The sequence below is a fragment of the Bradyrhizobium genosp. SA-4 str. CB756 genome (assembly GCF_000473125.1).
Lineage (GTDB): Bacteria > Pseudomonadota > Alphaproteobacteria > Rhizobiales > Xanthobacteraceae > Bradyrhizobium > Bradyrhizobium arachidis.
In genome coordinates this window covers 2362070-2477412 of sequence record NZ_KI421499.1, presented here as the reverse complement: position 1 = coordinate 2477412, position 115343 = coordinate 2362070, and the positions used below count along the sequence as shown (strand labels likewise).

Genomic DNA, 115343 nt, shown 5'->3' with positions numbered 1-115343 from the left:
TCACGGCGCGTCTGGCCGAATCCGGCATCAGCGTGAACGCCGTGTCGGCGTTTTATCACGACCATCTCTTTGTACCTGTCGAGCAGGCCGATGAAGCGATGGCTGTTCTCCAGGAGATGTCTGGCGGGAGGCACGCGTAGCCCGGATGGAGCGAAGCGCAATCCGGGCTACGGACTCACGGACACAGCGGAAGCAGTTGGTCGCGTGTCAGAGGCGCGAGTTTGACTGCTCCCGGCGAGGACGGATCGAGCCACAGGATCTCCTCGATCTCCGCACCGGGACTGACGGAATGCGCGATGACGATGCGGAAAACCTCCGCATCGACCAGCCGGCCCGGCTCATTCGCCGCTGGCGCGGTGTATCGCCCGAGATAGGTCATCTCGTTCGGATCGATATCGATCCCGAGCTCCTCGGACAATTCCCGCCTGAGCGCGACTTGCGGATGCTCGCCGGCCTCGATCTTTCCGCCGGGCTGCATGAAACTCTCGGTGGCCTTCTTCCTGACAAGCAGGACGCGTCCATCGCTCCTGCTCATCAATGCGGCCGCTATCCGAATGGCACTTTGCGACGTCATTCCGTCCACACCTCAATCCGCAACCGCGATCGCTTCAATCTCGATCAGCCATTCCGGCGCGGCGAGCGCGGAGACGCCGACGAGGGTCGAGGCCGGCGGCTCCATGCCTTCGAAGAAGGCGGAGCGGGCCTTGCCGATGATGGGTCGGAGTTCCGGCTTGTAGCCGACCACGAAGGTCGTGATCTTCACGATGTTGGCATAGCTCGCGCCGGCCGCCTTCAGCGCGTGGCCGAGATTCTGCATCACCTGCGTGGTCTGTGCGGCGAGATCGCCCTCGCCGACGATGCGGCCCTCCTCATCCACCGACACCTGCCCGGAGATGTAGATGGTGCGGGCGCCGGAGGCGGTGACGACGTGGGAATAGGCTGGATTGTGATGAAGGCCGCTGGGGCGGAGATGATCGAGCTTGGGCATGGGGGCTCCCTGGCGTTTTGTTCGTCGGGCAGCCTATCCGGATCGCGAGATCGGAGCCAGCAGGAAAGATGCGGCGCACGATGCCCCCGCTATCTCTCCCGCATGCTTTCATGCCGATAGCGCGCAAGCGGCGACAACAGATAGCTGATGATCGAGCGCGTCCCGGTCTTGATCTCGACCGTCACGGCCATGCCGGGTGAGAGATTGACGGATTTGTCGTCGATCAGCATCCGGTCCTTGGCGGGAGCGATCCGGGCCGAATAAACCAGCTCCTGCCCCTTGGGCTCGCTGCTGTCCTGTTCGGTGCCCAGCGATTTGTCGCCATTCTTGTCCGCAGGCTTGTCGCGGGTGATGGCATCGTGTGACACGCTCGTGACCTTGCCGTCCACCAGCCCATACCTGGTGAAATTGAAGGTATCGATCTTGATCGCGACGTCCTGGCCGACCTCGATGAAGCCGATGTCGCGGTTCGACACCATCGCCTCGATCTCCAACCGGCTCTCCAGCGGCACGATCACCATCAGCGACTGCGCGGGCGTGACGACACCGCCGACCGTGTGGATGGCAAGCTGCTGGATGACGCCGTCAACCGGCGCGGCCAGGCGCTGGAAGCTCCTCCTCTGCTCGGCCTTGACGACGTCCTGCATCAGGCCCGCGGCCTTCTGCTCGGCCTTGGCGAGGTCGTCCGACAGCGAGCGCTGATATTCGGCCGTCGTCTTCGTCCCGGTTTCGACCAGTGCAGCGAGGGCCGCGTCGGCCTCCTTGGACCGGCTCCTTTGAACCACAAGCTCCTGCTGCTGGCCCACCAGATCCTGCAGCTCCTGGAGATAGAAGATCTTCGATCCCAATTCCTTGTCGAACAGCTGCTTGCGCATGTCGACGCGTTGCTGGAGCAGCGGGATCGTCGCCTCGAGCTTGCCGATCGTCGCCGTGATCGTGGTCCGCTCGGCCTCCTTCTGCGCGACCTGGTGCTCAATCGAGGCCAGCTTGGCGGCCTGCTCGGCGGCCTGGCTTGCCAGAAATCGGCGCTGGACCTTCACGAGTTCGGCGGGAGCGCCTTCCGGCGGATGGAAGCTGGCGACCGGATCGCCGCCGCCGGTGAGCGCCGCGCGCAGCCGCGCCGCCTCGAGCTGCGCACCAACGAGATCGCTCTTGAGGTGTCCGAGCTCGGCCTCGTTCATCGTGGAGTCGAGATCGACCAGCACGTCCCCTGCCCGCACCGTCTGGCCATCGGCGACCTGGATCGCGCGCACGACGCTGGTCTCGAACGGCTGGATTACCTTGGTCCGGCCGCTCGGGATCACCTTGCCCGGCGCCACCGCGACGATATCGATGGTGCCGAGACAGGCCCAGGCGGTCGCCACCGCGAAGGCGGCGACGATCACGGCGCCGACGGCGCGGCCGACCGGATTGGGCGGCGCCTCGACGATCTCGAGCGCGGCCGGCAGGAAGGCTATCTCGTCCTTGCTGCGCACCGGAGCTCTGCAGGCCGGAAACGGCACGACCTTGCTAGCTGATTTCATGCAAGCCCGCCTGAAGCCGGAACAGCGTGGCGTAGCGGCCCCCTGTCTTGATCAACTCGTCATGGGTGCCGTCCTCGATCAGGCGGCCGCGATCCATCGTGATGATGCGGTGGGCCATGCGCAGGGTCGACAGCCGATGCGCGATCACGAAGACCGTGCGCCCCTTGGCGATCTGCGCCATGTTCTGCTGGACGATCCGCTCGCTCTCGTAGTCGAGCGCGCTCGTCGCCTCGTCGAGGATCAGGATGCGCGGATTGGTCATCAGCGCCCGCGCGATGGCGATCCGCTGCCGCTGGCCGCCGGACAGCGTGCTCCCCTGCTCGCCGACGATGGTGTCATAGCCTTCCGGAAGCTCGAGGATGAAATCGTGCGCGCCGGCGAGCCTCGCGGCTTCGATCACGCGCTCGATCGGCATCGTGGGATCGGCGAGCGCGATGTTGTCGCGGACCGTGCGATTGAACAGGATGTTCTCCTGGAGCACGATGCCGATCTGCCGGCGCAGCCAGGTCGGATCGACCATGGCGAGATCAGTGCCGTCCACTAGCACGCGCCCGCTCTCGGGCACGTACAGCCTCTGGATCAGCTTGGCGAGCGTGCTCTTGCCCGATCCCGACGTGCCGACCACCCCGACGAACTGCCCCGCCGGCACGCTCAGGCTCACATCGCTGAGAATCTCGGGACCGTCGATCCGGTAACGAAAGGTGACGTGCTCGAACTTGATGTCGCCGCGGATCGCCGGCAGCGCCGCGCGCCCCGGCGTGTAGACGGGCTCTGCCGGCGTGTTCAGGATGTCGCCCAGCCGCTGCACCGACAATCGCGCCTGGTGGAAATCCTGCCAGATCTGGGCCAGACGAAGCACCGGCGTGCTGACGCGGCCGGCCAGGAGATTGAACGCAACAAGCTCGCCTACGGTCAGATCGCCGCCGATGACGAGCCTTGCACCGAAATACAGGATCGCGGCCGTCGCCACCTTGCTGACGAACTGGATCGCCTGGCTCGCGGTATTGCCGAGGCTGATGACGCGAAAGCTCGCCGCGACGTAGCTTGCGAGCTGCTCCTCCCAGCGCCGCTGCATCTGCGGCTCCAGCGCCATCGCCTTGAGGGTCTCGACGCCCGTGACGCATTCCACCAGGAATGCCTGGTTCTCCGCGCCACGCTGGAATTTCTCGTCGAGCCGCCAGCGGAACGCGGGACTGACGCCGGCCGAGATGGCGATATAGAATGGAAACGAGGCCAGCGTGACCAGCGTGAGCAGCGGCGAATAGACCCACATCACCGCGATGAAGACGATGGTGAAGAAAAGATCGATCGCGATCGTCAGCGCGGAGCTGGTGAGAAAATTGCGGATGTTCTCCAGCTCGCGCACCCGCGCCACGGAATCGCCGACCCGGCGCGCCCGAAAATATCCGATCGGCAGCGCCAAGAGATGCCGAAACAGCCGCGCGCCCAGCTCGACGTCGATTCGATTGGTCGTGTGCGAAAACAGGTAGGTCCGGAGCGCGCCGAGGATCGTCTCGAAGATCGCGATCGCGACCAGCCCGGTCACGACGACGTCAAGGGTGGTCATGCTGCGATGGACCAGCACCTTGTCGATCACGACCTGGAACAGCAACGGGGAGACCAGCGCGAACAGCTGGAGGAAGAGCGAGCCGACCAGCACCTCACCGAGCAGCCGCCGGTATTTGTGGATCGCTCCCAGAAACCAGGTGATGTCGAAACGCCGGGAAAGGTCGGTCAACAGCGAGCGCTTGGCGACCAGGATCACCCGGCCGTCCCATACGGCTTCGAACTCGGCCCGGGTCATCAGGTCCGGCTTCGCGGCATCCGGCACCTGCACGATGATCTTGTCCTCCCCGGCCTTGCCGAGCAGCAGAAAGCCGCCGTCGCGCAAGACCGCGATGCATGGCATCGCTATCCCGGTGAACCGCTCCCACCTCGTGGAGACCGTTTTCGCCTTCAGGCCGAAGCCCTTTGCGCAACGCAGGATCTCGGTGACGCCGATATTGTTGCCGAATTGATGCCGGACCTGGTCCGGGCTCGCCCCCACGCCGTTCAGACGCAGCAAGGCGACGATCGCGTGAAGGCCCGGATCGCCGGACGACTCGCGTGCCGCGTCTTCAGCCATGTGCCGCCCCGTCATGTCTCAACTCAGTCACCCGCGGACACCTCGACGGCCGCGCGGCTGCACCCAACATCCCTCGTCGGGCATGAGGCGAGCGGCCGCGCAGAAATTCATATGATATTCTTGCGATATATGTTATATGCAACAAGCACGACTCACATACGAACGTAAATTCAATTGAACGGCGATCCCGACGCCCGCGATCAGGGGGGTCTTACTCAACACCGACGACATTTGGGTGAACCTTATCCTCAGGCCTGCATCGCTCTCCGCATCAACAAAATAGGCCCTATTTGGCCTCATGATCGAAAATGCACCGATCAGATTCTCATGATCGGCGCGACACCCTTGCGGCGTCGTTCGGCGCGGCCCGACGCGTCAACGCGACGCAACATCACATAACATTGGACGGGAATAAACCATCACTCACTGTGTTATGATAACAAAATTGATGCGCATGTCGTAATTGCCTACCCGTCGCCGCGACAGCGACGGCCCGGTCGTTGCGATAGCGACCGCAAGCCATTCCGCGCCAAAACCGTCAGATGAAGTCCATTTTGCCGACCACTCACCTATGAATATTGCGCACATCCCAACAGCTGCTCCCGGTACGAACGGCTCGTCCCGGCCTCCGGCACCCGCGCAGGGCGATGCCGCGCCGTTGCCGCAGAGCGCGCGGTCACCGTCGGCGGGGCCGGACAAGCCGCCATTCCGTCCGCCGGCCGACATCCCGACCCAGTCCGGCCCGCTCGGCATCCGCTTCGACTTCAACGACGGCTGCCGGGTGTTGCTCCCCGACGGCAACGGCCCCTACCAAGCCAGGCTGAGCGATATCGACAGCGGCAATGTCCTGTTCGAAACCGAGATCAAGTCGGGCCGCATCAATTCGACCAAGCGCTACTTCGTGCGCATCCGTCTCGAGATCCGGGTCAAAAACGAGGTTGTCCTCCAGCACGACTATTCGGCCACAGATCGCGACGTCCTGATCCAGCTTCCCGAGATGACGCTCGGCGATACGATCGGGTGGTTTCCCTACGCGGACCGATTTCGCGAGCGCCACGGCTGCCGCCTGACCTGCACGATGTCCGAAAAGGTCATCCCACTGTTTCGCAAGGCCTATCCGGACATCACGCTGCTCGGTCACGGCGAGGTCGATCCCCGCCGCTACTACGCGACGTACAACATCGGGCTGTTCTTCGACGATCAGAACCATGTGTATCAGCCCAGCGACTTTCGCCATGTCGGCCTGCATCGCACCGCAGGCTACATCCTCGGCGTGGATCCCGCCGAGCAGCCGCCGCGGATTGCGGTGGCGGATGACACCCCACCCATCGCCGGGCCCTATGTCTGCATCGCCGTGCAGAGCACGACCCAGTGCAAATACTGGAATAATCCACACGGCTGGCGCGAGACCGTCCGCTTCCTGAAGCAAGCGGGCTATCGCGTGATCTGCATCGACCAGAAGCCCGTTCACGGCTCCGGCATGGTGTGGACGCAGATTCCGCACGGCGCCGAGGACGAGACGGGAGATCGCCCGCTCCAGGAGCGTGCGCGCTGGCTCAAGCACGCGGACTTCTTCATCGGCCTGTCGAGCGGTCTGTCATGGCTTGCCTGGGCGAGCGGAACGCCGGTCGTGCTCATCAGCGGCTTCACGCATCCGACCAACGAGTTCACGACGCCCTACCGCGTCGTCAACTATCACGCCTGCAATTCCTGCTGGAACGATCCTGTTCACAGGTTCGACCACAAAGACTTCCTGTGGTGTCCACGCCACAAGGATACGCCGCGACAATTCGAGTGCACGCGGTTGATCACCTTCGACCAAGTGAGACGCACGATCGAGACCATCCCGGGCTTCGGGACGCGAAACGGACATAGGACACAGTGAATTTTACCAGGAGAAATGCGATGACTGACGTAGTACAGCCGGGCGACACTCTGGCGGTCGGCTCCGGGGCGACCGTCGACGGGACCTTGGTCCTGTGGAGCGGTACGCTCGAGATCCACGCCGGCGGCACCGCCAACGGGACGGTGGTCAATGGCGGCGGCGTGCTGGTGGTGGACGCCGGCGGGACGGCTGTCGACTCTTTCCTCGGCGGCCTTGCCGTCGAGAACGTGTTCGGCACCGACATCAACGCGACGATCGCCGGCGGCGCCGTCATGAACATCTTCAACGGCGGCAAGGCGATCGACACCACCTTGGACGGCGCCACGCAGAACGTCTACTCCGGCGGCACGGCGAGCGGCACGACCGGCGGCGGCGTTCAGGCCATCTATGACGGCGGCATCGCGACCGGAACCAACCTGAGCGCCGGCGCGCAATGGGTCTATTCCGGCGGCGTGGCCAGCGGCACGACGCTCGGCAACGCCATCTACCAGGCCGTCTATGGCGGCGCGACCGTGAGCGGCACCACCATTGCCGGCGGCCAGCAGGACGTCGTCGGCCTTGCGATCAACACGACGATGACCAGCGGGTGGCAGTTCATCGGAAACGGCGGTGTCGCGAACAACACCGCCATGAGCGGCGGCTTCGAATATGTGCTGGCCGGCGGCACGGCCAACGGCGCGCATATGAGCGGTGGCGCCCAGATCGTCTGGGACGGCGTCGCCAACAACACGGTGATGACCGGCGGCACGCAGACCGTGCTCGGCGGCGGCGTGGTGAGCGGCACGACCCTGACCAGCGCAACGCAGCAGGTGCAGATCTACGGCTTCGCGGTCGGTACGGTGGTCAACCGCGGCGGCTACGAAGTCGTCACTTCGGGCGGCGTCACCAGCGGCACGATCGTCAACAGCGGCGGCTACGAGTTCGTTAGCGCAGGCGGAAGCTCGTTCGCGACCACGGTCAATCGTGGCGGCTACGAGATCGTCAGCGCCGGTGCCACCTCGACGAACACGACCGTGAATTCCGGCGGCTACGAGGTCGTCGACACCGGCGGCATCTCGAAGAATGCCACGGTGCTGGCCGGCGGCTACGCCATGATCCAGGTCGGCGGCCTTGCGATGAACATGGTCATCAGCGCCGGATACCAGTTCGTCTACGGCACTGCCGACAACACCACCAATCTGGGTGGCATCGAGTACGTCTATGGCGTCGTCGATGACACCGTGATCGGAAATCACGGCAAGGAGAACGTCATGGGCATCGCCAACGACACGGTGGTGAACAGCGGCGGCCTCCAGACCGTGTCCGGCGGCATCACCAACGGAACGATCGTCCACAGCGGCGGCGTCGAGCTCGTGAACAGCGGCGTCGCCAACGGCACGATCATCTCCGGTGGTCTCGCGCATGTTGCCGTAGGCGGGGCTGCGGTCGACGTCACGTTCGAGGGCGAAGGCGGCACGCTTCAGCTCGACAGCTCCGACCTGTTTTCGGGTCAGATCTCCGGCTTCGGCGACACCGATATCATCGATCTCCGCGACATCGCCTTCGGCGCGGGGACGACGCTGGGCTACGCAGCCGATCCCGGCAACGGCGGCGGCACGCTGACAATCAGCGACGGCGTCAATTCAGCCTCGCTGGCCCTGCTCGGCCAGTACTCGGCCGCGAACTTCGCGCTGGCTTCGGATGGACATGGCGGCACCATGATCACCGAGCACATCGCCGTGCAGCAGGCGAACCTCGCGCCCAACGCGCTGGCGGCTTGATCGCGAACGGCGGCGGAGCCTCGGCTCCGCATGCCCTGAAACATCGAGGGCGCAGCCTTTCCGAGGCTGCGCCCTTTTTCTTCAAGCTGTTGGCGCGCAAATGCTCGCCGGGACTTGGTGCCTAGTTACAGGGCTTGCTGTCCTTGACGTCGAATTTGCCCATGGCGCCGGAAATGACGAAATCGTTGTAGTCGAGCACGAGCTGGCGGGAGACGCCGTTCTCGTAGAGCTCGAACGCCATCGCATAGACCGGCGTCTGCTCGCCTTCCTTCTGCTGGGACTCGCGGTCGAAATAGCTGACGGTGACGGGCCAGCGCCTGAGCGACTTCATGTGCTCGTCGGAGGTCGACGGATCGGATGAGGTGGCGGCGCGGTCGGCAGGGATCGGCTGGCCGATCACGGTCAGCGTGTTGTAGACCTTTTGGCCGTCGTCCGAGCCGTCATAGACGGAGAGCTCGAGCAGCGACTTGCCGTCCTTGGCAGCAGCGATGATGCGCTGGATCTGCTCGGTCGGGAACACGATCTTGCCGTCGAGGGTGAAGGTCTTGGGCGCCGGCAACTTTAGCTTGACATTGATGTGGTCGCCGTCGCGCTCCGCCGAGCCGTCGACCCGGCCGGCATCGGCCTCGTTCATCCGCGTCTCGATCTTGAAGCGGTAGCTTTTTCCCGCGGCATCTTCCCAGGAATTGGAGCGGAGGTCGCTGAGCGTGACCTTGCCCTCGCCGCTGTCGAGCTCGGAGACCTGGCGGAATTCGGAGGTGTAGCCCTCGCAGGAGCTCCCGGTGAAGTTGTAGAGAATGCGGCCGCGCGCGCTGTTGACCGAATTGGAGCGCGATTTCACCAAGCTCAAATCATACAGCGCCTGGTGCGCGAGGAACGGACCGTTGGCGGCCTGCGCCCCGCAGCCGGGGCCGAAACTGGCCGCCGCGAGCGCCATCACACCGAGCGAAGTCCGGAAAAGGTGCACCATGTCTGTTCCTTGGAGACGCGTCCTTGGCGAAAGCGCAGATTCGACATTTTAATGACTGTTCCATTGCGTCGCAACTGAGGCCGTTTCACGTAAAGTTGCGGCCTTTGCGTTGAACCGCCTGCCCTGCCTCAACAAAATGCGTCGCCTCCGGTTGCTTGCATGTGGCGGTACGATGGGCGAAACAGGACGTGCCGGGCCAACAGATAGCGCCCCGGCTGACGAATCCTGGACGAATTTTTGGACAACGAGGTCGAACATGGCGGGCACGGTCGAGCAGAAACTGGCGGAACAGGGCATCAAGCTGCACGAGGCCCCCACCCCCGTCGCCAACTACGTGCCGTTCGTGCGCACCGGCAATCTGCTGTTCGTCTCCGGCCAGGTCTGCTTCGACCCTGCCGGCAAGCTGATCGCCAAGGGCAAGCTCGGCGCCGGCGTCTCGATCGAGGACGGCGCTGCGGCGGCGCGCGGCTGCGCGGTCAACCTGCTGGCCCAGGTCAAGGCTGCCCTCGGCGACCTCGACAAGGTCGTGCGCGTGGTACGCCTCGGCGGCTTCATCAACTCGGCGCCGGACTTTCTGGACGGGCCGAAGGTGCTGAACGGCGCCTCCGACCTGATGGTCGCCGCCTTCGGTGACAAGGGTCGCCACGCCCGCACCACCGTCGGAGTCGCCTCGCTGCCCGCGGATGCGGCGGTCGAGGTCGAAGGCGTGTTCGAGGTCGCCTGACGCGCATGCGCGCTCCGGATTGGCTGACAGCCCGGCCGGTCGCCCATCGCGGCCTGCACGACATCTCCCGCGGCATCGTCGAGAACATGCCGGGCGCGGTGCAGGCTGCGATCGCCGGAAATTTCGCGATCGAGGTCGACATCCAGCTCTCCGCCGACGGCGAGGCGATGATCCACCACGACCACGCGCTCGGCCGTCTCACCGAGGCGACCGGCGAGGTGGTCTCGAAGACCGCGGCGGAGCTGAGGGCGATCAAGTTCAAGGACACCGACGAGCGGATGATGTCGCTCAGCGATCTCTGCGCCATGGTCGCCGGCCGCGTGCCGCTGGTGATCGAGGTGAAGAGCCATTTTGGCGGCGACCGCAAGCTGGTGAAGCGGATGGCCGAGGTGCTGGCGTCCTATGACGGCCCCGCCGTCGGGATGTCCTTCGATCCCGACCAGGTGCTGGCGCTGCGCGAGCTGTTGCCGAGCCGCCCGCGCGGCATCGTCGCGCAGCAGACCTATGAGGACGAGTACTGGGCCTACCTGACCCAGGAGCAGCGCGACAGCATGCTGTACCTGCGCCACGGTTTTCAGACCCAGCCGCATTTCGTCGCCTTCAAGGTCGACCACCTCCCGGCCCCCGCCCCCTGGATCGCCCGCAACGTGTTCGGCTGCGCCCTGCTGGGCTGGACCGTTCGCACACCCGAGCAGCGGACGCGGGTCGGGCAGTATGCCGATCAGATGATCTTTGAGGGATTCGTGCCGTAGGCTTGCCAACGGCGCTTTCGTGTCCCGGAGGCGCTGCAACGCGCCAGCGTTGCTGCGCAGAGCCGAGGCACGAGAGCTGTGTTCCCCCGCCTCTTGAAGTCGCTGCTGCAATGCACGATCTTGGGATCGATGGCATCATCTGAAATCACGCTCGAGGCGGTCCCTTCCATTGGCGAGGTGTCTGCCGAGGATTGGGACGCCTGCGCCAATCCCGGCGGCAAGTGCAATGGGCTTGGCGCGGGAACCTCATCCGCTCGTCCAGGCGGCTCCCTCGGCCTCTCAAAACCGGCCTATAACCCGTTCGTCTCACACGCATTTTTATCTGCCGTCGAGAAATCGGGTTCGGCAACGATCCGCACCGGCTGGGGACCGCGCCACCTCGTGGCCAAGATCGGCGGCCGCGTCGCAGGCGTCGTGCCTTGCTATCTCAAATCACACAGCCAGGGCGAATACGTCTTCGACCGCGGTTGGGCTGATGCCTATGAGCGCGCCGGCGGACGGTACTATCCAAAGCTTCAGGTCTCGGTTCCCTTCACGCCGGCCACGGGCCCACGGCTGCTGGTGCGCGACGGCGTCGACCATGAGCATATCACCGAGGCGCTGGCGAGCGGGCTGGTCGCGCTGTGCGGTGTCAGCAAGGCTTCCTCGGTGCATGTCACCTTCGCCCGCGAGACGGAGTGGAAGCTGCTGGCCCAGCACGGCTTCCTCCAGCGCACCGACCAGCAGTTCCATTGGCGCGACGAGGGCTTTGCGAGTTTTGACGATTTTCTGGCGACGCTGAACTCGCGCCACCGCAAATCGATCAAGCGCGAGCGGCGCGATGCGCTGGCGGCCGGCATCAGCATCCACTGGCTCACCGGCAAGGACATCACCGAAGACGCCTGGGACGCGTTCTTCGAATTCTACATGGAGACCGGCTCGCGCAAATGGGGCCGGCCGTATCTCACGCGCGAATTCTTCTCGCTGGTCGGCGAGACCATGGCAGAGGACGTGCTGCTGGTGATGGCCCGCCGCAACGACCGCTGGATCGCGGGCGCGATCAACTTCATCGGCTCGGACACGCTGTTCGGCCGCAACTGGGGTGCGGTCGAGCATCATCCCTTCCTGCATTTCGAGGTCTGCTACTATCAGGCGATCGATTTCGCCATCAAGCGCGGCCTCACCCATGTCGAGGCGGGCGCTCAAGGAGAGCACAAGATCGCGCGCGGCTACCTGCCGCGCACGACCCATTCCGCCCATTTCATTGCCGATCCCGGCCTGCGCCGCGCCATCGGCGATTACCTCAAGCGCGAGCGCGCCTATGTTGCGGAAGCCGGACGAGAGCTCGCCGAGCTCGGCCCGTTCCGCAAAGGCATCGGCGAGGCGCCTTGACGGTTTGCCGTCGCTGGTGACAGTAAGCGCAAAATTCCAAGCTCAGAATTCCTGGGAGCCGCCATGACCGCCTACGACACCAACAACATCTTCGCAAAGATCCTGCGCGGCGAGCTGCCCTGCAACAAGGTCTATGAGGACGAGCACGTCTTCGCCTTCCTCGACATCATGCCGCGCGTGCCCGGCCACACGCTGGTGATCCCGAAGACCCCTGCCCGCAACATCCTCGACATCAAGCCGGACGACTACGCCCATGTCGCGCGCGGCGCGCACAAGATCGCCGCCGCCGCGATGAAGGCATTCGACGCCGACGGCATCACCGTGCAGCAGTTCAACGAGCCTGCCGGCGGACAGGTGGTGTTTCATCTCCACATGCACGTGATGCCACGCCATGACGGCGTCGCGATGCTGCCGCCGGCGAGCCGCAAGGAAGACATCAAGGTGCTCGAGGAGCATGCGGCGAAGCTGATTGCGGCGCTGAAGGGCTGAGCCTCATTCCGTCTGAAAGTCCCCCGGCTGCGGCGCGGCCAGCGGGGTGAATTCGCAGCGATCGGGCTTGATGTCGATCAGCGGCGTGTTGTCGATGCAGTCGAGGCCGCGCACCAGAATCGTATTTCCCTCGATGCCGACCAGCTTCACGATCGAGGTGCCGATCGGATTGGGCCGCACCGGCGAGCGCAGCGAGAAGGTGCCGCGGGTCTTCTCGTTGTTCTTCGGGCTTTGCAGAACGATGTCGCGGCGCGACTTGTCGAGCCAGTACAGCACTTCGAGATTGCTGTAGAAATCGACGCCCTTGATCGCGGGCACGAACGGCTCAAAAATCTCGAGCCGGCAGATCGGGCCGTCATGACGCCCCTGCCGCGGCGTCTCCAGCCGCGAGGTCCAGGGCGTACGGATGCGGCCGATGAAGACGAGGCCGGCATCCTCCACAGGCGGCAGCTCGATGGCGACCTCGCCCTCGCGGAGCTCGTTTTCGCGAACCATATTTCCAGTTCCTTGGCTGTTCACCGGCGGTTTTAGCCCAACCACCATTTGCCGGCCAGCATGAAGAGTTCGCCCGTCACCACGCCCGCGAAAATCGAGCGGCGGGTCAGCAGGAAGACGATGAGGCCGGCGCCGACCGCACCGTAGCGCAAGGCATCCGGCACGCTGGCCAGCGCGCCCGGCGGCTGGACCACGATCTGGGCGATGACGCCGGCCAGGATCGCGGTCGCGACCGCCCTCACCCAGACCAGCAACTCCGAACCCTCGTCGATGCCGCCACCGAACCACAGGCCCAGCATGCGCCAGATCTGGTTGGGAACGACGCCGGCGACGAACAGCACGACGAGCGCATGCCAGTCGCCGATGAGCTGCGCGTAGCTCATGCGCGCACCTCGCGCCACCAATGCACGCCATAGGCGATGGTGCCGGCCACAAGGCCGCTGACGAGGATGTCGAGCCCGGAGTTCATCTTCGCGGCCAGCGGATAGAGTAGAACCCCGAGCGCCAGCGCAACGACGTCGGCGACCTCACGGCTGTTGCGCGCGGTCGAGAACAGGAACGACAGCGGCGTCAGCATCAGGATCGCCGCGCCCAGCGTCTGCGTCAGGTTGGCGGCGAGGAAATAGCCGACCGTGTTGGCGGTGAGGCACACCGAGACCAGACCGAAGCCAAGCCCGTTGACGAAGGCGATCCGCCGCTCGCGCGGCACCTGCGGCAGGAAGCGATGGCACTCGACCCACAGCGTCACGGCGGTGAGATGCGCCGCAAAGAACAGCTCCCGCCGCTTGGTCGTCGGCGTGCGCATCAGCGGCAGCACCGAGACCACCATGGGAAACAGGCGGATGGCGCTGACGGTCACCGCGATCGCCGACTGGATGATGGTCGCACCCGACCCGAGCGTGGTGATCAGGATGATCTGCGCCGGACCTGCCCAGACGAACAGCGTCGAGCAGAGCGCCCACAGCAGGCTGAAATGGCTGTCATGGGCGAGCGCGCCGATGCCCAGATAGGTCGCGAACAGGACGAGCGTGAGGATCGTCTGCATGATCGAGCGCAGCCCCCAGCCGAAGGCGCGCCAGGGACTTTGCCATTGAGGGGAATCGAGTGGAGGAAGCGCCAAGGGACGGCCGGCCGAGGTTGCGGAATCGTGCCTGCATAACGGGCAATGCGGCGGCCCGCGTCAAGGAAGCACGCGGCGGGGCTGGCATGCGCGGGGAGACAGCAGACCTACCCGCTCACGCCCCGGTTCTTCAGCACGAAGCAGGCGCCGCCGGCCTTGCGGATCTTATTGCACAGATCATCCGCCTCGTTGCGGGTGTCCGCGCCGATGCGCACCTGGTAGAACGCGCGCGTGCCACGGCTGCGCATCACCGAGCTCAGCAGGCTCGGATCACGCTCGCCGATCACGGCGCTCAGCTTCGTGACGGCCCGGGAATACATCGCCAGCGCCTTGTTGCGGTCGAAGCCGGCCGCGAGCTGCACGCCCCAGATCTTTGCGGCGGCGAGCTCCACATGCTGCTCGAGCTCGGCGACGAACGGATTTGGCGCGCGCTTGAGCAGCGCCATCAGATCGCGGCAGCTGGTCGGCGGCGAGCTCGGCGGCCCCTTGCCGGTGCTGCCGGCCTTGGCCCATGCATCGACGCTCGCGCCGGTGATGGCATAGACATAGTTGCGGGTCTGCTCCGGCATGCCGCCGGTGCCGGCGAGCCATTCCTGCACCCGACGCGGGCCGGCATTGTAGGCGGCGGCCGCGAGGCCGAGATTGCCGAACTGGTTCCGCAGCTCGTTCAAGAATTCGGCCGACTTCGGCAGCGCCTGGACAGGATTGAAGGGATTGAGCAGCCCGCGCTCGCTCGCGGTGCCCGGCATGAACTGCGCGATCCCCTGGGCATGCTCGCCGCTACGCGTCATCGGCCCCACCGCATCGGCCTGGAAGCGGCTCTCCTGCCAGATCACGCGGGCGAAGAACTCCAGCGGCAGGTTGGCATCGCGGGCCGCAGCTTCGACGATCAGGCAGATCGATTCCCGCGTGTCACTCTCGCGCGCATCCGCCGGCTTTGGCGGCGGCATCGCAAGCTCCTCGACGCTGGGAACAGCGACATTGGTCTTTGCCGGCGAGCTGTCCCACGCCGCCGCCTGCGACGTCGGGACGAGCAGCGCGACAACGAGGATTGACGCAATTCGCGCCAACTCTGCCCAAGCAACGCTGTGGCGCCTACCGGCGCCACATGCGACAAGATGATCCGCCATGTTGTGGCATCGTGCCATGGTTCGACGAGTTGCCAATATATGCTGCCTGACCTGTTTCTCCCAATGCACTCCCCCGCCAAACGGATCCGCGCGATCCTGGCCCTAGCCGCCCTCGTCCTGTCCGCCGCGCCGGCACTGGCGCAAGTCAGCTGGCGGATGACCACCGAATACCCGCAAAACAACATTTCCGGCATTGGCCTCACCACTTTCGCCGATCGCGTCGCAGTGCGCACAAACGGTTTCGTGACTGTGACGAGCGCGTTCGACAACGAGCTCAAGATCAATTCAGGCGAGATGCCGCGAGCGGCGCTGGATGGCCGCATCGCCGGTGGCGATGCCTTTGCGGGCGCGCTGTCCGGCCTCGACCCGGTGCTCGGCCTGTCCACCCTGCCCTTCCTGGTGCAATCGGTCGACGTCGCGCGCGCCACCAATGCGCGGGCCCGCACGCTCTACGAGAAGGCGTTCGCCACTCGCGGGCTGAAGCTGCTCTATGTGACGATCTGGCCGGCGACGGGCCTCTGGTCCGATCATGCGCTCGGCGGCGCCGACGATTTGCCGAAGCTGAATTTGCGCGCCTACGACGCCAATTCCAGCGCGGTGATGCGCACCGCCGGCGCCAATGCGCAGTTCCTACCGATGGACAAGGCGCTCGCCGGACTGAAGGAACACCAGCTGAACGCCTTCCTCACCTCCGGCGATGGCGGTGCGGGACGCAAGCTCTGGGACTTCCTGCCGCATTTCACGGCCATCAATTATGCGATGCCGATCTCGATCGCCTTCGTCCGCAGCGAAGCGTTCGCGGAGCTGTCCGAGCCGATGCAGCGCGAGGTGATGGCGGCCGCGGCCGAGACCGAGCAGAGCCAGTTCGCGCTGCTCGCCCATCGCACCGCCGAAAATTACGCGCGCATGCGCGACAACGGCGTCACCATCGCCGAGCCCGCGCCGCAATCTCTCATCGGAGCGCTCCGCAACGCCGCGACCGGCACGATCGCCACCTGGGAAGCCCAGGCCGGTCCAGACGCCGCAGCGATCGTCGCATGGGCCCGGCAGCAATGACGCGACGGGCCTTGACTTGACGCCTGATCCGACTAGCAACGGACCCGTCTTACCCCAAGGGGACGGGCCCGGATGCAAACAATCTATTTTGATCTTGACGGCACGCTGACCAACCCGAAACCCGGGATCACCCGCTCGATCCAGTACGCCCTGGAGCGGCTGAACGTCGCGGTGCCGAGCGAGGACGAGCTGACCTGGTGCATCGGCCCGCCCCTGCATGCCAGCTTGGAGAAGCTCACCGGCAGCTCGGAACTCGCCGACCGCGCGCTCCTGCTTTATCGCGAGCGCTTCAGCGATGTCGGCCTGTTCGAGAACGAGGCCTATGGCGGGATCAAGGACACATTGTCCTCGATTGCCGCGACGCATCAGCGCATGTTCGTGGCGACCAGCAAGCCGGCAGTCTATGCCACCCGCATCGTCGATCATTTCGGCCTGCGGCCCTATTTCGAGCGCGTGTTCGGCTCCGAGCTCGACGGCACGCGCGTCGACAAGCGCGACCTGCTGCGCTATGCGCTCGACGAGGCCAAGGTCGATCCCGCCGATGCGATCATGATCGGCGACCGCAGCCATGACGTGGTCGGCGCGCGCACCAACGGCATGACCGCGATCGGTGTGCTCTACGGCTATGGCAGCGAGGCCGAGCTGCGGGATGCCGGCGCGCATCACATCTGCGCCGCGCATCCCGAGCTGCTCGGCCACTGCGTGGCCTAAAGCATGATCCGGAAAAGTGCGCAGCGGTTTTCCGAAAAGATCATGCTCAAACAATAAGCTAAAGCGCGATGACGATTCATCCTAATCTCATCGCGCTTTAGGCGCTGACGGTTTCCACCGCCGCAAGCATGCCGGTCCTCGCGTGGCAGTTCCGATACTCGAAGAACTGCTCGTCCGCGGCAGCCACCGTGACCTCGTGATAAAGCCGCAGCTTGGCTGACGGCCCGAGCGTCGAGAGGTATTTCATCGCGGCGCCGAAGATCCTGACATGGGTCGGATGCGACTCCGCCCAGCGCTCGAGCGCAGCGAGGCTCTTCCACCAGCTCTGGCCGTAGGACTTTTCGCTCGCGCTGCCGTCATCCGCGAGCACGCGCATGTAGCGGTTGGCGTAGCAGCCGATGCCAAGGCCGTCGTCGCGCAGAAAATCCATGCCCTCACGCAGCACCGGCTCGACGTCGTCGAGATAGAGCTTCCGCTCGGACGCCTCGGTATCGCTCCAGTCCTGCCCCGAGCGGATCAGGCACAGATTATCGTGTGCCTTGACGCGGAGTCGCGCGCCATCGCGGATCAGCTCAGGCGCACCGCCCGGCGACATCGGATCGGTCTGCGACAGCGGAATGCGATCGCGCATGCCGCCCCAATAAGCGTGCTCCTGTATCTCGCCGCTCATGCCGCCTGCGATGACGGCGACGCCTTCGGGCCGGTCGGGCGAGGAGAACAGCGTCTCGTGCCGCGCGACGGCAGGACGCAGCACCTCGATGAAGGTGCCGATGCCTTCGCGCGGCTTTCCAGTCCAGGCCTCGCGCGCCGGCGCAAACCAGGCGTCGAAGCGCGCGACGTCGTCCCAATAGGCCACCGAGACGATGGTCTCGTAGCCGGCCTGGTCGACATAATGCGCGCGGTCCCAATGCGGTGGGCCGTTCTCCACGAAGAGCCCGGCGATGTCTTCCAGCGCCGCTGTTGCGGCCGCCGGCGCCGTGCCGCGATATTGGATACCGAAATAGGCCATCACGACGCGGCTCACGGCCGGCTTGTAGCGCGCCACGAAGGACGGATATGGCGGCTGGTAGTCATCAGGCACGCGCTTGTGGCGCGTACGCGCCGTTTCGAGATGCAGAGGAATTGCGGATTCCATGATCGTGCTCTCCCCTTGCTCTCGGCGATCAGCTCGCCGCCGCGCCGATGTCCGTGGGCTCGACGGTATCGACCGGCAGTGCAAACTGCTCGACGCGCTTGTAGGGCTTGCTGTTGAGCAGGAGCCGCGTCACGTCCGGCCGCGAATAGTGCCCGGCGGGATCAGCCGCATTCTTGGCGACACCGATGGCTCCGAGATCGATCTCGGCGATCAAGAGGCCCTCCTGGTCCGGCGCCAGCTTGTCACCGATCTGGCTGCCGTCGGGGCCGTAGATCGCGGCAAAGCCGCCGCCGGCATGCAGCAGCGCGTGCTTGTCGGGCCGGTCGCAGAGCTCGTCGATCATCGCCTGCGAGACGGTCGCGCAAGGCGCGAGCACGAAGCAGGAGCCTTCGACCGCATAGACGCGCGAGGCCGCGTTGTTGACCTCCGCCCCGAGCGCTGGCGCGAACGGATCGTAGAGCGAGAAGCTCGGCCAGGCCGCGACATGCACCTGCTCGTTCTGGGCATACATCGCGTATTTCGACAGCGGCTGGAGATGCTCCCAGCAGCACAGCGCCCCCAGGCGCCCGATGTCGGGCCGCGCGTGGACAGCAAGATCGCTGCCGTCCCCCTCGCCATAGACCGTGCGCTCGGCATGGGTCGGCCGCAGCTTGCGGCGCTTTGCGATGGTCTCGCCGTCGGGCCCGATCAGCCATTGCGCGAGATAGAGGCTGCCGCCGTCGCGCTCGGACAGGCCGATCACAGCGGTGAGCCGCGCTTTCCGCACGGCCTCGCGCAGCCGCTCGGCCTGCGGACTGTCATAGGCCAGCGAATTGTCGAAATAGCGCTGCACGAAGCCGCGGCCGATCGCCCAGGCCGGCGAGTCCATCCAGATGTGCCAGGGATAGCCGGGTATGAAGGCCTCGGGAAAGGCGATCAGCTTGGCGCCCTTCTCGGCGGCCTCCCTGATCAGCGCGACCGACTTGTCGATCGAGCCGTCGAGATCGAGCCAGACCGGCGCCGCCTGCACCACCGCCACCTTGTATTTCGGATGTTCGATGCCCATTCCCGCCTCCATTGCCGGTTGATCGGAAGCCACGTCCGATGCAGTCTATTTGGCCAAGCCGGGCGGCCGCGCGCTCGACCGCGGCGGAACAAAAACTCGACTGGACGGAAGCGCCGACCCGGTACGGAATTTGCCTCCGCCAAGGCTCGATCCGCGCCAGCATGCAGTTTTGCAGGATGTGAAAGGGAGGCTTGCCGATGCCAATCCAGTTCACGACAGACGGCAGCCCCGGCTACCGGCGGCTGGCGCTGTGGCAGGACATCGTCTGCGACGTCTTCGTCGGGCTCGACTGCAAGTCCGATCTCGGCAGCGCCTTTCGCGGCTCGGTCACGCAGGCCCCGCTCGGCAAGGCGGTGTGCTCGGAGGTCTGCTCCGACCGCCAGCACGTGTTCCGCACGCCCTCGCGCATCGCGCGTTCGGATCAGGATTTCGTGCTCGTCGCGCTCGGCAACCGCGGTCACGGCGGCGTGGTGCAGGACGGCCGCGAGACCGTGATCCATCCCGGCGAATTCGCGCTCTACGACACCACGCGGCCCTATGAGCTGAAGTTCAACGACGCCTTCACGCAGACCATCTTCAAGGTGCCGCGCGAGATGTTGCAGCGGCGACTCGGCGCCACCGAGACGCTCACTGCGATGTCGTTCGGGGCTGACGCACCGCTGGAGAGGCTGGCGTACGATTTCATCTTCCGGCTTTGCCAGAGCGCGGACCAGCTTGCGCCGGATCATGCCGCGGCCTTGTCGGAGCAGGCCGTCGATCTGTTGGCGATGGCACTGAGCGAACGGCTTGGCAAGGCATCCCTGCCGTCCTCGACTCACCGTTCCGCCCTGCTCTACCGGCTGAAGGCGCACATCCGCGCGCGCCTCTCCGATCCCGAACTCTCGCCGGCGGAAACCGCCGCCGCACTCGGCATCTCGCCGCGCTACGTCAACGATCTGCTCGCCGACGAGGACATGTCGTTCCAGCGCTATGTGCTTGCCGAGCGTCTCGCCCAATGCAGGCGCGACCTCGCTTCGCCCGTGCTTGCGCACCGCCACATCAGCGAGATCGCGTTTGCCTGGGGCTTTAACGACCTCTCGCATTTCGGCCGCGTCTTCCGTGAGCATTTTGGGATGTCGCCGCGCGACTTCCGGCAGAGCCAGCTGCGGCACTGACGGTCAGCCATCACCTCGAGCCTTCGCCGTAAGCGAAGGCAATGCTCGCCAATTCCAGATTGTCTTGCCTCGCAGCCTGGATCAGGCTGGCCCACATGAGGACTCACGGCACGATAAGCGGATCTGAGCTGCTGCTGGGTGTGATCGCGATCCGGCTCGCAGTCCTCGTCCTGGTGGGCTGGAGCCTGACGCTCCTGCCGCGGCAGGCGCGTGACACCGAAGTCGCCTGTTTTCCGGCGGCCGCGACACAGGTCGAGGCGCAGTCTTCGGCAAAGACGCCCGGTCCACGCGTTGCCGATGCCGCACTCGATGACATGCGTCTGCACGACTAGGCCGTTTCCAAGCAAGGCCGGTATGTGAGCGTGGCGTAGGACAGCGCGCGTACTTGCATTACCATTGCACCCCAAGGCCGCACTGATCAATCAGCGGCCGGCCGAGGAGCAGATCAATGGAATACCGACGCTTGGGCCGGTCAGGCCTCATGGTGCCCGCTTTGAGTCTTGGGACCGGCACGTTCGGCGGCGTCGGCCGCCTTGCCGCCTGGGGCACGACGGACGCAACCGAAGCGCGGCGTCTTCTCGATATCTGCCTCGAGGCTGGCGTGTCGATGTTCGACACCGCGAACGTCTATTCGCTCGGCGAATCCGAGCGCGTTCTCGGCGAAGCCATCAAGGGCCGCCGCGACAAGGTGCTGGTCTCGACCAAGGCGACGTTCCGCTTCGGCGATGGCCCCAACGACATCGGCTCGTCGCGGCAGCATCTGCTCACCGCCATCGACGCCTCGCTGAGCCGGCTCGGCACCGATTACATCGACCTGTTCCAGCTCCACGGCTTCGACGCCTTCACGCCGCCCGAGGAGGTGCTCAGCACCCTCGATGTGCTCGTGCGCGCCGGCAAGATCCGCTATGTCGGCGTCTCGAATTTTTCGGGTTGGCACCTGATGAAATCGCTGTCAGTCGCCGACAAGCACGGCTTCCCGCGCTACGTCGCAAATCAGACCTACTATTCGCTGATCGGACGCGACTACGAATGGGAGCTGATGCCGCTCGGCCTCGACCAGGGGCTCGGCGCCGTTGTCTGGTCGCCGCTCGGCTGGGGACGCCTCACCGGAAAAATCCGCCGCGGCCAGCCGAAGCCCGAGGTGAGCCGCCTGCCCAAGACGGCCGAGTTTGGTCCGCCCGTGCCGGACGAGCACGTCTATCGCGTGGTCGATGCGATCGACGAGGTCGCGAAGGAAACCGGCAAGAGCGTGTCGCAGATCGCGCTGAACTGGCTGCTCCAGCGTCCGACGGTGTCGACACTGATCATCGGCGCGCGCAACGAGGCGCAGCTGCGCGAGAATCTCGGCGCGGTCGGCTGGTCGCTGACCAAGGACCAGATCGCCAAGCTCGATGAGGCGAGCAAGGTGACGCTACCCTATCCCTATTGGCACCAGCGCGTGACCTTCACGGACCGTAATCCACCGGCGGTCTAGCAGCCGGTCGATCTGCCTCGGCGCGGGCTTATTGAGCTCTACATCTGGCGCAAGATGACCACGCCGGTCGTGGAGACCGGTTGCGGAACTATCGCGGTCCTGTCCGGTTGGCGCAATACTCCGCCAGCTGGCACGTTTGATTCGCCAAACCAGACGCCGCTCACAATGTCGACAGTCACGATCGAGCAGGCCGACGGCCTGCCGCTGCCGCAGCGCCGATGGGCCATTCTCACCATCGCGCTCGGCATCACGATGTCCGTGATTGACGGCGCCATCGCCAATGTGGCGCTGCCGACCATCGCGGCCGACCTCAAGGCGAGCCCGGCCTTCTCGATCTGGATCGTCAACGGCTACCAGCTCGCCATCACCATCTCGCTGCTGCCGCTCGCCTCGCTCGGCGAGATCGTGGGCTACCGGCGCGTCTACCTGGCCGGACTTGCACTGTTCACCATCGCCTCCGCGTTTTGCGCGGTCGCGCAATCGCTGCCGATGCTGACGATCGCGCGCATCATCCAGGGTTTTGGCGCGGCCGGCATCATGAGCGTCAACACCGCGCTGGTGCGCTTTACCTATCCGCATGCGCTGCTCGGGCGCGGCATTGCGCGCAACGCGCTCGTCGTGGCGGTATCGGCGGCGGTCGGGCCGACGCTGGCATCGGGCATCCTGGCCGTGGGCAGCTGGCCCTGGCTGTTCGCGATCAACGTGCCGATCGGTGCGGTCGCGGTTGTCCTCGGGGCGCGGTGCCTGCCGCACACGCGCCTCGCGGCGCATTCGTTCGACTGGCAGAGCGCGGGGCTGAGCGCCGTCACCTTCGGCGTCGGCATTTTCGCGGTCGACAGCGTCGGCCATGGCGAGCCGCTTCTCACCTGCCTGATCGAATTCGCCATCGCCGCGGTCGCGGGCGCCGCCCTGATCTGGCGCGAGACGCATATGGCCGCGCCGCTGCTGCCGGTTGATCTGCTGCGCATCCCGATCTTCGCGCTGTCGATCGCGACCTCGATCGCCTCCTTCTGCGCCCAGATGCTCGCCTTCGTCGCGATCCCGTTCTACCTGCAAAGCCGCTTCGGCTATTCGGCCGTGCATATGGGGCTATTGATCACGCCCTGGCCGATCACGGTTGCGTTCGCCGCCCCGCTCGCCGGGCGGCTGGTCGAGCACTACCCGGCCGGCCTGCTCGGCGGCATTGGCCTCTTGCTGTTCGCAGGCGGGCTCGCCTCGCTCGCCATGCTGCCGGCCGAGCCCGGCGCCTTCGACATCGCCTGGCGCATGGCGCTCGCCGGCTTCGGTTTCGGCCTGTTCCAGACGCCGAACAACCGCACCATGATCGCCGCCGCCCCGCGCGAGCGCACGGGCGGCGCCAGCGGCATGCTCGGCACCGCCCGGCTGCTCGGCCAGACCACCGGCGCTGCCCTGGTCGCGCTGTTCCTCGGCCGCTATCCGCAGGAAGGAACCAGGATCGCGCTGCTGGCCGCCGTCGGCTTTGCGCTATGCGGCGCACTGCTCAGCATGTTGCGCCTGTCGCCCACCGGCGCGCGCGGCGCCGAGCATGTGCGGGTGCAGGACGGGCAGCGGATGAAGGGCGATTGAGCGCGCGACGCCTGGTTTAGAGCGAGGCGCTGCCGGCTTCGCCAAAACAAAAAGGCCGGCTTTGCAGCCGGCCTTTTCGATTCATGTCGCTCGCGATCAAGCCTTGACCAGCGGGCCCTTCGAGGTCGGCCCCTTCGAGCCGCCGGGGCCGCCGCCCGGCTTGGACTTGCCCGGCGGGCGCTTGCGGGTGCCGGGCAGCTTTTCCTGCTTCGGCGTGACCGGGCCCTCGACGAACTCGAAGCCGATCTTGTCCTTGGTCTCGTCGGCCTCGTCCTTGACGAGGACGACGCGGACGTGGCCACCGCCCTTGAGCTTGCCGAACAGCACCTCGTCGGCCAGCGGCTTCTTGATGTGCTCCTGGATCACGCGTGCCATGGGACGCGCACCCATCTGCTCGTCGTAACCGTGCTGGACCAGCCAGGCCTTGGCGGGTTCGGACAGCTCGATGGTGACGTCGCGATCGCCGAGCTGCGCCTCGAGCTGAAGCACGAACTTCTCGACGACGGTGCCGATCACCTCGACGCTGAGATGGCCGAACGAGACGATGGCATCGAGACGGTTGCGGAATTCCGGCGCGAACTGCCGGTTGATCGCCTCGTGGTCGTCGCCTTCCCGCTTCGAGCGCGTGAAGCCGAACGCCTGCTTGGCGAGATCCGCCGCGCCCGCATTCGTGGTCATGATCAGGATCACGTTGCGGAAGTTGACCTGCTTGCCGTTGTGGTCGGTGAGCCGGCCGTGGTCCATGATCTGGAGCAGCACGTTGTAGAGATCAGGATGTGCCTTCTCGATCTCGTCGAGCAGCACGACGCAATGCGGATGCTGGTCGACGCCGTCGGTGAGCAGGCCGCCCTGGTCGAAGCCGACATAGCCGGGAGGCGCGCCGATCAGGCGCGACACGGTGTGCCGCTCCATGTATTCGGACATGTCGAAGCGCAGCAGCTCGACGCCGAGCGTCGCCGCGAGCTGCTTGGCGACCTCGGTCTTGCCGACGCCGGTCGGACCCGAGAACAGGTAGCAGCCGATCGGCTTCTCCGGCTCGCGCAGGCCGGCACGCGCCAGCTTGATCGAAGCGGCAAGGGACTCGATCGCCCTGTCCTGACCGAACACGGTGCGCTTCAGGGTCTGCTCGAGATGCTTGAGCACCTCGGCATCGTCCTTCGACACGCTCTTCGGCGGGATCCGCGCCATCGAGGCGATCGTGGTCTCGATCTCCTTGATGCCGATGGTCTTCTTGCGCTTGTTCTCGGCCACCAGCATCTGCGCCGCACCGGACTCGTCGATCACGTCGATCGCCTTGTCGGGCAGCTTGCGGTCGTGGATGTAGCGCGAGGACAGCTGCACCGCAGCCTCGATCGCCTCGTTGGTGTATTTCAGCCGGTGGTAGTCCTCGAAATAAGGCTTGAGGCCCTTGAGGATCGCGATCGCATCCTCGACCGTCGGCTCGTTGATGTCGATCTTCTGGAAGCGCCGCACCAGCGCGCGGTCCTTCTCGAAGTGCTGCCGGTATTCCTTATAGGTCGTCGAGCCCATGCAGCGGATGGTGCCCGAGGCGAGCGCCGGCTTGAGCAGGTTCGAGGCATCCATCGCCCCGCCCGAGGTCGCGCCCGCACCGATCACGGTGTGGATCTCGTCGATGAACAGGATAGCGTTGGGATGAGCTTCGAGCTCCTTCAGCACCTGCTTCAGGCGTTCCTCGAAGTCGCCGCGATAGCGCGTGCCGGCGAGCAGCGTGCCCATGTCGAGCGAGAACACGGTTGCAGCCGCCAGAACCTCCGGCACCTCGCTGTCGACGATGCGCTTGGCGAGACCTTCCGCGATCGCGGTCTTGCCGACGCCGGCTTCGCCGACGAACAGCGGGTTGTTCTTCTGCCGGCGGCACAGCACCTGGATCGCACGGTTGATCTCGGAATTGCGTCCGATCACCGGATCGATCTTGCCGTCGCGCGCCTTCTTGTTGAGGTTGACGCAATAGGTCTCGAGCGCCTCGCCCTTCTTCTTGGCGTCCTCGTTGCCCTTGGCCTCGGTCTCCTCGTCGACGCCGCGAACCGGGCGCGCCTCGGACACACCAGGCCGCTTTGCGATGCCGTGGCTGATGTAGTTGACCGCGTCATAGCGCGTCATGTCCTGCTCTTGCAGGAAATACGCTGCATGACTTTCACGTTCGGCGAAGATCGCGATCAGCACGTTGGCGCCGGTCACCTCTTCGCGACCGGACGACTGCACGTGGATCACCGCGCGTTGGATCACGCGCTGGAAACCGGCCGTCGGCTTGGCATCGTCGGCGCCATCCGTCACCAGATTCTCGAATTCGGTCTCAAGATAGTTGACGAGGCTCGTGCGGAGCTTGTCGAGATCGACGCTACAGGCGCGCATGACCGCAGCTGCATCGGAATCGTCGATCAAAGAGAGCAGAAGATGCTCGAGCGTCGCGTATTGGTGATGACGCTCGTTTGCGATCGCCAGTGCACGATGCAGGGATTGTTCAAGGCTTTGGGAAAAAGTCGGCATTCGCGTCCTCTATGGCCCCCACCATCATGATCGCCATCGCCCGGTCAGGCAACAACAACCTTTGTCACATATAGTTATACAAGATCGCGGCGAAAGACCGGTTCCGCGACTCGGCAGCGACACGCCTGCGGTATTTTCAATGCAAAACCCGTTCCGATTTGGGCAGGACTACCCATTTGGGCAGGATTGACGCGCGCGCCGATGTTCGTCGGATCATGCAGCGGGATCTGCTGCCGTCACACACCACACAAACAGAACCACTCTAAGGAACGCGACGCGCGATTACTTCTTTTCCATCACGCATTGCAGCGGATGCTGGTGCTTGCGGGCGAAATCCATCACCTGCGTCACCTTGGTCTCGGCAATCTCGTAGGTGAACACCCCGCACTCGCCGATGCCGTGGTGATGGACGTGCAGCATGATCTTGGTCGCAGCCTCGACATCCTTCTGGAAGAACTTCTCGAGCACGTGGACGACGAATTCCATCGGCGTGTAGTCGTCGTTCAGGATCAGCACGCGATACAGGTTCGGCCGCTTGGTCTTGGGCTTGACCTTGGTGATGACCGACGTGCTCGGCGCAGTCGGGCCGCCCGAGCGGTTGTCGTCATTGCTCATACGCGGAGCGTGGGCAGCGGCTGGCGCGGACAGGTCGAGTCTGGAAGACAGGTGCGGCATGGCTCAGGTGTTCAAATTCCCAACGGAAGCGGATTACGGCTCGCCGCGCAACCCCGCCCTCCGGAGCTTCGCACTGGCGCGCCGCCTTGTTGGATCGCCGCTCCCGACGGATCCGGTCCAGCCGGATCGTTCGCTAGCAATATGGGCCTGCCCCCGGCTCGCCGCAAGCGTGCAAAGGTCTGGCCGATGCGGCCGCGGCGGTCCCGACTCCGGTCCGGGCGATCCTGGCCAAGGTTAATCAATCCGGATCGATTTGACAAAAATTTCCGCCCACCCGTTTAGAACCTGTTGACCAGGAACCCGGCTGCAACGCGGCCGCGACGGTTTCTCGCGGGGTATCTCCGGTTTTCTACGGCCCCGTTTACCTGCCGTTCAAGGGCTTGGCGCGAAATCGGGCAAAATTTACAGATTTCGGGGATCGTCATGTTTCGCCTGCCCGTTATCCGCCGTCTTGGTCGACAGCTCGCCCGCTTTGCAGCGGCCGAGCAAGGCAATATCGCCGTGATCTTCGCCATCGCGCTGGTCCCGGTGCTGACATTCATCGGCGCCGCGGTCGACTACAGCCGTGCAGTCCAGGCCCGCACCTCGATGCAGGCCGCCCTCGACTCCACCGCGCTGATGCTCTCCAAGGACCTGTCGACCGGTGCCATCACCACGTCGCAGCTGAGCACCAAGGCGCAGCAGTATTTCAACGCGCTGTTCACCGGCACCAACGCGATCCCGACGGTCAGCGTCGCGGCCACCTACACCGCGAGCACCAGTATGGGCTCGACGATCCAGGTCACCGGAAGCGGCACCTACACGACCAGCTTCATGAAGATCGCCGGCTTCCCGACGCTCGACATCGGCACCACATCCACCAGCGCCTGGGGCCTGGTGCGCATGCGCGTCGCCATGGTGCTCGACAACACCGGATCGATGGCCGACGACGGCAAGATGCCGGCGATGCAGACCGCCGCCAAGAACCTCGTCGATCAGCTCAGCGCCCTCGCCAAGACCAATGGCGACGTCTACATCTCGATCGTGCCGTTCGCCAAGGACGTCAATGTCGGCGCCAGCAATTACAACAAGTACTGGATCGACTTCAGCGACTGGGACGCCGCCAACGGCAGCTGGAGTTGCACATCGGGCAGCAACAATAATTGCAACAATTGGAAGTGGACGCCGGCCGATCACAGCACCTGGACCGGTTGCGTGGTCGACCGCGACCAGGACTACGACACCAAGAACACCACGCCGACCAGCGGCAATGCGGGGACGCTGTTCCCGGCCGACCAATATTCGTATTGCCGATCCGGAAGCTCGGCCTATCTGCAGCCGATCGTGCCGCTGAGCTACGACTGGTCCTCGCTCAAGACCGTGATCGACAACATGAAGCCGACCGGCAACACCAACCAGGGCATCGGGCTCGCCTGGGGCTGGATGACGCTGTCGACCGGCGATCCCATGAACGCGCCGGCCAAGGACACCAACTACACCTACAAGGACGCGATCGTGCTGCTCTCGGACGGTCTGAACACGCAGAACCGCTGGTACAACAATGCCTCGCAGATCGACGCGCGGCAGAAGAAGCTGTGCGACAACGCCAAGGCCGCGAACATCACGATCTACACGGTGCAGGTCAACACCGGCCACGATGCGACCTCGAGCGTGCTGCAATATTGCGCCAGCAGCTCCGACAAGTTCTATCTGGTCACGTCGGCGGACCAGACCGTTTCGGTGTTCAAGGACATCGGCACCTCGCTGTCCAAGCTGCGCGTGGCGCGCTGAGGCCACCCGCCACAACAACAACAACAAAAGCCCGGCTGGATCAGCCGGGCTTTTTGATTCCAGGATGACCGGGAAGGCTTAGTTGGCGGCCGGGGTGAACTTCGAGACGATGGTCTCGACCGGCTTGAACGCCTGCTTGGCGAGGTCGCTGTAGAGGCCGGCGATCTTCTGCGATTCCGCGACGAAGGTCTCGTAGGCGGAACGGGCGAAATCGGTCTGGGCTTCCATGGCCTTGTCCAGCGACTTCACGCCGGAAAGCTTCTCGACGAAGGACTTGGTGTCTTCGAACGACTTCTTGGTGTAGTCGCCATAGGCGCTCGCGATCGCCTGGAGGCCGTGCTGCACCGAGGTCGCGGAGGCGACGCACTGCTCGAACTGCTCTTTCCCGTAGTTCTGAAAGTCTTCAACCTTGAACATTCGCAATCCTTTTCCCTGGCTCTCGTCGGGAAGCCCCGGCTCCCTGACTCTGCCCACAATTAGTGCAACGCACAAAAATGTCAAGAATCTTGTGCGACGCACAAAAGCAGATGCAAGAATGGATGCAAGTCGCGGAAATTCCCGGGCGTTCCCGCAATGGTTCCTTAAGCTTTTGGAAACCGCGGCGCCCTACCCTGATTCCCTGGACGTGTTCAGCTTCCGCAGGCGGTCAAAAGCCGTTTGAGAACATCACCTTAGCCAGAACAGCGGCTCAGGCCGAACGTCTCCCGTGGCGAACGCCAGCGGAGGGACAGCTTGAGCAGGTAATGATCCCGGGTCCAGTGGGCACAATTTCGCCTCACGAGCCGGTGATCAAGTGAGAAACGGGGACGGGGTTCCATGCTTCGTAAAAGCTTGTCTTCCTCGCGCTTGGCGCGGGTCGGCGTTTTCGGGCTTCTTACAGTCACCACCGCAGTCATCTTCACCACCGACGCGGCCGAGGCGCGGCGCCATCGCCGCCATCACGTGAGCCATCGGGTGCAGCGCGATGTCTCCGAGAGCTCCAGCCCCAAATTCGCGTCTATCATCGTCGATGGCAATTCCGGCTCCGTGCTCCAGGCGACCAGCCCTGACGGGATCCGCCATCCCGCCTCGCTGACCAAGATCATGACGCTCTACTTGCTGTTCGAGCGTCTGGAGTCCGGCAAGATGAAGCTCGACACCGAGATGCCGGTGTCGCAGCACGCCGCCGATCAGGATCCGACCAAGCTGAACCTGCGCGCCGGCCAGACCATTCGCGTCGAGGACGCGATCAAGGGTCTCGTCACCCGCTCCGCCAATGACGCCGCCGTGGTCATCGCCGAAGCGATCGCCGGCGACGAGGACGATTTCGCCGCGATGATGACGCGCAAGGCGCGCTCGCTCGGCATGTCCAGGACAGTCTACCGCAACGCCAACGGCCTTCCCAACGACGAGCAGGTCACGACCGCACGCGACCAGGCCACCCTCGGCCGCGCCATCCAGGAGCGCTTCCCGCGCTACTATCGCTATTTCGCGACCTCGACGTTCAACTGGCGCGGCCAGTCGATCCGCAACCACAATCACCTGCTCGGCAGCGTCGAGGGCGTCGACGGCATCAAGACCGGCTACACCCGCGCCTCCGGCTTCAATCTCGTGAGCTCGATGCGCCGCGGCAACCGCCACCTGATCGGCGTGGTGCTCGGCGGCCGCAGCGGCGGCTCGCGCGACGCGATCATGCGCAACCTGCTCGCCGAGAATCTCGAGAAGGGCGCAACCACCCACACCGTCGCCGCGGTCACCGAACGCAACGGCGCAGACGCGAGCAGCGACGTTGCCGATGCCTCGGACACCCCGGCCCGCCCCGCGCCGCAGGTCCAGGCCGCGGCCGCCCCGGCTCCCGAGACTGCCCAACAGCGTCTCGCCTCGCGCCTGTCGACGCTCGCCGCTGCGACCGCGGCGATGCCGCCGGCTCAGCCCAAGCCTGAAGTCCGGCCGACCGAATCCAAGATCGAGCCCGCGCCGCTCACCAATGGCGTGATCTCGAGCCAGCCGCTCTCGATCATTCCCGGCTCGTCCGAGCCGATGAAACCGGTCCGGGTCAAGACCGTCCAGGTCAAGGCCGGCGCCGTGAAGGTCGCCTCCGCCGCCCCGGCTCCGGTCGCTCCGCAGGTTACCAGTACGATTGCGGCTCGCTCCGACGTTGCGGAAACCTCCGGTGCCGTCGTCGCCCGGGCCGATTTGATCAACAAGCCCGAGCCCCAGAACCAGCCGGAAGCGCCGAAGGCTGAGGTCGCCCGCGCCGAGCTGCCGCGTCAGCCGGCGGGCTTTGGCACCGGCAACGGCATCCTCGGCGTGCTGCCGGCCGGAACCGCCGCCGCTCCTGCCCCGGCGGCTGCGAAGCTCGCGTCCGCCGATCCGGCGCCGCAGCCGATCCAGATGAGCGCCACCACCAAGCCGGTCGTCACCCATAGCGGCTGGATCGTCCAGGTTGGCGCGCTCGAGAGCGAGACCGAAGCCCAGCATCGCATCGACGCGGCGCGCAACTCGGCCCGCGGCCTGCTCAGCAAGGCCGATCCGTTCACCGAGCCTGTGGTCGCCAAGGACAATCGCAAGCTCTACCGCGCCCGCTTCGCCGGGCTCGAGCGCGACCAGGCCGAGGCCGTCTGCCGCGCCCTCAAGCGCGCCGAAATCTCCTGCATCACGGTCCGCAACTGACCTGCCGGACCTTTCCCAGAGCAAATGCCCGCGCCTTGCGCGGGCATTTTTCGTTTGCGATGCGGTGACGCCAAAGGCTGTTCCACGACAACCTCTCGTCAAGATTTTACGGTTAAAACTTTACGCAAGGGATCGACCGCGCCGATAATGGCGGGCATCAGGGCGACGGTAAACGGAGAAGCGGAGCTGACGCGGTACGGGCGTTTGTGGCGTGTTGCCGGAGTTAGCCGTTATGCGTACGAAGCAGAGTATCCTTGGCCTCGTTTACACGGGCAGCGAGATACGTCGAGCCCCCCTGGTCGGGATGGAGTTTCTTCATCAGGGACTTGTGAGCCCGGCTGATGTCGTCGCGCCCCGCGCCCGGCTGCAAGCCAAGGATCTGATAGGCTTCCTCCGCCGTCATTTTGCCGCCCGGCGCCGCGCCGCGCTGCCGCCCTGCCGCATCGCTTTGCGCGTTCTGACGCCAAGCGGGAAACCGGCGGTCCAGATAGCTTTCAAGTAAGGCCACGCTCTCGGCGTCGAACGCCGGGACCATCGCCAACAGACCAGCGAGATCGAACTCGTCGAGGTCGCGCCCGGCATTGGGCCCGGCGACGATCTGGCCCGCGAGCTGGCCGGAATCGTGGTCGAGCCGCATGTCCAGGAACTGCGAGCGCACGCGCGAGGCCTGGCCGGTCGGACGCGTCCCGCCGCCGCCGAACAGCCCGCCGACATTGCCGAAGCCCGCGTTGGCCAGCGGCGTCCAGCCGAGCAGCCCAGCTCCCATGATTCCGAGCGGGATCGCCACCGCCAACTCACCCCGCAGACCCGTGAAGGCCGCGACGGCCAGCGCGACGACGCCGCCGCCAAACTTGATGGTGCGCGCCAGCACCGCCGGATTGGCGGAGCGGAACATCTGGAGCAGCAGATAGAGCGTGATAACGGCGACAGCGCCGGCGATCAGGGTCATGGCCGGAATATAGTCGCCCTGTTGTCAAAAAGCATGGCGTCCTTCGCTCACGTCCACGATCGGCTGATGACACGAGACGTTCGTTTGCCGATAAGCGCCCTGTCCGATCATTCCGGCACGCCCAGCGGTAACTAGGACCGCATCAGCACCGTAGAGGTATGAGCGAGCTGTTGGGGGAGACCATGAGCAACGGATTCAAGCCGCCGATCGTGCCAGCCGCCTTCTTCGGCATCGTGCTTGGGCTTGCGGGCCTCGGCAATGCCTGGCGCGCGGCGCACCAAGTCTGGCAACTGCCGGCGATCGTCGGCGAAATCCTGCTCGGCCTTGCGTCCATCGTCTGGGCGCTGCTGATCGTCCTGTTCGCCCTGCGCTGGATTTTTGCGCGTGCCGAGTCGCTCAGCGAAGCCCATCACCCCGTGCAGTGCTGCTTCATCGGTCTTGCCGGTGTCTCGACCATGCTGATCGCAATCGCAGCCGAGCCCTATTCGCATCTTGCCGCCCTCATGCTGTTCGGCTCTGGCGCCGCGTTCACACTCGGTTTCGCGCTGTGGCGGACGGGGCTGTTGTGGCGCGGTAACCGCGATCACACCGCAACGACACCGGTCCTTTATCTGCCCACCGTTGCCGGCGGCTTCGTCACCGCTGGCGTTGCCTCGGCGCTCGGCTACCCCGATTGGGGACAACTGGCTTTCGGCGTCGCCTTCTTTTCCTGGCTAGCGATCGAATCCGTGCTGCTGCACCGGCTCTACACCGCCGCGACGCTTCCCGTCGCGTTGCGGCCGACGCTTGGCATCCAGCTCGCGCCCCCCTCGGTCGGCGCGGTCGCCTATCTCGCGATGAATGGCGGCGTGCCCGACATGGTCGCGCATGTCCTGGTCGGCTATGGGCTGATGATGGCGCTTTTGCTGCTCCGCCTGCTGCCCTGGATCATGGAGCAGCCGTTCTCGGTGTCCTATTGGAGCTTTACGTTCGGCGCGACCGCGCTTGCGATCGCACCGGTCCGGATGGTCGGACATGGCGATACCGGCGCGACCGCACAGCTTGCGCCATGGCTGTTTGGCGCCGCGAACATCGTGGTCGGACTGACCGCCCTCGGCACGCTGCGCCTGATCCTGCAGGGACGGCTGTTGCCGCCGCCGGTCGCGGCGCCATCTCCGGCGCAGGCCGCGCCGGCTTAAAGCGCGATGAGATCAGGATGAATCGTCATCGCGCTTTAGCTTGTTGTTTGCGCATGACCTTTTCGGAAAACCGCTGCGCACTTTTCCGGATCACGCTTTAGCCTACTTCATCTGACCGATCAGCCTGGCCGCGCCGCTCTCACCCTTCGCCAGTTTCAACAGCGCCTCGCGGCCGCCGACAGCGTAGGCCGCGGCAGCGCGCAGCAGCTCGCGCAGTTGCGCCGCCGCGCCGGGATCGAACCGGCACCAGGCGCCGCCGGTCAGTCGCGCGATCTCGCGAAACGTCCGCTCGGCCACGGTGTCATCGCCTTCCTGAAACAGGAACACCGGCACCTTGAGCATGCCGAGCTCGCCGGCCTTGGCGCAGAGGTCGTCGACCTTCTCCTCCATGGCGTCGCCGACGAAGACGACGGCGCGCACGCCGGAGACGACCGCCTCGCGCCGCGCCTCGCTCAGTACCTTTCCGATCTGGGTGTCGCCGCCGCGGCAATCGATCTTGCTCATCAGTGTCGCAAGCTTGCTGCTGTCGGAGATCCACCCCGTGGCGCGGCACTCGTTGAAACCGCGATAATAGACCAGCCGGATGTCGAGACTGCCGAGAGCCGCGGCTTCGCGGAACATGTCGGCCTGGAGCGCGCAGGCCATGTCCCAGGTCGGCTGCCGGCTCATCGTCGCATCCAGCGCGAAGATCAGCCGCCCCTTCGCGCCGGGCGCATGCGGCGACAGGGAGCGTGCCCTGGCGACGAAGGCGGCGATGTCCTCCGAGGTCGATGTCCTTGCCTTCGGCAGCCCACCGTCCGCTCGCGCCGAGACGGCCTCGCCACCATGCGGTTTGATCGGTTCGCCCGACATCTCTTCTCTTCGCCTTGCGTGAGCAGCTAATGTGGTCAGCAACGACGGCCCGGTCAATGTGCAAAGCCCCCGCGGGCGGGCGCCGACGGGGGCTTCAAAGATCGGATCGGCCGGAGCGAGAGGTTAGCTCTTGGCAGGCGCCATCAGAGCGACCGGACCGGGCTCGAGAATCTTGGGCGGGGACGATTGCGTGTCGACCGGCGCCACCTCGCTGTCAGTCGAGCTCAGGAACTTGTCGAGCATGCCCTGGATCGAGTTCTTGGCGTCGTCCGGACCGGTGTCGCGCATGTCGTTATGCTGGAAATCGGTCTTCACGACCTGGATGCCGGCCTTCTCGCACTCCTCGTCCGTGGGGATCACGCCCGGATCGGTCTTGAATTGGGGATCCTTGGAGCGGAACGACAGGATCTTGAACTTGCCAGCGGTGACGAAGGGCACACGGAGATTGTCGAGCGTGACGACCTTCTTGACCTCGTCCGGATACTGCTTGGCGAAGTACATCGTGATGTCGCCGCCCATGGAGTGGCCGACCATCGTCACCTTGTCGTAATCGGCGTTGGGCTGAACCTTCTTCATCTCTTGCATGGCGAGATGAATGTTGGCGACGCCGCGCAGGATCTGCGGCAGCCGGCCGACATAGAGCTCGCCAGGCTTGGTCACCATCGGAGGATCAGTCGGCAGATCATGCTGCGGGCTGACGACGAGATAGCCGCGCGCCGCGAAGATGTTGGCGAGGAAGCCGTACTCGGTGTTCTTGACGGTGTTGCCGTGATTGATCACCGCGACCGGCAGCGTGATCATGCCGGCAGTGGCCTGCATTTCCTTGTCACGGCGCACCGCGATGTCGACGGGCACAGGACGGTTGTCGCGCGAAGCGTCGTAGAAAGTGATGGTCTCGTGTTTGATCGCCCACTTGCTCGCCGTGAAATAAGCGATGCCGCAGAGGGCACTGACCGAAACCAGAACGGCAATTCCACGCTTCATTTTCGTCCTCAGCCTCAGGCTCTTGCGGCCTGAATCCCTGTTGAAAATCGTGTTCTTCCGGGGCTCTTTGGCCCCTTGTCGCCTATTCCCTAATATATGTCACAGCCACGTGACAGGAAGCGTAAATATTGTGAGCTGACAGCCCTTTCATTGTGCGCCGCACACGATTCTTGGGCAACCCGTACTCCTACGGCTACGTCAGCGTGCAGGTCCCTGTCGGACGCAACCCGTCTCGATCCGGTTCAATTTCGCAGCGAACGTAGGTGAAAACGGGCGAATGCGGGCCCGGTTCCGTTGGGAACTGACCAAGCGGATCGATGCGGAAGTAGTCCTATACCGCCCCTCGTCAGGCGCCGAGGATGTCGTGGACCTCGAGCGGCTTGTCGACCTGACTGAACCACTCGGCCCGGTTGGCGGCGCGGCGGCGGCCGCGCTCGTCGAGCGGCAGCTTGAGCTGGCGGAGCAGGCTGGTCACCTCCTCCCGCGCGGTGAGATGGCCGAGATTGGGCCGCATGCCGAGCGTGGCCTCGTCGATCTCGTCCAGCGCGGTTAGGCCGCGCGGGAAGAACTCGCGATAGACGACACGTTCGGCGAAGCCGTCGACGTAGCGGAAGCCGAGCCGCAGCGACAGATCCTTCAAGCCGTCGGCAACGAGTTGCTTGTTGCGGGAGCCGAGCATCGACAGACGGTTGCGGACGACGATCCAGTCGGTGGTCGCGCCGTCGAGCTGGCGGCGCTTGCGCCTGACATCGCGCACCATCTCGGCGTAATGGCTCTCGCCCGTCACCGCGTAGTTGGCGGGGTCGACGGTGCCGAGCACGTCGAAGTCGAGGAAGCTGTCGTTGATCGGCGTCACCAGGGTGTCGGCCATCGAGTGCGCAAGCCGCATCAGATAGCTGTCGGTGCCGGGCGTATCGATGACGATGAAGTCGAAGCTGCGCTCGACCGCCGAGACCGCCTCCATGAACTGCTGGAACTCGGAGTTCTCGTTGTCGGCGATCTGCATGGTCTCGCCGAGCTTGATGCAGCGATGCACCGGCAGCTCGAGGCCGAGCCCGGTGCGGCGGGCCCAGGCGGAGCGGTTGCTGATGTAGCGGGTAAAGCTTTGCTGGCGGCAATCGAGGTCGATGGTGGCGACGCGCTGGCCGGCCTTCAGAAGCGCAACGGCGATGTGCAAGGCGGTGGTCGACTTGCCGGAGCCGCCCTTTTCATTGCCGAGCACGACCACATGCGCCGAGCCGGATTGGCCTTGGCTAGCTTGCACAAGCATTGCGATCCTCAACACCCCTAACGAATATCTTCGAGTTGACCGCGTCTGCGGTCAAGTGAAATGCGTGACAGGTAATGCAAATCGCAACGCGCCGTTCTTCATCATGAGTAGCAGTGCCGCTGCGCGTCTGTGATCCAGCCCACACACGCGCGACATCGCGCGCGGCTCGATGCGAATTGCTGTGCCGCATCCGGATGCATGGCGTCCACGACCGCCGCTTGTTAAGGTTAGGCGGCCGGCCGTCGGGCCGCGCCCGCGCCGATTCCCACCCCCTTCGAGTCCCGATTCGAGTCCCGATGTCACGAAGCCCCTTGATCGCCCGCACGGTCCCCACCCTGCGACGCGCCGTCGACAATCTACGCAAGCGAAAGGCCACGATCGCGCTGGTCCCGACCATGGGGGCACTCCATGACGGGCATGTGTCGCTGGTGCGCCTCGCCAAGCGGCGCGCCACCCGCGTCGTGGTGTCGATCTTCGTCAACCCGACCCAGTTCGCACCGACCGAGGATTTCGGCGCCTATCCGCGCACCTGGAAGGCCGACATCGCCAAGCTCGCGGCCGAGGACGTCGACATCGTCTGGCATCCCGGCGTCGAGGCCATGTACCCGGACGGCTTTGCCACCCGCATCGTGCCGGAGGGACCAGCGCTCGCCGGCCTTGAGGACCGCTTCCGGCCGCACTTCTTCGGAGGTGTCGCCACCGTCGTCGGCAAGCTGTTCACGCAGTGCCGGCCGGATGTTGCGATCTTCGGCGAAAAGGACTTTCAGCAGCTGCGGGTGGTGACGCAGATGGCGCGGGATCTCGACCTCGGCGTTAGGGTGATCGGCTCCCGCACGGTGCGCGAGCGCGACGGGCTCGCGATGTCCTCGCGCAACGTCTACCTCTCGGCGGAGGAGCGGCAGACCGCGACCACGCTCTACCGTGCCATGAAGGACAGCGCCGGACGGATCAAGGCGGGCGAAGCCCTCGGAAGCGCGATGGCGCGCGGCGCCGAGACGATCAAGGCGGCCGGTTTCGCGCTCGACTATTTCGAAGCCCGCCACGCCGAGACGCTGGCGCCGGTCACCTCGCGCAAGGACGGCCCCTTGCGGATCCTGGTGGCGGCCAAGCTCGGCACGACGCGGCTGATCGACAATATCGCGGTGTAACCGGCGGGATCGACTTGCACGCGCCCTCGCCCGGATGGATGATCGGCGCGAGGGAACGAGCCGAGCGGCAAGGCATGTCATCCATCCGCACGATGACCTTGAGCGGCCTATTGGCGCTCGTCGCAGCGACCGCTGCGCCGGCGCAGCAACGGCCGCCGATCGGCCCGTACGGCTCACCGCCGGACGCGATGATCTTCTACGTCGCCCACGGCCCCGCTGGCGCCTGCGGATTAGGCTGTTCCGACTGGATCGCTGCCGAGGGAACGGTGCAATGGGACAGCTACAAGCGGTTGATCGCGATCCTCGATCGCCAGGCGGGACACAAGCTGCCGCTCGTCATCCATAGCTGGGGCGGGTCCAACCTCAATGTTGCGGTCAGCATGGGCCGCATCCTGCGCGACCACGGCCTCGATGCCACCGCAGGCGCGACCGAGGTCGAAGCCTGTGCCGGCAAATCCGAGACGGAGTGTTTTGCGCTGAAGCGTCCGGGCGGCCCGCTCGACGCCAAGGTGTCGATGCCGGATCCGGCCTGCGATCTCGCCTGCGTCCTCATGCTCGCGGGCGGCGTGCATCGCAGTCTCCCTGATGGCGCCAAGGTGGTGCTGACGGGCCGCTCGATCCGCAACCGCCGCGCCCCCAACGTCGCACCCGAGCAGCGCGAGAGCCTGACCGTGATCTTTGGCGAGCAGTACCGCAAATACCTGCTCGAGATGGGCGTCGAGCCCGCACTGGTCGACATCGTCGACGGCATCGGCGAAGGCGGACGCCCGATGGTGATGGCGCCGGCCGACCTGGCGCGGCTCCACATCGTCACATCGCCCTAAGCGGGCTCGTCAGAGCAGCCCGAGATCGCGCAGCTCGCGCCGCATCGGCTCCGGCATGGCCGCGATCGAGCCGGCGGCGGATTTGCCGAGATCGGGCGGCACGGAATCGTCGGTGAGATAGCGCCAGCCCTGGAACGGGCGCATCGGCCGCGGCGACACCGAGATCACCTTCGGCTGCATCACGATCCGGCAGCGGCCGATGCCGTCCTTGTCGCGGAACGGCTCGATGCCGATGATCTTTTCGCGCGCGGCGATCTCGCCCTTGATCACCCAGTAGAGCGATCCGCCCGCCAGGATCTCGGCGTCGCGCTTGGGGACCATGCGCGTGATGTGGATGTGACGTTGCGGCAGACCCTTCTTCTTGGCGGTCTGCATCCGTTCGGCCACCCACTCCTTCAATTCCTTGACGGAGTCGCAGCCGACGGCGAGCTTGATCAGATGGAGTGGCATGCCCCAGCATTAGCCGGGCGGCCACGCATTGGGAATGCCGATCTATTCGTTATCCGCAGCCGGCGGAGCCGGTGTCGAGGCCGGCGGCGCAAGCGGAACCGGAGCAGCGGCGGGCGCGCGCTTCGCGGCAGGCTGCTTCTTGGCGGCGGCCGCCGGTGCCGCAGGCGCAGCGGCTTGCGCCGAGGCCGCCGCCGGTGCGCGCGGGGCTGGCGCGGCGTTTGCGGCAGGCGCGGCCTGGCGTGGCGCCGGCTCGGGAGTCATGATGCTGACCGGCGGCGTCGATGAGGCGCTCGGGAACTCCGCATTGGTCGGCTTGCCCGTCGGCATCGACGGCGGCAGCCCGGCGAGCGCAGCATTGGCCGGCAGCGCCCCCGGCGTCGTGGGCGCGCCCCAGGTCGGCGCGTAGCGCGCGACCAGCTGATCGTAGAGATGGGAATCCATGTTGGCGGCGACCTGCTGCTGATCGGTCAGCGAGCGGAACGCGGGGCAATCGAACTGCGTGCAGCCGTCGCGCGCGACCAGCACCTGGGCGACGAGGCCGTAGCGATCGTGCTCCAGCGTCTTGCGCAGCAACTTCATGTCTTGTGTCAGGCTCTTCTCGGCGGTCGCGGCATCGCCGAGCGCGGTCAGCCGGTCGATCCGGCTTGCCGTATAGACGACGGCGGCGGCGGCCGCGTCGGGCGCGCCGAACAGCGCCCTCTCGCAGCCGGCGGCCACGGTATCGCCGGCGAGCTCGTCGAGGCAGGACAGCGCCGGCAGGCCCGCGACGACCGTGGCCTGCGCGCGGCCTTCAGCAACCGGCGTCTCGTGCCCGAGCGACCCATAGAGGCGCATGGTGGCGGCGACGGCGATAACGATGGCGAGCAGCGCGATCACGGCCAGCGCGCCGTTGGCGACCGTTCTCTCGGCGCGCAGCAGCGTGATCAGCAGAATCAATCCGAAGAAGCCGGCAGCGGCCAGCGTCATCCACATCGGGAAAGCCGACGAGCGCCAGGTTTGGTCGAGCGAAGTGGCCCAAGCCCAGTCCATGCGCGACGTCCCCTCACGCGAGCTGAGAGCGAATGGTCAAGCGAGCACCGCGAGTCGGCAACTGGCCCCGGCTCACCTTGCGAAGGTGAAGCGGCCTTTTGACGGCGGCAGGATACAAATTCCTTGAGGCGCGACAAGGCGCAGGTAGCCCTTAGGACAGCGCGAGCTGGCTTTCCTTGGCGACGCGTTCGAAGGCTTCGGTCGAGCTCTTGATGCGGTACTGGCAGTCGTCGCCTTCCGTCGGCAGCAGGCGGATGATCTCGTACGAGCCGCTCGCAGCAGGGCGCGCGACGTTGCTGGCCGTGAAAAGTACGCGCGCTCCCACGGGGAATTTATGCTTCAACGCCCATCTCCATCACTCAAACAGCGCCGGCCGTGCCCAGGGTCCCACTGCGACGGACCGGCTAAACCCGGGCCGCTGTATAGCACGCGGCCGGCCGCTTTGGCCAGCAGTATACAGGCATGGCAAACACCCCGATCTGTCAGTGTTTTCAGGATGATGGCCAGGGAACCGGGCGGCCGCTGGTAACGCCGGAACGGCCCGCTTCAGGCGGTATGGGGCAAATGGCCGTCGGGGCTTGCATGATCCACCGCCTTGGGCAGTTCCTGGGCGAGGATCTCGCCCAGCTGATCGACCGGAATGTTGTAACGCGCGGCCAGCTGGCGGACGGTGTCGTTGCCAAGGACGGCCCGGAGCTGGTCGGCCGAGATCGGCAGGTTCTGGCCATCGCCGAGCCAGGATTTGACCTGCTCGCCGAAGCCGGACTGCTGGAGCTTTGCGACGATGCCCTCTCCTTGCATTCCCTGGCGATTGGGCGCCGCCCTCGCACAGGGCGTCAAGCGGCGCGCAATCACATTCATGAGTTAAGCAGTCTCGAACTTTTCGATGACAAGCGTTTCGGCGATGCCGTCGCGGGTCCATTCCTGAAACGCCGGCATCGCGATCATCGTGTCCATGTAGGCCTTGGTCTCCGGTGTGACCTCGATGGCGTAGGTGCGGAAACGGTGCACGACCGGGGCATACATCGCATCCGCCGCGCCGAAGCGGCCGAACAGATACGGTCCGTTGGCACCATAGCGGGTCCGGCACTCGCGCCAGATCTCCTGCACCCGCGCGATGTTGGCCTTGGCGTCCGCCGACAGCGTCACGGGGCGCACGGGGCGGTGCAGGTTCATGCCGCATTCGTTGCGCAAGGCCATGAAGCCGGAGTGCATCTCGGCGCACACCGAACGGGCATGAGCGCGGGCCGCGACGTCGTCGGGCCACAGCTTCTTCTCCGGATAGCGCTCGGCGATGTATTCGATGATGGCGAGCGAATCCCACACGGTGATGTCGCCGTCGACCAGCACCGGCACCTTGCCGGCGCGGCTGAAGGAGAGGATCTGCTCCTTGTCCGCGGGATTGTCGGTGTAGAGCGGAATCACGGTCTCCACGAACGGAATGTCGTTGGCGCGGAGCGCGAGCCAGGGCCGCATCGACCATGACGAGTAGTTCTTGTTGCCGATCGCGAGTTTCAGCGCTGCCATGTCACTGGTCCTTCCCGAGTCTTCTGGATGCAGCCGCTTTTAGCGCCATCGCCTGCCGCCAATCAATCGTTGCTGCGTCCCGCCATGCATGGCAATCGTTGCCGCTCCGCGAGGAGAGAGACATGAGCAGGCACTGGGTCGACATCACCGCCGTCGGCTTCTTCATCATCGAATGGCTGGTCTATGCACTGACGCTGGAGCATTCGGCCTATGGCCGCGACAGCCTGTCGGCGCGCATGAACCGCTATCGCGAGGTCTGGGTGCGCCGCCTGCTCGATCGCGAGGCACGGATGGTCGACATGCAGATCATGGCCTCGCTCCAGAACGGCACCGCCTTCTTCGCCTCCACCAGCCTGTTCGCGCTCGGTGGCGCGCTGGCGCTGCTGCATGCCACCAACGACGCCATCACCATTTTGGGCAAGCTGCCGATCGATCTCAGCACCTCCCCCGCCATGTGGGAATTGAAATGCGTCGGCCTCGTGCTGATCTGCGTCTACGCCTTCTTCAAGTTCGCCTGGGCCTATCGCCTGTTCAACTATGTCGCGATCCTGTTCGGCGGGATGCCGCCGGCCTCGCAGCGCGGCACGCCGGAAGCCGAAGCCCATGTCATCCGCACCACGCGCGTGTTCGAATCCGCCGGCCGCCATTTCAACCGCGGCCAGCGCGCCTTCTTCTTCGCGCTCGGCTATCTCGGCTGGTTCGTCAGCCCCTGGGTGCTGTTCGTCAGCACCGCGGCGGTGGTGGTCGTGACCTGGCGACGGCAATTCGCGTCCAACGCCTGGGCTGCGATGGCGCCGGAGGTGGTTGCGGATGGTGGGGACGTTCAGAAGCGCGGTCATTGATCTCAAAGGCGGGCTCTCAGGTTTCCGCTCTCGTAGCCCTCGATCGCCACATCAAGCTTCCGTTTGCCGGTCTCGATCCCGGCACAGATCGTGGTATGCTTGCCGATCTTCGTCGATCCCTCCCTTGTGATGCGAACCTTAAGTTCGTTCAACCATTCGGGTCCCGATGAAGTGCCGATCGCGATCTCGCTACGTTAGACAGCCCTCTTGACAGCCTCGCGGGTGTTTTGCCCGACGGGCGACGCACAGACGCTCGCAGCTCCAGCGGAACAAAGCGAAATCCGAGGCATCCCGAGGCGCTTACGTGCCCGCACCGAGTTTCGTCGACGACCTCGCCTCCGCCCCTAGATCATAAGACCAAACGCGCGATGACGCGACGAGCGCCCTGGAGGGGACCGCCCCTTTCAAGCCTCAAGTTATTTTGGGGCCCGCAGCCACCGGGGGTAGCGCGACCGCGCCGTGTGAGGATATTTGCAGTTTTTGATTTCGCGCTTTCGTTTTGTACCAACTCGCACAGAAATGGGGTGCGCGGAGTGGCTTACGCAAGCCGTGATCTTCACGGTTGGAACGCGGAGACCGACACAAGGTTTACTTTTTGCGTATTATCGCGCTGCGCTGACGGACGCGCGCTGCATTGGAGGCGCTGCATGAAAGTCATCGTTGATGAAACCGGCGAGGTCATCGCCATAGCAACGGATGATCATATTCTGCTCGGGGGCCACCATCGCCTGGCGGTGGCGGGCAGCATGGGCAAAAGATTGTTCTGGCGAGATACCGGCGAACCTGTGAAGCTTGATCTCTTCTTCAAGCACCATCCGCATGGAAAATCCCGCCGTTCAGCCTGAGCCGTTCGCCCTGGTAGTCTTTGAGTGGGTGAAGAACGCGAAGCATCCGGCATATCGGCGCGTGCAGGATCAGTTCTGATTTGCAGCACTCTCGCTAAAGGTCAGGCATTGGCCCTTTTTCCCGCTCAGGTACTGTGCTGAAATACCGCTCTCTAGCGCTGGGGAAGTAAGATGAGGCATGACCGGATCGTAACGGCCGCCATCATTGCGATCGGTGCCCTCAACACGGTGCTCGCGGCAATAGCGCTTCTGTCCCTTTGAGCGCCTGCCTGAAGTGTGCACCGCAGGTCTGACATGGTGCAGCGTGGTCAGCGGCTGCTGGCCGAGCTAGCGAGGCTAGTCGAAACGTCGCCACAAGAGAACCCACTTGCGTACGACCGCCCGGCCCGGCTCATCCGGAGTAATCGCCTCCAAGCTAACATGCTGACCAACGATTGCTGCTAGTCGAAGCTGATCCCGCCGCCAACCGAAGATGATCTCTACAAGGACGAAGCCTACCGGCTGTGGGCGGTTAAGCAGCAGAGCAAGTAAGCCCCGCCGTCGAAGGATCAGCGCGATTTTCGCTTGTGTGTTTGTTTGCGGCTGAGCCGTTTGGCGTTGGCCGCAACCTTCCTTCGATACTGCGCGACAATCTTGTCTCCGGATGCCCCGGCCATCAGGCTTTTACCGGCCTTCGCCGCCGCAAAGAATTTCTCACTCACCATGAGTTGGGCTTCACGTTGAGCGGCTTTGCCGCCGCGCATCAGCTTCGCCATCCGCAGGCCGATCACGCGGTTGCTTTCCAGCCCGAGCATCATCCAGTTCCACATGCGGCGATATTCCTAGCCAAGCAAAGCCTCGGATCGCATGAACGACCCCGGTGTGCCTAGTGTCCAATCAAAGCCGCGTGGCCTATCACGACGCGGATCATTCTGCCGGTAACGCGCGTCCTTACGAGCTAAAGGGTTCCTTCACCTTGCTTTAAGGAACACCCGAACTGGTAATAGCTCGGCCCCATTTGGCGCGGAATATCAGACCGCTGCTGCTGGGGGCTAAACGGAGATGTCCGATGGGTGCGGCAGGTTTGCGCTTCGCGCATATGAGGAGAACTCTTCGATTGCGGGCAGTCTTTATCAGCGTGCTGGAAGAGTTGCCCTTTATCTGCCCGGTGGCGGTCGCAATCGGCTCGCTGATCATGATCGGCATCGCTCTCTGCAAGGATTGGCCGCAGTGAGGCCTCCATCATCTACCGAATGATCTGCAGTCTTCTCGTAGCGGCTACGCGGAAATCTTCTCGGGCCGTTACGAAATTTCGCGCATCATCGCAACCTCGATGCGAACCGTGTCAGCATCGAAAGTCTGACGGGAAATTCCTCGTCATTTTCTTGAAGTCCTCCCTTGTAATCCACCTCACACCTGCACCGAAGCGCAGTCCGATATAGTCCAGTCGCTCTTGCGGGGTTGGGCGCCGAAACGGGAGACCGGCATGTCAAACTCATCTGCGCTTTTGCGATGGTCGACCGAGATGCTGCCAGAGCGCGCTCGGTTCTCCACGTTCCGAGAGGAGTTTGCGCGGCTGAACCTTGCCTTGGACGTGATAGATCACAACGGCGGCCGCCCACGTATCGACGTCACCTACTTGTCGCTCGGCGCGGTTGGCGTTTGTAGCATTGTCACCACGCCGGTGGAGTTCATCCGTTGCAAGCACCACCTCAAGGATAGCCGTGACCAATTCGGACTGAACATCGTCGAGGCTGGACCGGTCCAATTTGCAAATGCTGGCCAGGAAAATGTCTATGACGCTGGCTCCGCTTGTTTGATTGACCGGGGAAGGCCGCTGCGCGTGTTTGGGCCGCGTGGCGGCAGCGTCAAATTCGTGACCGTGCAGGCTGCTGCCCTTAGGTCTCTGGTTGCGCAGCCGGAAGATCTTTCAGGTCGGCCGGTGCATCGCGGACCGGCGCTTAGATTGCTCGGTCGCTACCTGCGGTCGCTCGCATCCTTCAAACAACCTCCGTCATCAAAACTGGCGTCCACCGTCGGCGTACATCTCCTCGATCTCGTGGCCGCGACGCTCGGGCCGACCGCCGAAGCTGCAGACATGGTTACGGAGCGTGGTGTGAAGGCGGCCAAGCTTCAGGCGATCCTGGCGGAGGTCGCGCAACGCTTCGGCGATCCCAATTTCGATCTGGACAATGTTGCTGGAACGCTCGGTATGTCGCGGCGATACGTGCAAAAATTGCTCGAAGGGACCGGAAAGTCGTTCACCGAGCACCTTGCAGGGTGTCGGCTTGAGCGTGCCTTCGCGATGTTGGCTGACCCGCACCATCTGCATTTGGCCATCATTGATATCGCGTTTGCAGTCGGCTTTGGTGACCTTTCTCATTTCGATCGCTCGTTCCGCCGACGCTTCGGCGAGACGCCATCAGGTGTGCGCGCCGCATCAATCGGGCGGCAGAAGTCATCCAGCGCCCCCTGACAGCGCCGTCTGTCCGCGCGAAGCTCTGGGCTCACGGAGAGCAATCCGCCCTGCCCGCACTTTCGCGCCCGACGCTGCCGCGTCCACCGCAAGCCCGGCTCGCGACCATGCGACCACATGATCGCCCCTCAAGGATGAGCCGGGATGGACGATATATACGACAAATCCGAATTTCGGTAAAGCGGAATATTCTCAAGGGTTCGATTGACAGCCGCGCGGGTGTTTTGCCCGTTGGGCAATCCGGGACCCGTAGTCCCCAGGGTGAGCTAAGACCCGAGATCCCGCGGCGAGAACGGCAGGTCCATCACCTTCCATTCCTCGTACAAATTGGCCGGCAGCATCTTGTAGGGCTGGCAGGCCTGGAGCGCGGCCATCGCGGACTTCACCAGCGCCACGCCCTTCGCCGACGGCGGGGCCTCGATCAGGATCGGCTCGCGTGCCAGCGTGCCGTCGGTGGCGAACACCGTGCGCAGCTTGATGCGGACATTGTCGGCCGGCGTGAGCCCGGCCGGCAGTTTTGCGCAGCTTCGCAAATGACGGCGCAGCTCGGCGACGACCTCAGGCGGCAGCTTGGCCGCAATTGAATCCTTGGCGTCGCCACCGTCATCCTTGGGCAGGTCTTTCGGCTCGGGCGGTAGTTCGGGCGGCAGGCCCAGCATGACGCCGTATTTGACGGTGACGTCGGGCTCCGGCGCCTGATAGGCCGGCGGCGGCGCGGCCTCCGGCTGCGCTTGTGGCGGCGGCTGCGCCGCTTGAGGCTGCATTTGCGGCAGCGGCTGCGGCGGCGGCAATTGCGACGGCTGCGGCTGGGGCTGCGAAGATTGCGGCTGCTGAGGCTGCGACTGCTGAGGCTGCACGTTGGCCTCGCGCTGCTTCGCCGCCTGCGAGGGTTGCGGCTGCTTCTGCTGCGGTTCGGGCGATGCCTGCTGCTTCGGCGATGCCGCGGTGGCCTTCTCCTTGGCCGCAGGCTTCGGCGCCGCCTCTGCCTTGTCCTTGTCGGTGAAATCCAGCTTCGGCAGCTTCAGGTCGGGAAGCGGCTCTTGCGGCTTTTCCTTTTCCTTTGCCTCCTCCTGAGCCTTCTCCTCGGCCTTGGCCTCCTCCTGCTTCACCTGCTCGGGCGTGACAATGTCGACCGAAACGGTCTCGGGCGCGGCGGCATGAAACGGATGGACTTCGCTGATCACGATGATCAGCGCCACCAGCGTCAGATGCGCGATCGCCGACGCCGCAATGTCCGTCCGTATGATCTTCCGCAGTTCCATCGACCGATCTTGGGTTGCCGTCGCGGTCCTAAAACGCGATGAGGTCGGGATCAACCGTCATTGCGTTTTAGGCTTCTGGTTGGGCATGATCTTATCGGAAAACCGCACTTTTCCGGATCATGCCTGGCATACCCCAGTCCCCCCTCAATCCCATTTCGGCGCGAAGCCGAAATCCGTCAGGCGGCCCTTGGGGCTCGCCAGCGCGGCGATCTCCGCCATCTCCTCGCCCGAGAGCTCGAAATCGAAGATATCGATGTTTTCCGACAGGCGTTCGACGCGCGAGGTGCGCGGGATCGCCGCAACATTCTGCTGCACCAGCCAGCGCAGGCAGGCCTGGGCCGGCGTCTTGCGATGCGCGCGGCCGATGGCGGCGAGCCTCTGGTCGGACTTGATACGGCCCTTGGCGACCGGGCTGTAGGCGACCAGCGCAAGGCCATGCTGGTCGCAGGCCGCCCTCACCTTCGCCTGGTCCAGGTAAGGGTGGTATTCGACCTGGTTGCAGACCAGCGGCTCGGATGACAGCGCCACCGCCTGCTCCATTAGCGCCACGGTGAAGTTGGAGACGCCGATGTGACGGGTCAGGCCCATGCGCTTGGCATGCGACAGCGCGCCCAGCGTCTCCGCCAGCGGCACATGCGAATTGGGCCAGTGCAGCAGCAACAGATCGACGGAAGGAAGCCGCAGGCGCGCCAGGCTCTCCTTGACCGAGCGCTCGAGATCGTGGGGCGCGAAGTGATTGGTCCAGACCTTTGTGGTGAGGAAGATATCATCGCGGCGCACGCCGGAGGCGCGCAAGCCGTCGCCGACCTCGCGCTCATTGTCGTAGACCTGCGCGGTGTCGATGTGGCGGTAGCCGAGCCGCAGCGCCTGCTCGACCACGCGGGCACAGGTGCGCCCTTCCAGCTCCCAGGTCCCGAGCCCGATCGCCGGGATTTTTGCGCCACTGGCCTCGACGAACAGCATGAGGAATCCTCTCTGTTGCGGCAGCCCCTGATATCATTATGGACCCGGTCGGTGACACTGCCAACGAATGCCGCGGCGCTCGGGCCGGATATTCAGGGCAATGCTAACGGGAGGTTCGCGTCAGGCCTTGGCGATCAGGCCTTGGCGAGCGCCTGGAACACCGTCTCCGGCGCGTGTGCGATCACGGCGAGCAGAGCGCGGGCGGGTCCCCGCGGGGCGCGCTTGCCCTGCTCCCAATTGCGGATGGTCTCGACGGGAACGCCGAGCTTTGCGGCGAACTCCATCTGGGTGAGACAGGCGCGGCGGCGCAGGTCGCGCACCGCGAGCGAGCCGGCGTCGCCAGGTCCGGCATTGGCGCTCGGCTGGACCGGATATTCCTGCCCATCCCGCAATTCGACGATCCGTCCGTCCGCCTTCAGCCGCAACCGCATGTCCATTCCCTCAAGCGGGCATGATGATGCGGCAGGTCGCTTAAGTTCGGATTAAAGATAACCGCCTCTGGCCCGGGAAGTCAGGGGTCCCGGTTCTGCGCAGCTCTCTCCCCGTCATTGCGAGGAGCCCTTGCGACAAAGCAATCCAGGCTGCCGCCGCGGTGGGATTCTGGATTGCCTCGCTTCGCTCGCAATGACGAGGAGAGAAAGGCGGCCCTACTTCAACCCGAACCACAACGTCGCGATACCGAGGAAGGAGAAGAACCCGACCACGTCGGTCACCGTGGTGACGAACGTGCCCGACGCCACCGCCGGATCGGCCCGGACACGTTCGAGCGCCATCGGGATCAGGATGCCGCCGAGCGCGCCGGCAACGAGGTTGCAGATGATGGCGAGCCCGATGACGATGCCAAGGCCCGGGATCTTGAACCAAGCCACCGCGGCGATGCCCGTGATCACGGCAAAGGCGAGGCCGTTGACGAGGCCGACCAGGGTCTCACGCATGATCACGCGCCAGGCATTGGAGGAGCCGAGCTCGCGCGTCGCCAGCGCCCGCACCGCGACCGTCATGGTCTGGGTCGCGGCATTGCCGCCCTGGCTCGCCACGATCGGCGCCAGCACGGCGAGCGCGACCATCTTCTCCAGCTGGCCCTCGAACAGGCCAAGCACCGAGGACGCCAGGAACGCGGTGGCGAGGTTGACCAGCAGCCAGTTGAAGCGGCCGCGCGCGATGGTCAGGAACGTGTCCGACAGCTCTTCGTCGCTGGTGACGCCGCCGAGCGCCTTGAGGTCCTCGTCGGCCTCTTCCTCGATGACGTCGACTACGTCGTCCACCGTAATGACGCCGACGAGGCGGTCCTGGGTGTCGAGCACGGGGGCTGCGACAAGATTGTACTTGCCGAACATGCGCGCCACCTCCTCCTGGTCCTCCAGGACGGAGACGCGGCGGCGGTCCTCATCGGTCAATTCGGTGAGCGGCACCGGGCGGCGCGCGCGCAAGAGCACGTCGAGCGGGACTGCGCCCTGCCAGTGCTGATCCTTGTCGACGACGTAGATCTCGTAGAAGCGATCGGGCAGATCCGGCGTCTCGCGCATGTAGTCGATCGCCTGCCCCACGGTGAAATCATGGGGCACCGCGATGAACTCGGTCTGCATGCGGCGGCCGGCGGAATTTTCCGGATAAAGCAGGCTGCGCTCGAGCGCGACGCGCTCCTGCAACGGCAGCTTTTCGAGGATCTCCTCCTGATCGGCCTCGTCGAGGGTCTCCAGCAGCTCGACCGCATCGTCGGATTCGAGCTCGCGGACGCCTTCGGCGACTGTTTCCGGCGGCAGCTCCTCGAGGATCTCCTCGCGCACGGCCTCGTCGACCTCGTTCAGCGCGGAGAAGTCGAAATCGCGGCCCGTGAGCTCGACCAGGCGGACGCGGTCGTCGGGCTCGAGCGCGCCGATCAGGTCGCCGAGATCGGCCTCGTGCAGCTCGGCGACGCAGGCGCGCAGCGCGGCGCTGTCGCCGGCCTCGATCGCATGGGCGATTTCCTCGACGAATTCGTGCCGGATTTCGCCGTCTTCATTGCGCATCGGCACGTGGTCGAGTACCGAGGCCTCGGCGGATGGAGCACCGTCCATATGTTCATCCATGGTGCGCCTCGCCGTTTGACAGGTTGGAACGTGTGATCTGAGCTGATGGTTCAGGCAATACCCACAAGGCAACTCCGAGCGCAATGACAAAGATGCTTCGACTGCGGTGGACCTCGATGTCGCTGGGCGTGGTCCTCGCGGCCCTCGGCGGCATCGCCTCTGCGGAGGCCGCCGACTGCCCGCGCAAGGATGCGCTCGGCACTTCGCGTGTCCTCAGCGTCGACGCCAAGACCACGCCGCGCGTCGGCGTGAAGAGCTTTCCGCAGACGTTGCCGCTTGCCGATCACGAGGTCGTGCTGACCTTCGACGACGGCCCGCATCCACCGACGACGTCGAAGGTGCTGGCAGCGCTGGCGCAGGAATGCGTGCGCGCGACCTTCTTCCTGATCGGCCTGCACGCAGCCGAGCATCCTGAGATGGTCAAGCGCATCGCGCGCGAGGGCCACACCATCGGCCACCACACATGGTCGCATCCGTTCATGGCGCGGATCCCGTTCGAGAAGGCGAAGAGCGAGATCGACCGCGGGATTGCGGCCGGCGAGATGGCGCTGCACGGGGTCTCGACCACGACGCCCTCGACGCCGTTCTTCCGCTTTCCCTATTTCGAAGCGACGCAAGCCGAGCTCGACCTGCTCCAGTCGCGTGGCATCGTCGTGTTCGGCGCCGACCTCTGGGCCAGCGACTGGAACGAGATGACGCCGGAGCAGGAATTGAAGCTCATCACCGAGCGCCTCGCCGCTGCCGGCAAGGGCATCATCCTTTTCCACGATCCCAAGGCGCGCACGGCCGCGATCATGCCGGCCTTCCTGCGGTATCTGAGGGAGAACGGCTATCGCGTGGTTCACGTGGTCCCGGCGGGGACATCACAGAAGAACGCCGACGCGCGTTGATGCCGGAATGTCACGTCGGCGCAAAAAGGGGTGATTTGAGCCCTATTAACACTCTGTTCATGCTACGCCATGCAAAGATGGCTGGGGACTTGCGCCTGAACCGTTTCGGGGCGTCTCCGACCTACTAAGACGGCAATCTTATGAGGGCAGACCGAGTTTCATGATCGGACGTAGCGTTGTTTTCGGGACGCGATCGTGGGCCGTCCTTGGCGTAGTGTTGGGATTGCTGGGCACCGCCTCGCAGGCGGCGCTGGCGGCCGAATGCCCTGGGCATCCGGGCGCGCTCGGGACCTCACGCACCCTCGTGGTCGATCCGCGCGAGCATCCGCGCATCGGCACGATGCAGTACCGCGAGACGCTGCCGCTGAAGGACCACGAGGTCGTGCTAACCTTCGACGACGGTCCGCTGCCGAAATATTCCAACCAGGTGCTCCAGATCCTCGCCGACGAGTGCATCAAGGCGACCTTCTTCATCATCGGCCAGCAGGCCAAGGCGAACCCCGAAGGCGTGCGCAAGCTGGTGGCGGCGGGCCATACCGTCGCCACGCACAGCATGGACCATCCGCTGACCTTCGACCGGATGCCGGCCGAGAAATTCGAGCCCGAGATCAACGGCGGTATCCAGTGGACCTCGGCGGCGATGACCGATCCGACAAAGCTCGCGCCGTTCTTCCGCATTCCCGGCCTGATGCGCGCCGAGGGCGTCGAGAACTATCTGATCTCGCGCGGCATCCAGGTCTGGAGCGCCGACTTCCCGGCCGACGACTGGCGCCATGTGTCGTCCGATCGCGTCTACCAGCTCGCGATCCAGCGGCTGGAGGCCAAGGGCAAGGGCATTTTGCTGCTGCACGACATCCAGCCGCGCACGGTGGCGGCGCTGCCGAAGATCATCCGCGACCTCAAGGCGAAGGGCTATCGCATCGTGCACGTGGTGCCGGCGACTGCTGACCAGCCGGCGACGCCGACGACGGCAGTGGAATGGCTGCTGCATCCGCCGACCGAGACGACGCCGATCGCGCGCTGGCCGGCCGTTCCGACCTTCGTGTTCACGGAGACCAAGTCGCTGCCGGCGCCCTCGCTCGCCGATCTGAACGCGGAAGCCGCGCATCAGCCGCTGCTGCCGCCCCGGACCAGGGCCCAGATGGATGTCGCATCCACCCTCGCCGCGCCGGGCCGCGATCTGTTCGCAATCCCCGAGGGCTCGGTCGAGGTGCTGCTGTCGACGACCTTGTCGCGGCGCGCCGCGACGCGGCTGGCGATGGCGGCCGAGACGCCGCATGCGGCCAAGGGCAAGGCCACAAAGTCACGCGCGCCTCGAACCGCGCACGCCGCGCATGGCACGCTGAAGCATGCAGCGCAGGCAAAGGGCACCACGCCCCGCCCGACCCGCATTGCGACCGGCGTGAAGAAGCGCGCTTGAGTTGTCATTGCCGCATGATGGCGGCGACGCAGAGCAGCACGATCAGCGCCAGGAAGAACAGGTCCATATAGGACTTGAGCTCGCCGTCGCGCCGCAGCCGCGCGACGTCGGCGACGACCTGCTTGCGCGCGTTGGTTCCACCCGAACCGTCGTTGATCGGCGCCTGGAGGCGGCGCGTCTCGGCCTCCAGCTTCTCGATCTTCTGGAAGAAGTAGAACGCGCGCAGCGTCGAGGCCGCGCGCATGGCGGAATAGACCAGCACCAGGATCGCCAGGATCGCCCGGTTCGGATACTTCTCCATGAAGTTCAGGCTGAAATAGACGACCGCCAGGAACGCGAAGTTCGTGACGAAGCGGTAGACGAAGCTGAGGAAGACCATGCTGGCTCGAGCCTTGAGGGGTGCGCAACCGGATCGGGTTGCGGGTACGGGATCAGGGAAACCCAGAGCGGAACAGCCGGCCTGGACGCCGTGCAGGTCCCTCTACGCCAACTTCGTTTCAAGAAAGATACCGCCGCGCCCGCAACTCGCCGCCTTTTAGCCACGCTCGGCCATAATGCAAGCTGGCGCCCGGCCGCCGGCAATGGAGATTTGGCCGAAGTCGCGATAGACTGGCAGCGCCACATGTGGGGTCTGCCGATGCCGAAGAAGGGAATCACGGGCCACGACGAATGGGTTCTGACCGAGGCGCTCGCGACCGCGCTGGTTGCGCTGGAGCAGCTCGAACCTAAGCACCAGCCGAACGCGCATATGGACGATCTTCGCAAGATGCTGGCGAACGGCAAAGAGCCGGCGGCAGTGAGCCTGCACCTCGCGCAGGCCAAATGCCGCCTGTTTCCCGACCTCGATCCGCTGGAGATCTACCGGGAATACGGCATCGGCGAGGAATATGGCTGAGGCCCGCGCGCGGCGGCGCGGACGCATCGGCTGCGATTTCAAGCGGTTACAATCGCGCCTTACGGCCCGCCGGCAACCGATCCCGCGATCACCATGGCGAGCGCGGCAAGATCGATCCGGCCGTTGACGATAAGCTCCTCCGAGTCTTTCGCATCGCCTCCACCCTCGACCTTCAGCGCCTGCGGCCGGTTGGCCGCCTGACGTTCCAGCTCGCCGATGATGGCTTCCTTGAGCTTCTCTTCCAACATGGGCTTGTCCCTCAGGCCGCCATGGCGCGGCAGGATTGAGCGCAGGAGCGGCACATCGCGACGCACTCGTCCATGCCGCCGATCCGCTCGCAATCGGCGGCGCATTCGTCGCAGATTTCCGCGCATTCGCCGCAGGTGTGCCGGTGATGCGGCGTGTTGATCAGCATGAAATGCGCGGCCGTCCGGCACATTTCGGCGCAGGCCATCATCAGGCGGAAGTGTTTTGGCTCGACGTGCTTGCCGCCGGTCTCGAGGCAGTGGTTCATCGCCGTGCCGAGGCAGGTCTGGTAGCAGCTCATGCAGAGCGCGATGCAGCGGTTCATCTCTTCGGATTGAGCCATCCGGTCTCTCCAATTGCGCCTTCGATGCGGCCCTGCCCGCTCACGCTCAACCAAGGCGAGGCTTCGATCGTTCCTGCCGGCTGGCCGATTGTGAGATCCCGGGGAACCGCGCGGACGGCGCTAGCCGAAGCGCCGCGCCCGCACCGCGTGGAAGCGGGCATTGGTCTGCGGCTTGATGAACAGCGCCGCCACGCTCGGATGGCGCTTGCGGATCTCTGTCTCGATCGAAACCACGCATTGCTCGATGTCGTCGGCGCGCTTGTCGTCGGCAAACTCGATGCTCAGGGCCGCGACCACCTCGGCCGGCGACAGCTGCACCGTCAACAGGCCGTTGGCCCGCAGCACGCCGGGCGAGTGCCTTGCGATGTCGAGGATGGCGCGCGCAAGCTCGGGATCGGCGGGCTCGCCGATCAGGAGGCTCTTGCTCTCACGGGCAAGGCCGATCGAGGCGATCGTCAGCAACAGCCCGATCAGGATGGAGCCGACGCCGTCCCAGACCGGCTGCGCCAGCCACACTGCGGCCGCAGTCGCTGCGGCGGCAATGACGATGCCGACCAGCGCCGCGCTGTCCTCGAGCAGCACCATGAAGGCCGGAGGATCCTTGCTGCGGACGAAGGCCTGATAATATCCGAACCGCCGGGCATCGGCGCTGAAGCGCCGCACCGCGACCAGCCAGGAGCCGCCTTCGAACAAGAACGACAGTCCGAGCACCACGAAGCTGACGGTGGGATCCTCGATCGGCTCGGGCGCGGCGACATGCATGATGCCCTGATACAGCGAGACACCGGCCCCGAGCGCGAAGATCAGCAGCGCAACGATGAAGCTCCAGAAATACAGCTCGCGCCCATAGCCGAGCGGATGGGCTTCGTCGGGCGGCCGGCTCGCGCGACGGTAGCCATAGAGCAGCAGGATCTCGTTGGTGGTGTCGACGATCGAATGCACGGCTTCGCTTGTCATCGCCGAGCTTCCTGTCCAAGCCGCCGCGCCGATCTTGGTGATCGCGACGAGGATGTTGCCGAACAACGCCGCGTAGACCGAGGTCTTGGTGGATGATCCTGCCGTCATGTTCGCCGATGTCGGGGCCCCGCTTCTCATGCCAGCCGCCGCGGCAGACTGCTGTGGATGGTGCAGGCGGCGATTGCGGCGTGGCCGAACGCGACCGAGATCTGGTGCAGGTCGGTGACGACGTCGCCGATGCCGTAGAGACCTCCGGCCGACGTGCGTTGATGGTCATCGACTTTCAGGTAACCGTCGGCGGTATGCTCTGCGCCGAGCGACACCGCGAGCTTTGAGCGCACCTCTGCGCCCATGACGCGATAGACCATGTCGAATTGCGCCGTGCTTTCGTCCGCAAACACGGCTTCGATCCTGTCCGCCGCGCGTCTCAAGCGCAGGTCGGGCGCGAACACCACCTCGACACCGGCCTCGGCCAGCCGCGACATCGCGGCCTCGTCGTCACCCTGCCCGGTTGCGAGCAGCGTCACATCGGGCGAGTAGCCGCGCAGGAACAGCGCCTTGCCGGCGGCACGCCCGAGCGGGTCGACGACACCGACGCGGCGGCCGATCGCCTCGAAGGCGTCGCAGACCGGACAATAGCGCAACAGCCCGTCCGCGACGGCCACGCGCCATTCGTCGAACGGCGGATGGGTGTCGACGATGCCGCTGGCGAGGACGACCGTAGCGGCCTCATGCGCGCCGCCGCGCCAGCTCGCCTGAAAGCCGTGCGCGAGCCGCTGCAATGCGGTGACCTCGGCCTCGACGCGCGTGACGGCGAGCTCGTCCAGCTGCGCCGACATGCGCGCGATCAGCTCGGCGCCGGACAGGCCGTGCACGAAGCCCGGCACGTTATGACTGCGCGGGATCAGCGCCGCCCGGCTCGCGCCGGTGTCCGCGATACAGACGCGGCGGCGAAAGCGCGCCAGATAGATCGCGGCCATCATGCGGGCCGGGCCGCCTCCGACGATCAGGCAATCGATCGGTTGTGCACCGGTCATTTGGGATTCGGATCCTGAAGACCCGCGCCGGGCTCCTCAAGGCGCCCGCTCCGCGCCAGCTTGACGGCGTCGCCGAGCGCGCGCGCCGCATTCATGACCTCCTGCTGAAATTCGCTGTCCTCGTCGAGCTCGTGGTGCGAGGTGGCGTATTGGTCCATGTAGCCGATATAGCCGTCGAGCTCGGCGAAGCGGCCCGCGGAGATCAGGTGCATGTCGGTGAGCCAGTCGGACAGGGCCCGGCGCACGCCCTCGGCGCCGACGGCATCGCCGTGAACCACGAGGCCAAAGTGACGGCCGGCGAGATGGCGCGGATACGGCCAGCCCTTCAGCTCGATCGCCTTGGCTTCCTTGGCCGTCTTGCCGTGGGTCGAGGTCGGATCGGGATTGCCGCCGTCGGCGCAGACCATGCGGTCCATCATCGCCTTGAGCCCGGACGGCACGTGATACCAGTTCACGGGCGTCACGATCAGGATGCCGTGCGCCGCGACCCAGAGCGGATAGATCTCGTTCATCCAGTCGCTGGTCTGTCCCAGCGAATAGTTCGGATAGCAGCTGCACGGCCAGTGGCAGAGCGGCATCGCGGTCGAGACGCAGGACTTGCAGGGATGGATGGTCTTGCCGAATTCGGAAGCAAGGCGCGACAGATCGAGGATGTCGACGGCGAAGCCCATCTCGACGAAGACCGGCTCGGCCAGCTTCACGAGGCGCCAGGTCTTGGACATCTCGCCCGGACAGGTGTGCTCGCTGCGCGCCGAGCCGTTGATGATCAGGATGCGCGGCGTCTCGCTCGCATCGTCATGCCGCCGCTGCGCCGCCAGCAGCGCGACGCGCGCATCCAGCCAGTCGAGGGCGATGTCGTAGTCGGGATCGGTAAATCCGGGGCCGGCCTTGCGCGTCAGCGGTGCCTTGCGCGAATGGCTGTAGGCGTCCCAGGCGGCACTGACGATGGCATCCAGCTCGCGCCCGAGCGGCGCAAAGGCGGGATCGATGAACTGGCTCTTGTAACGGTGCTCGAACTCCTCGCGCGACAGCTTGACGGGCGGCATTCCCTTGCGAACGTCGGCTTCCGTCATGCTGGCTCCCTCGCGAAGTCGGTCTCATGCGACCAACCCGGGGCGCCGTGCGCGGTTCCGCTCCACTCTACTGGTGAACGGCCTCCTGCGGCAGATCGAATTGCGCAATCCGCTGGTCCAGCCGCCACAGCTCGATGCGGTGGACCAGCACGAGCGCCGCGGCCTCGCGCTTGGCCTGCTCGTCATTGTCGCAGACGAGATTGATGCAGCCGAACACATGCCCGTCCGGATCGATCTGGAAGGCGCGATAATGCTTGATGCTCCGCATGGTCATTCTCCTCGTCTTGGGTAGACGGGCGCGCTGAGCCAGTCTGTCAGGTTTGAGGTCACCTCGTTCTGCTTGGCGCGGCGCAGCAATATCTCGCGCTCCTTGCCGGGCGGCAGACTGCGCGCGCGCTCGCGGGCGTTTTCGGCGAATGCGGCCAATCGCTCCTGAAGCGATTGGGTCTGTTTCCTGCGGTTGCGTTTGGCGGTCATTTGGTCTTTCGCGGGTGATTTCGGATAGAGGGAAATAGGCCCCGGCGGGGGATCGGGCGCCGGGGCCCAAGTATCTGTCAGTTGCCTGCCGGCCAGGGGCGGCCCAGTCCGGCAGCGTCGGTAGCTTCCGCCCCGGCAACGGGTTCCAGCATTTCAATAAGTTAACGCTGGGTGATTTTGCGCAAGGCGCGTGCGCACTGCGGCACCGGTTCGTCGACAGCGTGAATATGCGCGGCGAGAGGCGGTGCATTGCGAGACCGAATGCGCCGGAACCGAAATGCTGATTCGCTGGTTCATGAAGGACCTGAAGGAGGATCATCATGGCGAAAGCAGCATGGAAGCGGCCGGGCTCACCGATCGGCCGCAAGGGACCACGCAAGGCAAATCCCGCGTACAAGCGGCGCGCGCGCCAGCCGTGGACGCCTGCGGACGTGAGCAAGTTGAAGCAGCTCGCGAAGGGAAACACGCCGACGGGCGTGATGAGCGTCAAGCTTCAGCGTCCGGTCGCGGCCATTCGCAGCAAGGCGCAACGCAAGGGGATTTCGTTGAGGCCGACCAACCGCTCACCCTATAACAGGCGAACCAAAGCGGCGAAGGGGCGTTGACCGGAGGCACCGCCGGGTGACAACCGGACGCAACGGGGACGATGGACGTGGTGCTCATTTTTCCGGTTTCTGCCCACGACATCAGCGCATCGGTACGCGCCGACATCTGACCCGTTCCCGGCGCGTGCAGCTCGCACTTCATGCGCGTCTGCACGCGCCCGGATCGCCGTCTAGTTCGGCGGCTGCAAGCCGGGCGAGCGCAGCCATTCGCTCATCTGAGACCCCGTCTCCGCCTGGCGTGCCTTGCGCAACGTCTCGTCGCGCGCGGCCCCGGGCGGAAGCGTTTTGGCTTGCTCGCGCAGCCGCTCCGCTTCGGCAGCCAAGCGCGTCTCCAGCAAGTCGGTTTGTCTATATCGACGCCGTGTCAGCATGAGGCGTTCTCCCTGACCATGAGGCAGAGCGCGTCGTTGCGTTCCGGTCACAGGGTGGTTGCCAAAGCCGGATCGGCATGGCGAGCCATCAACGTCCTACACACCAAACGGTTGCTCGGGTTCCGCGAGTTGTCCGTCTCGGCCCTCAATCAGGTTCGTCTGTTCGATTGTCGCGATGGGCCTTGATCTCCGAGCGCGCCATCGCGCTATCCATCACCGCAAGTCGCGCAGCAGCCAAGGTCCGGTCGTGCTGCTCCGTCACCTGCCGGTGCTGGTCGCGGAGAACGCGGCTTGCTTCGATGGCGCGGGTCGCGCGGGCAAAGAGTGCATTTTGCATTGCCCATCATAGGAGCAGCAGCCGTATCCCGCCTTTGCGTAAGTTACTCAAACGACGTCATTGGCTCAAAACTCTCGCGTTCGCCTAACCTGGATCAAGATTGGGGATTAGGCACGCCGCCTTTCGAACATAAATCGATCAACTGCGCCGATAGAGTTGCAGGTAGCTCGGCGAGAACAGCGCTGCGTCCTTGAGCGCGCCGAGATCGTTGATGGTCAGCGTGCGGTCGCGCAGCACGATCAGGCCGGAGGCGCGCAGTTCCTGCACGGTGCGATTGAGATGGACCACCGACAGCCCGGTGGCGTCGGCGAGATCCATCTGCGTGATCGGCATGATGCAGGAATTGCCGTCGATCATGCCGACGGGGCGAAGCCGCTCGAAGATCTCGCAGAACAGATGCGCCACACGCTCCAGCGCAATGCGACGGCCGAGGTTGATCGCCCATTCGCGCTGGATGGCAGTGTTGATGAGGGTTTCGCACAAGAACGCGTCCGCGAGCGAGCGATCGCCCGCCACCAGACTCTCGAACCGCGCGCGCTTGATTTCGGCATAGATCGCCGGCGTCAACGTCGCGATGGAATGGTCCATCACCGACAGCAGGAACGCGTGCGCATCGCAGCTCTCGCCGGGGAAGATGAAATTGACGATCTGGCGCCTTCCGTCCTCGAGTGTCTTGTAGCGGCAGAGCCAGCCCGACAGCACGATGCGGACGCTGTCGACGGGATCGCCCTCCGAGATCAGGTCCTCGCCGGCCCCGGCGCGTTGCAGGCCTTCGAGCATGGCATATTCGAGCAATGCGCGGGCCTCAGTCGACAACGGCCTCAGCGCGCTCAGCCGGCGAACCACCGGCTCCACCAGGCTTCGATCGGAGGTCGACAGAGTCATCAGCCAGCCACCACGGGTGTGTGGAATGCGCGCTTGCTGAGGGGAATCATGATCGTGCATTGCAACCCGGCCGGATTGAATGCCATCGTGGTTTGCCCCTTGAACTCGAACGCCAGCGTGCGTTCCAAAAGCTCGGTGCCGAAACCCTTGCGCGGCGGCGGCGTGACCCTTGGCCCGCCGCGCTCGCGCCATTCGAACACGAGCTCCGCCGGCTCCGTGCTCTCGTCGAGGCGCCAACTGATTTCAATGCGCCCGGCCGGCTGGCTCAAGGCGCCGTATTTCAGCGCGTTGGTCGCGAGCTCGTGGATCGCGAGCGCGAAGGTCTCCGCGGCCTTGGGCTGGAAGCGCACCTTGGGGCCGGAGACGCGCATCTGCTCGCCTTCGCGAGCGTTGTAGGCGAGCAGCTCCTCTACCACGAGATATTCGAGGTCGACGCCGCCTTCGGGATCGCGGGTCACCAGCGCCTGGGTGCGGGCGAATGCGTTGAGCCTGCCGTCGAGATGGGAGGCATATTCTTCGACGGTGGTGCTGGAATCGGCCGAGCGGCGGGCGATCGAGCGCACCACGCCGAGCGTGTTGCGGACGCGGTGCTGAAGCTCGGCCAGCAGCAGGCGCTGCCGCTCCTCGGCGCGGGTGATCGCGGTGACGTCGATGAAGGTGATGACGACGCCGGCGATGAAATTGTCGATGCTGCGATAGGGCAGGATGCGCACGATGTAGCGCGTGCCGCTGTCGGGCGCGCTCAGCTCGCGCTCGGCGGCGGCGAGCGTGCGCAGCACGCGACGGACGTCGTCGTAGAGCTCCTCGATCGGGATGCGCGCCTTGATATGGGCGATCGGGCGGCCGGTGTCGGTCTCGACGAGATGCAGCACCTGCGTGATCGCCGGCGTGAAGTTCATCACGCGCAGATCGTTGTCGAGGAACACGGTCGCGATCTGCGTGCTCTCGAGGAAGTTCTTGAGGTCGCTGGTGGCGCGCGTCAGCTCCTGGACGCGGTGCGCCAGCTCGCCGTTGACGGTGGTCAGCTCCTCGTTGACCGACTGCAACTCCTCGCGCGAGGTCTCGAGCTCCTCATTGGCCGATTGCAGCTCCTCATTGAGCGACTGGTATTCCTCGTTGGAGGATTTCAGCTCCTCGTTGGTGCTTTCGAGCTCCTCGATGGTCGCCTGGAGGCGCTCGCGCGTCGCGCGCAGCTCGCTTTCGAGACGCTCGACATGCTCGGTGCGCACCAGCACGTTGGGATTGCCCTGGTTCGCCTCCATCGTGCGAACCGGGCCGTCCTTGAACAGGACGACGAAGTTGCGCTGGCTGCCGGCGCCCTCCTGAATCGGCTCGACGGTGATGTCGACCAGGACGCGGTGGCCGTTGACGCCGAGTTGCACCTGCTCGGCATGGGCCGGCTCGCCCGTCTCCGCCGCGCGGCTGAGCGCGGTGCGCAGCTCGAGCCTGAGATCGCGATGCACGAGTTGCAGGAGGTCGAGCGTGGCGGCGCCCGCCGTCGGCTCGATGTAACGGCCCGTCCGTCCGGAGAAATGCAGGATCTGGAAATTGTCGTCGGTGATGACGTAGGCGGGCGCATAGCGCTCCGCGATCCGCTGCGCGCGGCGTTCCAGGCCGACGTCGGGCCCAAACGAGCGCACCGGCGGCACTTCGACCGGCGCCCTGCCCGCCGCGGTCGTGATCGGAAATTCCGGCGGCAGCCGCGTTCCGGTCTCGAGCTTCTTGAAGATGCGGGCACGGCGGTCGACCGGCGCGAACAGCTTTGGATGCCGCGTCACGTTCTCGGAATTGCCGAGGAACAGATAGCGGTCCGGCAGCAGTGCGAAGTGGAACAGGGGGATCACCCGGTTCTGCAATTCGGCATTGAGGTAGATCAGCAGGTTGCGGCAGGAGACGATGTCGAGCTTGGAGAACGGCGCGTCCTTGATGACGTTGTGCTGCGAGAAGATGCACATCTCGCGCAGCTCCTTGACCACGCAATAGGTGTCGCCCTCGCGCACGAACCAGCGCGCCAGGCGCTCGCCGGTCATGTCGGCCTCGATGTTGGTGCGGTAGCGGCCGACGCGCGCGGCGGCGAGCGCACGGCCATCGATGTCAGTGGCGAAGATCTGCACCTGCGGCGCGGAGTCCATCCGGGCCATGTGCTCACGCAGCAGGATGCCGATCGAATAGGCCTCTTCCCCCGTGGCGCAGCCGAGCACCCAGACGCGCACCTGCTGGCCCGCGGCCTTGCCCTCGAATATCCTCGGAATGATCTGGCTCTCAAGCACCTCGAACTCGCGCTTGTCGCGGAAGAACTCGGTGACGCCGATCAGGAGATCGTTGAAGAGGTTTTGGGCTTCGTCCTTGTCGTTGCGCAGGAGATCGACATAGGCGGAAATCTCGTCGATCTGGACCACTTGCATGCGCCGCTGCACGCGGCGCAGGAAGGTGTTCTGCTTGTAGCCGTGGAAATCATTCCCGGTCTTGTTGCGCAGGATGTCCGCGATGCGCGACAGCGAGGTCGCGGCCGCGGCGAGCACCTCGTCGAAACCCTGCTTCTCGTCCAGGCGCCGCAGATGTCGGGCGTAGACCTGGATATGTTCCGGGATGTCCTCGGGCGACAGCACGTAATCGGCGATGGCGGCGGGTCTATTGCTGTCGTGCAGCTGGTCGGCCTCTTCCTGGCTCACGACTTTCTCGGCGATGGCGAGGCCGCCGTGATCCTTCAGGGTCGCGGTGCCGAGCGTGCCGTCGCCGCCGGTGCCGGCGAGAATGACGCCGATGGACTGCTCGGCGCGCTCCTCCGCCAGCGACACCAGGAAGCTGTCGATGGTGGCACGCTCGCCGGGCGCCTGCTCGGCCTTGCGGATCGCGAACCGCTCACCCTGGATCGTAGTGATCATCGCCGGCGGGCACAGGTAGATGGTGCCGCCCTCGATCGCATGGCCATCGCCGATATCGGCGACCTTGCTGCCGTTGGAGTCCTGAACGATCCGGCGCAGCCGGGCTTCGTCGAAAGCCTCGTGATGCTGAAGGGCCAGCACAATGGCCTGATCCGTGCCCACGCTGAGCTTGGCGAAAAAACGTTCGATGCTGTCCAGCGCGGCGGGCGAGGCACCGACGCCGATGATCAGCGGGGACTTGATCTGACGCTCTCCCTCGACCGGCTGGTCGCCGATTTCATTCATGGCTCTGGCAGCTTTCGTTCACCGACCGGAACCAACAGGGACCGGCCCCTGCAAATAGCAGAAATCGATATTACCCCAACAGATCAAAGGCCAAAATGTCCCGAAGTGTTACTCACGCCCGTACCAGGCGTGGTCGGTCGGTTCCAGCCCGAAAGCCCGGGCGTGCCCGGCTTGGCAAAAGCCGCAATGCAACGAAAACGGCCGAGGTTGGAGCGCCGGATACGCAGCCAGGGCAGCGGCCTTCAGTTGCCCAGATCGACCTCGCGCTGGAGATATGCCACGCGCTCCTCGATCAGCGTCCGGTGACGCTCCCACTCGACCAGCGTCTCCTTGAGCAGTTGCACCAGCCGCTCCGCCTGACGGGTGTCGTGGCCGCCGGCCATGAGTTCAAGCACGCGTTCTTCCTGATCGCGGATGCGCTGCCAGCCTTCCTCGATGTCGTGGTCGGCCTTCACCAGGAGGCTCTGCTCGGCATTGAGCTGCGCGGTGCGTTCGGCAGGGGAGATGGCCATGGCAGAGCCTTCACGCCTCCCGCTTGCGAACGGGAGGATCGAGCGATTTTAGCACGACGCGCCGGATCATGTCGGCATATTCGCGGTATTCGGCAGCCCTCACCTCGTACATCTCCGCGACAGCGGCCCGCCCGGCACGCCGGCCCTCGGCCGCCATGCGCTGCACCAGTTCCGCCCGCTCCTCGATGATACGCAGCGCGACCCGCAAGGCTTCATCCACCCGCCCTTCCTGCTCCTTAGCGAGCGTATCGGCGGTGAAGCCATGCCCGACCTGGCAGCGGAAACGCGTCGGACGGGCATCCTTGACCTGGGACAGGACGCCGCCACAGGCCGGGCAGGTCAGCGCGACTGGATCGGCCATCACCATCAGGCTGTCGCTGCCGATCCGTTCGCCGGCGGCAATCTCGACCTCGAGCCTGATCTCGGGCGGGATCGGCAGAGCGGCGCCGGCCTGCTCCCTAACGAGTTCGGACAGAACGTCTCCCATACCGGCGCCGGGAAAACAGAGATCGATGGTGGTCGCCTCCATCGCGCGCCGCGGCATCTCGTCGGCGATGGCGTCCGCGGGATCCTGGACCACGGTCATCCCGCCGCAGCGCTTAATGGCGTTGAGGCCGGCGACGCCATCGGAGAGAAGGCCGCTCAGGAGCACCCCGATGACCCGCGGCCCGTGGTTGAGGGCCGCGGAGCGGAACAAGGCGTCGATCGCCGGACGAACCATGTTCTCACGCGGGCCGCGGCCGAGGAAGACGCGATCCTCAGCGAGCAGCAGATGATGGTCGGGCGCGGCCAGATAGATCCGACCCGGCTCGATCTTCATACCGTTCTCGGCCTGCCGGACCGGAAGCGGGCCGGCATTGCTGGCGACGGTCGAGAGGATGCCGATACCTTGGGCCGGAATGTGCAGGACGACGAAGACGGCGGCGGGTAGGTCCGCGGGCAGACCACCCAAGATTTGCTTCAACGGTTGGGTGGCTCCGGCGGAGCCCCCGATGACAATGATGTCTCGGTTGCGCATGGAACCGGCCTCCGTTTGCATCGTTTGCACCAAGGCGGGCCACCGTCTTATGTTCCTATGGGCTCGAAGCGAATGCCGGAGGCACCATGGCGGTATCGCCGACATCGTCACGTCAACGCGCGCAACTGAGTGGGCGGCGCATTTTCGTGGTCGAGGACGAATATTTTCTCGCCGACGACATCAGCAATACGTTCCGCGCGCTCGGCGCGGAGATCGCCGGTCCCGTCGGTCACCTCGAGGACGCGCTCAAGATCCTGCACGACGGCAGCGTCCTGGATGCCGCCGTGCTCGACGTTAACATCCGCAGCGAGATGATCTTCCCGATCGCGCGCGAGCTGAAGGCACGCAACGTGCCCTTCGTGTTCACCACGGGATACGACAAGATCACCCTCGGTCCGGAATTCCAGGACGTGCCGCTGCTGGAAAAACCGATCGATCTTCCGGCGATGGCGCGGAAGCTGGCCGCGCTCATCGCCGATCCGCAGGCCTGACACGCAACGAGGCGTCTTGCTTTGCACTTCTCAACGCGCAAGGAGCCGTCGATGATCTATGTACCGGACTCTCCCCTCGACCGAAAACTCCTGAGCCATTCGCACGACCTGGTTCGCGAGGCCATGGCACTGCTGCGCAGGAGCGACCATCTGGTCAGCGGGCAGCGTCTGCGCGACGAATTGGAGCAGGAGCGCCGCAACGCGGCGCGCCGCGACAGGCAGAGAACCGCACGAGACCGCTGAGTTCAGAGGTTTGCGGGATCAGAACAGATGCGCGAAAGCGAGCCAGACGGTCACCGCCAGGCACAGGAGAACCGCAGCATAGGGCAGCGCGACGCGCAAGACAGGCCTCCCCGCTCAGCTCACCATCATCCAAACGATTGCCACCAGCATCACTACAAAACCCGTGATGGCGGTTGCCACGAACGCCTGTTCGACGCGATCCATTGCCATCGCAGCCCCTCTTCCAGCCAGGGCAGTCTGATCGCTTACGAGCCCCGGCGCATTAGGGTATGTGAATCGACGCCCTCCATCTGTTTGGCCGCGCGGAATTTGCCGCATCGCTGCGCGGAAATTGCAGCGCCCTGGCCTTACGACTTGGCCGTGCCCGGCTCGGCCATCTTGCGATGCTGCTTGGCCAGCATCTCGTTCGTCGTGACGTTCGCCACCGTGGTCTGGATCTTGTTCTTGAGCCCCGTGACGATATCCGCGTCGCGCAAATGGCACTGGCAAGGCCATGGCCGCCTGCTGATGTCGACACATCCGGACCGACCGCCCGCGCCGCTGCCGGACGCCACCACCCTGCTCCAGGGCAATGAAGGGGTGATCATCGGGCTCGAGACCGGTAATCACCGCAGGAACCATCGGCGCATCAGCGAGTCTCATCAACGCTTCCGGCGTCCCCCCGCTTCCGGAAGCGTACTAGACCGCAGCCCCGGCGCTCGCCCCCCCTTCACGCGCCGGGGCTAGCGGCGTGAGCCTGGAGGCAGGCCATATCGGAGGCAGCTCATGGGCAAGACCAAGGGTCTTCGCGAGCGGATCGTCGGCAGGGCCAGGCAAGCCGTCGGCGAGCTCATCGGCGATCAGGATCTCCACGACGACGGGAAGGCGCAAGCCGAGCGCGGCCGCGACGAGCAGGGCCAGCCGAGCGAGCTCAATCCGCTGAAGAAGCTCAAGCAGCTCACGTGAATCGCCGTGCAGCCGGCTATCTCCCTTCAACACACTGGCGAGAGCACCTCATTACTCTCCATACGTCGGCGGCATTCACGCTGGATCGCCGCTGCCGCGCTCGGCCTCATCAGCAGCAGCTTCTCGACCATCATCAGCCAGCTCTTCGCCGCCCGGATCGGCCGCGATGCCGCGGTCGACTGGATGACGGTCGCGGCCATTCCGGCGCGCGACTGGGCAATCAGCTCCGAGCCGTCGTGGAGCGCGATCCTCGCCGGCATCGCCTTTCACCAATGGGCGGATTTTTCCTGGGCGCTGGTCTTCTTCGGCGCGCTCGGGCGCTGGACCGCCGATTTGCGGCCGCTGACGATCCTGCTGCTCGCGCTGCCCTGGGCGGTGTTCTCCTCGGCCATGGAATGGTTCGTGCTGGTGCCGCTGTTTCCGTTCTGGCAGCCCTTGTTCACTCTGCAACAGCCCTACTGGATCGGCCTGCTCGTCCACGGCTCATCCGCCGTGATGTATCCCCTGTTCGCGTGGCTGCGCTGGATGCCGGGCGACGCACCGGCACGAGACGTGCGCTTCACCAATGCCTGGGTCACCGGCGCGGTTGCCGCGATTGCAGTGCTCGGCACGATCGCGCTGCTCGGCAGCATCGGCTACGAGTTGCCGTGGATGGGCCGCGACAAGGATGCCGACCAGGCCTATCTCCGCCACATGACGACGCATCACACGCAGGGTATCGAGCTCGCGCAGAGCGGCGCCGAACGCGCCCGCGACCCGCATCTGCGCAAGCTCGCGATGCTGATGGTCGCAAGCCAGTCCGGTGAGAACAGGATTTTCGAGACCTGGTGGCTGAGCTGGTTCGACACGGACATGCCGGATTGCAGCACGGACGAACGTGCCGCCATGCCGGGCTTCCTGACGCCGAACGAGATGCGGCAGGTCAAGACCGCGCCGGCGGACCAGTTCGACGCGTTGTTCGTCGCAGCGATGAGCAAGCATCACAGAGGCGCGGTCAGGATGGCTGACCAGATGTGGCACAGCCGCGGTGATCTGCGCCTGCGCATCATGGCTCATGCCATTCGCCACGAGCAGCAGGGCGAGATCGCGCTCATGCAAGGCGTGAGTGGCGTTGCCGCCGTCATCACCGCCTTCCGCAACATGCTCGGCGACAACGTCAATTGAACGCTGGGAACCTTGGTTCGGCGAGCCGATTGACGAACACAGTTCCCTGACCTCACGCGATCATGCGACATGGCTGCTCCCGGCCCATTCGTCGACGCAAACGTATCAAAGGTTAATGCTTTCCGCCGCCCATCTCGGCCAAAGTCCGACGCGGGCGGCGGGCCATCGGACATCGCATGCAAGTAGGATTTGCTTACTCGAGGCTCGCCGATCGTCTGGCGAGCCTTGCCGACCTGACCGCCGACGATCTCGACCTTCTCGCGAACATGCCGAGCGGCATTGCGCATGTCGGCGCACATCAGGCCATTCTTCGCCATGGCGACGAGACGACCCAATGCTGCCTGCTGCTCCAGGGCTATTTGTCCTGGCAGAATCCGGAAAGCGCGGATGGGCAGATCACATCGATTTGCGTTGCCGGCGACATCGCCAACCTGCACACGCTCCATCGCCCGCGCGTCGACGGCAATCTGATTGCGCTCGGCCCCGCGATCGTCGCCCTCGTGCCGCATCGCTTCTTTCGCGAGTTGGCGGCGCGTTCGCCGGCGATGGCGCACGCCCTGCTGCTGATGCTGCTGGCAGATCACGCGATCCAGCGCAACTGGACCGTCAACCTCGGCAGCCGCGATGCGTTGACGCGCGTGGCGCATCTGCTCTGCGAGATCACCACACGTTTGCAAACCGTCGGCCTTGCCAGGGATTTCAAGCTGTCGTCGCCGTTCACCCAATCCGACATCGCGGCCGCTTGCAGCATGTCCCCGGTGCACGCCAATCGCACCATCCAGGAGCTTCGCCGCTGCAACCTGCTGCAATGGCAAGGCAAGACCATGACGATCACGGATTGGCCCGGCCTGGTCCGGCTTGCCGGCTTCGACCCGGCCTATCTGAGCATGCGATCCGGGGAGAGCGATCCGCGGCCGGCGCGACCGAGAGCGGTGCCGGCCGACGTTGCGCTCGCATGAGCTGGTTCGATTCGTGCATTCTACGCGCGCCAGAACTCCGCCAGCTCTTCGGCGGTCACGAGATCCACCTGGCCGTGAAAGCGGGTGCGGTACATCGTCATCAGCGCATCGTGTCCGACGTCGGATGAGCTGCACAGCGCGTCCTCGACGATGACGACCCTGAAACCGAGATCGACCGCGCTAAGGACCGTCGACAGAACGCAGACATCGGTCTCTGCCCCGGTGATGACGACCGCGCCGACGTGCTTTTCGACCAACAGGGTCGCAAGACCGGGATTGCTGAACGCCGAATAGGCCGGCTTGTCGATGACGACGGCCGGCGGAACGAACCGGCCGAGCGCCGGCACCAGCTCGAGCGCGGATGGCGGCAGGTGCCGGCGCGTAGCCTCGCGCCAACGGTGAAAATAGCTCTGCCATTGTCCGGGCCGATCTTCCGGACCCTGCGGCGTGATGAAGCGCGTGAAGATCGTCCTGGCCTGGTAGCGCGAAGCGATGACGGCAATCGTCGGCAACACCCGTTCCATCCACGGCGTCGCCCACAGCCCGCCGGGCGCGAAAATATTCTGCATGTCGATGCAGAGGTGAACGGCGTTCGTGATATCGGCGACTTTCGACGTGCTGTCCCTCATCGTCCTCCACCGCCAGCTCGCGTTCAGGTCGCCGAAATCGGAGCCTCTCCGTCATCGAGGATCTCGGGCGGGATGTCCTTGAACAGCCGTACCGGAACGGATTTCGCCGCGGGGACCTTGCTGCCCTCCGCATAGTGCCAGAGCGGTATCAACACGTTGCATTCCGGATAGTAGCCCGCGACGCTCCTGCGTGGGATGCCGTAGGGCACGACCTGGAGCTCGCTCAAGCTGCGCTCGACGCCATCGCCCGCTTCCGTCACCAGCGTGACGGTATCCCCCGACTTCAGCCCGTCGTCCTCCATGTCGGCAGGATTCATGAACACGACGTAGCGACCGCCCGTGATGCCGCGAAAGCGATCGTCCTCGGTATAGATCGTGGTGTTGAACTGCCCGTCCGCGCGCATCGTCATCAACTCGTAGATGCCGTCGCTTTCGCGCGGCGGCGCGAAGGCCGCCTTCGGAACCGTGAAGTTCGCTTTGCCGTTCGGGGTCTTCCACTTCCGTTCGCGGGCCGCGAGCGGCCGCGCAAAGCCGCCGGGCTCGAACATCCGCGCATTGAAGTCCTTGAATTGATCGGGATAGGTGCGCTCGATGGCGTCCCTAACCTTCGAATAATCGGCGACCCAGGCGTCCCAACCGACATCGGGATTGGGCTTCAATGTCGCTTTGGCGAGACCGGCAATGATCGCCGGCTCCGACAGAAGATGTTCGGCCACCGGCCTGCGCTGGCCGCGCGAGCCATGGATGCAAGCGGTGGAAGCCTCCATCGACACCGCCTGCGCGCCGCTCGCCTGCTGGTCGATCTCAATTCGGCCGAGGCACGGCAGAAGGTATGTGATCTCTCCCGGCACGAGATGGGTACGGTTGAGCTTGGTCGCGATCTGCACCGACAGGCGCAGGTGTGACCATGCGGGCTCCATCAAGGACCGCTCGGGGACGGCGCGCGGGAAATTGCCGCCAAGGCTGACGAAGCCGCAAACCTCGCCCTTCAGGATGCCCTCGCAGGCGTCCACCGTCGACAAACCATCCCATCGGGGCGGCTCGAAACCGTAGAGCTCGGCAAGCTTGTCGAGCGGCACGAGCTTGGTCTTTTCGGAGATGCCGACCGTGCGCTGGCCCTGGACATTGGAATGGCCCCGGATCGGCGAGATCCCGGCGCCACGCTTGCCGATATTGCCGCGCAGAAGCAGCAAGTTGACGATCATCTTCGCCGTCTCGACCCCGTGCCTGTGCTGGGTGACGCCCATGCCGTAATTCGCGATCACGGCGTTCGCCGCCATGTAGGTGTTCGCGGCCGCCAGCATTGCCGACTGCGGCAGGCCGGACGCCCGCTCGATCTCGTTCCAGTCCTGCGCGCGGCAGAACCTCGCGAACTCGTCAAAGCCAGAGGTGTGCTGCCTGATGAAGTCGACATCGATCACGCGCGGCTCGCAGTATTCTACGGCGCGATCATCCGCTTCGATCACCAATTTGCAGATCCCGATGATCGCCGCAGCGTCGCCGCCGACCCGCACCTGATAATATTGCGAGCTGATCCGGGTCCCGCCCGCAATCATCTGGACCGGATTTTGCGGATTGACGAAGCGCTCCAGGCCGCGCTCGCGAAGCGGATTGAAGGTCACGATCGGCACACCGCGCTGCGCCGCCTCCTGGAGCGGATGCAGCATGCGCGGCGCGTTGGTCGTGGTGTTGTGGCCGAAGAAGAAGACGCAATCGGTGGTCTCGAAATCCTCCAGCTGCACCGTGCCGACGGGAACGCCGATCACCTCCGGCAGCGCCACCGATGTGGTCTCGTGGCACATGTTGGAACTATCGGGGAAATTGCTGGTGCCGTACATCCGGCCGAACAATTGGTACATGTAGCTCGCTTCGAGCGAGGCACGACCGGACGTGTACATGATGACGGAACGCGGATCGAGGCGGTTCAGCTCGGCGCCGATCTCGCGGAAGGCCTCGTCCCAGCCGACCGGCAGATATTTGTCGCTGGCGCGATCGTACCGCATCGGCGTCGTCAGGCGCCCCTGCTCCTCCAGTTGATGGTCGGACCAGGTTTGAAGCTCGGCCAGCCTGTGCTGTGCAAAAAACTCCGGCGTCACGGTCTTGCGCGTGATCTCCCAGGCCGTTGCCTTGGCGCCATTCTCGCAGAACTCGAACGGACGCGGTTTCGCCGGCTTGGCCCAGGAACAGCTCACGCACATGTAGCCATCGGACTTGTTCTGCTTGAGCAGGATCTCGCTGCCGAGGATCGCGACCTCTTCCTGTGTCAGGATGTGAGCAACGGCGTTGAGCGAGCCCCAGCCACCTGCCGGAGCATCATAGGTCTCGACCTTTGCCTTTTGCCGCATGACATGTCCTTCGATCGTGCAAGCCCTGCACGCGAAGAACCCGAGATCCGATCGCAAGTTCCTGGACGTTTCGGAACCTTGCTCGCGCTCGCGCGTCGATGAACAGACGTAAGGCAAGCATTCATGCACGGCTCCCAATTCAACGCACGCGATCGTGCCTCTGCCCCCAAGGCCTCGGTGAAAATGCCCCGGCTCACGTCGAGCGGCATGCATGACACGCGCGTCATGGCCGAGGAATGTCCCGTGGCGCTCGTCTACGACGGAACGACCGCCGCCGTGCTGATGGCCAGCCCCGGCGATCTGACCGACCTCGCCCTGGGATTCAGCCTGACCGAGGGGATCATCACGGACATCGGCGAGATCGAGGAGCTCACGGTCGTGCCCAGCGCCGACGGCATCGAGCTGCGGCTATGGTTGCGGCCGAACGCGGGGCGCCTGCTGAAGCAACGACGCCGGCACCTCGTCGGACCGACCGGTTGCGGCCTGTGCGGCATCGAAAGCTTGCATGAAGCCCGCCGCATCGCACCGCCAGTCGAGCGGCCGACTGGCCTCACGTCCGAACAGGTCAGTTCGGCCATCGCGGCGCTCTCCGAGTCGCAAATCCTCAATCACGTGACACGCGCCACTCACGCGGCCGGATTTTTCGAGCCGGGCAGCAGGATCATGATCGTGCGGGAGGATGTCGGCCGCCACAATGCGCTGGACAAGCTCGCCGGCGCTCTCGCGCGCGAAGGGACATCCGGGCGCGCGGGCGCCGTCGTTCTCACCAGCCGCATCTCGGTGGAGATGGTGCAGAAGACCGCTGCGATCGGTGCCGGCGTGATCGTCGCCATGTCGGCGCCGACCGCACTGGCCGTGCGAACGGCGGAGGCCAGCGGCATCACGCTGGTCGGTGTCGCGCGGGGGAACGAATTCGAAATCTTCAGCCATCCGGCGCGGGTGTCGATGTCCGAGGCCGAGGCAGATGCAGCGTCGGGCTGAGCTGCGCAGCCGAATTCACGCGTACATCCCGCGTCCTTCTTACCTGGGAGGTAATCGACCGGCCCCAGTCGCGTGATGCATCCTCACGTCGACTGGCAGCAATTCCCGCCAGGGCGAACATCAAGGCAATTCACCCATGCCGGTTACCTACGTCATCAAGTTCGACGTCGTGCCTGAGCAGCGCGAAAATTTTCTGCGGTTGCTCGGGACGGTGCTCGATGCGATGCGGAACGAGCCGACATTCCACCAGGCGGTCCTGCACCGCGATCCGGCATCCGAATATCGCTTCATGCTCTACGAGACCTGGGAGAGCCATGAAGAGGTCCTGAATGTCCAGATTAAGCGATCCTATCGCGACGCCTGGCACGAGGCGCTTCCCGGGTTGCTCACGCGCGATCGCGATATCGAGATCTGGGAGCCGCTGCGGAGCGACCATCGTTGAATCTTAACTGAAATCACACCATGGCCGCCGCGGCGCCAGAGCTTTCGCGCCGATCCATTCAATTTGAAACAATTGCTTAGCGGGATCGCGAGCGGTCTTTGCGAACCTCCCACCCGGAATCCGGTGGGGAATGGGCATGACGAAGTTCTGCATGGAGGGGCGGACCGCCAGACGGCTTCGCGCGTGGACCGCCGCCGCGGCTGCCGCGGCCGCCCTGTTCGTCTGGGATGCGCTCCCGGCTCACGCCTTCCTTGCCCGACCGGCGCTGTTCGCCGCGATCGGCAACGCGACCAAGGCGCCCAATGGCTGGCTCCAGCTCTGCGCTGCAAACGCCGACGAATGCAAGCCCTCAGCCGATCAGGCGCGCGACGTGACCCTCACGCCGGAGCTGCTCCAGCAACTCTACGACATCAACAAATACGTCAACGATCGCGTGACGTGGACCAGCGATACCGAGCTCTATGGAAAAACCGAGCGCTGGGCCTACCCGCTCGACCGCGGCGATTGTGAAGACATGGTCCTGCTCAAGCGCAAGCTGCTTGCGAAGACCGGTTGGCCCCAGGGCGCGCTGCTCATCACCATCGTCGAGGAGCACGGCCAGACCAGGACACGCCATGCCGTCCTGACCGTCCGGTCCGATCGGGGCGAAATGATCCTCGACAACCAGACGCCGGAAATCCTGTTCTGGTACGAGACGAATTATCGATACCTGTCGCGCCAGAGCGCGACGGATCCAAACGTCTGGGTATCGTTCGGTGCCGAGCAGGCCAAACCGGCCGTTGAGCTCGCGTTGTCGGCTTCGCCGCTTCCCGCGTCGCTTGCCTCGTCCTTCCCCTTGCCTCCCCCTTTGGGGATCAGGCCCTAAAGCGCGATGAGATGAGGATGAATCGTCATCGCGCTTTAGGTTATTGTTTGAGCATAATCTTTTCGGAAAACCGCTGCGCACTTTTCCGGATCATGCCCTAGCGCCATGTCCGTTCCGAGGACATCGGAACGGGGCTTCCGGATTCTCGTTTTGACGCACTTTCCCGATGTGAACCGGCGTTCACTTTGCTCGCAGACGCGCTAGCCCTTCTCGGGGCGCCGGAGCCGCGGCTCCTGGCGTGCACGCAGCTCCTCCTCGTACTTCAGTTTCTCGAGCAACATGTCAGTTACAAGACGTCGCAGTTGCGCGTTTTCCACCTCGAGGCGCTTGATGGTGTCTTCGGAGCTGGCATCGCGCGGAACGCTCGAGCCGATCTCGATCGCGCCGCCTGTCCCATCCATCGCCGGCTCGGGAGATTTGAGCATCTTCTTCCAGCGATGATAGGTCATGATGCTGACGCCGAGCGCCTTCGATATCTCGCGCTGGGTCTTGCCTCTGGCCGCGAGTTGATCCGCCTGGGCCAACTTGTCCGAAATTTCCCGCGAATCATGTCTCCTGCCGACCATCTCGCCCTCTCCGGCCAATGTCCCCGCTTTGCCCTAGCAAAGCGGGATTAGTTAACCTTTTCAACTTACTAATGAAAAGTAGCTTCGTAGCGACAGGCTTGGCGCGAATTGTCCCCACAGTAAAGCCTTCTGCGCGACCATCGCATTGCCGATGGTTAATTTGCGCTCGCCCGATGCCCCCGGCCGGTCCCGCGGCCCTGTTAGCACACACCGGCGTCCTGCCAAAATTCCCCTCCAGACTCAGGTCGCCTTCAACCCCTGGAGCCTGCATCGCAAATTCGATCGCGGATTTAAAGGAAAAATCGGAGCTGCGGCCAGCGGCCGGTAATCCCGCCGCCCGCACGGAGCCACAGTGGGTCCGGAAGATGAGGATGATCTTCTGTTACCCTAAGCTGAGGTTGCGATTTGGCGCAGCTTCAACTTTTAATAATAGCCGTTCTGGCCGCCGACGGCATCCAGCGTCTCATGCCGGCTGAATTCCTTGAGATCGACCTTGTTGAGCACCACGCCGAGCAACCGCTCGTAGATCTCGGGAGCTCCGAGCAACTGCTGTCGCACCGTGTTCTTGCGCGATCGGCCCCACTCGATCACCTGAACATATGAATCGATCATGCCTGCCGTTCCGCGCACCTCGGCGACAGGACCGAGCGGCGGCAGGTCGATGATAATGTACTCATATGTCTCCCGCAGCTGCTCGATCAGCATCTTGAGCGCCTCCGAGCCGAGAAGCTCACTGCCGTGAGCATCACGGGACCCGAGGACCGTCGGCAGGAAGGCGGGCCCGCGCGCGGTGCGAACGGCATCGTGCAGTCCGACCTCTCCGGCGAGAACCTCGAGCAGGCCGCTCGCCGCATCCGGGGCCATCGCCCGGCTCAGCGTCGGATTGCGGAGATCGCCGTCGACCAGAATGACCTTCTTGCCGACATGCGCGATCAGCTCCGCGAAATTGCTGGCGATCGTCGACTTGCCTTCGTCCGGCAGCGTCGAGATCAAACCGACGACCCTGCTGCGCTGGCCCGCGGTGCTGACGTCGACCGCCACCTTGATCGAGCGCAACGAGGCGGCAAACAGCGACGATGGATCGAGCACCACCCGGCCGAGCATCGCATCTGCGCCGGCGGGCATGACGGCAGCATCCTGCATGGCGTTTCGCCGCCATCGCGCGAGCAGGCGCGATCGCGGCGGAGCGTCGAGCAGCGGCACGACGGCGAGGCATTTGACCTGAAGGGTTTCGTGGACTTGCCGCCTGCTCCGGAACACCGGATCGAGCGCCTCGCGCAGGCCGGCAACCGCAAGACTCAGCGCAAGGCCAAGCACCGTTGCGACGCCCAGGACGACGGAGGCCCGGGGGCTGCTCTTCTGCTTGGGCGCGGTTGCCGCGCTGATGATGCGGGACTCGGTGATCGGGAACGATTGCTGCTGGATCGCCTCCATATAGCGCTGGAGGAAGCTGTCATAGATCGTATGGATCGCCTGGGCGTTGCTTTCGAGCTCGCGCAAGCCGATACGCTCGCGGTTGGTGATGCGCGCATCCGAGACCATGTCCGCCAGCTTGTTCTTGATCGACTGTTCCCGAGCCGTCGCGATCTCATAATCGCTCTTGGTGCTTTCGGCGATGCGGCGCAGCTCGTCGGTGATGGACTGGCGGATCTGGTCCATCTGGGCGCGCACATTGATCGCGGCCTGATGGTCGCTTCCATAGCGTTGCGAGAGGAGGCCTTCGCGCGCGGCGAGATCGAGATACTGGTTGCGCAGCCGGATGACGATCTCGCTTCGCAATGAATCCACCACGGAGGCATCGGGGATCTCCATCTTGAGGACCTCCTGGATGCGATCGAGCCGCGCCTTCGCCTCGGTGCTCGCGGCGCGCGCGGTGCTCAGCTGACTGGAAATCTCCGCAAGCTGCTGTTCCTCGAGCGAACGAGCGCTGGCGCTGGCGCCGCCGGCCGCAGGAGCGACGGCGATGTCGAAGATCTTGTTCTTTTCCTTGTAGTCGAGCACGGCGCGATCGACGGCCGAGACCTGCTCGCGCAGCTCGGTGATCCGGTCCTGGAGCCATTTGCTGGCCCGCCGCGTGGCCTGGTATTTCGATTCCAGCTGATCGACGATGTAGGCCTCGGCAATGCCATTGGCGATCTCAGCGGCGCGATTCGGGCGCAGCGAGGTAAAGGCAATGTCGAGGACGTAGGTGCGGCCGACCCGGCTGATGCTGCGCTGACGCAGCAAGGCATCCAGGGCCTGGGACTGCCGGCTTTCGGCGTCCTGCGCCGAATTGCCGGATCCCCAAAGCCGCGCTCCGTTGCCTGCGAACTCCGGGTCCTCCGTCAGCCGCATCTCCTTGACCACGGACAGCCCGAGTCCTTCGGATTTCAGCACTTCGACCTGGGTTTCGACCTGCGTGGTGTCGAGCGGCGTGTCCGAGAACGACACCTGCTGCGGTTGCAGGACACGCAATTTGCTGGAGTCGATCTGCATCATCGCATGCGCGGTGTAGCGCGCAGGCGTCGTCAGCAGATAGACGAGGCCAAGACCGATCGAACAGGCGGTGACGATGACAAAGACGAGATATTGGCGGCGAATGAAGCCCCATATCTGTTCGACCAGATCGGACACGGAAATGGTACCGCCGAGACTCTCGCGGTCGATCTGATCGATTGGCTTGGCTGGTACTGCCGTTCGGGTATCCATCGTTGTCCGCCGAGGATCCGCGCCAACGGCGCGCCCTCGTCCAAATCCTCAACCTTCCGGCCGCGTGACGAGCGTCTTGGGCCACCGGAAACGCTCCGCCGAAGCCGATCGTCCGGTCCCTACGCACAAGACGTATCGTCGCCCGCTTCAACGAAATAAAACAGACGACGTCAGCGTCATCTGCACGTCACAAGTGGCGAGGGCACATGCGATCGCTCTCGCCACTCCGTTCCGATCAGCTCGACACGGCTCAACCATGAACCGGCGTGATCGTCTCGAGATCGTCTACCGGACCGGTCCGCTGGAGAGTCACCTCTCGATGACGTTGACCGTGTTGCGCCGCTCGGTCGCCAGCAGCACGCCGCGGTCGATGACCAGGCCCACGCGCGACGATCCAATGACGTTGTCCTCCACGACGACGTCACGCACGCCCGGAAAGACCGGCGTTACGCCGGTCACCTCGATATGAGCGTCGTTGTCCATATGGTTGCCGCGCACGACCACGGCACGGACCAGTGGCGGTTGCTTCAACATGCCCGGCGGTCGTACCGCCTGAACGGCGATCAAGGCTTCGCCGGACGCAATCGTGCGATCAGGCCCAGCCTGGTATGCGTTGCCTTCGATAATTCGATTGTTGAGGATCTGCACCTGCCAGCTTGGCTGGAAGTGGTGATAGATCAGGGCGCGGTCGAAGAACCCTCCGGTCCTCGTAGCGACGTTGCCGGCAAGCACGTGATTCAAGCCGGTGCCATAGAACTGCGCGGCAACGCCGACGTCTTCGAATGTGTTGTCGACGATGAGATAGTTCTGATGCATCTGGACTACGGTGACGACCGACGTCGCATCGAGTTCGACCGTGAGCTTGCGGTCCAGCGCAACCGACATCGGCCTATCGTTGCCGGCCGGGTCGAAGGCCGCAACGCGCGCGAATTGGCCGGCTCCCCGCCCGTCCGCGACCATGACCACGGCGCCCACCCAGGTCGTTGCGATCACGCGCTCATTCGCCGGCCCCGGCAAGGATAGCCGGTCCGGCGCGACACTCGAGGCAGGACCGAAATAGAAGCCGCCGCCTCCATCACTCGACACCGCTTCGCGATCCCAGCCGTATAACGCCTTGAACACATTGTTGGCGAAGAACACGTTTTCCGAACCGGTGACGTCGGGCGAAAGCGTATTGATCGACCCTCCCGTGCCCTGAAGATCGGCCGCCGTGACGGTGTTATTCTCGAATATGATGCGATTTGCGCCAGTGAACGAGTACCACCCGAACCTGCCGTTGTTCAAAACATTGCCGGATATGACGGTGTTGCTCGGCTTGAACAAGTAGAGCGATCGGCCCGATCCGACGACATCGCAATCGGTCACCGTCAATTTGTCGCCCGTCAGACGAATCGTATCCAGCGATTGGCCGTATTGCCGGTCGATCTTCAGCATCCGCTGAAAGGTTTGCTCCGGAGACATGTGGCCGCGAAAGGCCGAAGCGCGAATGCGCACGCGACGAACGGCGATGTCCGATGCGCTCGGAATCGGCACACCGTTCAGAAAGCCACCAACCACGACGTGGCCGTGCCTGGAGGCGTAGATCGTCAGATCCTCGATGGCGAAATGCGACGTACCGGCGATCAGCGCTTCCGGTGGATCCTCCACGTCCTGCCAGACCAGGTTGACGAGATCCGTGCGCTCGCCCCTGAGGGTCACATTGGATGGGATCAGGAGCGGCCCCGTCATCAAATACCGCCCGCGCGGAAGGTAGACGATCCCGCCGCCGCTCTGTTGGGCGGCACTGATCGCCGCTTTGACTGCCCGCGACGCGTTTATGATGCCATCGCCGAATGCACCATATTCGCGAACGTTGAAAATCGACCGTCTCTCCGCGGCGGCGGCAACGACGTGAATGCGTCCGGCGTCGACGAAATCATCTTCGTCGCCGTCGCCGTTCGAGAGGCGCAAGCGATAGTCACCCGGTGCAACCGTGTCCGGAAGACGAAAACCTCCGTGCCAGAGGCTCCCTGCGACGGACGTCAACGTGACCGGCTGGCCCGCACGTTCCGGAAGCAGAACGAGCTTTGCGCGATCCGGCTGCCGCACGATGTTGCGCCCGAATACGCGCACCGTTTCGCCCGGCGAGACCGTGTCGCCGAGGCTCGCCTGCACCCAATAGACCGCCGGCCTGTTGAGGCGGAGAGAAACCTCGCCTTCCGGATAAGCCAATGTGAAGCGGTAGATTCCCGGAGCAAATTCCTTTGGAACGACAAACTTCACGGATTGCGCGTCCTGCTGGATCAACTCCACGGACCGCGGACCGGCTGCCTGCCCCGACGCGCCGCCCGGAACGCGGCTGATGCTGATCGCCTTGACTGCGTCCAGCTGCGAGCCGGTGACGATGACTGTCTCATCCGGACCGACGGGATCGTTGTACCAGAACACGTGCGGCTGCGCGGCTGCGCCCGCAACCGTCAGTCCGATCAGCGCGAATGCGATGCAGACCGATCGAAACATCGCGGGCGCGTTCTATTTACGGGCAACGGCGAGCATCGATTTCGCCAGCGGGGGGATGCGGCCGACGCGATGAAATTCCACGTCGTGCAGACCCGCTTCCTCGAGAAGCTGGCGAAGGGTCTTGTACGACCAGAACTTGATATGCCCATGGTCCCACAGGGCAGTAAAATGGTGGTCGAGCCTGCCCGTAACCGCCATCGTCAGGTTTTTCCAGTATCCGTGATAGGGCGTGCTGATGATCGCGGTGCCGCCCGGCTTGAGCAGACTATGAACGGTGGCGGCAAATTTGCGCGGGTTGTAAAGGTGCTCGACGACCTCGAGGCTCACGACGAAGTCGAACTGGCCATATTTTTCCATGGCGTCGTAGGCCGAGCCGCGGTCGATCTGGAGATGCGGATATTTCTGCCGCGCATACCGGATGCCGGTTTCGGAGGGATCGACTCCGACGACGGAATGACCGCGACGATGCAGCAGCTCGGTGACCGCTCCGTTGCCGCATCCGAGATCCATCACGCGGGTCCCCTTCCCGCCCCGCTCATCGAGCACGGCAAGCAGGCACGGCAGCAGGATGTCATGCGATCCGTTCAGCTCGGCATCGTCAAAGGTATATCCGGAGATCGACTCGAGCTGTTCCATACACGTCTCCCAGCCGTTGCGCGGCCACGCCCTTCAATGCAGAACGACCCGCGGACATCGATCGCCGATCGGTACGATCATTAGACGAGCGCCGTGACATGGCGGCGAAATCGCAACAACGAGATCGCTATTTTACATCCGCTCCCGCAAGTTATGTTATACATGATATCATTTTCTATTACGATCTCGAGGCGCTTGTCGGGCGGGTTGACCTCCTTTTTGGCCGCATGAACGATCTGGGTCTGCCGGCGGCGAGCCGTGACCGCATGCCGCGTTCGCTACGAGGTGATCCCCGCAATCTCATGGCATGTTACTGGTTATATGATTGTCATCCCGCGTGTGATAGAAGCTGGTCGCGCGACCAGATCGGCGGCTTCGCGGTCGTCTTCGCGCCACGGAATGCCGCTGGTTGGGCAAAAGCACGAGCGATGTCGTCGACGTGCGACACCGCGACCAGACTCCAGGAATGGCCAGATCCCATGAATGTCGCCGCTCGTCGATTCCAAACCAAGGACGTTTGCCCGTTGTGTCATTCCAACGATCTGGGCGATCACCTCATGCTCGACGGCATCAGAGTTGCGCACTGCAATGCATGCGACTTCATGTTCTCGCGCGAAACGATGCAGGCCGTGGCCATCGATCAATTCTACATCGACGGTTATCACGACCAGCGCCACATGGATGGGCAACGGGTCAACGCGACCATCAACATCAACGTGCTGCGCCGGTTCTGCCCGCAGCTCTCTGGCCGTTCGCTGCTGGACGTCGGCTCGGGATACGGCTTCCTGCTCGACAAGGCGCGCGACTGCGCGAGCATCGCCGGGGTCGAATTGTCGCGGGCACAATATGACTATTCGACCAAGACGCTTGGGCTGAAGACCTATCGCAGCCTCGACGATCTCGCGGCCGAAGACCGCTTCGACATCATCACCCTGTTCGAAGTGATCGAGCACATCCCTGAACCGCGCGAGTTCGTCTTGCGGATATGCGAGCATCTCAAGCCTGGCGGCTCGCTCATCATCGGCACCGATAATTTCGCCTCGAATGTCGTCAAAGTACTCGGCGGACAATTCCCGAAATGGATCCCGCATGAGCATGTCAGCTTCTTCACCGGCACGACGCTGACCGGAATGCTGGAGCGGCTGGGACCGTTGAAACTCGCGGGCGTACGCTCGTTCACGCCATGGGAATTGCAGGCGCGACGATTGATGTTCAGCGCGACGGCGGGGCGCAAGGGCGGCAAGACCTACAGCTACGAGACCGAGCGCAATGTCGACGAGGCGGCAGGATATCGCTTCTTTCCGCTCCGCATCGCGATCAACCGCATCTGGTTTGCTCTCGCGAGTGGATCGAACCTCAACGGCGAGATGATGTACATCCACACGATCAAGAGATGATCGTTGCGTTGCCGCGGCGGTCGGTCACGACCGTCGGCACATGACGCGCGTCAGCACTGCCAGGATGATCATTTCGACGAATGTCAGCCCAACCACCGAGCCGAGCGAGCCGCGGACCAGGATGGGCGCCGACGCCATGAAGACGAACGCGCGCAGATCCAGCCCGTGAACGAGAACCGCTCGCTTGATCCCGAAGAATGTGAGGAGGAACGACACAAATAACGCTCCGATGGCAACGCCGACGATGCCGAGATCGGCGTAGAAATCGCCCGCAACGAAGCCCGACAGGTTCGGCGTTCCGGCCGTCCCGAGGTCGGCCAGGACAAGCCCCATGTCGCTGGCCAGAATGGTCTCCTTCCCCGGCCAGAGACTGCGTGGCACGAAGAACAACACCAGGCCCAGCGTCTTGGTCCCCCAGAAAAAGTCCGACAGCTCCAGATAGCGCACTTCGTAAACGAGCATGTCAAGCACATCGAGGCCGGGGATCGTGAGCACGCTCGAGAAGTCGACGGCTTCGACGGCCTCGGCAAGCGAGGCGCCGGACCTCGACGTGAGATTGAGCATCGGCATGAGAACCACGAGGCCGACCAGCACGCCCAGATAGAACGTCTTGATGCCGAGTCTGCCGGAGATGAAGACCAGAACGATCGGCAGCCAGGCCATCAGGAAATAGAACCGCGCCGTATTGTACGGATTCTGGGCAATAAAGAGCATGGCGAGCGCAAGTGAGGTCGAAATGGCGACGACCACCGGGCGGGCATTTTGCCGGTAAGGCATGAACTTCGCGTGGACGCAGATCAAGAGGCAGGCCACCATCTGCAATGCCAGCGCGGAGGCGCCTGCCGTTCCCATGGCGCCGTTGTCCGACAGTTCCTTGGAATATCGATCCGCCAGGACGTTTCCCATGCCTCCTTGGGCGACCACGAACATGGCAAAACCGAGCACGCAGAGCACGAGCAGCACAGGCAGCGCATTGTCTTTCAACCGATAGCGCACGGGCTCCGACGCCGATACGAGCCGCCTGACCAGGACGCGCGTTACGGTAGCGGTCAGGAGGAAGACGAAGACGACGACGAACGCCATTGCGATCTCGCCGTTGGTGAAAAAGAACCCGGTGACCGGTCCTTCGTTCTCGAAATGCCCGAACCTGAGAGTCTGGCAGGGAGCGATCACGAAGAACACGTACATCAGCAGCCAAAGCATGTCCTCTACGCTCGCGCAGGATCGTCGTATTCGCAAGATGTTGTAGCAACAGATCAAGAACGATGGAAACGTCAGCGCTGCGACGAATTTGTCCGCCGCGAACAGCACGTTCAAAGCGTAGTACCCGACGAAGAAGGTCAGCCTCAGGACCGTCGCAGAGGCGACGAGCCGATGTCCTTGCAGCGCCGCAGGCTTGCCGGCGAGGCTGCGCAACCTTGCATCGGCTGCCGCAATCACGGCTGCGGCCCCATCGCCGCAACCCGCTGCCTGGATCTCCCCAGCCGCAGCGCGAGCAGCAGGATGCCGAGCAAGGTCGATACGATGTCGGCCGCGATGAAAGCGTATACGCCCAAGCTGTCCAGCAGGACGTAGCTGGCCGCAACCCCGACGAGGTGGAAGATCGCGATATCCAGTGCAAGACCCTCATAGGCCCCGCTTGCGGCCAACCCCTGCATCATCATGATCACCGCGGTGACAGTCAGGATTGCCGGTGAAAACGCGCTCAGGAGCGGTGCGACCGCGCTGAACCGGCTCTCCGGGAATTGTGCCGCGACCAGTCCTGCCGTCGACACCGCCGCCGTGAAGGCAAGTCCCGTAGCGGCCACCAATTTCTGCGCCCGGAAGACCGTCGCCAACGGATTCTCGTTATGACCGGACATGCAAGCAACCAAGGTCGGGAATTCGACCCGTTGCACGAATGCGATGACCTGAAGAGCTCCCGTGATTATCTGCTTGGCGTAGAGAAAGAGAGCCGTCGTCTCGGCACCGAGCCAAGCCGCGCTCAACACCACTTGCGCACGGCCATAGAGTTGTGCCGGCAAGTGGACACAGAGCATGGCCCCACCTTCCCGCGCTGCCCTCCGCAGGCCGCTCAACGTCGTGGTCCGCGCATGCGGCCGCCAGCCGAGATTGCCGAGCGCAATCCACTGCGTCGCAACCATCAGCAGGCATCCAGCCGAAAAAGCGGCGCCGAGAGCGGCGCCCGCGGCATCCGGCGAGGCGTGTCTGGCAGCGATAACCAGGACGAGAGCCGAACTTGCATAAGGGAATGCCGCACTCATTCCGCTGATACCGCTGAACTTGAATCCATCCAGCAATCCGGCCGTATTCCAGGCGACGAACATCAGGCCGGGCGCCGCGGAGAGCGCATAGTTGCTGGAGAATCCGTCTGGCGCGAAAGCAAATGCATAGATGCTCGCCGCGACGGCCAGAGTGAGCGCAAGAAGCAAACGAAATACGGTCGTGTCCCAAAACGCTTTCGAGAGATCCTGAGCGCCGGTCTCGCGGCAAGATGACGCCGCGTGGCGCGCCAGCGTGGTGCTCGAGCCCGCATCGACGACGAGGCTGCCAAGCACGGCAAACAGGAAATGAGTCCCGAAGGACGCGAGCAAACGATACTCGCCGACGGCTATCAACCAGGTTTGGGCAAGGAACACGGCTCCCTGTCCGAAGCCGTATCCGCCGAACAGGAGGCCGATATTGGCGGCCGCCGACAACCGTGCCTTCACTGGCAATTCCTGTTTCCGCATCCTTCCGGGACGATCGACCGAAACCGCTGACGCTCCGGTCTAATCGTCCCTACCCGCACTGTTCGGCGCGACCGCGCGATGCGCCGTTAGTTCGGCGCCTTCACCTTGGCGTCTTCACTCGGCGTCTTGGCGGCCTGGTCCTGCGGCTGCTCGAGGCTATCCATCCGCTCGATTTTCGCGTCCGCCCGCAGCTTCTCCATCGCCGCTAGTTGAGCCTTCCGCCCGACGACCACGGCGAACTTTTCCCGTACGATGTTAAATTCCAGCGGCTTGCGCGCCTGCTTGTCCTCGATCTTGAGAACCTCCCAGCCCTGCTCGGTCCTGATCGGAGCTGTCGTGCTTCCGACCTCGGTCGCGAACGCGACTTTCGCAATTTCCGGCTTCATCTGCTGGCGATCCAAGTAGCCCACTTCCTTGAGCGTGGCCGGCAGAGACGTTCCCGTCATCTCCTCGGCGACCTTGGCGAACTCCTCGCCCTTCTTGACGCGGGCGGCGGCCTCATTGGCACGGTCCTCTGCGGTCTTGACCGCCTTTTCATCGTTGGTCGCGTCGACTTTGAAGAGCATGGTCCGCATGCGGATTTGGGGCTCGCTCGTGTCCTTGACCACCTGATCGTATGCCGCACGAACCGAATCGTCCGTGATGGCAGACTGCGCGACGGTGCCCAGCCAGCTCTCCATCAGCGCCTTCTTGCGCAGGAAATCGAAATTGCGCTGCAGGGCAGCCTCATCCACTTTCAGATCCCTCTTCTGCGCATCCTTCGACATCAACGCGACGTCGATGAGGTACTGCACCAGAAAGTCGCGACGCGCCTTTTCATCCAGTCCTTTCAAGTCGTGCGCAAACATCTGCTGGGCCAATTCGTAGTCGCGGCCGTCGATCACCACGCCGTCAACCTTCGCGATGATCAGGTCGCCGACCTTGGCGACGACCGTCTGGCTTGACTGTGCATAGCCGGATCCGCTCGCGGCCCAAAGGCTCGTCGCGACTGCGAGTCCCACTACCATTCGAGAATACACACCAGACGACTGCTGGCGGCGACCACGACAGAGAACCATCATACCCTCGATCAGATTTCGAAATGCATCATCGCGGGCTGCGCGGCAGAACGCGATGCCGCTGCAACTGCAGCCGGTCGTACCCGCTCGGCATGACCAGGATGCGTCTGTAATGATCCAAGCCTGACGCTAATATAATGCGGAGAAGAATGATTTGTGACCATCAACTCCCGTTATGTTATTCGCTCACGATCGACGTTGCCGGCGCAATGCGGAAATCGGAAGCCGCAGCAATTGCATCGCACGAAATTGCGAACGCCGGCGCAGCGTGATTCGCAGCAAGGCAAGGCGAATGCGACGTTGTTTTGCTTTCAGCGCCACCGCGAAAATTTCACGACAGCGCACGCGAGCGCGGTGAAAACGCAAGGAGTCCTGCACATCGATAAATGATGTTATCGAGTTCACAAATGTAACGTTAAAACATAACAAAGCCTGACTAGGGTCCGCCGCGCCCGATACGATGCCCGTTGGGGGAAAAGGTCGGGAGCTTAGAAATTGAACAGGAGTCTCTAATGAGAAACTGGAAAGCGTATTTGCTGGCCACGGCTGCCATCGGCACTTGCGGCCTGGCTGCGCCGGCTCAAGCTCAGCTGGTTTACGCGGGAGGTGCGTCGTTCCCTGCACCGGTGTATCGCTATCTCTTTGACTGCCATTCGGTGCAAGTCGACGGTAACCCCGGCGGCCCGACCTGGCCGTACCCCGGTGGTGCGTTCGAGCCCGCCTATCCGATCCACCCGTCGTGCCCGAGCGCGACTGGCGACTTCAGCGGCCTGTTCATGCAGATCCTCTACGTTCCGGTTGGCTCCGGCGGTGGCAAGCGCGCGCTGATCGCTCATGACGGCTCTTCCAACGCGACCGGTTTCGGTGCTGCGCCCGCCGTTCACCTGCCGATCGTCTCGAGCTGGATTCCCGGCTGGACCGACAAGTACGGCTATCCGTCCGTGCAGTTCGTCGGCAGCGACGACGTCTGGAATGCGACCGACGCGACCAACTACGTCAACTCCGGCAACCAGGCCAAGTACGGCAATATCATTCAGATGCCGGCCATGGCTGGCGCTGTCGTGATCGCGTTCAACGGCAACGACGGCAACGGCACGCCGCTCAACATCCAGAACTCGGTTCCGGCCGGCGCTACCGCCGACAAGGCCACGTTCGGCTATCCGGGCAACTACTCCGGTCTGAACCTGACCCGCAAGGCGCTGTGCGGCATCTTCACCGGCCACATCACCGCCTGGAACGACCCCGAGCTGAAGAAGTCAAACAACAACGTTCAGCTCGGCACCGGCGCGATCAAGGTCGTGCACCGCTCCGACGGCAGCGGCACGAACTTCCTGTTCGTCAATGCCCTGTATCGGCAGTGCCAGGGTGTCACTGGCCCGCTCAACACGACCGACGCGCTCAGTGCAACCCCGTCCACCCGCTCGTGGGAGTTTCGGTTCAGCGACCGCACCAACGCGGCCTGCCCCGACGCTCTCTACCGCGCGAGCAACCTGACCAACTGGCCGGACTTCACCAATGACACCTGCTCGCCGGCTCAGCCTCTCAACAACAATCCCGGCGGCGGCACCTTCATCGCCGGCAACACCAATGGCGGCGTCAAGACCGCGATCGAAAGCAACAACGGTGCGATCGGCTACTCCACCACTGACTTCTCGCAGCCGGTTCTCTCGACCGGCATGAAGGTCGCCAACGTCCAGTCGCAGTATGACGTGGACAACAACACGGGCGCCTTCCAGTGGCCGTCGCCGACCCGCATCAAGAACTCGATGGCTGCCGTCAACCCGATCCTGCCGGACGCCAATGCGATCGCCAACCCGCTGAACTGGAGCTCGCAGTCTCAGGTTCCGAACCCGGCCACGCCGAATTCGTACCCGATCGCTGGCTTCACCTGGCTCGACATGTACCAGTGCTACAGCCAGACGCGTGACAGTGGCCTCGGCGCTGGCACGTTCCAGAACCTGTTCAACTACATCGGGTTCCACTACTACGACGCGGCCGCGACTGCGATCCTCAATTCGCAGGGCTTCTCGGCGATCCCGAACACCTGGCGCGACCCGATCATCCCGCTCATCACGGGCGGCCCGTCGATGATGGGTAATGCCGGTGATCCGAGCAACCCGGGCTGCTCGAGCAAGCAGGGCGCCTGATCTGCCGTTCAAGGCCTCCTTCAAACGAGGCATGTGCACCCGGCTTCGGCCGGGTGCATTTTTTTTGTTCTCCTCGGACACATGCGTGGTTCGGCCGCGCAGGATCAAGCCAGCCATTCGGCCGCGCGACGCCGGGCCGCGGACCGTATGGACGTATTCCAGACGGCATGCGCCTTACGACAGGCGGATGGAAATCTCGGCTGCCAGTCCGTGAACGAAAGGCGGGAAGATCATGTTGGCGTGGTTCCCGTCGACTTCGACCACTTCGAGCTCCGGCACCTTCGGCCGCCATGTTTCGACGGGATCGACGAGATCCCGTTTGGCCGACTCCCACGACTTGAACAGCACGACGGGAAAATCGACCACGGGCGGCACGTAGCGTTCGTAGGCGACGAGCGCGAGGTCCTTGACCACCTTGATCCTGTCGTCGAGTGAGGATTCGTAATAGCGCGTGAATTCGGCACCGTAGGTGAATTGGCCTATCAGGCGGCGGATCAGCGGGCGCACGATATTGAGCAGTGTCTGCCAGCGCTGCTCCGACGGCGCCTCGAATAGTCCCAACACGCGCAACTGCGAACGCCGGGCCACGTATCGCAATCGTGTCTTCAACGACCAGTGTCGTTCCACGACGTTGGTGTCGATGAGGCCGACCAATCCAAGCTTTCGATTGTCCGAGCGCAGGGCCCTCGCCATCTCGATCGCGATCTCGCCGCCCATCGAGTATCCAACGAGATTGACCGGCTCGGCGTGATCGCCGGCGAGGTGCCTGACGTACCAGGCTGCCGTCGCCTCAATCGACTCGAAACGCGGTGTGTCGCCCTCGAAGCCGGGCGGCTGAAAACCCCAGATCTTGCCGGGGAATGATGACGACGCCCGCGCTAGCGCGACGACTTCAAACAGAGTCCCGCGAACGCCGGCAATCAGATAGAGCGGCGGGCGATCGTCGCCATCCTTCAGCAGCAGCAACGGCGAGGGCTCGGGCCACCGATCCGTCGCGATCGCCTCCGCAATGGCGTCCGGCGTGCCCAGTCTCAACGCAGTGCCAATCGGAATCCTCTTGCCCAGCGACCATTCAATCTCATCCAGCAAACGAACCACCCGCCTCACGCCGATCCCTATGTGGCGAAGATCGGCATTCGCCTGCTGTCCCTTCGGACCCGTGGTGCGCTGCCAGATCGCGAGGACCGTCTCCTTGACGGAAAGTGATTGCCGTACCGGCGCCGACCCGACCCGTGCGTTGGGTGTCATTGCGTCGCTCATCATCGCATCCTTTTGCCGGCAAACCGCCCAGCCATCCCGCCGGTTTGCGCGGCCCCAGCCCGTCCGTCGCGATGCTCCCGGCGACCCCCGCAAGTGTTGCCAGCGCACCGTGATGGCAGCCCTCATTGACAGTCTGATGAATCCGGCCGTGCCGGGAGCGCCGCTCGGCGCAATCCTTCATACGGCAGCGATCATTTTGGTATCGCTTATCCATCCATATGTCGTATGCATCATATCCGGATGTGAAGCCTTCAATGAAATCATCATTGCGCATTCTCGAGATCATAGCATCGGTCGACCCTCGCGGCGGCGGGGCGATCGAGGGCCTGTTGCGCCAGGCGGAGGCCCGGCGCGCGTACGGAATGGACACGCACATCGTCAGCCTCGACGGCCCGGACGACCCCTGGGTCCGCGAATGTCCGGTGCCGACCTTCGCAGTTGGGAGCGGCATGCTGAGCCGTCCATCCGGGCCTTTCAACTGGCTGTGGACCCACTACGGCTATGCGCCCAAATTCTCGCCGTGGCTCAGAGCGCATGCCGGCGACTACGACATCGCGGTCGTCAACGGACTTTGGAATCATTCGAGCTTCGGAGCGCGGCAGGTTCTGCCACGATCCTGCATTCCCTACGTCGTATTTGCCCACGGCATGCTGGATCCATGGGCGCGCGGAGGCCTGAAGCATGCGATGAAGCAGGCGCTCTGGGCCTTCTCCGAGGGCCCGCTGCTGAAGAATGCAGACGCCGTGCTGTTCACCACCGAAGACGAAATGATACGGGCCCGCAATACGTTCTGGCCCTACCATGTCCGCGAGCGGATCGTCGGCTATGGCACTGCGGACATCCAGGGGGATTGCCAGCAGCAGATCAGCGCCTTCCGCGGATCCTTACCTGCTCTCGGCGACCGGCCGTTCCTGCTGTTTCTCGGTCGTATCCATCCCAAGAAAGGTTGCGACCTCTTGGTCACGGCGTTTTCCAGGATCGCCGCCGAGCATCCCGAACTTGATCTCGTCATCGCGGGCCCGGATCAGATCGGATGGCGGGGACAACTCGAGGCCCAGGCACGAGCGGCCGGCATTGAACGTCGTATCCATTGGCCGGGCGCGGTGTTCGGCGACGTCAAATGGGGCGCCCTGCGCGCCTGCGATGCTTTCGTGCTGCCGTCGCATCAGGAGAACTTCGGTGTTGCGGTCGCGGAGACGCTTGCGGCCGGCAAGCCGGTCCTGATTACCGACAAGGTCAATATCTGGCGCGAGGTCAAGTCGGACGCCGCCGGACTGATCGCAACGGATGACGCCGCCGGCGTCTGCGACATGTTGGCGCGCTTCGTTTCGATGCCTCAGTCCGCAAGGACTGTTATGGGCGCGGCCGCCCGCGACTGCTTCTTGCGCCGCTTCGAGATCGGCATCCCGGCCAGGCAGCTTGGCCGCCTGCTCTCCGAGATCGCGATGGCTCACGGTCGGACAATCGAAACGGCCAAGGCGATGTTGTGAAAGGCAACGCCATAACTGGCATTGCCGTCGACATTGCTGACCGCCGCTCCCACCAGCGATCGGCCCGGCGAAGCCTGCACGCGGTCAGGCCGCGCGGCGCGAATTCACGTAGAGGCTGTCGGCAACGTTGAGCAGACCGGGAAGCGCCCTGGACACACCGCGCAGGGCTTCCGATGCGTCGACGACCAACCTCTTCGAGAGCGGCAAGAACTTCCGATCAGATGCCTGAACGCCAAGCCCGAAGAAGCCGTCGATGCTGAGCTCACTCGGGCCGAAGCTCGAGGCGAACAGGTTTCGGAGATATCCGGGTGAATAATACCGAACGTCGAAGCCGGTGCCGGACCTGAATCCGCGCCGCGCCTGATGATAGAGGCAACGGATGCCGAACTTGTTCGGCATTTGCATCAGCAGAGACGCATCCTTCTTAGAGACCTTCGCAGCCTCGCGAACAGCGAGCTCGGCGTTCTCGTAGGAGAAGTGCTGCAGCACGCTGTTGGAATAGATGTGGTTGAACGTGCCGGGGGCGAAGGGAAGCCGCAACGCAGTGCCGACCACGAATGTCACGTCGAGCCCCAGCTTCTGCGTCAGACGTTTGGCCGCCAGGACGCCGCCCAGCGATGGATCGATACCGACGACCGAATATCCCTTCCGTGCGGCCGCAACCGACCACCTCCCCCAGCTGCAGCCGATGTCCAGCAACAGGCCCTCACCCTGCGGCAAGCGGATCTGCGGGATAGGCACCTCCTGGAGAGTTCCAGCGAGATCGCCGTACAAGTAGCCATTCGTGGCAATCATCAAGAAGGAAATGACGGGATCGACCTTCTCCTCGCCCGCGCGACGCAAACGCTCCTTCAGCGCCGGCAACTCGTGCGGCAGCACAGCCACGGTCTCGGCCTGGTATGGATCCTCGGGATGCTTGCGCGCCGCCTCGTAGGACGCCTTGACGACCCACAGCGTCGGGTCGTCGGTATTAGACAGCAGCACGGGAACGCCACGAACGATCGGATATTCCCTGCCGGATTTGGATATCAGCAGATCGCCGCGGCGCGTGAGTTCGTCTCCATTCACCGGACAACGAAGGCTCGGTAGAATCTTTTCCAGTGACATTCCATCATTCCTCATTGTCGCTAACGCTGCTTCGCGGCGATGCTCACATATCGTCGGTACCGACGCAGGCGGCCCTGCCTCCGCAAAGGAGATCGAGCCGCATGACGGAGCATCAAGTCGCCGCAGCTTCCTGCGACCTACACACGTCGCGCACGAGCGCCTCATGCTCCGGCTTTGCGACGATGTAATTCCCAAGACACAGCGCATCCAGTCCGGTTCGCACGAAGCAGCTCACGGCCTGCTCCGGCGTGTCGACGATCGGCTCGTTTTCGTTGAAGCTGGTGTTGAGAACGATCGGAATGCCGGACTGCCGTCCGAACGCCTCGATCAGGTCAAAGTACAGCGGGTTCGTCTCGCGCTCGATGCTCTGGAGACGGCCGGTGCCGTCGACATGCGTGATGCCGGGGAGCTGATCGCGCCACTCGGGACGCACTTTCACGACGTGCATCATGAACGGACTGAAGACGTCCTGCTCGAAATACTTCCCGACCTCGTGCCGGACGATGGTCGGCGCGAAGGGACGGAATAGCTCGCGGCGCTTGATCTTGGCGTTGATGAGATCCTTGATGTCCGAGCGGGTCGGATCGCCGAGGATCGAACGGTTGCCGAGGGCGCGCGGCCCCCATTCCGACCGGCCCTGATACCAGCCGATCACGAGACCCGCGCGGATCAGCCGGGCTGCCGCCTCGGGGAGCTCGGCGCGGGAGACCTGATGAACGGGGAAGCCGGACGCTTCCGCGGCCTTACGCACGACGCTGTCCGAATATTCCGGGCCCCAATAAGCGTGCTTCATGTAGAAGCGCTCCGACCTGCCGGCCACGTTGTGCCAGGCCCACATGGCAGCCCCGATGCACAGGCCGTCGTCGGATGCGGCCGGCTGGAGATAGACCTTCTCGAACGGGGTATCACGCAGCAGGCGTGCGTTCGCCACGCCATTGAGCGCACATCCGCCGGCATAGGCGATCTGGTTGCTGCGAACTCGATCGTGAAGCTTCTGGAAGCAATCCATCGCGACGTCCTCGAACCGCACCTGGCACGAGCGGGCAATGTCGCGTTCCCGTTGCGTCAGCTCGTCGCCGCGCTTGCGTGGCGGGCCGAGCGGTTCGATCCATTTGTCGGTGTAGAGCGTGCCCGTCACGATCGCGTTGCGCTCGTCCATTCCGCCGCTCTCGCCGCCCGAATGCATCCCGAACCATCCGGGTGCAAGACGGAACCAGCCGTCGTCCGGCGAGCTGACGAGGTCGCGCATGAACTCCGCGTGGGTGTTCTCCCCATACGGGGCAAGGCCCATGACCTTGTATTCCTCGCCGAAGCCGTCGAAGCCGATGTACTGGCAGCAGGCGGTGTAAAAGAAGCCGAGGCTGTTCGGCAGCGACACACGATCGAGCACCTCGATGCGACTGCCCTCGCACCGCGCCGCCATCGCACTGACGAAATCGCCGCTGCTGTCGAAGGAAAAGCCGGCGGTAACGCCCTCGAACGGCGAGCAATAATAGGAACTCGCGATATGCGCGATATGATGCTCCACGTTGACGACCTTGGCCCGAAGCGAGCCAGGCGCCACGCCACAGGCTTCCGCAACCCGGTCGGCAGTTCCCTTCTCGGCATTGGCGCGACGCAGATGCTCAGCGACCGCCTGCGCCCCCTGCCAGGGATTTTGCAGGACATACAGCGCCTTGCTCAATCGATTTTGCTGGGTATCGCGAGGCACCGCGATGAAATCGATGTCCTTGGCGCTCACGCCGCCGATCGCAAGGACGGACCTGATCGCGTTCTCCGGGAACGACGGGTCATGCTTGATGCGACGTGCGAAGCGTTCTTCGGCGACGGCGGCGACGACCTTACCGTCCAGGATCAGCGCGGCCGATGCGTCGGCGTGATTGAAATTCAGCCCCAGGATCGCGGTCATCTGCCCACCCGTCTCCTCTGACGCTCGCCGCACGGCTTCGTGCGTCGGCGCGTGTGTTACGCGGAACGTTATGCGCGAGCCCCGGGCACGCACCTCACAATTGCCAGCACGCTTTCGGTCCTGGCAACGCGGGCACGGGATACACCAGGTCATATTATGTTACGATGACATGAGAGCATCGCCTGCACATCACAGCGTCATCGAACCTCGTGACGCACGTCGCTGCGCATGCGGCATCGCCGGTCGCGCAAATCTGCGCCTGCCGAGGCTTTCGGCGACATGCACCGCCACGACGACTCCACGTGTTCTGTGAACCTCTTTCTAATTGATGTTGTGATGTCGCCCCGATGTCACAGACCAATGTTAATCGAATGTTAACCGTGAAGCAGCCGCCCGGAGCACCTGCTGACGCGGCGAATATCTATTAAATGACAAGGGATTAGACGGTATATTGCCATGAGATCATTGCGCATTCTGCTGGTGGATCTGGCGTTGGTGTCGATCGCGCTGGTCGCCTCGTCGGTGCTCCGCGAAAATCTCGAGTTTTCGAGCGATCATCTTCTGGCTCTGATCCCCTACGGACTTCTCACGATTTCCACAGCCGCGATCGTGCTGCCATTGTCCGGCGTCACCACGGCGGTGTGGCGTTACAGCTCTCCACAGAACTATCGTGACATCGTCGCTGCGGTCATCGCGATCGTAGCCGGTGCCGCCGTACTGACCTTCATCGCCAACCGGCTCGACGGGGTCTCGCGAGCCCTGCCGCTGCTGCAGGTTCTGATCACCGTCACGCTGATGATCGGGGCGCGGATCGGCAGCCGGCTCTGGCACATGCGGCGCTCGCCGCGCGATTGGCCGCGTGACGTGATCGTCCCTGCTGCCGAATCCGTCCTCCTCGTCGGTGTCAACGAGCTCGCCGAACTCTATCTGCACTGCATCACCCGCTATGCGCGCGATCGCGTGCGCGTCGTCGGCCTCCTGGATGCCCAGGCTCGCCGCGGCCTCTCGCTGCTGTCGCATCGCGTGCTCGGCAGCCCCGAAGACGTTGCCGACGTGGTCCGTACGCTCGAAGTGCACGGCGTCGTCATCACGCGGATCGCGCTCGCGGTTCCGCTGCGCGAGCTGTCGATCCAGGCCCGGGAGGCCTTGTTTGCGCTCGAAGCTTCCAACGCGATCCCACTGGAATTCCTCGACCAGAAGATCGCATGGGAACGTCCGAGCCCCGAAGTGGCGCGCGGCGACAATGCGTCGGAGACGCGGGCGCAGACCTACGCATTCAACGCAAAAAGCAACGAGGGCCTCGCGAGTTCGCCCTATCGCACCGTCAAGCGGCTCCTCGACATCGTCCTGGCGACGCTGCTGCTGGTGATGTTGGCGCCCCTGATGGGCCTCGTCGCGATCGTCACGATCGTGGACGTAGGATTTCCGGTGCTGTTCTGGCAGGAGCGTCCCGGGCTCGGCGCCCAGCCGTTCAAGGTCTTCAAGTTCCGCACCATGGCCGCCGCGCATGACGCGCAAGGTCGCCGCAGGCTGGAGTCGCAGCGCATCTCCGCGATCGGCAATGCGCTGCGCCGGACGCGGGTGGACGAGCTGCCCCAGCTGATCAGCATCCTGATGGGCCGCATGTCGTTCGTGGGGCCACGTCCACTGCTTCCGATCGATCAGCCGGCGGATTATTCGGCCCGGCTCCTGGTCCGTCCGGGTCTGACGGGCTGGGCCCAGATCAAGGGCGGACGGGCGATCTCGCCGACCGACAAGGCGGCGCTCGACGTGTGGTACGTCAAGAACATGTCCTTCATGCTCGACCTCAAGATCATGCTCGGCACCGTTCCGATGATCTTGTTCGGCGAGAGGGTCGAGAACGACGCAATCGCGCAGGCATGGCGCGAGCTGGAAAAATCGCAGGCGTAAGGCTGGAACTCACGGAATCACCGCGCCTTCAGTCGTCCATGGCGCGGATCGTCGCGCGTCGTGAAGGCGACATGTTAACATCATAACTTCAATCACAAATTGCCACATCAACCTTCGGATTAAATGTTATGTCACCCGAGTGCCCCGATATGCGCACGCGACGCGCATCGTGTCTGACCGGGCGCGGCTTGGACCAAGCCCCGAGCGGCAATGACTTCGGGCTGCCAATTGACCGCCACCTCACCGCACGAAATCACTGAGCAGCCCGCCGCCATCATGTCCGACTCCCGCCTCGTCTACATCTGCGATTGGCTTCCGCCCGACTTTGGCGCGGTCGGACAATATTCCGTGCTGTTCGCCCGCGAGCTCGCGCGCGACCGCGGCCTGCATGTCACGCTCGTCGGCCTCACCTCCGGCGAGGCGACCAGTTCGATCGAACGTTTCGAGCGCGGCGCGCTCGAGATCGTCAAGGTGCCGGTCCCGGCCTACGACAAGGCAAAGACGTCAGCGCGCATCCGCTGGACGGTCGCGACCAACACCAAGCTGTTGCGGGCCGCCCTGCCCTACATCCGGAAGGCCGACTCGGTCCTCTTCACCGGAAGCCCGCCGCTGTTCCTGCACTGGATCGCACCGCTGAACGCGCTGCTGCGCAAGCGGCTGATCTATCGCATCACGGATTTCCATCCCGAATGCGCGATCGCCGAACGCGGCAGCGCCAGCCTGTTCCTGAAGCTCGTCCTCACCCTCACCCTGTTCTGGCGCCGCCGGGTCGACACCTTCGAGGTGCTCGGCCATGACCAGGCGATGCGGCTCGGCGAGATCGGGGTGAGCAAGGAGCGCATCGTCCTGAAGCGCGATCCCTCCCCGATAGCGATCGGTCCGGACACGCCGCCGCTCGCCCGCCCGGCGCAGACCGAAGGCAAGTTCCTGCTGCTGTACTCGGGAAATTGGGGCATCGCGCACGACACGGCGACATTCGTCAACGCCTATATCCAGCATTACAGGCAGGGATCGGGAACGGTCCTGCTCTGGCTCAACGCCATCGGGAAAGGCGCCGCGACCGTCGCCGAGGCGCTCGACGCGGCCAAGGTGCCCTACATCCGCACCGATCTCGTGCCGCTGGATCAGCTCGCCTCGCTGCTCAGGACGCCCGATGCGCATCTCATCACCTTGAAGAACGCGTTCGTCGGCTACGTGCTGCCGTCCAAGGTCTATGCCTGCGTCGATTCCGATCTACCGGTGATGTTCATTGGCCCCACGGAATCCGACGTTCACCTGCTCTGCGACCAGCGCAAGTCGAGCTCGTACTTCCATGTCGATGTCGGCGACAGTGAGCGATGCACGCAGCTGCTCGAAGATTTCGGTGCGAGCCAGAACGCATCGTCAACAAAGAAACTACGATTGGTCAGGAGCAGCGTATGAAGAAGGCATTGGTCTGCGGCGCAGGCGGGTTCATCGGGTCCCATCTGGTCAAGCGCCTGAAGGCGGAAGGTTTCTGGGTCCGCGGCGTCGACCTCAAATATCCCCGCTTCAGCCCGACCCAGGCCGACGATTTCATCGTCGGCGATCTCAGGGATCTCGCGGTTTGCCACGAAGCCGTCGATACGCGCTTCGACGAGGTCTATCAGCTCGCCGCCGACATGGGCGGTGCCGGCTACATCTTCACCGGCGAGAACGACGCCTCGGTGATGCACAATTCGGCGCAGATCAACCTCAACATCCTCGAGGCCTGCCGCCGCCGCAACAGTTTTCGCATTTTCTACTCGTCGTCGGCCTGCATCTATCCGGAATACCGGCAGCTCGAGGCCGAGAACGCGGGCCTTGCCGAGAGCGATGCGTATCCGGCAGCACCCGATAGCGAGTACGGTTGGGAAAAGCTGTTCAGCGAGCGCCTCTATGCCGCCTACGCCCGCAATCACGGTTTCGAGGTCCGCGTCGCGCGCTATCACAACATCTTCGGGCCCGAAGGCGCCTGGAACGACGGCAAGGAAAAGGCGCCGGCGGCGATCTGCCGCAAGGTCGCGCAGGCCGGCAATCCCGGCGAGATCGAGATCTGGGGCGACGGCGAGCAAACCCGCTCGTTCCTCTATATCGACGAATGCCTCGAAGGCACCATCCGCTTCATGCGCTCGGACTGGGCGGGACCGGTGAACATCGGTTCGGAAGAAATGGTCTCGATCAACCGCCTCGCGGCGATCGCCGCCGAGATCGCCGGCAAGACAATCACCCCGCGCCACATCCCCGGCCCGCTCGGCGTGCGCGGCCGCAACTCGAACAACAAGCTGATCTTCGAGAAGCTCGCCTGGCGCCCATCGCAGCCGCTCGCGAGCGGCATCGCCAAGACCTATGCCTGGATCGACCAGCAGGTCCAGAAGACCCAGCGCCCCAAGGAATCTCTGAAGCCGATGATCCGCCAGCCGGAAATCGAGGCGGCAGAGTAACGGACAAAAGAACGGGTTGATGTCGACTGTGCCGCATCCGGGATCGGATGCGGCACTGTTTTGATTCACGACTGACTGCGCGTTGGTCCGCGCGAGCGTGGCGTCGCCACACAATTACGCGTACCGCAATCGGAACCGATCGATCTGCTCTCGCCGGTTCGCGACGACAAACTCCAGACGAACTTGCGTGCGATTAGTGTGCGACAGCCCGCTCGCGGCTACGCTCGCCCTCTGCCGCGACAATGCGCGGCAGTGGCTGCGCCGGCGCCGGTACCGCGACGTTCGGGTCAAACCCGGTCGCCAGCCGCACCGCCTCGCTCACCGGAATCCCCCGCCGTTTCGCCAACGCCATGACCTCGTCGAGCTTGGCATCGATCAGGGTGCGGTACCAAAAGCCCTGGAGGACGTGGAAATAATAGCCCTGTTTGCCGTCGAGGAAGCCGAGCCGCGCGACATAGCGGTAGAGGAAGAACAACAGCGGCCGCACGCCGCCGGGCAGCTTCTCGTAGACGCGTTCCTTGACGAAGCGCTTGAGCTTGGCCTGCCAGGACGCGCTGTGGCGCTGGATGTCCATGTTCTCGCCGAGCAGCCCGCGCGAGGCGAGGATGTCGATCACCTCGCGCGAGGCATAGCGATTGTGCTTGCCGGTCCACCAGTCGAGCGAGTTGAGGTTCTCGTCGACGAGATCGATGTTCGATCGCACCACCCTGCCGGTGACGATGATGTGCTCGTCCATCCAGCGCTGCTCGCAGGAGCCCTGCCCGGCGCGCCAGAGCCTGAGCTGCCAGCTCGGCTCGATCGCGCCCCATTTGATGCGGCGGCCGAGAAACACGATCTGGCGGCGGACGACGATGCCGCCGACGTCGCGCGGCTGCCGGTCCAAGAGGTCGTGCAGGCCGGCCGCCGATTCCGGCGTGAGATATTCGTCGGCATCGATGCGCATCAGCCAGCCGGTCTTGCCGGCGCAGGCCGAGATCGCCTTGTTGGTCTGGGTCGCATAGTTGATCCAGGGATTTTCGATCACCTCTGCGCCGAGGCCGGCCGCGATCTCCCTGGTGCGGTCCTTGGAGCCGGAATCGACGACGAGGATGCTCGCACACTGACTGCGGATGCTCTCGATGCAGCGCGCGATGTGCTTCTCCTCTTCCAGCGTCAGGATGATGGCGTGGATGTCGGTCATCGCGCGGTCCCCCGGGCCCGTGGTGTTGCGCGCAGCCCCGCTCAGGGCTGCTTGCGCTCCTTGTCATCGGACTTGGTGCCCTGTCCGTTGCCGGACGAGTTGGAGTCCTGGCCGCCATTTTCGCCGCCACCGTAGCCGACCACCTCGACGATGAAGACCGAGGCGCGATCGTTGTTGCCCCCCGCGGTGGGCGGCTCGGCCGACTTGGCCGCGGCGCCGGCAGTATTCGAGGCGGCGCTGAGCGCGCCGATGTTCGGAGCCGTGACGGTCGGGATGCCGGTGGAGGTGCCGCCAACCTGGATGTTGCCGGCATTGACCACCTGCACCGCCGCGATCGTCAGGTTGCCGGAGACCCGGATGCCGGCTTCGCCCGCATCGACGGTGCCGCGCGGCGCGAGCAGGTAGGCGTTCGACTTCTTCGCAAGCTTCGAACTCTGGACCGCTGCGATGCCGGCGCCGCTGACGAGGCCGCCGAGATCGACGCTCTGATAGTCGTCGGAGTTGAACACGACCTGCAATGGCGGGAACGACAGCGTGGTCTGGGCGCCGCGCCCGGCGTCGAGGTCGCCGTTCGAGCTCCACATCAGGATGTCGCCGCCCTGCTGGGTCATGACACGGCTCGAATTGACCAGCACGCTGGCATCCGTGAACGTGTTGATGTCGCCGACACCGAGCGTGAGGATGCCGAGATCGTTCGGCTTGAGCAGCGGGTTCGGCTCGAGCGCGAGCGAGCCGACGCGGATCGTTCCGCCCGGACCGAAGATCGAGATGTCGCCGCCGAGCCTGGTCTGGATCGTCGCGTGCAGCAGGTCGAGATCGCCGGTGTGCTTGAGCGCGTTGGCGCCGTTGGTGCCGCCCCCCAGCGCGTTCTGCGTGTACCCGAAGTCCGACGGGAACATGGTGTTGATCGCCTGGTAACCACGCTGGTAGTTGCCTGATGTTGCCGATTGCGCCTTGCCGACGGCCTTGAGCTCGGCGAAGAACACCTTGTCGGCGAAGACGTGCTGAAGATCCTTCGGCAATGATTGGAAGATGCCCCATGCGTCGGCGTCGCTGCTGGCCGACCTGCCGATGCTGACGAGGAAATCCTTCAGCTCGCCGATATAGTTGTGATCGACGCGGGAGGCGTTGGCGGGATCGATATAGGTGCCGATCACGCCCGGATGATAGACGGACTGATTGGTGGCCCGGTCCACGGTCGAGTAGCCCTCGTAGTTGATGCCGTTGGCGACGCCGAACATCGTGATGATGTCGGCCCCGGTGCCCGGCAGCAACTCGTTGCGCTTCTTCGTGATCGCGTTGACGGCACCGAGCAGCGTGATGTCGTAAAGGCCACTCGAGCCCAGGCTGACAAATCGGTTGCCGACCGGCCACAGGCTGGCGTTACCGACCGAGGCGATGCCCTCCTGGTCCGGGGTGAAGGCGCTGCTGTCGCGTGTGACGGGCAGGAACGGCCCGAGGTCGCGCCCGGCCTGCACGACGAGGAAACCGGAGCCGGCGATCTGCAGGCCAGGCCCACCGAGAACACGCCTGAATGTGAAACCGGTCGGGGCCGGGAGATTTAAAGCCGATGTGACGTTGGAAAACGTCGCACCGTAGTTGTACAAAATGTCACGTCCCGCCTCAATGGTCGTGACGTCGTCTGCAGCAACGTTCTGCGCGATAAGATTGAGATTGAGAATGTCGCGGCCGGCATAGATTTTTGCCGGCCGGTTGAGTTCGACCCTCGAATAGTCAACCGGCGTGGCCGAGGAGACGATTGAACCAGTCGGTATGAGGCTTGTCGTGGTCGCCACCGCCGAGATGTCGCCCGATACCGCGTAGATGCGTGCAGGGTTGGTATCATGGTCGTTCCGGTGGGCGAGCAGTGCGGAACTGGAGGCGCCCGTCATGCCGTTGTTGGGCTGGTATGGGTCGAACGCCGTATCGAGCAACGATGGCCCCGCCGAAATGGACGGCGCGGCCGTAGCCAGATTGGTATAGCCGCCGGTCAGATCAATGCTACCCTGCGCAAGCAGTTCAAACCTACCATTCTCCGAGCCCGTCAAGACGATGCCGGGCATAACGGATAGGGTATTAGTCGTCGAATTGGGCGCGAGCCCTTTTGTGGTGATGTCCCCGTCCGCTGCGATCGCGGTGAAGCTCGCAGGATAGGTCAATCCGGTGATCCAGGCGATCGTACCTGTCTGCGGCATCGCGATGTTCAGGTTTCCAGTGGATGCCACGACGTTGACCGCACTGTCCGGTCCATAGGTGTTCATGAGCAGCCCGGTGGTAGCCGTGGTCGCGGAATTGGCCGCCGTGCCCGACTGAAGGTGCAGCTGGGCGGGGTTGACCACGCCGCCGATCGCCATCGATCCGCCCGAGAGCATGCTGATCTGGCCGGTGTCCACCGCGAGCAGGGTGTAATTGGGCGCGCTCGTTCCGTCCCTGAGCGTGATCGTGCCGTTTGCGTCCACGACGCCGCTGACCTGGATGCTCGCGTGCCCCGAGCCTTCGTAATATGAACCGCCCAGCAGATTGCGACCCGCTCGCACCGTCATGTTGCCGCTGCCATAGAGCTGGGTTTGCGGTGTGCTCGCCGAGGAAAGCCCGCCGGTGACCCGCCCGGTCGTGGGCAGTGAGACCGAGACGTCGACCAGATCGCGGCCTGCAACGACATTGACGTTGCCGCCAGCAGAGAGAATGCCCTCCCGGAAGCTGGCGTACTGGATCCACCAGGCGGTCTGTGATGCAATGCTTGCGGAAGGAGCGAATACGCCGGCACCCACGGTTGGGGCGCCGACCGAGCTCGTCACGCCGGCATCGGCGATGAGCCATGGCACATAGTAGGCATTCCACAGGGTTGTGGTGACCTGACCATTAAGTGGGTTCTTCGTCGTCGTCGTGACGTTCTTGTAGCCCTTGATGTCCTGCTGTGCGATGACCGACACGTCACCCGCAGCAGTGGGGAAAGCTGCGTTGGTTGGCGCGCCATAGATCGCTTCCACGAGGGTCGAATTCGTGCCGCTCTGTGTCGGGCTGCTATAGCTCAACAGCTGCGGCTCGAGGAAGCCGTTGGCATCCGTCACATTGCCAGACGCATCGTAAGGGTTGGCGTATCGGGCGGTGTTCACGCCCGCGGCATAGATGACGCCCGGCGCGACCGTATCGGCGAAAGTGACGTCGCGCGCGGCCGCGACCGAGATGCTGCCAGTGCCGGTCCGCACCATGGTCGGGAGATTGAGATTCGCCGCGATGGTCGATGCCGGCGCGTGCCCGCTCACGACGACGTCGCCGGCACCGCGGCCGTTCACGCTTGCGAGCGACTGCATCGCGTTTGGATTGGCGCTTCCCATGTCGGCGCCGGCCGTCAGACGGTAGGACCACGAACCGGGATTGGTGATCGCGGCTAGGTCATCCGATGCGGAGTCGGCACCACAATGGCTGACACAGACATTCAGCGTGTGCGGGAACAGGTCCGCTTCGTTGAGGTCAAGCGCACTCGCGCTGACGCCGTTGGGATCGCCGGTCGTGCTGTTCGTTTTGTACGGTGCGATCGGTGCCGGCTTGGAGGTGTTCAGGTTGGCATTATTGTCGATTCTGCGTGCAGCGGGGTTACCGAGATAGGCCGAGACGGCAGTCGTCCTGTAGGTCGAGTTCAGATAATCCCCGAACTGGAAGAACCCATCGGAGATCGAGGCGTTGACGTTGATGTTGTTGAAGGCGCGCAGCGTCAGCGCGCCGGCTTCCACCCCGTAGCTCGGCGCGTCCAGGCTACCGTAGTTCGCCAGATAGCGGTAGGCAAAATCGACGTAACTTATGCTGGGATCGAAGTACTGGGTCCCCGCTAGCGAGCCGGTGTTGTTCTGCAACTTCCCGACGGTGCCGGCCGCCAGATTCCAGTTGCTGGCGACGGTGATGCTGCCGCCATTGATGTTCAGATCCGGATTGACGAGTTCGACGCCGGGCCGCAGATGCACTACCGAACCGAGCTGGTTGGCGAGCGGCTTCACGATCCGATCCATGGCACCGCTGAAACCGAAATGCTTGACCTCGGTGCTGGTGTTGTAGGTCCAGTTGCCCTGCACATATTGCCGTAGCGTCACGCCTGCGAAGTCAACCGAGCTGCTCGTGGCGACCGTGTCCATATCCGCAATGAGTGAAGCCGCCTGTGTCGCGCCAGCGCCGCCGCCCGAGAAGCTGGCAATGGCAGCGCCGGCGACACCGCTGGCGTAACCCGCACCGGCATTGGTCACATTGACGCCGACGACCGTCATCACGGTGCTGGCGAAATCGCTGGCGGTCAGATGACCGGTGAGAATGAGCTTGCCACCCTGATAGAACAGGATGGTAGAAGGCGCGCCGGTAAAGCCGCTGCCGGCGCCGGTGATGGTGAAGGTCGGAACACCGTTGGCGTCCGTCGTCACGGTTCCGGTCGCCGAAGCACCACCCGAGGCCGATTGGATCACCACGTTGCCCGAGAAATTGGGGTCGAGGTGATACCAGTTGCTCGTCGTGGCGATCGAGATGCTCTTGAGCCCCATCACCGCGGTGCCCTGGGCCTGGCCGGCCGTCGTCAGTTGCGCGCTGGCGAAATCGCTGCCCGTCATGTGCGCGGTGGTGACAAGAACACCCTGGCTGTAGAAGCGGATCGTCGCAGGCGCACCGGTGAAGCCTCTGCCCGGATTGGTGATGGTGAAGGTGGGAACCGCCGTTCGCGTCGGTCGTCACGATGCCGCTTGCCGCAAGGCCGTCCGTGGGCGCCTCGATCACGACCTCGCCGACAAAATTGGGATCGAGATGGTACCAGCTGCTGGTCGAGGCGATCGAAATGCTCTTGAGCCCGGTCGCGGATGTCGCGGGCGCAGAGAAGATCACGTCGGGAACCTGGGTGTACGCCCCGCCGCTGCCCGGGGGAACATACACCGTGTTGACCTTGAAGCTCGTCTTCGACACCGAGCCGCTGGGATCGAGCACGCCGTTCCAGCCGAGCGAGGAGGCATCGATGCCGCCCTGGCCGTTGGTGCTGAAGCTGACGTAGGACTCGATCGTCACGTCACGAGCGCCAGTGATCGTCGATGCGATCTCGGTGATGTAGACGTCGTTGCCGCCGTCATTGGGCGCACGGATCAGGACCGTGCCGCCGCTGAGCCCGCCCTTGGTGCCGCCATGGACGTCGATGCGCGAGCCCGGCTGCAGGTCGATGCCGGCATTGCTCTTGGTGCCCCAGCCGATCGCGATCGTCACGTCGCCGCCGCGTTCATCGCGGTGCTCGGTGGATGCGTTGAGGACACCCGTCGGCGTCAGGTCGATCTCGTTGGCGGCGTAAAGGTTGATTTTTCCACCGGCCTGCCCGGTGCCGTCGGCCGTCTTGCCGGCATAACCGCTGGCGTCGATCGTGCCTGCGATGACGATGCGTCCGAACTGCTGCGTCGGATCGCCGCCGTTCCAGGTCTTGTCATCCGCCGTGAGCGTGACCGAGTTGGCCTTGAGCGTGTGGCCCTCGGACAGGATCAGATCGCCGGTCCGGGTGTGGATGTCGACCGCCCCGGTGAAGCCGCCCGCCAGCAACTTGTCCGCCAGCGGATCGAGCGCCACCCTTGGCATGAAGCCCTGGCCGTCGACCTGAAGTCTGTTGGCGTCGATCAGCAAGCCGCCGCCGAGACCGTTGCCGCCCTTGCCGCGGAGATCCCCGAGCACCGTGGCCTGGCCGGCGGTCGCGAAAATCTGGACCTGTCCGCCATAGCCCATGCCACCGTCGGTCTGCGCCACGTCGATCACGCTGGCGTCGTTGCCGTTGGCCGCGCCGCTGGCGCCGCGCGTGACGACGTTGCCGAGATCGGCCTTCAGCACGATTTTCCCGCCAGCCAAATAGGTCGTGGTATCGACCAGGTTCTTGGCGTAGCCGCGCGCCGACAAATAGGCATTGTTGTCGAGCGTGATGTCTCCAGTCGTCGCCTCCAGCGTGATCGAGCCAGATTGCGCCTGGATGACGCTGCCCGACCGCTGCTTGCCCTGATCATCGGCAAAGCCGCCGACATTGACGCTGCCGCCCTTGAGCAGCAGGCTGCCGCCGGTGTCACCGCTATCCTTGGGCGGATTGGCGCGAACGGGCGGATTGCTGGGATCGGCGACGATGGCGTCGCCGATGTTGACGGCACCGGAGGTGGCAACGACGAACGATCCGCCGCCCTTCGAGGTGTTGCCGCCCACCGCAACCAGCGGCGTGATCATCTGGAGACCGACCACGTCGTTGCCGGTGCCCAGCGTCAACGTGCCTTGATTGCCGAACAGCACCTGGTCGCTGGCAGCGAGATTCACGTGCGAGAATCCCGCGATGGTCTGGCTGCCGCCGCCGAATACGACGTTGGTCGCGGTGACGTTCAGACTTCCACCGACGCCGGCCTGCGCCGACGTGCCGGTCGCGCCGCTGGTGTTGACCAGCGTCAGGGTGCCGCCGACCTCGATCCTGCTGTTGCCGCCGGTCCCCGTCACCGCGCGCGCGTCGAGCGTCAGCCCCTGCATCATCGTCTGGATCAGGTTGGTGCCGTAGAACGTGATGTCGCCGCCGGTTGCGGCGAGCGTCAGGTTCTTCACCCCGCCGAGCTGGGCCAGATTGCCCTGGCTCAAGATCACGCTGTCGTTCGCGCTCGCGCCGATCCCGATGCTGCGGCCGGCGATCTTGGCCTGGTTCGCGGTGATGGTCGTCGCCGGCAGATTGGGATTGCCCGCGACCGCCTTGTTGAGAATGATGTTGTTGGTGGTCGCGGACGCCTGCATGAACAGGTTGTTGGTCGTGATGTGCGCGCCCGCCTCGATCTCGATACGACCGACATTGCCGCCCGGCAATGTGATCGTGGCCGGACTGCTGCTGCCGTCGGCGCTACGCACCGGGAGGCCGCTGCTTGCCAGCGTCGTGAACTGGATGGTCAGCGGCGAGCCCGAGGGTCCCGCGACAGCAAGCGTCGAATCCTGAGACGCGACGAACAGGGCGCCAAGACCCTGGCTGGAATAGCTGGACAACACGGCTGTGGACGACGGGGTGCCGTTGGCGTAGCCCGCCCCCGGAACGCTAACGGGGAGCTTGTTGATATCGGCACCGGTGATGACGGTGCCGGTGGAATCCAGCGTTCCGCCGAGAGCCGCCGCTACTTGCTGTGCCGTGGTGCTGCCGCTCGGATTCGAGCCGACATAGAAGTTGCGTCCCGCGCCGGTATGAACAGTCCCGCTGGTCGTGATCACGCTGCCGGTGGCGATCGAGATGGTGCCGGTGCCCGTCGGCACAGTGGCGTTGAACTGGGTCGTGCCGTCGACCCAATTGCCACTGACGTTGACCTGGAATGACGACGAGACAGTCTGTTGAGTCGCTTCCGGCTGGGTGACCAGCATGACTTCCGGAACGATCAGGCCATCCGGCGTATCGACCACGAGCTCAGATGCGGTCCCTGTGATCAGCGTGCCCTTTGACGTATCACTGCGCAATCCGCCGATCAGGACACTTTCGAAGCTCGCGAGCTGCTCGCTCGCCACGACGACATAGCCCGCAGCCGTATAGCCCTGTTGATTGACGCTGGAGCTGAGCACGGCCAGCTTGCTCGCCGAAATATCGAGCTCGCCGCCGCGACCGCCATTGGCAGGTGCGTTCAGCTCGGTTGCCGCGAGCAGGAGCGATTGCTGGGCAATCACTGCGATGCGGCCCGCATCGACCGGAAGCCGCGGGATCGCGACGCCGTCGTGCTTCGCCTTGTCGGTGAAATAGCTGTTGGCGGTGCTGAAGCTGTATTCGCTGTATTGACGCCAGACGCTGCTGCTTTGAACCGCGAACAGCTCGCTGCCGGACGATGAAGTTCCAGGCCGCACCGATTGCGTGTAGTGGCCCGACACCAGCACCGTGCCATCGGGCAGCGTCGTGCCCGATGGGATGTTGCGCCCGAGATTGCTGCCATAGTCGACCACGCGCAGCGCGCCAGGCAGGGTCGCATAGTGCCCCGGGTAGAGCGTATAGGTGCCGGCCGGGACGCCGCTGCTGCCGTCGAGATAGATCTGCTGTCCCGCCAGCGGATAGACATCCCCCGCCTTGACGGTTTGGCCGCCGTCGAGGCTGCGCGCCGTGGTGAAATGGATGTCGAAGGCTGCGACCGGATCGCTGCTCGAGGGAACGAGCGCATAGACGGTCTGGCCCGAGGGCGTCGTCGCGAGGGTGTCGCGCGAGCCGCCCTTGCCCTGGATCCACTCGGCCGCCTGGAGATCGCCGCCGCCGCGCGTATCGATCGTCGAGCCCTGCTTGACCGCAACGCCCTTTCCGTTCAGCACGAGCCCTTTCGACGGCAGCACCGGCTCGGTACCGTTTGCTGCGGCCAGCACAGGGTGGAGACTGGCGTTGTAATACCAGTTCACGCCGTCGATCGTTTCGCCGTAGGGCACGACGGTGTCGGCGAGCGTGACCGAGGTCAGGCTGCCGGGCTCGAGGGTCACCAACGTGGTCTGGATTTTCGACGTGTTGCCGGCCGCCGTGCCGTCATCGCCGAGCGTGATCCTGCCGAGCGGGGCAAAGATATTGCCGCCCTGATCGATGGTCGCGGCATAGACGCTGAGCGAGCCGCCGGCCGACAGCGGAATATCGCTGCGGCCGCCCGCGGTAGCCTGGAAAGTGACGTTGCCGGTCGTCTGAATGGTGAAGTCGACATCCGAGACGGGGTAGATTCGCTGGGCGTCGAGGACAATGTTGGCGCCGCCCGCCGCGATCCGGCCGCTGAACCGCGCAGCATCGGTCGAGCTGCCGCCGTTGGTAACCTTCGGGGTGCTGAGACGTATGTCGCCCGAACTTTTCAGCTGGATATCGTTGAAGCCGGCAAAGGCGGCATTCTCGATGTCGATCGTCCGGGCGACGATGACGTCCGAGGTCGGATCACCCGCTTTGGTGCGTTCGAAGCCCAGATGCAGCGAGCTGCCGGCGGTGCTGCTGGCACCGCTCCCGCCGGTGAGCAGCATATAGGGTGCGGCTAACGTCACCGTGCTGCCGGATTGCGTGGAGCTGATGGTGTTGGCCGCGATGTAGAGCCGGGACAGGCCGTTGTCGGATGTCCAGGTCACAGAGCCCGAGATCGACAATGGATTCAACGTCGGCGCGGCAATGCCGTAGGTGCTCCCCGACAGACCCGTAAAGATTCGCGCGGCTCCATTTTGCGCCGTCCCACTGTAGAGGAAGACGTTCTCGAACGCGCTCAGCCGATCGACTGCGGCGAAGATCGAAGACGACGTACCCGACGCCGACGCAAGCTGATTGACGAGCGAACTCGAATTGCCCGCGAGGTTGGCAAGCGTCGCCGGACCGCCTGCAAGAGTTCCGGCCAGTGCAGCCATGACATTGGCGGAATCCTGCTGCAGCAGCATCGCGCCGCCGCCGAGCATGAGGGTCCCGCCATTGGCCAGCGGCGTTTTGCCGTCGGCCGACATCACCTGCGTGCCGTCGGCCGAACGTCCACCCTTCGCCTCGAAGGTGCCGCCCCAGACGAACGCAGCGGCATCGACCTTGACGGTGCCGGCATCGCTCCAGGACTGAACCGTGACCGCGCCGCCGTGGCCGTCCTGGGCCTGGATCGACGTGGCGTAACCGGACACGTCGACCACAGCACCTTGCTCGGCGACGACATAAGTGCCGGACGGCACAGTACCGGGCGTGTAGGTGTTTGCGAGAGTGCCGACCTGAACGTTTGGCGCGGCGGCCTCGATGGTAAAGGTGCCGCCGCCCAGGACCGTGCCGCTGACAAGCTGGCCCTTTGGCTGCCCGAAGCGTGAGTTGGCCACGAATGTTCCGGAGACGTCGACCTTGGCCTGGCGGCCAAGCCAGGTCTTCTGCGCGTTCACCACGACCGTGCCGCCATGATCGATCACGCTGCCGCGCAGCAGGACGTTCTGGGCTGCCTGCTCCCGGGTCGGATCCAACACAGTGTACTGCGGGATGCCACCAAAGCTGACCTTGGCCTGCGGATCGGTCGTAATCACGGCACCCGTGTCGAGCAGGATGTTGTCCGATTTCAGCGTGAGATCCACCGCCTTGCGCTGATCGTCCGGCAGGCGCGTCCGCGCCGCGACGTCCGCAATCTTGCTGCCGGTCCCGACCTTGCTGTAGTCGGCAATGCTCGAAAGGTTCTGCTGCTGGAGCGTCAGGTTCACCCCGGCGGCCACGGTGATTGTCGCCTTCGTGCCGGTCCAGCCGTCGGGGGTCGATTCGATCACATAGGCGCCAAATCCGCCATCCGTCAGCCGGGAGGCCGCGAGCGTGACCGACGTGAAGCCCGCGCCGGTCGAAGTCACGATGCCCGAGTTCGCGTCGGCGCGCGTGGTGCTGTCGATCGTGATCGTCTTGGCCGCGCCCAGCGTCAGCGTGCCGTTGCGCTCAAAGCCGTAGGCCCGTAGCGTACCGTCGAGCTGGAGCTGCGCGACGTTGCCGCTGCTCGGCCTCGCCGGCCCCCCGCTGTCGGTTGGGTCGACAAACGCGGTACCTTGATAAGTGAGGAGTGAAATGCTGCCCCCGCGCCCGGCCATGACGCCCGTCGAGACGGTCTTGGCAACACCAGTCGAGGAAATGTATCCGCCGCTCGAGGCGTCCAGCACCGATCCCTGCGCGAGCAGAATATTGCCGGTGGTGTCAATTCCGTTGCTGTTCGTATTCGTCGCAATCGAAATCGAGCCGCCGTCGATGTATCCTGGGCCGCCCATATCGGTCCCGCGCCGGCCGGTGTCGTTCCCCCAGCGACCGCTGACGTCGAGCGTACCCTTAACAAAGATGTCGGCCTTGCCGGATACAGTCTGCGCCGAGCGGAATAAGGGATTGTTTCGAGCCGAAAAGCCGTCGGTCACCAGGCTGATCTGGCCGCCGGCCGCCGTGATATTGCCCGCGATACTGATCGCGCTGCCGGTCTTAGCGGAGAATGTTCCACCGGCCGCGAGGTTGAGGTCGGGCACTCCTGCCGCGTCGTTCGCCGAATTGTGCGTGACCAGCAGATCGTTGCTGTTGATCTGCAGCAGGCTGAGACCGTAGCTCGACAACGTCGCGGCCGACAGCACGGTCTGGTACACGCTGGTCGGGATGAAATCATCGCCCTTCACAACAGGCGCGAATTCCGACGGGTCGGGTACGCCCGCGATATGCCCGATCTGGTTCGTCACTCCCAATCCGCCGGACGTCGAATCCGGGCTCGTGCCGATCACGACGCTGCTCGCGAGATTGAGAGTTAGATATCCTTGCGAGGGGAGCTCGTCGCCCTTGGCTTGAGTGGCGGTGACGCCATTCGTCGCCGATGGCTTGAGGCCGATGGAGATTTGCCGCTCGCCCGCCGCGGACCCGAAATACATCTGGCCCTGGAGCTGGGGGCTGACGGTGGTGATGTTGATGCCGCCAGCGTCGTGTCCCTCGGTATAGCCGGGCTGATAGACCTTCGTCGCAGTCGACCAGACCTCCTTCACGCCCCAACGCGAGTGATTGACCGTGAACGTGCCGGCGAGCCCGAGATAGGTCATGTTGGGATCGGCGTTCGCGATACCGTATCTGCGGCCATCAGCCCCGAGCAGCACGCTGGTCGAGACCATGCCCGGGAGATAGGTGACGTTGCCACCCGCGACGTTGATCACCGAACCGGACTGCGTAATCACGCTGCGGTTGGTGGTCGCGCCGTCCGTTGCGGTCTGGTCCGTTTGCAGGGTGACGGCGCCCCCGCTGGTCAAGAGTTGCTGAATGCTGCGGCCGTAAGCGTTGATCGTGCCGCTGGCATCGGCGACTGGCGTTCCCACCCATGTCGTGCCGTCGCTTCGCGTCCCGGAGGCGCGGATGTCGATCCACAATGTCTGGCCGTACAGGGCGCCATTGCGCTGCAGCGGCATATCGGCGAATTCATTGCCGCGCGGCACGAACGGGATGAAATTGTAGCTGGCCGGGAGCACGACGTTCTGCAGCCCTGCAACGTCGACGGTTGCGCCGTCCTCCAGCAGGACCTGCTGCGGGCCGGTGATGCTGGAATTGAGCGTCCGCAGGACGTTGGTGCCATAACCGAATAACGAGTTCGTCGTGACACCGGTCGCGGTTGACGAATAGATGCTCTTGGAATTGCTCGAACCTAGATCGATCGCGCGCAGATTCACGGTGGCCGACGGGGCCGATATCAGGCCGCTGGAGCCCACCGTGACCGAGTTCTGGGCAGACAGTTCGACATAGGCCGGGGCGAAGGTCTGCACCGTGCCGCCCGCGCTTCCGCCTTGCGGCAGGCTGCTCGTCAATGGATCGTCGTAGGGAAGTGAGCTGATCGTGCCTTGCAGGTCGACGCTGGTCGCAGCCCGCAACAGGACCATGCTGTTGCGGGTGATACCGGTATCCGCCGAGATGACGCCGGTCTGGCTGACCGTGATCCGATCACCGTTCATCTGGGTGATGCCGCGCGGCGTTTCGATCAGACCGCTATTGCTGATCAGGCCCGTTCCTGCAGCGTATTTCGTCGTAAGCGACTGACCGAGGACATCAGCCGACAGGAGATAGTCATCGGCGAACTGGGTGATCTGAAAATCGGTGCCGCGATAGGCCACGCCGGAAGGAAGCACCGCCGACGGCAGCTTCCAGTACCCGCCCGAAACAAGATCGATGGTACGGGCCGCCACCATGGCAACCTCGCCGGCAGGAGACGTGAGCGTCCCCGCATTGGAGACGTTGCGGCCGAACAGATAAATGAAGCCGGGCGAATCCAGATCGACCACACTGGTCTTGATCGATGCGCCGGCCTGGACCGTTACGTCACCCCAGTGGTTGTTCTCAGCTGAGTAGCCCGAGTCGGCCGGCTTCAACGTGGTAGCAACGGAGAACGAGTTCGCACCATTAATGCCGGTACCCAGAAAATACTGATCGCGTGCGCTCTGCGTCAAATTCAGCGCGCCAACGTCCAGGCTCGAGGCCACCAGCGCGTGAACATTGACCTGCGCCCCGGCGCCGAAAATGATGCCGTTGCGGTTGATGACGTAGACGCCGCCGAGCGCGCTCATCTGCCCGAGAATTTGCGTCGGCGAGCCGGTCGGATCAGTCACGCGATTCAGCACGGTCCAGTCGGCGGACTGCTGCTGGAACTTCACGGACGTATTGCGGCCGATGTTGAACGTCTCCCAGTTCAGGATCGCTTTCTGCTGCGTCTGGGTGATGTCGACCGAGTACTTCCCGTCCTTGACGGTCTGGGTGAAGGTCGTGCTGGCGTTCTGCCACGAGGCCGGCGTGTTGAGTTGAAGCGTCGAGCACGAATCCCCGCATCCGCTCTGTGCGGTGACGTCCTTCACGCCGCCAAGTGGCATCAAGCCGTTCTTGATGACGCCATTCACGGTCGAGGCGGCTTGCGCGGCGGCCGCAGCAGCGTCCTGCTGCGCCTGGCGTGCCGCCGAAAGTGCGGCCGCGGCTCGCGCGAGAGAGACTTGCGCCTGCGCGCCTGCGGCAGCGGCTTGCGCCGCCGCCTGTCCGGCGGCCAGCTGGGCCGCGGTGGCGGGGGCTACCGATGAATTGCCCGGGGTGAGGCTGCGTGCCTGGGCCTGATGGCTGATCAGTCCGGGCAGAATGGCTGTCGAGGTCAGCAGCGCGGCCCGGATGCTGCGCCAACGCAGCGAAAAGGCCGATGGTTTCCGATCGATAGTCACGCGTCACACTCCAGCGGGAATGGGCGTTGCTTAGGGCGGCCCACCGGCCGCACCGGCCGGTTTCGCGGCCGCCGCTGAGAGCACGCAACGTGCGCGTCGGGTATCACATATACTGTTACATTTATATGATATTTAACTAACGATTAACGATATGTCCGATGGAGCAGACAACAACACGGCTCACCGATATCCGCCTCGTGCCGACGCAGTTCCAGGGCGCAAAAAGCCCGGCCAAACCGCGCTGCCGCAATCTGGCCGGGACTGATGAGACAGACGATTGCCTAGCGCGACGGCGCGGCGTCGGGCTTCGCCTCGAGCAGCTTGGAAAGCGCGATCTCGTTCACGACCGGGGGAGACTGCTTGAGCAGTTCCGCGACATAGGCGCGACGATTGGCCTCGATGCGCTCGACCCGCATACGTTGCACCAGGGCATCCCTCACCTCCGCAAACGGCCGCGTATGCGCAGCCTCGGTATCCAGCAGCTTCACGATGTGCCAGCCGTCATCAAGCCGGATCGCTTCGGTGATGCCTGATTTTTGCAGTCCAGTGACCTGACTGCGAATTTCGGTCCGCAGATCCGGCTCGTTCACCCAGCCGATCTCGCCGTCACGCTCGGCCGACGAGGATTCCTCGGACGAGCTGCGCGCAATCGCCGCGAAATCCGCACCCGATTGCTTGACCTTCTTGACGACGTCATCGAGCTTCTTGCGTGCGGTGTCCTCAGCGGCCTTATCCGCATCCTTCGGCACGGCGATCACGATCTGGGCAAGGCGGAAGCGGCGCGGGACGAGGAGCGCGCTGGCATTTGCCTCATACACGCTCTTGACCTCGGCCTCGCTTGGAAAGCCGTCGGGCGGCGCCGTCACGGACTGGAGATAGCTTTCGACGATCAGGCTTTCGCGCGCACGCGCGAGCTGGGCGACGACCGCCGGCTGCTGCTCCCATTTCTTGGCGGTTGCCTCCTTGAGCACGAGGCGATTGGCGAGGATTGCCCGCACCGTCTGGCTGAGCAGGGCCGGATCACGCGCCATCGCGGCCTGCTGGCGCGCGTCCAGAAGCATGATCGTCGCCTTGACCTCGTCTGCGGTCACGTCGCTGCCGCCGACCCGTGCGATGACCTCGCCGGTCTTCACCGCCGAAACGTCCTCGGCGGCCGGCGCGCGCGCGGGAGCTGCAGGCGCGGGACGCGCCGGTGCGGGTGCGGGCGCCGGCTGGGGTGCATTGCGGGTCTGCGCCGTGGCCATCGACGAGCTGGCAGCGATGAGCGCGCCGGCAAGCATGGCGGCTTTGAATGCGTGATCGGTCATGGCTTGGCCTTCTGTTCGAGGATCTTGTCGCGGAAGTCCTGGGCCGCATTCTGGTGCTCGACCCGCTTCAATCCAAATACAGGATCGTGGTCGAGAACCTTCTCGAACGGATCCATCGCCTCGTATTTGGTCACGACCTCGTTAGCCGTCTTCACGAGCTGGACGTTTTTGGCCTCGCAAGCCTTGGTGCTCGCCTTGAACGCGGTGGCCTCAGCTTCGAATTTAGCCCGCTCGGCGTCCTTGGCCCGCGCGACGCCCGCCGCCTCGCCATAGGCGACCTTCCACTTTTCGAGTGAATCGTCGCGTTCAGACAGACGCTCGTTGAAGTCTTTCACGGCCTGACGATAGGCCTGCTCCGCTTCCTTGACCTGGGCACGGTAGGCCTCGTTCTGCTTGCGCAGCCGGTCACGTTCCTGCTCGGCCGAGGTCAGCTTGGCCTGGAGCGCGGCGCGTTGATCTTCCGCCGCCCTCGCCTGCGCAGTCGCGGTGCGCAGCGCCTCGCGCAGGCGATCGCCTTCCTGGTCTGCGTGCGCGATCGCGGGGATAATGAACGCCAACGCGGCAATGGAGGAGAGACGCAACAGCCGCATGGTCAGAACCTCGCATTGAGATCGAGCTGCACGATATCGACTGCATAGGGCAGGCCCGCGATATTGTTAGCGCTCATCCAGCGCACCGAAGCCCAGATGTTCTCGCCGAGGCCGACATTGCCGCCGATGAAGTAGCCCTTGAGGTTGGTGCCGCCGAGACCGAAGTCGGAATCGACGAACGCATCCACCATCGCGTCGGACTCGAGATATTTGTAGCCGACATGCGCGTTCCAGTCCCAGAGATGCTTGATCTCCTTATTGCCGACGGTGAGGCGCGTGAGCCAGCCCTGGTTGCCGCCGTTGAACGGGCCGGCCGAGCCATCAGGCGTTCCCGCGAAATTGTTCACCGCAACAGCGGAGACCGCTCCACGATTGAACGCCGTGTTCCAGATATATTCTGCGTCGAGGATGACGTGAATTGGATTGAACTGGGCGAAGTCGAGCTGAGCGCTGGCGACAACCGGACGGAAGTCGCTCGCCAGGCCGTAGTACTGGTAGTTCAGAGAGCCATCTGGCGGAAAGGACGCGGGCAGCACCAGGGGAATGTTGCGCAGTTGCATGTAAGTGTTGCCCTTCTGGGCAAATGAAGGCCGCAAGATATCCGTGTCGCAGACATCGGTTGCAGCGCCGACAAGGCATGGCGAGGAAAGCTTGCCGCGCATGTTCGTGAAATCATAGTAAGCGACCGCCATGGTCAGGCTCGTTTCGGGATCGAACCGCGCCCCGAAGCCGCCCTGCGCACCGAATAGCCATTTGTCGCGGCTCGGAGTCTTGATCGGTCCATTCAGGTTCGCCGTGTTGAGCCCGGCGTTCAGATCGGTGTTGAAGACGGGGAACGCGCCGCCGACGAAGAAGGGCGTAAATCCTTCAGCGACCTCCTGCTTGGCCTGGATGGCAAAGCCGTCGAAGCCGATCTCCTTGTACCAGACCAGATCCGTCGGCGACCAGAACGGGTTGTCGAACCGGCCGACCGAACCAACGAAGTCCTGCACCGGCTGATATTTGATGAACGCGCGATCGAGCCAGAGCGCGTACTTCGAGAAATCGCCGCCATTGTTGCCGAACGTCTGATTGGTCGAGACCGGCGAGCTGTTCTCCCCCGTCGCAATTCTCAGGCCTGCGGTGAAGCCGTCATACAGATCGACATCGGCACCGAGCCGTGCGCGAAATCGGAAGCGATTGCGATCCTGCGTCGTGTTGTAGGTCGGAGGAAAGTACCGATTGACCGCGTTGAAATTGTCCTCGAGGAACGGACTTCCCGTGTTGGTCGCATTGTAGTTCTGCAGCGGCCCGTTTCCGGCCGGGAAATGGTCCCCCTCATACCGCACCCGAACGTCGCCATAGAAGCGGATCCGCTGCGCCCATTCCGGATACTTGCCCGGCGAGGCCCAGTTCTCCTTCTCCGCCTTCGCCATGACCTCGGCGCGAATTTCGTCGCGCAGCTGCTTCTTGACGATCTCGGGAACATAAGTGACACGCTTGGTGCCGGGCGGCGAGACCGCGTCCGTCGCGGTCGCCGCCGCCTTCTCGGCGCCCTCGGCTTTCGTCGTGGCGTCGCGCGTGGCCTGGCGGGCGACATAGGCCTCGTCGTCCGCCTGCTTGATCAGCGCTGCCGCCTGCTCCTCACTGAGCGTGCCCTGCTTCACCAGCAGGTTGATCAGGTTGACGGTCGCATTCGACGACGGCGGCGCGTTGCGCGATACCGTCGGGCGCTTGCCCGGCGGCGTATCAT

The 115343-nt window shown here is 64.3% G+C and carries 101 protein-coding genes and 2 pseudogenes (2 of these 103 running past the window's edge); 41 read left to right on the top strand and 62 right to left on the bottom strand.

From position 1 onward, the window contains the following. Nucleotides 1–140: the 3' end of an ACT domain-containing protein gene (locus BRAGE_RS0112235; protein WP_027559669.1), read on the top strand. It extends 268 nt beyond the left edge of the window; only the last 140 of its 408 coding nucleotides appear in the window; the start codon falls outside the window, past its left edge; the stop codon is at nt 138–140. 35 nt (nt 141–175) lie between these two features. Here the strand turns inward: BRAGE_RS0112235 and BRAGE_RS0112230 are convergent, their stop codons facing one another. The 4 genes from BRAGE_RS0112230 to BRAGE_RS0112215 all read right to left on the bottom strand — a co-directional run bounded on the left by BRAGE_RS0112230 (nt 176) and on the right by BRAGE_RS0112215 (nt 4636). After that, nucleotides 176–535 carry an NUDIX hydrolase gene (locus tag BRAGE_RS0112230; protein ID WP_416207744.1) on the bottom strand — a complete coding sequence of 120 codons (360 nt, stop codon included), beginning with the start codon at nt 533–535 and terminating at the stop codon, nt 176–178. A gap of 51 nt (nt 536–586) precedes the next feature. Next, nucleotides 587–988, bottom strand: coding sequence for a RidA family protein (locus BRAGE_RS0112225; protein ID WP_027559671.1), 402 nt, complete (start codon nt 986–988; stop codon nt 587–589). A gap of 89 nt (nt 989–1077) precedes the next feature. After that, nucleotides 1078–2511 (bottom strand): HlyD family type I secretion periplasmic adaptor subunit, encoded by a 1434-nt coding sequence (locus BRAGE_RS0112220; protein ID WP_027559672.1) that lies wholly within the window; start codon nt 2509–2511, stop codon nt 1078–1080. Next, a complete protein-coding gene (locus tag BRAGE_RS0112215; protein ID WP_027559673.1) occupies nt 2498–4636 on the bottom strand; it encodes a type I secretion system permease/ATPase in 2139 nt (712 codons plus the stop codon). The genes BRAGE_RS0112220 and BRAGE_RS0112215 overlap by 14 nt, the downstream gene beginning before the upstream one ends. A 571-nt stretch (nt 4637–5207) precedes the next feature. On the opposite strand from BRAGE_RS0112215, the gene BRAGE_RS48460 reads away from it, so the two are divergent. Together BRAGE_RS48460 and BRAGE_RS0112205 are read left to right on the top strand one after the other, a co-directional pair. After that, entirely contained in the window at nt 5208–6521 is a 1314-nt protein-coding gene (locus BRAGE_RS48460; protein WP_084334347.1) for an autotransporter strand-loop-strand O-heptosyltransferase, read from the top strand. Nucleotides 6522–6541: 20 nt separating this feature from the next. After that, nucleotides 6542–8281, top strand: a complete 1740-nt coding sequence (locus BRAGE_RS0112205) for a hypothetical protein (protein WP_027559674.1) — start codon at nt 6542–6544, stop codon at nt 8279–8281. Nucleotides 8282–8402: 121 nt separating this feature from the next. Here BRAGE_RS0112205 and BRAGE_RS0112200 read toward each other — a convergent pair whose 3' ends face one another. After that, entirely contained in the window at nt 8403–9251 is an 849-nt protein-coding gene (locus BRAGE_RS0112200) for a cell envelope integrity EipB family protein (RefSeq protein ID WP_027559675.1), read from the bottom strand. 256 nt (nt 9252–9507) lie between these two features. Here BRAGE_RS0112200 and BRAGE_RS0112195 point away from each other — a divergent pair, with 256 nt between their 5' ends. The 4 genes from BRAGE_RS0112195 (at nt 9508) to BRAGE_RS0112180 (ending at nt 12587) form a co-directional block, all read left to right on the top strand. Next, nucleotides 9508–9975 carry a RidA family protein gene (locus BRAGE_RS0112195; protein ID WP_014494672.1) on the top strand — a complete coding sequence of 156 codons (468 nt, stop codon included), beginning with the start codon at nt 9508–9510 and terminating at the stop codon, nt 9973–9975. 5 nt (nt 9976–9980) lie between these two features. Next, nucleotides 9981–10727, top strand: coding sequence for a glycerophosphodiester phosphodiesterase (locus tag BRAGE_RS0112190; protein WP_027559676.1), 747 nt, complete (start codon nt 9981–9983; stop codon nt 10725–10727). A 129-nt stretch (nt 10728–10856) separates the two neighbouring features. Beyond that, complete coding sequence (locus tag BRAGE_RS0112185; RefSeq protein WP_027559677.1) at nt 10857–12098, top strand: GNAT family N-acetyltransferase; 1242 nt, start codon at nt 10857–10859, stop codon at nt 12096–12098. A 63-nt stretch (nt 12099–12161) separates the two neighbouring features. After that, entirely contained in the window at nt 12162–12587 is a 426-nt protein-coding gene (locus BRAGE_RS0112180; RefSeq protein ID WP_027559678.1) for an HIT family protein, read from the top strand. 3 nt (nt 12588–12590) lie between these two features. On the opposite strand, the gene tsaA is transcribed toward BRAGE_RS0112180, so the two are convergent. The 4 genes from tsaA to BRAGE_RS0112160 form a co-directional block, all read right to left on the bottom strand. Next, nucleotides 12591–13082: a tRNA (N6-threonylcarbamoyladenosine(37)-N6)-methyltransferase TrmO gene (tsaA, locus tag BRAGE_RS0112175; protein WP_027559679.1), complete on the bottom strand. Its 492-nt coding sequence runs from the start codon at nt 13080–13082 to the stop codon at nt 12591–12593. Nucleotides 13083–13114: 32 nt separating this feature from the next. Continuing rightward, nucleotides 13115–13465 (bottom strand): AzlD domain-containing protein, encoded by a 351-nt coding sequence (locus BRAGE_RS0112170; protein ID WP_027559680.1) that lies wholly within the window; start codon nt 13463–13465, stop codon nt 13115–13117. Further along, nucleotides 13462–14202 (bottom strand): AzlC family ABC transporter permease, encoded by a 741-nt coding sequence (locus tag BRAGE_RS0112165; protein ID WP_027559681.1) that lies wholly within the window; start codon nt 14200–14202, stop codon nt 13462–13464. The genes BRAGE_RS0112170 and BRAGE_RS0112165 overlap by 4 nt, the downstream gene beginning before the upstream one ends. Nucleotides 14203–14309: 107 nt before the next feature. After that, nucleotides 14310–15332: a lytic transglycosylase domain-containing protein gene (locus BRAGE_RS0112160; RefSeq protein WP_051377851.1), complete on the bottom strand. Its 1023-nt coding sequence runs from the start codon at nt 15330–15332 to the stop codon at nt 14310–14312. Between the two features lie 39 nt (nt 15333–15371). On the opposite strand from BRAGE_RS0112160, the gene BRAGE_RS0112155 reads away from it, so the two are divergent. Beyond that, nucleotides 15372–16388 carry a TRAP transporter substrate-binding protein gene (locus BRAGE_RS0112155; protein ID WP_027559683.1) on the top strand — a complete coding sequence of 339 codons (1017 nt, stop codon included), beginning with the start codon at nt 15372–15374 and terminating at the stop codon, nt 16386–16388. Nucleotides 16389–16460: 72 nt separating this feature from the next. After that, nucleotides 16461–17099: an HAD family hydrolase gene (locus tag BRAGE_RS0112150; protein ID WP_027559684.1), complete on the top strand. Its 639-nt coding sequence runs from the start codon at nt 16461–16463 to the stop codon at nt 17097–17099. Nucleotides 17100–17196: 97 nt separating this feature from the next. Here BRAGE_RS0112150 and BRAGE_RS0112145 read toward each other — a convergent pair whose 3' ends face one another. Next, complete coding sequence (locus BRAGE_RS0112145) at nt 17197–18234, bottom strand: phenylacetaldoxime dehydratase family protein (protein ID WP_027559685.1); 1038 nt, start codon at nt 18232–18234, stop codon at nt 17197–17199. 28 nt (nt 18235–18262) lie between these two features. Then, a complete protein-coding gene (locus BRAGE_RS0112140) occupies nt 18263–19279 on the bottom strand; it encodes a carbon-nitrogen hydrolase family protein (protein WP_027559686.1) in 1017 nt (338 codons plus the stop codon). A 197-nt stretch (nt 19280–19476) separates the two neighbouring features. On the opposite strand from BRAGE_RS0112140, the gene BRAGE_RS0112135 reads away from it, so the two are divergent. From BRAGE_RS0112135 to BRAGE_RS48455, 4 genes are all read left to right on the top strand, one after another. Beyond that, the gene (locus tag BRAGE_RS0112135; RefSeq protein ID WP_027559687.1) at nt 19477–20433 is read left to right on the top strand and encodes a helix-turn-helix domain-containing protein; all 957 of its coding nucleotides are present in this window, start codon (nt 19477–19479) and stop codon (nt 20431–20433) included. A 95-nt stretch (nt 20434–20528) separates the two neighbouring features. After that, complete coding sequence (locus tag BRAGE_RS0112125) at nt 20529–20765, top strand: hypothetical protein (protein WP_027559688.1); 237 nt, start codon at nt 20529–20531, stop codon at nt 20763–20765. A gap of 116 nt (nt 20766–20881) precedes the next feature. Continuing rightward, entirely contained in the window at nt 20882–21907 is a 1026-nt protein-coding gene (locus BRAGE_RS0112120) for an aldo/keto reductase (protein WP_027559689.1), read from the top strand. 165 nt (nt 21908–22072) lie between these two features. After that, on the top strand, nt 22073–23494 hold the full coding sequence (locus BRAGE_RS48455) for an MFS transporter (RefSeq protein WP_051377849.1): 1422 nt from the start codon (nt 22073–22075) through the stop codon (nt 23492–23494). Nucleotides 23495–23590: 96 nt separating this feature from the next. Here BRAGE_RS48455 and clpA read toward each other — a convergent pair whose 3' ends face one another. Both clpA and clpS read right to left on the bottom strand, forming a co-directional pair. Then, nucleotides 23591–26002 (bottom strand): ATP-dependent Clp protease ATP-binding subunit ClpA, encoded by a 2412-nt coding sequence (gene clpA / locus BRAGE_RS0112110; protein ID WP_027559690.1) that lies wholly within the window; start codon nt 26000–26002, stop codon nt 23591–23593. A 282-nt stretch (nt 26003–26284) separates the two neighbouring features. Further along, the gene (gene clpS / locus BRAGE_RS0112105; RefSeq protein WP_027559691.1) at nt 26285–26617 is read right to left on the bottom strand and encodes an ATP-dependent Clp protease adapter ClpS; all 333 of its coding nucleotides are present in this window, start codon (nt 26615–26617) and stop codon (nt 26285–26287) included. A gap of 483 nt (nt 26618–27100) precedes the next feature. Between clpS and BRAGE_RS0112100 the strand changes: the two genes are divergently transcribed. Then, entirely contained in the window at nt 27101–28447 is a 1347-nt protein-coding gene (locus tag BRAGE_RS0112100) for a vWA domain-containing protein (RefSeq protein ID WP_027559692.1), read from the top strand. Between the two features lie 78 nt (nt 28448–28525). On the opposite strand, the gene BRAGE_RS0112095 is transcribed toward BRAGE_RS0112100, so the two are convergent. Beyond that, nucleotides 28526–28864: a phasin family protein gene (locus BRAGE_RS0112095; protein WP_024341049.1), complete on the bottom strand. Its 339-nt coding sequence runs from the start codon at nt 28862–28864 to the stop codon at nt 28526–28528. A 399-nt stretch (nt 28865–29263) separates the two neighbouring features. Between BRAGE_RS0112095 and BRAGE_RS0112090 the strand changes: the two genes are divergently transcribed. Then, nucleotides 29264–31099 (top strand): D-alanyl-D-alanine carboxypeptidase, encoded by a 1836-nt coding sequence (locus tag BRAGE_RS0112090; protein WP_027559693.1) that lies wholly within the window; start codon nt 29264–29266, stop codon nt 31097–31099. Nucleotides 31100–31322: 223 nt separating this feature from the next. On the opposite strand, the gene BRAGE_RS0112085 is transcribed toward BRAGE_RS0112090, so the two are convergent. After that, complete coding sequence (locus BRAGE_RS0112085) at nt 31323–32048, bottom strand: DnaJ domain-containing protein (RefSeq protein WP_027559694.1); 726 nt, start codon at nt 32046–32048, stop codon at nt 31323–31325. Nucleotides 32049–32230: 182 nt separating this feature from the next. On the opposite strand from BRAGE_RS0112085, the gene tehA reads away from it, so the two are divergent. Continuing rightward, the gene (gene tehA / locus BRAGE_RS0112080) at nt 32231–33226 is read left to right on the top strand and encodes a dicarboxylate transporter/tellurite-resistance protein TehA (protein WP_167336497.1); all 996 of its coding nucleotides are present in this window, start codon (nt 32231–32233) and stop codon (nt 33224–33226) included. Between the two features lie 102 nt (nt 33227–33328). On the opposite strand, the gene BRAGE_RS0112075 is transcribed toward tehA, so the two are convergent. From BRAGE_RS0112075 to BRAGE_RS0112065, 3 genes are all read right to left on the bottom strand, one after another. After that, nucleotides 33329–34078, bottom strand: coding sequence for a hypothetical protein (locus tag BRAGE_RS0112075; protein WP_027559696.1), 750 nt, complete (start codon nt 34076–34078; stop codon nt 33329–33331). A gap of 123 nt (nt 34079–34201) precedes the next feature. Beyond that, complete coding sequence (locus BRAGE_RS0112070; RefSeq protein ID WP_027559697.1) at nt 34202–35062, bottom strand: alpha/beta fold hydrolase; 861 nt, start codon at nt 35060–35062, stop codon at nt 34202–34204. Nucleotides 35063–35408: 346 nt separating this feature from the next. After that, on the bottom strand, nt 35409–36332 hold the full coding sequence (locus BRAGE_RS0112065; protein WP_027559698.1) for a division plane positioning ATPase MipZ: 924 nt from the start codon (nt 36330–36332) through the stop codon (nt 35409–35411). 296 nt (nt 36333–36628) lie between these two features. Here BRAGE_RS0112065 and panC point away from each other — a divergent pair, with 296 nt between their 5' ends. Together panC and BRAGE_RS0112055 are read left to right on the top strand one after the other, a co-directional pair. After that, complete coding sequence (gene panC / locus BRAGE_RS0112060; RefSeq protein WP_027559699.1) at nt 36629–37480, top strand: pantoate--beta-alanine ligase; 852 nt, start codon at nt 36629–36631, stop codon at nt 37478–37480. A 74-nt stretch (nt 37481–37554) separates the two neighbouring features. Next, nucleotides 37555–38304: a hypothetical protein gene (locus BRAGE_RS0112055; RefSeq protein WP_027559700.1), complete on the top strand. Its 750-nt coding sequence runs from the start codon at nt 37555–37557 to the stop codon at nt 38302–38304. A gap of 9 nt (nt 38305–38313) precedes the next feature. On the opposite strand, the gene BRAGE_RS0112050 is transcribed toward BRAGE_RS0112055, so the two are convergent. From BRAGE_RS0112050 to BRAGE_RS0112030, 5 genes and pseudogenes are all read right to left on the bottom strand, one after another. Then, the gene (locus BRAGE_RS0112050; protein ID WP_027559701.1) at nt 38314–38754 is read right to left on the bottom strand and encodes a DUF1489 family protein; all 441 of its coding nucleotides are present in this window, start codon (nt 38752–38754) and stop codon (nt 38314–38316) included. A 42-nt stretch (nt 38755–38796) separates the two neighbouring features. After that, on the bottom strand, nt 38797–39783 hold the full coding sequence (locus BRAGE_RS0112045; RefSeq protein WP_027559702.1) for a hypothetical protein: 987 nt from the start codon (nt 39781–39783) through the stop codon (nt 38797–38799). 151 nt (nt 39784–39934) lie between these two features. After that, entirely contained in the window at nt 39935–40126 is a 192-nt protein-coding gene (locus tag BRAGE_RS0112040; protein WP_027559703.1) for a hypothetical protein, read from the bottom strand. 203 nt (nt 40127–40329) lie between these two features. Beyond that, nucleotides 40330–40572 (bottom strand): annotated as a pseudogene (locus tag BRAGE_RS48450) (YidB family protein); the annotation flags it as partial. Nucleotides 40573–40647: 75 nt separating this feature from the next. Beyond that, nucleotides 40648–41310 (bottom strand): glutathione S-transferase family protein, encoded by a 663-nt coding sequence (locus BRAGE_RS0112030; protein ID WP_027559704.1) that lies wholly within the window; start codon nt 41308–41310, stop codon nt 40648–40650. Nucleotides 41311–41432: 122 nt separating this feature from the next. Between BRAGE_RS0112030 and BRAGE_RS0112025 the strand changes: the two genes are divergently transcribed. Continuing rightward, nucleotides 41433–42152, top strand: coding sequence for a DUF599 domain-containing protein (locus BRAGE_RS0112025; RefSeq protein WP_027559705.1), 720 nt, complete (start codon nt 41433–41435; stop codon nt 42150–42152). Between the two features lie 647 nt (nt 42153–42799). Then, entirely contained in the window at nt 42800–42997 is a 198-nt protein-coding gene (locus BRAGE_RS52705; protein WP_084334349.1) for a hypothetical protein, read from the top strand. 548 nt (nt 42998–43545) lie between these two features. On the opposite strand, the gene BRAGE_RS0112000 is transcribed toward BRAGE_RS52705, so the two are convergent. Next, nucleotides 43546–43806: a hypothetical protein gene (locus BRAGE_RS0112000; RefSeq protein WP_027559707.1), complete on the bottom strand. Its 261-nt coding sequence runs from the start codon at nt 43804–43806 to the stop codon at nt 43546–43548. A 239-nt stretch (nt 43807–44045) separates the two neighbouring features. Between BRAGE_RS0112000 and BRAGE_RS55815 the strand changes: the two genes are divergently transcribed. Further along, nucleotides 44046–44210, top strand: a complete 165-nt coding sequence (locus BRAGE_RS55815) for a hypothetical protein (protein WP_167336496.1) — start codon at nt 44046–44048, stop codon at nt 44208–44210. Between the two features lie 252 nt (nt 44211–44462). After that, a complete protein-coding gene (locus BRAGE_RS51640; RefSeq protein WP_084334351.1) occupies nt 44463–45452 on the top strand; it encodes a helix-turn-helix transcriptional regulator in 990 nt (329 codons plus the stop codon). Between the two features lie 266 nt (nt 45453–45718). Here BRAGE_RS51640 and BRAGE_RS0111985 read toward each other — a convergent pair whose 3' ends face one another. From BRAGE_RS0111985 to mgtE, 4 genes are all read right to left on the bottom strand, one after another. Further along, nucleotides 45719–46714, bottom strand: a complete 996-nt coding sequence (locus tag BRAGE_RS0111985) for a hypothetical protein (RefSeq protein ID WP_027559708.1) — start codon at nt 46712–46714, stop codon at nt 45719–45721. 144 nt (nt 46715–46858) lie between these two features. Beyond that, nucleotides 46859–47677 carry an aldo/keto reductase gene (locus tag BRAGE_RS0111980; RefSeq protein ID WP_027559709.1) on the bottom strand — a complete coding sequence of 273 codons (819 nt, stop codon included), beginning with the start codon at nt 47675–47677 and terminating at the stop codon, nt 46859–46861. Nucleotides 47678–47811: 134 nt separating this feature from the next. Further along, nucleotides 47812–48114 carry a helix-turn-helix domain-containing protein gene (locus BRAGE_RS0111975; RefSeq protein ID WP_027559710.1) on the bottom strand — a complete coding sequence of 101 codons (303 nt, stop codon included), beginning with the start codon at nt 48112–48114 and terminating at the stop codon, nt 47812–47814. A gap of 210 nt (nt 48115–48324) precedes the next feature. Then, nucleotides 48325–49746 carry a magnesium transporter gene (gene mgtE / locus BRAGE_RS0111970; RefSeq protein WP_027559711.1) on the bottom strand — a complete coding sequence of 474 codons (1422 nt, stop codon included), beginning with the start codon at nt 49744–49746 and terminating at the stop codon, nt 48325–48327. A gap of 116 nt (nt 49747–49862) precedes the next feature. Between mgtE and BRAGE_RS0111965 the strand changes: the two genes are divergently transcribed. Continuing rightward, nucleotides 49863–50636 carry a polysaccharide deacetylase family protein gene (locus BRAGE_RS0111965; protein WP_027559712.1) on the top strand — a complete coding sequence of 258 codons (774 nt, stop codon included), beginning with the start codon at nt 49863–49865 and terminating at the stop codon, nt 50634–50636. Nucleotides 50637–50796: 160 nt separating this feature from the next. Further along, entirely contained in the window at nt 50797–52056 is a 1260-nt protein-coding gene (locus tag BRAGE_RS0111960) for a polysaccharide deacetylase family protein (RefSeq protein WP_027559713.1), read from the top strand. A gap of 4 nt (nt 52057–52060) precedes the next feature. Here the strand turns inward: BRAGE_RS0111960 and BRAGE_RS0111955 are convergent, their stop codons facing one another. After that, nucleotides 52061–52435 carry a hypothetical protein gene (locus BRAGE_RS0111955; protein ID WP_027559714.1) on the bottom strand — a complete coding sequence of 125 codons (375 nt, stop codon included), beginning with the start codon at nt 52433–52435 and terminating at the stop codon, nt 52061–52063. Nucleotides 52436–52693: 258 nt separating this feature from the next. Here BRAGE_RS0111955 and BRAGE_RS55810 point away from each other — a divergent pair, with 258 nt between their 5' ends. After that, on the top strand, nt 52694–52951 hold the full coding sequence (locus BRAGE_RS55810; RefSeq protein WP_181411698.1) for a hypothetical protein: 258 nt from the start codon (nt 52694–52696) through the stop codon (nt 52949–52951). A 59-nt stretch (nt 52952–53010) separates the two neighbouring features. Here the strand turns inward: BRAGE_RS55810 and BRAGE_RS0111945 are convergent, their stop codons facing one another. From BRAGE_RS0111945 to BRAGE_RS0111915, 7 genes are all read right to left on the bottom strand, one after another. Then, on the bottom strand, nt 53011–53199 hold the full coding sequence (locus tag BRAGE_RS0111945) for a hypothetical protein (protein WP_027559716.1): 189 nt from the start codon (nt 53197–53199) through the stop codon (nt 53011–53013). Between the two features lie 11 nt (nt 53200–53210). Next, nucleotides 53211–53540, bottom strand: coding sequence for a four-helix bundle copper-binding protein (locus tag BRAGE_RS0111940; protein WP_027559717.1), 330 nt, complete (start codon nt 53538–53540; stop codon nt 53211–53213). Nucleotides 53541–53660: 120 nt separating this feature from the next. Further along, nucleotides 53661–54605 carry a cation diffusion facilitator family transporter gene (locus BRAGE_RS0111935; RefSeq protein WP_027559718.1) on the bottom strand — a complete coding sequence of 315 codons (945 nt, stop codon included), beginning with the start codon at nt 54603–54605 and terminating at the stop codon, nt 53661–53663. Between the two features lie 26 nt (nt 54606–54631). Beyond that, nucleotides 54632–55534, bottom strand: a complete 903-nt coding sequence (locus BRAGE_RS0111930; RefSeq protein ID WP_027559719.1) for an NAD(P)/FAD-dependent oxidoreductase — start codon at nt 55532–55534, stop codon at nt 54632–54634. Next, nucleotides 55531–56607 carry a flavodoxin family protein gene (locus BRAGE_RS0111925; protein WP_027559720.1) on the bottom strand — a complete coding sequence of 359 codons (1077 nt, stop codon included), beginning with the start codon at nt 56605–56607 and terminating at the stop codon, nt 55531–55533. Before BRAGE_RS0111925 ends, BRAGE_RS0111930 begins: the two co-directional genes overlap by 4 nt. A gap of 67 nt (nt 56608–56674) precedes the next feature. Continuing rightward, nucleotides 56675–56875, bottom strand: a complete 201-nt coding sequence (locus tag BRAGE_RS0111920) for a hypothetical protein (RefSeq protein WP_027559721.1) — start codon at nt 56873–56875, stop codon at nt 56675–56677. Nucleotides 56876–56877: 2 nt separating this feature from the next. Next, nucleotides 56878–57084: a hypothetical protein gene (locus tag BRAGE_RS0111915; RefSeq protein WP_027559722.1), complete on the bottom strand. Its 207-nt coding sequence runs from the start codon at nt 57082–57084 to the stop codon at nt 56878–56880. A gap of 277 nt (nt 57085–57361) precedes the next feature. On the opposite strand from BRAGE_RS0111915, the gene BRAGE_RS0111910 reads away from it, so the two are divergent. After that, a complete protein-coding gene (locus BRAGE_RS0111910; protein ID WP_156950850.1) occupies nt 57362–57658 on the top strand; it encodes a hypothetical protein in 297 nt (98 codons plus the stop codon). Between the two features lie 201 nt (nt 57659–57859). On the opposite strand, the gene BRAGE_RS0111905 is transcribed toward BRAGE_RS0111910, so the two are convergent. The 6 genes from BRAGE_RS0111905 to BRAGE_RS0111880 all read right to left on the bottom strand — a co-directional run bounded on the left by BRAGE_RS0111905 (nt 57860) and on the right by BRAGE_RS0111880 (nt 63982). Beyond that, nucleotides 57860–58060 (bottom strand): hypothetical protein, encoded by a 201-nt coding sequence (locus BRAGE_RS0111905; protein ID WP_027559724.1) that lies wholly within the window; start codon nt 58058–58060, stop codon nt 57860–57862. A 145-nt stretch (nt 58061–58205) separates the two neighbouring features. Continuing rightward, nucleotides 58206–58397, bottom strand: a complete 192-nt coding sequence (locus BRAGE_RS0111900; protein ID WP_027559725.1) for a hypothetical protein — start codon at nt 58395–58397, stop codon at nt 58206–58208. A 138-nt stretch (nt 58398–58535) separates the two neighbouring features. Then, entirely contained in the window at nt 58536–59282 is a 747-nt protein-coding gene (locus BRAGE_RS0111895; protein ID WP_027559726.1) for a Crp/Fnr family transcriptional regulator, read from the bottom strand. After that, on the bottom strand, nt 59282–62452 hold the full coding sequence (locus tag BRAGE_RS0111890) for a CheR family methyltransferase (protein WP_027559727.1): 3171 nt from the start codon (nt 62450–62452) through the stop codon (nt 59282–59284). The genes BRAGE_RS0111895 and BRAGE_RS0111890 overlap by 1 nt, the downstream gene beginning before the upstream one ends. 242 nt (nt 62453–62694) lie before the next feature. Continuing rightward, nucleotides 62695–62964, bottom strand: coding sequence for a hypothetical protein (locus BRAGE_RS0111885; RefSeq protein ID WP_027559728.1), 270 nt, complete (start codon nt 62962–62964; stop codon nt 62695–62697). Nucleotides 62965–62974: 10 nt separating this feature from the next. Continuing rightward, nucleotides 62975–63982, bottom strand: coding sequence for a chemotaxis protein CheB (locus BRAGE_RS0111880; protein WP_027559729.1), 1008 nt, complete (start codon nt 63980–63982; stop codon nt 62975–62977). A gap of 86 nt (nt 63983–64068) precedes the next feature. On the opposite strand from BRAGE_RS0111880, the gene BRAGE_RS0111875 reads away from it, so the two are divergent. Continuing rightward, nucleotides 64069–64473 (top strand): response regulator, encoded by a 405-nt coding sequence (locus BRAGE_RS0111875; RefSeq protein WP_027559730.1) that lies wholly within the window; start codon nt 64069–64071, stop codon nt 64471–64473. Between the two features lie 51 nt (nt 64474–64524). After that, entirely contained in the window at nt 64525–64716 is a 192-nt protein-coding gene (locus BRAGE_RS0111870; protein ID WP_027559731.1) for a hypothetical protein, read from the top strand. 347 nt (nt 64717–65063) lie between these two features. On the opposite strand, the pseudogene BRAGE_RS54470 reads toward BRAGE_RS0111870, so the two are convergent. Next, nucleotides 65064–65186 (bottom strand): annotated as a pseudogene (locus tag BRAGE_RS54470) (SDR family NAD(P)-dependent oxidoreductase); the annotation flags it as partial. Nucleotides 65187–65481: 295 nt separating this feature from the next. On the opposite strand from BRAGE_RS54470, the gene BRAGE_RS0111850 reads away from it, so the two are divergent. The 3 genes from BRAGE_RS0111850 (at nt 65482) to BRAGE_RS0111840 (ending at nt 67784) form a co-directional block, all read left to right on the top strand. Beyond that, entirely contained in the window at nt 65482–65661 is a 180-nt protein-coding gene (locus BRAGE_RS0111850) for a hypothetical protein (protein ID WP_027559732.1), read from the top strand. Nucleotides 65662–65667: 6 nt separating this feature from the next. Continuing rightward, nucleotides 65668–66825 carry a DUF305 domain-containing protein gene (locus tag BRAGE_RS0111845; protein WP_084334353.1) on the top strand — a complete coding sequence of 386 codons (1158 nt, stop codon included), beginning with the start codon at nt 65668–65670 and terminating at the stop codon, nt 66823–66825. 176 nt (nt 66826–67001) lie between these two features. Beyond that, a complete protein-coding gene (locus BRAGE_RS0111840; protein ID WP_027559734.1) occupies nt 67002–67784 on the top strand; it encodes a Crp/Fnr family transcriptional regulator in 783 nt (260 codons plus the stop codon). 20 nt (nt 67785–67804) lie between these two features. Here BRAGE_RS0111840 and BRAGE_RS0111835 read toward each other — a convergent pair whose 3' ends face one another. Together BRAGE_RS0111835 and BRAGE_RS0111830 are read right to left on the bottom strand one after the other, a co-directional pair. Then, a complete protein-coding gene (locus tag BRAGE_RS0111835; protein WP_027559735.1) occupies nt 67805–68413 on the bottom strand; it encodes a cysteine hydrolase family protein in 609 nt (202 codons plus the stop codon). Between the two features lie 23 nt (nt 68414–68436). Then, a complete protein-coding gene (locus BRAGE_RS0111830) occupies nt 68437–70758 on the bottom strand; it encodes an FdhF/YdeP family oxidoreductase (protein WP_027559736.1) in 2322 nt (773 codons plus the stop codon). A gap of 123 nt (nt 70759–70881) precedes the next feature. Between BRAGE_RS0111830 and fdhD the strand changes: the two genes are divergently transcribed. The 3 genes from fdhD (at nt 70882) to BRAGE_RS48435 (ending at nt 73046) form a co-directional block, all read left to right on the top strand. Next, on the top strand, nt 70882–71739 hold the full coding sequence (gene fdhD, locus BRAGE_RS0111825) for a formate dehydrogenase accessory sulfurtransferase FdhD (protein WP_084334355.1): 858 nt from the start codon (nt 70882–70884) through the stop codon (nt 71737–71739). Between the two features lie 136 nt (nt 71740–71875). Next, nucleotides 71876–72181, top strand: a complete 306-nt coding sequence (locus BRAGE_RS0111820) for a putative quinol monooxygenase (RefSeq protein ID WP_027559738.1) — start codon at nt 71876–71878, stop codon at nt 72179–72181. A 136-nt stretch (nt 72182–72317) separates the two neighbouring features. Further along, nucleotides 72318–73046 carry a transglutaminase-like cysteine peptidase gene (locus BRAGE_RS48435; RefSeq protein WP_159073926.1) on the top strand — a complete coding sequence of 243 codons (729 nt, stop codon included), beginning with the start codon at nt 72318–72320 and terminating at the stop codon, nt 73044–73046. Nucleotides 73047–73246: 200 nt separating this feature from the next. On the opposite strand, the gene BRAGE_RS0111810 is transcribed toward BRAGE_RS48435, so the two are convergent. The 5 genes from BRAGE_RS0111810 to BRAGE_RS55805 all read right to left on the bottom strand — a co-directional run bounded on the left by BRAGE_RS0111810 (nt 73247) and on the right by BRAGE_RS55805 (nt 80079). Further along, the gene (locus BRAGE_RS0111810) at nt 73247–73630 is read right to left on the bottom strand and encodes a helix-turn-helix domain-containing protein (RefSeq protein ID WP_027559739.1); all 384 of its coding nucleotides are present in this window, start codon (nt 73628–73630) and stop codon (nt 73247–73249) included. A 405-nt stretch (nt 73631–74035) separates the two neighbouring features. After that, nucleotides 74036–76300 carry an AAA family ATPase gene (locus tag BRAGE_RS48430; RefSeq protein ID WP_035729628.1) on the bottom strand — a complete coding sequence of 755 codons (2265 nt, stop codon included), beginning with the start codon at nt 76298–76300 and terminating at the stop codon, nt 74036–74038. A gap of 309 nt (nt 76301–76609) precedes the next feature. Then, the gene (locus BRAGE_RS0111800; protein WP_027559741.1) at nt 76610–78799 is read right to left on the bottom strand and encodes a glycosyl hydrolase family 28-related protein; all 2190 of its coding nucleotides are present in this window, start codon (nt 78797–78799) and stop codon (nt 76610–76612) included. A 12-nt stretch (nt 78800–78811) separates the two neighbouring features. Then, the gene (locus BRAGE_RS0111795) at nt 78812–79435 is read right to left on the bottom strand and encodes a class I SAM-dependent methyltransferase (protein ID WP_027559742.1); all 624 of its coding nucleotides are present in this window, start codon (nt 79433–79435) and stop codon (nt 78812–78814) included. Between the two features lie 317 nt (nt 79436–79752). Then, nucleotides 79753–80079, bottom strand: a complete 327-nt coding sequence (locus tag BRAGE_RS55805) for a hypothetical protein (protein WP_159073927.1) — start codon at nt 80077–80079, stop codon at nt 79753–79755. Between BRAGE_RS55805 and BRAGE_RS55800 the strand changes: the two genes are divergently transcribed. Next, on the top strand, nt 80065–80832 hold the full coding sequence (locus tag BRAGE_RS55800; protein WP_159073928.1) for a class I SAM-dependent methyltransferase: 768 nt from the start codon (nt 80065–80067) through the stop codon (nt 80830–80832). The two genes, BRAGE_RS55805 and BRAGE_RS55800, sit on opposite strands and share 15 nt — an antisense overlap. A gap of 24 nt (nt 80833–80856) precedes the next feature. Here BRAGE_RS55800 and BRAGE_RS0111785 read toward each other — a convergent pair whose 3' ends face one another. The 3 genes from BRAGE_RS0111785 to BRAGE_RS0111775 form a co-directional block, all read right to left on the bottom strand. Beyond that, nucleotides 80857–82272 (bottom strand): hypothetical protein, encoded by a 1416-nt coding sequence (locus BRAGE_RS0111785; protein ID WP_028146266.1) that lies wholly within the window; start codon nt 82270–82272, stop codon nt 80857–80859. Continuing rightward, nucleotides 82269–83543: a hypothetical protein gene (locus tag BRAGE_RS0111780; protein ID WP_028146265.1), complete on the bottom strand. Its 1275-nt coding sequence runs from the start codon at nt 83541–83543 to the stop codon at nt 82269–82271. The genes BRAGE_RS0111785 and BRAGE_RS0111780 overlap by 4 nt, the downstream gene beginning before the upstream one ends. 107 nt (nt 83544–83650) lie before the next feature. Beyond that, entirely contained in the window at nt 83651–84625 is a 975-nt protein-coding gene (locus BRAGE_RS0111775) for a peptidylprolyl isomerase (protein ID WP_084334359.1), read from the bottom strand. Between the two features lie 153 nt (nt 84626–84778). On the opposite strand from BRAGE_RS0111775, the gene BRAGE_RS54465 reads away from it, so the two are divergent. Both BRAGE_RS54465 and BRAGE_RS48425 read left to right on the top strand, forming a co-directional pair. Further along, complete coding sequence (locus BRAGE_RS54465) at nt 84779–85012, top strand: hypothetical protein (RefSeq protein ID WP_141263014.1); 234 nt, start codon at nt 84779–84781, stop codon at nt 85010–85012. Between the two features lie 122 nt (nt 85013–85134). Further along, nucleotides 85135–86769, top strand: coding sequence for a substrate-binding domain-containing protein (locus BRAGE_RS48425; RefSeq protein ID WP_084334361.1), 1635 nt, complete (start codon nt 85135–85137; stop codon nt 86767–86769). A gap of 174 nt (nt 86770–86943) precedes the next feature. Here BRAGE_RS48425 and BRAGE_RS0111765 read toward each other — a convergent pair whose 3' ends face one another. After that, the gene (locus BRAGE_RS0111765; protein WP_084334363.1) at nt 86944–88155 is read right to left on the bottom strand and encodes an alpha/beta fold hydrolase; all 1212 of its coding nucleotides are present in this window, start codon (nt 88153–88155) and stop codon (nt 86944–86946) included. Nucleotides 88156–88283: 128 nt separating this feature from the next. Here BRAGE_RS0111765 and BRAGE_RS0111760 point away from each other — a divergent pair, with 128 nt between their 5' ends. After that, complete coding sequence (locus BRAGE_RS0111760; protein ID WP_231164047.1) at nt 88284–89519, top strand: glycosyltransferase; 1236 nt, start codon at nt 88284–88286, stop codon at nt 89517–89519. 84 nt (nt 89520–89603) lie between these two features. On the opposite strand, the gene BRAGE_RS0111755 is transcribed toward BRAGE_RS0111760, so the two are convergent. Both BRAGE_RS0111755 and BRAGE_RS48420 read right to left on the bottom strand, forming a co-directional pair. Continuing rightward, nucleotides 89604–90626, bottom strand: coding sequence for a methyltransferase domain-containing protein (locus BRAGE_RS0111755; RefSeq protein ID WP_159073929.1), 1023 nt, complete (start codon nt 90624–90626; stop codon nt 89604–89606). Between the two features lie 112 nt (nt 90627–90738). Then, nucleotides 90739–92535: a carbamoyltransferase family protein gene (locus tag BRAGE_RS48420; protein WP_027559750.1), complete on the bottom strand. Its 1797-nt coding sequence runs from the start codon at nt 92533–92535 to the stop codon at nt 90739–90741. A 456-nt stretch (nt 92536–92991) separates the two neighbouring features. On the opposite strand from BRAGE_RS48420, the gene BRAGE_RS51635 reads away from it, so the two are divergent. The 3 genes from BRAGE_RS51635 (at nt 92992) to BRAGE_RS48415 (ending at nt 96887) form a co-directional block, all read left to right on the top strand. Then, nucleotides 92992–94446, top strand: a complete 1455-nt coding sequence (locus tag BRAGE_RS51635; protein WP_084334367.1) for a sugar transferase — start codon at nt 92992–92994, stop codon at nt 94444–94446. A gap of 276 nt (nt 94447–94722) precedes the next feature. Then, on the top strand, nt 94723–95868 hold the full coding sequence (locus tag BRAGE_RS0111740) for a glycosyltransferase family 4 protein (protein WP_141263012.1): 1146 nt from the start codon (nt 94723–94725) through the stop codon (nt 95866–95868). Then, entirely contained in the window at nt 95865–96887 is a 1023-nt protein-coding gene (locus BRAGE_RS48415; RefSeq protein WP_051377838.1) for an NAD-dependent epimerase/dehydratase family protein, read from the top strand. The genes BRAGE_RS0111740 and BRAGE_RS48415 overlap by 4 nt, the downstream gene beginning before the upstream one ends. A 193-nt stretch (nt 96888–97080) precedes the next feature. Here the strand turns inward: BRAGE_RS48415 and BRAGE_RS48410 are convergent, their stop codons facing one another. The 6 genes from BRAGE_RS48410 to BRAGE_RS0111705 form a co-directional block, all read right to left on the bottom strand. After that, nucleotides 97081–98067: a glycosyltransferase family 2 protein gene (locus BRAGE_RS48410; RefSeq protein ID WP_063617178.1), complete on the bottom strand. Its 987-nt coding sequence runs from the start codon at nt 98065–98067 to the stop codon at nt 97081–97083. A gap of 41 nt (nt 98068–98108) precedes the next feature. Continuing rightward, complete coding sequence (locus BRAGE_RS56785) at nt 98109–98678, bottom strand: filamentous haemagglutinin family protein (protein ID WP_283808083.1); 570 nt, start codon at nt 98676–98678, stop codon at nt 98109–98111. A 3487-nt stretch (nt 98679–102165) separates the two neighbouring features. After that, nucleotides 102166–111714 carry a filamentous hemagglutinin N-terminal domain-containing protein gene (locus tag BRAGE_RS0111720; RefSeq protein WP_028146262.1) on the bottom strand — a complete coding sequence of 3183 codons (9549 nt, stop codon included), beginning with the start codon at nt 111712–111714 and terminating at the stop codon, nt 102166–102168. A gap of 281 nt (nt 111715–111995) precedes the next feature. After that, nucleotides 111996–113021: a peptidylprolyl isomerase gene (locus BRAGE_RS0111715; protein ID WP_028146261.1), complete on the bottom strand. Its 1026-nt coding sequence runs from the start codon at nt 113019–113021 to the stop codon at nt 111996–111998. Beyond that, the gene (locus BRAGE_RS0111710) at nt 113018–113611 is read right to left on the bottom strand and encodes a hypothetical protein (protein WP_035729624.1); all 594 of its coding nucleotides are present in this window, start codon (nt 113609–113611) and stop codon (nt 113018–113020) included. Before BRAGE_RS0111710 ends, BRAGE_RS0111715 begins: the two co-directional genes overlap by 4 nt. A gap of 2 nt (nt 113612–113613) precedes the next feature. Next, nucleotides 113614–115343: the 3' portion of a putative porin gene (locus BRAGE_RS0111705; RefSeq protein WP_231164050.1), read on the bottom strand. Its footprint extends 70 nt past the window's final position; the window shows 1730 of its 1800 coding nt (coding positions 71–1800); its start codon lies beyond the right edge, outside the window — the gene reads right to left on this strand; its stop codon occupies nt 113614–113616.

Coding starts and splice junctions, on each gene's coding strand:
- BRAGE_RS0112230 (WP_416207744.1), bottom strand. CDS start 535: ATGAGCAGGAGCGATGGACGCGTCCTGCTTGTCAGGAAGAAGGCCACC.
- BRAGE_RS0112225 (WP_027559671.1), bottom strand. CDS start 988: ATGCCCAAGCTCGATCATCTCCGCCCCAGCGGCCTTCATCACAATCCA.
- BRAGE_RS0112220 (WP_027559672.1), bottom strand. CDS start 2,511: ATGAAATCAGCTAGCAAGGTCGTGCCGTTTCCGGCCTGCAGAGCTCCG.
- BRAGE_RS0112215 (WP_027559673.1), bottom strand. CDS start 4,636: ATGGCTGAAGACGCGGCACGCGAGTCGTCCGGCGATCCGGGCCTTCAC.
- BRAGE_RS48460 (WP_084334347.1), top strand. CDS start 5,208: ATGAATATTGCGCACATCCCAACAGCTGCTCCCGGTACGAACGGCTCG.
- BRAGE_RS0112205 (WP_027559674.1), top strand. CDS start 6,542: ATGACTGACGTAGTACAGCCGGGCGACACTCTGGCGGTCGGCTCCGGG.
- BRAGE_RS0112200 (WP_027559675.1), bottom strand. CDS start 9,251: ATGGTGCACCTTTTCCGGACTTCGCTCGGTGTGATGGCGCTCGCGGCG.
- BRAGE_RS0112195 (WP_014494672.1), top strand. CDS start 9,508: ATGGCGGGCACGGTCGAGCAGAAACTGGCGGAACAGGGCATCAAGCTG.
- BRAGE_RS0112190 (WP_027559676.1), top strand. CDS start 9,981: ATGCGCGCTCCGGATTGGCTGACAGCCCGGCCGGTCGCCCATCGCGGC.
- BRAGE_RS0112185 (WP_027559677.1), top strand. CDS start 10,857: ATGGCATCATCTGAAATCACGCTCGAGGCGGTCCCTTCCATTGGCGAG.
- BRAGE_RS0112180 (WP_027559678.1), top strand. CDS start 12,162: ATGACCGCCTACGACACCAACAACATCTTCGCAAAGATCCTGCGCGGC.
- tsaA (WP_027559679.1), bottom strand. CDS start 13,082: ATGGTTCGCGAAAACGAGCTCCGCGAGGGCGAGGTCGCCATCGAGCTG.
- BRAGE_RS0112170 (WP_027559680.1), bottom strand. CDS start 13,465: ATGAGCTACGCGCAGCTCATCGGCGACTGGCATGCGCTCGTCGTGCTG.
- BRAGE_RS0112160 (WP_051377851.1), bottom strand. CDS start 15,332: ATGGCGGATCATCTTGTCGCATGTGGCGCCGGTAGGCGCCACAGCGTT.
- BRAGE_RS0112155 (WP_027559683.1), top strand. CDS start 15,372: ATGCTGCCTGACCTGTTTCTCCCAATGCACTCCCCCGCCAAACGGATC.
- BRAGE_RS0112150 (WP_027559684.1), top strand. CDS start 16,461: ATGCAAACAATCTATTTTGATCTTGACGGCACGCTGACCAACCCGAAA.
- BRAGE_RS0112145 (WP_027559685.1), bottom strand. CDS start 18,234: ATGGAATCCGCAATTCCTCTGCATCTCGAAACGGCGCGTACGCGCCAC.
- BRAGE_RS0112140 (WP_027559686.1), bottom strand. CDS start 19,279: ATGGGCATCGAACATCCGAAATACAAGGTGGCGGTGGTGCAGGCGGCG.
- BRAGE_RS0112135 (WP_027559687.1), top strand. CDS start 19,477: ATGCCAATCCAGTTCACGACAGACGGCAGCCCCGGCTACCGGCGGCTG.
- BRAGE_RS0112125 (WP_027559688.1), top strand. CDS start 20,529: ATGAGGACTCACGGCACGATAAGCGGATCTGAGCTGCTGCTGGGTGTG.
- BRAGE_RS0112120 (WP_027559689.1), top strand. CDS start 20,882: ATGGAATACCGACGCTTGGGCCGGTCAGGCCTCATGGTGCCCGCTTTG.
- BRAGE_RS48455 (WP_051377849.1), top strand. CDS start 22,073: ATGTCGACAGTCACGATCGAGCAGGCCGACGGCCTGCCGCTGCCGCAG.
- clpA (WP_027559690.1), bottom strand. CDS start 26,002: ATGCCGACTTTTTCCCAAAGCCTTGAACAATCCCTGCATCGTGCACTG.
- clpS (WP_027559691.1), bottom strand. CDS start 26,617: ATGAGCAATGACGACAACCGCTCGGGCGGCCCGACTGCGCCGAGCACG.
- BRAGE_RS0112100 (WP_027559692.1), top strand. CDS start 27,101: ATGTTTCGCCTGCCCGTTATCCGCCGTCTTGGTCGACAGCTCGCCCGC.
- BRAGE_RS0112095 (WP_024341049.1), bottom strand. CDS start 28,864: ATGTTCAAGGTTGAAGACTTTCAGAACTACGGGAAAGAGCAGTTCGAG.
- BRAGE_RS0112090 (WP_027559693.1), top strand. CDS start 29,264: ATGCTTCGTAAAAGCTTGTCTTCCTCGCGCTTGGCGCGGGTCGGCGTT.
- BRAGE_RS0112085 (WP_027559694.1), bottom strand. CDS start 32,048: ATGACCCTGATCGCCGGCGCTGTCGCCGTTATCACGCTCTATCTGCTG.
- tehA (WP_167336497.1), top strand. CDS start 32,231: ATGAGCAACGGATTCAAGCCGCCGATCGTGCCAGCCGCCTTCTTCGGC.
- BRAGE_RS0112075 (WP_027559696.1), bottom strand. CDS start 34,078: ATGTCGGGCGAACCGATCAAACCGCATGGTGGCGAGGCCGTCTCGGCG.
- BRAGE_RS0112070 (WP_027559697.1), bottom strand. CDS start 35,062: ATGAAGCGTGGAATTGCCGTTCTGGTTTCGGTCAGTGCCCTCTGCGGC.
- BRAGE_RS0112065 (WP_027559698.1), bottom strand. CDS start 36,332: ATGCTTGTGCAAGCTAGCCAAGGCCAATCCGGCTCGGCGCATGTGGTC.
- panC (WP_027559699.1), top strand. CDS start 36,629: ATGTCACGAAGCCCCTTGATCGCCCGCACGGTCCCCACCCTGCGACGC.
- BRAGE_RS0112055 (WP_027559700.1), top strand. CDS start 37,555: ATGTCATCCATCCGCACGATGACCTTGAGCGGCCTATTGGCGCTCGTC.
- BRAGE_RS0112050 (WP_027559701.1), bottom strand. CDS start 38,754: ATGCCACTCCATCTGATCAAGCTCGCCGTCGGCTGCGACTCCGTCAAG.
- BRAGE_RS0112045 (WP_027559702.1), bottom strand. CDS start 39,783: ATGGACTGGGCTTGGGCCACTTCGCTCGACCAAACCTGGCGCTCGTCG.
- BRAGE_RS0112030 (WP_027559704.1), bottom strand. CDS start 41,310: ATGGCAGCGCTGAAACTCGCGATCGGCAACAAGAACTACTCGTCATGG.
- BRAGE_RS0112025 (WP_027559705.1), top strand. CDS start 41,433: ATGAGCAGGCACTGGGTCGACATCACCGCCGTCGGCTTCTTCATCATC.
- BRAGE_RS52705 (WP_084334349.1), top strand. CDS start 42,800: ATGAAAGTCATCGTTGATGAAACCGGCGAGGTCATCGCCATAGCAACG.
- BRAGE_RS0112000 (WP_027559707.1), bottom strand. CDS start 43,806: ATGTGGAACTGGATGATGCTCGGGCTGGAAAGCAACCGCGTGATCGGC.
- BRAGE_RS55815 (WP_167336496.1), top strand. CDS start 44,046: ATGGGTGCGGCAGGTTTGCGCTTCGCGCATATGAGGAGAACTCTTCGA.
- BRAGE_RS51640 (WP_084334351.1), top strand. CDS start 44,463: ATGTCAAACTCATCTGCGCTTTTGCGATGGTCGACCGAGATGCTGCCA.
- BRAGE_RS0111985 (WP_027559708.1), bottom strand. CDS start 46,714: ATGGAACTGCGGAAGATCATACGGACGGACATTGCGGCGTCGGCGATC.
- BRAGE_RS0111980 (WP_027559709.1), bottom strand. CDS start 47,677: ATGCTGTTCGTCGAGGCCAGTGGCGCAAAAATCCCGGCGATCGGGCTC.
- BRAGE_RS0111975 (WP_027559710.1), bottom strand. CDS start 48,114: ATGGACATGCGGTTGCGGCTGAAGGCGGACGGACGGATCGTCGAATTG.
- mgtE (WP_027559711.1), bottom strand. CDS start 49,746: ATGGATGAACATATGGACGGTGCTCCATCCGCCGAGGCCTCGGTACTC.
- BRAGE_RS0111965 (WP_027559712.1), top strand. CDS start 49,863: ATGTCGCTGGGCGTGGTCCTCGCGGCCCTCGGCGGCATCGCCTCTGCG.
- BRAGE_RS0111960 (WP_027559713.1), top strand. CDS start 50,797: ATGATCGGACGTAGCGTTGTTTTCGGGACGCGATCGTGGGCCGTCCTT.
- BRAGE_RS0111955 (WP_027559714.1), bottom strand. CDS start 52,435: ATGGTCTTCCTCAGCTTCGTCTACCGCTTCGTCACGAACTTCGCGTTC.
- BRAGE_RS55810 (WP_181411698.1), top strand. CDS start 52,694: ATGCCGAAGAAGGGAATCACGGGCCACGACGAATGGGTTCTGACCGAG.
- BRAGE_RS0111945 (WP_027559716.1), bottom strand. CDS start 53,199: ATGTTGGAAGAGAAGCTCAAGGAAGCCATCATCGGCGAGCTGGAACGT.
- BRAGE_RS0111940 (WP_027559717.1), bottom strand. CDS start 53,540: ATGGCTCAATCCGAAGAGATGAACCGCTGCATCGCGCTCTGCATGAGC.
- BRAGE_RS0111935 (WP_027559718.1), bottom strand. CDS start 54,605: ATGACGGCAGGATCATCCACCAAGACCTCGGTCTACGCGGCGTTGTTC.
- BRAGE_RS0111930 (WP_027559719.1), bottom strand. CDS start 55,534: ATGACCGGTGCACAACCGATCGATTGCCTGATCGTCGGAGGCGGCCCG.
- BRAGE_RS0111925 (WP_027559720.1), bottom strand. CDS start 56,607: ATGACGGAAGCCGACGTTCGCAAGGGAATGCCGCCCGTCAAGCTGTCG.
- BRAGE_RS0111920 (WP_027559721.1), bottom strand. CDS start 56,875: ATGCGGAGCATCAAGCATTATCGCGCCTTCCAGATCGATCCGGACGGG.
- BRAGE_RS0111915 (WP_027559722.1), bottom strand. CDS start 57,084: ATGACCGCCAAACGCAACCGCAGGAAACAGACCCAATCGCTTCAGGAG.
- BRAGE_RS0111910 (WP_156950850.1), top strand. CDS start 57,362: ATGCTGATTCGCTGGTTCATGAAGGACCTGAAGGAGGATCATCATGGC.
- BRAGE_RS0111905 (WP_027559724.1), bottom strand. CDS start 58,060: ATGCTGACACGGCGTCGATATAGACAAACCGACTTGCTGGAGACGCGC.
- BRAGE_RS0111900 (WP_027559725.1), bottom strand. CDS start 58,397: ATGCAAAATGCACTCTTTGCCCGCGCGACCCGCGCCATCGAAGCAAGC.
- BRAGE_RS0111895 (WP_027559726.1), bottom strand. CDS start 59,282: ATGACTCTGTCGACCTCCGATCGAAGCCTGGTGGAGCCGGTGGTTCGC.
- BRAGE_RS0111890 (WP_027559727.1), bottom strand. CDS start 62,452: ATGAATGAAATCGGCGACCAGCCGGTCGAGGGAGAGCGTCAGATCAAG.
- BRAGE_RS0111885 (WP_027559728.1), bottom strand. CDS start 62,964: ATGGCCATCTCCCCTGCCGAACGCACCGCGCAGCTCAATGCCGAGCAG.
- BRAGE_RS0111880 (WP_027559729.1), bottom strand. CDS start 63,982: ATGCGCAACCGAGACATCATTGTCATCGGGGGCTCCGCCGGAGCCACC.
- BRAGE_RS0111875 (WP_027559730.1), top strand. CDS start 64,069: ATGGCGGTATCGCCGACATCGTCACGTCAACGCGCGCAACTGAGTGGG.
- BRAGE_RS0111870 (WP_027559731.1), top strand. CDS start 64,525: ATGATCTATGTACCGGACTCTCCCCTCGACCGAAAACTCCTGAGCCAT.
- BRAGE_RS0111850 (WP_027559732.1), top strand. CDS start 65,482: ATGGGCAAGACCAAGGGTCTTCGCGAGCGGATCGTCGGCAGGGCCAGG.
- BRAGE_RS0111840 (WP_027559734.1), top strand. CDS start 67,002: ATGCAAGTAGGATTTGCTTACTCGAGGCTCGCCGATCGTCTGGCGAGC.
- BRAGE_RS0111835 (WP_027559735.1), bottom strand. CDS start 68,413: ATGAGGGACAGCACGTCGAAAGTCGCCGATATCACGAACGCCGTTCAC.
- BRAGE_RS0111830 (WP_027559736.1), bottom strand. CDS start 70,758: ATGCGGCAAAAGGCAAAGGTCGAGACCTATGATGCTCCGGCAGGTGGC.
- fdhD (WP_084334355.1), top strand. CDS start 70,882: ATGCACGGCTCCCAATTCAACGCACGCGATCGTGCCTCTGCCCCCAAG.
- BRAGE_RS0111820 (WP_027559738.1), top strand. CDS start 71,876: ATGCCGGTTACCTACGTCATCAAGTTCGACGTCGTGCCTGAGCAGCGC.
- BRAGE_RS48435 (WP_159073926.1), top strand. CDS start 72,318: ATGACGAAGTTCTGCATGGAGGGGCGGACCGCCAGACGGCTTCGCGCG.
- BRAGE_RS48430 (WP_035729628.1), bottom strand. CDS start 76,300: ATGGATACCCGAACGGCAGTACCAGCCAAGCCAATCGATCAGATCGAC.
- BRAGE_RS0111800 (WP_027559741.1), bottom strand. CDS start 78,799: ATGTTTCGATCGGTCTGCATCGCATTCGCGCTGATCGGACTGACGGTT.
- BRAGE_RS0111795 (WP_027559742.1), bottom strand. CDS start 79,435: ATGGAACAGCTCGAGTCGATCTCCGGATATACCTTTGACGATGCCGAG.
- BRAGE_RS0111775 (WP_084334359.1), bottom strand. CDS start 84,625: ATGATGGTTCTCTGTCGTGGTCGCCGCCAGCAGTCGTCTGGTGTGTAT.
- BRAGE_RS48425 (WP_084334361.1), top strand. CDS start 85,135: ATGAGAAACTGGAAAGCGTATTTGCTGGCCACGGCTGCCATCGGCACT.
- BRAGE_RS0111765 (WP_084334363.1), bottom strand. CDS start 88,155: ATGAGGGCTGCCATCACGGTGCGCTGGCAACACTTGCGGGGGTCGCCG.
- BRAGE_RS0111760 (WP_231164047.1), top strand. CDS start 88,284: ATGAAATCATCATTGCGCATTCTCGAGATCATAGCATCGGTCGACCCT.
- BRAGE_RS0111755 (WP_159073929.1), bottom strand. CDS start 90,626: ATGTCACTGGAAAAGATTCTACCGAGCCTTCGTTGTCCGGTGAATGGA.
- BRAGE_RS48420 (WP_027559750.1), bottom strand. CDS start 92,535: ATGACCGCGATCCTGGGGCTGAATTTCAATCACGCCGACGCATCGGCC.
- BRAGE_RS51635 (WP_084334367.1), top strand. CDS start 92,992: ATGAGATCATTGCGCATTCTGCTGGTGGATCTGGCGTTGGTGTCGATC.
- BRAGE_RS0111740 (WP_141263012.1), top strand. CDS start 94,723: ATGTCCGACTCCCGCCTCGTCTACATCTGCGATTGGCTTCCGCCCGAC.
- BRAGE_RS48415 (WP_051377838.1), top strand. CDS start 95,865: ATGAAGAAGGCATTGGTCTGCGGCGCAGGCGGGTTCATCGGGTCCCAT.
- BRAGE_RS48410 (WP_063617178.1), bottom strand. CDS start 98,067: ATGACCGACATCCACGCCATCATCCTGACGCTGGAAGAGGAGAAGCAC.
- BRAGE_RS56785 (WP_283808083.1), bottom strand. CDS start 98,678: ATGACCCAGCAGGGCGGCGACATCCTGATGTGGAGCTCGAACGGCGAC.
- BRAGE_RS0111715 (WP_028146261.1), bottom strand. CDS start 113,021: ATGACCGATCACGCATTCAAAGCCGCCATGCTTGCCGGCGCGCTCATC.
- BRAGE_RS0111710 (WP_035729624.1), bottom strand. CDS start 113,611: ATGCGGCTGTTGCGTCTCTCCTCCATTGCCGCGTTGGCGTTCATTATC.